106 protein-coding genes, 4 tRNA genes and 2 pseudogenes (1 of these 112 only partly in view) are annotated in these 112,621 nt (G+C 66.1%); 45 read left to right on the top strand and 67 right to left on the bottom strand.

What is annotated here, in order from left to right; translation table 11 throughout:
• Positions 1–13: 13 nt before the first annotated feature.
• The 5 genes from ACVCL9_RS04645 to ACVCL9_RS04665 all read right to left on the bottom strand — a co-directional run bounded on the left by ACVCL9_RS04645 (position 14) and on the right by ACVCL9_RS04665 (position 5,198).
• Positions 14–292 (bottom strand): HigA family addiction module antitoxin, encoded by a 279-nt coding sequence (locus ACVCL9_RS04645; RefSeq protein ID WP_447098949.1) that lies wholly within the window; start codon positions 290–292, stop codon positions 14–16.
• A gap of 30 nt (positions 293–322) precedes the next feature.
• Complete coding sequence (locus tag ACVCL9_RS04650; protein WP_447098948.1) at positions 323–601, bottom strand: type II toxin-antitoxin system RelE/ParE family toxin; 279 nt, start codon at positions 599–601, stop codon at positions 323–325.
• A 178-nt stretch (positions 602–779) separates the two neighbouring features.
• A complete protein-coding gene (locus ACVCL9_RS04655; protein WP_447098947.1) occupies positions 780–1,985 on the bottom strand; it encodes an acetyl-CoA C-acyltransferase in 1,206 nt (401 codons plus the stop codon).
• Positions 1,986–2,089: 104 nt separating this feature from the next.
• A complete protein-coding gene (locus ACVCL9_RS04660) occupies positions 2,090–4,522 on the bottom strand; it encodes a 3-hydroxyacyl-CoA dehydrogenase/enoyl-CoA hydratase family protein (RefSeq protein WP_447098946.1) in 2,433 nt (810 codons plus the stop codon).
• Between the two features lie 64 nt (positions 4,523–4,586).
• Positions 4,587–5,198 (bottom strand): TetR/AcrR family transcriptional regulator, encoded by a 612-nt coding sequence (locus ACVCL9_RS04665; RefSeq protein WP_395118409.1) that lies wholly within the window; start codon positions 5,196–5,198, stop codon positions 4,587–4,589.
• A 236-nt stretch (positions 5,199–5,434) separates the two neighbouring features.
• On the opposite strand from ACVCL9_RS04665, the gene ndk reads away from it, so the two are divergent.
• From ndk to der, 7 genes are all read left to right on the top strand, one after another.
• The gene (gene ndk, locus ACVCL9_RS04670) at positions 5,435–5,860 is read left to right on the top strand and encodes a nucleoside-diphosphate kinase (protein ID WP_395118411.1); all 426 of its coding nucleotides are present in this window, start codon (positions 5,435–5,437) and stop codon (positions 5,858–5,860) included.
• Positions 5,861–5,998: 138 nt separating this feature from the next.
• Positions 5,999–7,129: a 23S rRNA (adenine(2503)-C(2))-methyltransferase RlmN gene (rlmN, locus tag ACVCL9_RS04675; protein ID WP_395118413.1), complete on the top strand. Its 1,131-nt coding sequence runs from the start codon at positions 5,999–6,001 to the stop codon at positions 7,127–7,129.
• Entirely contained in the window at positions 7,119–7,907 is a 789-nt protein-coding gene (gene pilW / locus ACVCL9_RS04680) for a type IV pilus biogenesis/stability protein PilW (protein WP_447098945.1), read from the top strand. The genes rlmN and pilW overlap by 11 nt, the downstream gene beginning before the upstream one ends.
• Before the next feature lie 20 nt (positions 7,908–7,927).
• Positions 7,928–8,905 (top strand): helix-turn-helix domain-containing protein, encoded by a 978-nt coding sequence (locus ACVCL9_RS04685; RefSeq protein WP_447098944.1) that lies wholly within the window; start codon positions 7,928–7,930, stop codon positions 8,903–8,905.
• 145 nt (positions 8,906–9,050) lie between these two features.
• A complete protein-coding gene (locus tag ACVCL9_RS04690; RefSeq protein WP_395118419.1) occupies positions 9,051–9,701 on the top strand; it encodes a YfgM family protein in 651 nt (216 codons plus the stop codon).
• An 8-nt stretch (positions 9,702–9,709) separates the two neighbouring features.
• Complete coding sequence (bamB, locus tag ACVCL9_RS04695) at positions 9,710–10,909, top strand: outer membrane protein assembly factor BamB (protein ID WP_447098943.1); 1,200 nt, start codon at positions 9,710–9,712, stop codon at positions 10,907–10,909.
• An 18-nt stretch (positions 10,910–10,927) separates the two neighbouring features.
• Positions 10,928–12,331: a ribosome biogenesis GTPase Der gene (der, locus tag ACVCL9_RS04700; protein WP_447098942.1), complete on the top strand. Its 1,404-nt coding sequence runs from the start codon at positions 10,928–10,930 to the stop codon at positions 12,329–12,331.
• A 10-nt stretch (positions 12,332–12,341) separates the two neighbouring features.
• Here der and ACVCL9_RS04705 read toward each other — a convergent pair whose 3' ends face one another.
• Entirely contained in the window at positions 12,342–12,905 is a 564-nt protein-coding gene (locus tag ACVCL9_RS04705) for a GNAT family N-acetyltransferase (RefSeq protein ID WP_447098941.1), read from the bottom strand.
• A gap of 84 nt (positions 12,906–12,989) precedes the next feature.
• On the opposite strand from ACVCL9_RS04705, the gene folD reads away from it, so the two are divergent.
• Entirely contained in the window at positions 12,990–13,859 is an 870-nt protein-coding gene (folD, locus tag ACVCL9_RS04710; RefSeq protein WP_395118426.1) for a bifunctional methylenetetrahydrofolate dehydrogenase/methenyltetrahydrofolate cyclohydrolase FolD, read from the top strand.
• A gap of 9 nt (positions 13,860–13,868) precedes the next feature.
• Here the strand turns inward: folD and ACVCL9_RS04715 are convergent, their stop codons facing one another.
• Positions 13,869–14,774 (bottom strand): cation diffusion facilitator family transporter, encoded by a 906-nt coding sequence (locus ACVCL9_RS04715; RefSeq protein WP_447098940.1) that lies wholly within the window; start codon positions 14,772–14,774, stop codon positions 13,869–13,871.
• 246 nt (positions 14,775–15,020) lie between these two features.
• Between ACVCL9_RS04715 and guaB the strand changes: the two genes are divergently transcribed.
• The 3 genes from guaB to tadA all read left to right on the top strand — a co-directional run bounded on the left by guaB (position 15,021) and on the right by tadA (position 18,889).
• On the top strand, positions 15,021–16,478 hold the full coding sequence (gene guaB, locus ACVCL9_RS04720; RefSeq protein ID WP_395118430.1) for an IMP dehydrogenase: 1,458 nt from the start codon (positions 15,021–15,023) through the stop codon (positions 16,476–16,478).
• A gap of 265 nt (positions 16,479–16,743) precedes the next feature.
• On the top strand, positions 16,744–18,321 hold the full coding sequence (guaA, locus tag ACVCL9_RS04725) for a glutamine-hydrolyzing GMP synthase (protein WP_447098939.1): 1,578 nt from the start codon (positions 16,744–16,746) through the stop codon (positions 18,319–18,321).
• Positions 18,322–18,400: 79 nt separating this feature from the next.
• On the top strand, positions 18,401–18,889 hold the full coding sequence (gene tadA, locus ACVCL9_RS04730) for a tRNA adenosine(34) deaminase TadA (RefSeq protein WP_447098938.1): 489 nt from the start codon (positions 18,401–18,403) through the stop codon (positions 18,887–18,889).
• Here tadA and ACVCL9_RS04735 read toward each other — a convergent pair.
• Positions 18,886–19,419 (bottom strand): VOC family protein, encoded by a 534-nt coding sequence (locus ACVCL9_RS04735; protein ID WP_447098937.1) that lies wholly within the window; start codon positions 19,417–19,419, stop codon positions 18,886–18,888. The two genes, tadA and ACVCL9_RS04735, sit on opposite strands and share 4 nt — an antisense overlap.
• A gap of 847 nt (positions 19,420–20,266) precedes the next feature.
• Complete coding sequence (locus tag ACVCL9_RS04740) at positions 20,267–20,461, bottom strand: hypothetical protein (RefSeq protein WP_395118438.1); 195 nt, start codon at positions 20,459–20,461, stop codon at positions 20,267–20,269.
• Positions 20,462–20,685: 224 nt separating this feature from the next.
• On the opposite strand from ACVCL9_RS04740, the gene ACVCL9_RS04745 reads away from it, so the two are divergent.
• Complete coding sequence (locus ACVCL9_RS04745) at positions 20,686–20,958, top strand: hemerythrin domain-containing protein (RefSeq protein WP_447098936.1); 273 nt, start codon at positions 20,686–20,688, stop codon at positions 20,956–20,958.
• 30 nt (positions 20,959–20,988) lie between these two features.
• Here ACVCL9_RS04745 and ACVCL9_RS04750 read toward each other — a convergent pair whose 3' ends face one another.
• Complete coding sequence (locus ACVCL9_RS04750; protein WP_447098935.1) at positions 20,989–22,002, bottom strand: DNA-binding protein; 1,014 nt, start codon at positions 22,000–22,002, stop codon at positions 20,989–20,991.
• Positions 22,003–22,451: 449 nt separating this feature from the next.
• On the opposite strand from ACVCL9_RS04750, the gene ACVCL9_RS04755 reads away from it, so the two are divergent.
• On the top strand, positions 22,452–22,835 hold the full coding sequence (locus ACVCL9_RS04755) for a DUF302 domain-containing protein (protein ID WP_447098934.1): 384 nt from the start codon (positions 22,452–22,454) through the stop codon (positions 22,833–22,835).
• 24 nt (positions 22,836–22,859) lie between these two features.
• On the opposite strand, the gene ACVCL9_RS04760 is transcribed toward ACVCL9_RS04755, so the two are convergent.
• The 8 genes from ACVCL9_RS04760 to ACVCL9_RS04795 form a co-directional block, all read right to left on the bottom strand.
• The gene (locus tag ACVCL9_RS04760) at positions 22,860–23,291 is read right to left on the bottom strand and encodes a YgaP family membrane protein (protein ID WP_447098933.1); all 432 of its coding nucleotides are present in this window, start codon (positions 23,289–23,291) and stop codon (positions 22,860–22,862) included.
• Between the two features lie 88 nt (positions 23,292–23,379).
• Positions 23,380–24,129: an MBL fold metallo-hydrolase gene (locus ACVCL9_RS04765; protein WP_447098932.1), complete on the bottom strand. Its 750-nt coding sequence runs from the start codon at positions 24,127–24,129 to the stop codon at positions 23,380–23,382.
• Positions 24,130–24,148: 19 nt separating this feature from the next.
• On the bottom strand, positions 24,149–24,928 hold the full coding sequence (locus ACVCL9_RS04770; protein ID WP_447098931.1) for a sulfite exporter TauE/SafE family protein: 780 nt from the start codon (positions 24,926–24,928) through the stop codon (positions 24,149–24,151).
• 16 nt (positions 24,929–24,944) lie between these two features.
• On the bottom strand, positions 24,945–25,319 hold the full coding sequence (locus ACVCL9_RS04775; protein WP_447098930.1) for an ArsR/SmtB family transcription factor: 375 nt from the start codon (positions 25,317–25,319) through the stop codon (positions 24,945–24,947).
• Positions 25,320–25,326: 7 nt separating this feature from the next.
• Positions 25,327–27,009 carry a TIGR01244 family sulfur transferase gene (locus ACVCL9_RS04780; RefSeq protein ID WP_447098929.1) on the bottom strand — a complete coding sequence of 561 codons (1,683 nt, stop codon included), beginning with the start codon at positions 27,007–27,009 and terminating at the stop codon, positions 25,327–25,329.
• 66 nt (positions 27,010–27,075) lie between these two features.
• Complete coding sequence (locus ACVCL9_RS04785) at positions 27,076–27,945, bottom strand: MBL fold metallo-hydrolase (protein WP_447098928.1); 870 nt, start codon at positions 27,943–27,945, stop codon at positions 27,076–27,078.
• A gap of 23 nt (positions 27,946–27,968) precedes the next feature.
• Positions 27,969–28,385, bottom strand: a complete 417-nt coding sequence (locus ACVCL9_RS04790) for a DUF6691 family protein (protein ID WP_447098927.1) — start codon at positions 28,383–28,385, stop codon at positions 27,969–27,971.
• Between the two features lies 1 nt (position 28,386).
• Complete coding sequence (locus tag ACVCL9_RS04795) at positions 28,387–28,809, bottom strand: YeeE/YedE family protein (RefSeq protein WP_447098926.1); 423 nt, start codon at positions 28,807–28,809, stop codon at positions 28,387–28,389.
• Positions 28,810–29,581: 772 nt separating this feature from the next.
• Between ACVCL9_RS04795 and ACVCL9_RS04800 the strand changes: the two genes are divergently transcribed.
• The 9 genes from ACVCL9_RS04800 (at position 29,582) to ACVCL9_RS04840 (ending at position 40,658) form a co-directional block, all read left to right on the top strand.
• Positions 29,582–30,982, top strand: coding sequence for a cytochrome ubiquinol oxidase subunit I (locus ACVCL9_RS04800; protein WP_447099454.1), 1,401 nt, complete (start codon positions 29,582–29,584; stop codon positions 30,980–30,982).
• Between the two features lie 2 nt (positions 30,983–30,984).
• A complete protein-coding gene (cydB, locus tag ACVCL9_RS04805; protein ID WP_447098925.1) occupies positions 30,985–31,995 on the top strand; it encodes a cytochrome d ubiquinol oxidase subunit II in 1,011 nt (336 codons plus the stop codon).
• 536 nt (positions 31,996–32,531) lie between these two features.
• Positions 32,532–33,425, top strand: a complete 894-nt coding sequence (locus ACVCL9_RS04810) for an MBL fold metallo-hydrolase (RefSeq protein WP_447098924.1) — start codon at positions 32,532–32,534, stop codon at positions 33,423–33,425.
• 142 nt (positions 33,426–33,567) lie between these two features.
• Positions 33,568–35,169, top strand: a complete 1,602-nt coding sequence (locus tag ACVCL9_RS04815; protein WP_447098923.1) for a cbb3-type cytochrome c oxidase subunit I — start codon at positions 33,568–33,570, stop codon at positions 35,167–35,169.
• A gap of 5 nt (positions 35,170–35,174) precedes the next feature.
• A complete protein-coding gene (locus tag ACVCL9_RS04820; protein WP_447098922.1) occupies positions 35,175–35,795 on the top strand; it encodes a cbb3-type cytochrome c oxidase subunit II in 621 nt (206 codons plus the stop codon).
• A gap of 83 nt (positions 35,796–35,878) precedes the next feature.
• Complete coding sequence (locus ACVCL9_RS04825) at positions 35,879–37,039, top strand: c-type cytochrome (RefSeq protein WP_447120452.1); 1,161 nt, start codon at positions 35,879–35,881, stop codon at positions 37,037–37,039.
• Positions 37,040–37,041: 2 nt separating this feature from the next.
• Positions 37,042–38,127, top strand: coding sequence for a c-type cytochrome (locus tag ACVCL9_RS04830; RefSeq protein WP_447098920.1), 1,086 nt, complete (start codon positions 37,042–37,044; stop codon positions 38,125–38,127).
• A gap of 46 nt (positions 38,128–38,173) precedes the next feature.
• Positions 38,174–38,452: a heavy-metal-associated domain-containing protein gene (locus ACVCL9_RS04835; protein WP_447098919.1), complete on the top strand. Its 279-nt coding sequence runs from the start codon at positions 38,174–38,176 to the stop codon at positions 38,450–38,452.
• Positions 38,453–38,552: 100 nt separating this feature from the next.
• Positions 38,553–40,658 (top strand): heavy metal translocating P-type ATPase, encoded by a 2,106-nt coding sequence (locus tag ACVCL9_RS04840; RefSeq protein WP_447120454.1) that lies wholly within the window; start codon positions 38,553–38,555, stop codon positions 40,656–40,658.
• Positions 40,659–40,983: 325 nt separating this feature from the next.
• Here the strand turns inward: ACVCL9_RS04840 and ACVCL9_RS04845 are convergent, their stop codons facing one another.
• From ACVCL9_RS04845 to katG, 6 genes are all read right to left on the bottom strand, one after another.
• Positions 40,984–41,643, bottom strand: a complete 660-nt coding sequence (locus tag ACVCL9_RS04845) for a class I SAM-dependent methyltransferase (RefSeq protein WP_447098917.1) — start codon at positions 41,641–41,643, stop codon at positions 40,984–40,986.
• Positions 41,644–41,910: 267 nt separating this feature from the next.
• Positions 41,911–43,350 carry a bifunctional metallophosphatase/5'-nucleotidase gene (locus tag ACVCL9_RS04850; protein ID WP_447098916.1) on the bottom strand — a complete coding sequence of 480 codons (1,440 nt, stop codon included), beginning with the start codon at positions 43,348–43,350 and terminating at the stop codon, positions 41,911–41,913.
• 70 nt (positions 43,351–43,420) lie between these two features.
• Positions 43,421–43,633, bottom strand: a complete 213-nt coding sequence (locus tag ACVCL9_RS04855; protein WP_447098915.1) for a YgaP family membrane protein — start codon at positions 43,631–43,633, stop codon at positions 43,421–43,423.
• A gap of 147 nt (positions 43,634–43,780) precedes the next feature.
• The gene (locus tag ACVCL9_RS04860; RefSeq protein WP_447098914.1) at positions 43,781–44,407 is read right to left on the bottom strand and encodes a peroxiredoxin; all 627 of its coding nucleotides are present in this window, start codon (positions 44,405–44,407) and stop codon (positions 43,781–43,783) included.
• Positions 44,408–44,627: 220 nt separating this feature from the next.
• The gene (locus tag ACVCL9_RS04865; RefSeq protein WP_447098913.1) at positions 44,628–45,068 is read right to left on the bottom strand and encodes a fused DSP-PTPase phosphatase/NAD kinase-like protein; all 441 of its coding nucleotides are present in this window, start codon (positions 45,066–45,068) and stop codon (positions 44,628–44,630) included.
• Between the two features lie 174 nt (positions 45,069–45,242).
• Entirely contained in the window at positions 45,243–47,504 is a 2,262-nt protein-coding gene (katG, locus tag ACVCL9_RS04870; protein WP_447098912.1) for a catalase/peroxidase HPI, read from the bottom strand.
• A 124-nt stretch (positions 47,505–47,628) separates the two neighbouring features.
• Between katG and ACVCL9_RS04875 the strand changes: the two genes are divergently transcribed.
• Entirely contained in the window at positions 47,629–48,558 is a 930-nt protein-coding gene (locus ACVCL9_RS04875) for a LysR substrate-binding domain-containing protein (protein ID WP_447098911.1), read from the top strand.
• Between the two features lie 222 nt (positions 48,559–48,780).
• Here ACVCL9_RS04875 and ACVCL9_RS04880 read toward each other — a convergent pair whose 3' ends face one another.
• The 4 genes from ACVCL9_RS04880 to ACVCL9_RS04895 all read right to left on the bottom strand — a co-directional run bounded on the left by ACVCL9_RS04880 (position 48,781) and on the right by ACVCL9_RS04895 (position 51,352).
• On the bottom strand, positions 48,781–49,596 hold the full coding sequence (locus ACVCL9_RS04880; RefSeq protein ID WP_447098910.1) for a cytochrome c oxidase assembly protein: 816 nt from the start codon (positions 49,594–49,596) through the stop codon (positions 48,781–48,783).
• On the bottom strand, positions 49,577–50,077 hold the full coding sequence (locus ACVCL9_RS04885; protein ID WP_447098909.1) for a DUF2243 domain-containing protein: 501 nt from the start codon (positions 50,075–50,077) through the stop codon (positions 49,577–49,579). Before ACVCL9_RS04885 ends, ACVCL9_RS04880 begins: the two co-directional genes overlap by 20 nt.
• 196 nt (positions 50,078–50,273) lie before the next feature.
• A complete protein-coding gene (dsbG, locus tag ACVCL9_RS04890; protein WP_447098908.1) occupies positions 50,274–51,032 on the bottom strand; it encodes a thiol:disulfide interchange protein DsbG in 759 nt (252 codons plus the stop codon).
• Positions 51,029–51,352, bottom strand: a complete 324-nt coding sequence (locus tag ACVCL9_RS04895; RefSeq protein WP_447098907.1) for a TlpA family protein disulfide reductase — start codon at positions 51,350–51,352, stop codon at positions 51,029–51,031. The genes dsbG (ACVCL9_RS04890) and ACVCL9_RS04895 overlap by 4 nt, the downstream gene beginning before the upstream one ends.
• 240 nt (positions 51,353–51,592) lie before the next feature.
• Here ACVCL9_RS04895 and ACVCL9_RS04900 point away from each other — a divergent pair, with 240 nt between their 5' ends.
• Positions 51,593–52,030, top strand: coding sequence for a DUF6691 family protein (locus ACVCL9_RS04900; RefSeq protein WP_447098906.1), 438 nt, complete (start codon positions 51,593–51,595; stop codon positions 52,028–52,030).
• On the opposite strand, the gene dsbG (ACVCL9_RS04905) is transcribed toward ACVCL9_RS04900, so the two are convergent.
• From dsbG (ACVCL9_RS04905) to dsbD, 4 genes are all read right to left on the bottom strand, one after another.
• On the bottom strand, positions 51,966–52,772 hold the full coding sequence (dsbG, locus tag ACVCL9_RS04905; protein WP_447098905.1) for a thiol:disulfide interchange protein DsbG: 807 nt from the start codon (positions 52,770–52,772) through the stop codon (positions 51,966–51,968). The two genes, ACVCL9_RS04900 and dsbG (ACVCL9_RS04905), sit on opposite strands and share 65 nt — an antisense overlap.
• Entirely contained in the window at positions 52,769–53,623 is an 855-nt protein-coding gene (locus tag ACVCL9_RS04910; RefSeq protein ID WP_447110601.1) for a prolipoprotein diacylglyceryl transferase family protein, read from the bottom strand. Before ACVCL9_RS04910 ends, dsbG (ACVCL9_RS04905) begins: the two co-directional genes overlap by 4 nt.
• Before the next feature lie 137 nt (positions 53,624–53,760).
• Entirely contained in the window at positions 53,761–54,024 is a 264-nt protein-coding gene (locus ACVCL9_RS04915) for a hypothetical protein (protein WP_447098903.1), read from the bottom strand.
• On the bottom strand, positions 54,021–55,871 hold the full coding sequence (gene dsbD / locus ACVCL9_RS04920) for a protein-disulfide reductase DsbD (RefSeq protein ID WP_447098902.1): 1,851 nt from the start codon (positions 55,869–55,871) through the stop codon (positions 54,021–54,023). Before dsbD ends, ACVCL9_RS04915 begins: the two co-directional genes overlap by 4 nt.
• Positions 55,872–55,994: 123 nt before the next feature.
• Between dsbD and ACVCL9_RS04925 the strand changes: the two genes are divergently transcribed.
• Both ACVCL9_RS04925 and ACVCL9_RS04930 read left to right on the top strand, forming a co-directional pair.
• Positions 55,995–56,681 carry a response regulator gene (locus ACVCL9_RS04925; RefSeq protein WP_447098901.1) on the top strand — a complete coding sequence of 229 codons (687 nt, stop codon included), beginning with the start codon at positions 55,995–55,997 and terminating at the stop codon, positions 56,679–56,681.
• Positions 56,678–58,018 carry an ATP-binding protein gene (locus tag ACVCL9_RS04930; protein ID WP_447098900.1) on the top strand — a complete coding sequence of 447 codons (1,341 nt, stop codon included), beginning with the start codon at positions 56,678–56,680 and terminating at the stop codon, positions 58,016–58,018. Before ACVCL9_RS04925 ends, ACVCL9_RS04930 begins: the two co-directional genes overlap by 4 nt.
• On the opposite strand, the gene ACVCL9_RS04935 is transcribed toward ACVCL9_RS04930, so the two are convergent.
• The 9 genes and pseudogenes from ACVCL9_RS04935 to ACVCL9_RS04975 all read right to left on the bottom strand — a co-directional run bounded on the left by ACVCL9_RS04935 (position 57,972) and on the right by ACVCL9_RS04975 (position 64,262).
• A complete protein-coding gene (locus ACVCL9_RS04935) occupies positions 57,972–58,706 on the bottom strand; it encodes a prolipoprotein diacylglyceryl transferase family protein (RefSeq protein ID WP_447098899.1) in 735 nt (244 codons plus the stop codon). The two genes, ACVCL9_RS04930 and ACVCL9_RS04935, sit on opposite strands and share 47 nt — an antisense overlap.
• A gap of 39 nt (positions 58,707–58,745) precedes the next feature.
• Positions 58,746–59,795, bottom strand: coding sequence for a porin (locus ACVCL9_RS04940; RefSeq protein ID WP_447099555.1), 1,050 nt, complete (start codon positions 59,793–59,795; stop codon positions 58,746–58,748).
• Positions 59,796–59,805: 10 nt separating this feature from the next.
• Positions 59,806–60,561, bottom strand: coding sequence for a c-type cytochrome (locus ACVCL9_RS04945; RefSeq protein WP_447098897.1), 756 nt, complete (start codon positions 60,559–60,561; stop codon positions 59,806–59,808).
• Between the two features lie 239 nt (positions 60,562–60,800).
• Positions 60,801–61,478, bottom strand: coding sequence for a c-type cytochrome (locus ACVCL9_RS04950; RefSeq protein ID WP_447098896.1), 678 nt, complete (start codon positions 61,476–61,478; stop codon positions 60,801–60,803).
• A complete protein-coding gene (locus tag ACVCL9_RS04955; protein ID WP_447098895.1) occupies positions 61,475–62,446 on the bottom strand; it encodes a substrate-binding domain-containing protein in 972 nt (323 codons plus the stop codon). The genes ACVCL9_RS04950 and ACVCL9_RS04955 overlap by 4 nt, the downstream gene beginning before the upstream one ends.
• Before the next feature lie 31 nt (positions 62,447–62,477).
• Positions 62,478–63,362: a metalloregulator ArsR/SmtB family transcription factor gene (locus tag ACVCL9_RS04960; protein WP_447098894.1), complete on the bottom strand. Its 885-nt coding sequence runs from the start codon at positions 63,360–63,362 to the stop codon at positions 62,478–62,480.
• A 112-nt stretch (positions 63,363–63,474) separates the two neighbouring features.
• A pseudogene (locus ACVCL9_RS04965) lies at positions 63,475–63,726 on the bottom strand (integrase core domain-containing protein); the annotation flags it as partial.
• A gap of 80 nt (positions 63,727–63,806) precedes the next feature.
• Positions 63,807–63,998 carry a hypothetical protein gene (locus tag ACVCL9_RS04970; protein WP_447098893.1) on the bottom strand — a complete coding sequence of 64 codons (192 nt, stop codon included), beginning with the start codon at positions 63,996–63,998 and terminating at the stop codon, positions 63,807–63,809.
• A gap of 18 nt (positions 63,999–64,016) precedes the next feature.
• Positions 64,017–64,262 carry a hypothetical protein gene (locus tag ACVCL9_RS04975; protein ID WP_447098892.1) on the bottom strand — a complete coding sequence of 82 codons (246 nt, stop codon included), beginning with the start codon at positions 64,260–64,262 and terminating at the stop codon, positions 64,017–64,019.
• Positions 64,263–64,460: 198 nt separating this feature from the next.
• Between ACVCL9_RS04975 and ACVCL9_RS04980 the strand changes: the two genes are divergently transcribed.
• The 4 genes and pseudogenes from ACVCL9_RS04980 (at position 64,461) to ACVCL9_RS04995 (ending at position 69,681) form a co-directional block, all read left to right on the top strand.
• Complete coding sequence (locus ACVCL9_RS04980; RefSeq protein WP_447098891.1) at positions 64,461–65,747, top strand: site-specific integrase; 1,287 nt, start codon at positions 64,461–64,463, stop codon at positions 65,745–65,747.
• Positions 65,748–65,778: 31 nt separating this feature from the next.
• A pseudogene (locus tag ACVCL9_RS04985) lies at positions 65,779–68,766 on the top strand (Tn3 family transposase); the annotation flags it as partial.
• A 155-nt stretch (positions 68,767–68,921) separates the two neighbouring features.
• Entirely contained in the window at positions 68,922–69,194 is a 273-nt protein-coding gene (locus ACVCL9_RS04990; RefSeq protein ID WP_447098890.1) for a hypothetical protein, read from the top strand.
• Between the two features lie 112 nt (positions 69,195–69,306).
• Complete coding sequence (locus tag ACVCL9_RS04995) at positions 69,307–69,681, top strand: response regulator (RefSeq protein ID WP_447098889.1); 375 nt, start codon at positions 69,307–69,309, stop codon at positions 69,679–69,681.
• 14 nt (positions 69,682–69,695) lie between these two features.
• Here ACVCL9_RS04995 and ACVCL9_RS05000 read toward each other — a convergent pair whose 3' ends face one another.
• Positions 69,696–72,494 carry a PAS domain S-box protein gene (locus tag ACVCL9_RS05000; protein WP_447098888.1) on the bottom strand — a complete coding sequence of 933 codons (2,799 nt, stop codon included), beginning with the start codon at positions 72,492–72,494 and terminating at the stop codon, positions 69,696–69,698.
• 288 nt (positions 72,495–72,782) lie between these two features.
• Between ACVCL9_RS05000 and ACVCL9_RS05005 the strand changes: the two genes are divergently transcribed.
• Positions 72,783–73,742: a cation diffusion facilitator family transporter gene (locus ACVCL9_RS05005; protein ID WP_447098887.1), complete on the top strand. Its 960-nt coding sequence runs from the start codon at positions 72,783–72,785 to the stop codon at positions 73,740–73,742.
• Positions 73,743–74,128: 386 nt separating this feature from the next.
• On the opposite strand, the gene ACVCL9_RS05010 is transcribed toward ACVCL9_RS05005, so the two are convergent.
• Positions 74,129–74,332: a hypothetical protein gene (locus tag ACVCL9_RS05010; RefSeq protein ID WP_447098886.1), complete on the bottom strand. Its 204-nt coding sequence runs from the start codon at positions 74,330–74,332 to the stop codon at positions 74,129–74,131.
• A 271-nt stretch (positions 74,333–74,603) separates the two neighbouring features.
• Here ACVCL9_RS05010 and ACVCL9_RS05015 point away from each other — a divergent pair, with 271 nt between their 5' ends.
• Both ACVCL9_RS05015 and ACVCL9_RS05020 read left to right on the top strand, forming a co-directional pair.
• A complete protein-coding gene (locus ACVCL9_RS05015; RefSeq protein WP_447098885.1) occupies positions 74,604–75,758 on the top strand; it encodes a mechanosensitive ion channel family protein in 1,155 nt (384 codons plus the stop codon).
• 90 nt (positions 75,759–75,848) lie between these two features.
• Positions 75,849–76,217 (top strand): response regulator, encoded by a 369-nt coding sequence (locus ACVCL9_RS05020; RefSeq protein ID WP_395118500.1) that lies wholly within the window; start codon positions 75,849–75,851, stop codon positions 76,215–76,217.
• A 271-nt stretch (positions 76,218–76,488) separates the two neighbouring features.
• On the opposite strand, the gene ku is transcribed toward ACVCL9_RS05020, so the two are convergent.
• Entirely contained in the window at positions 76,489–77,421 is a 933-nt protein-coding gene (ku, locus tag ACVCL9_RS05025) for a non-homologous end joining protein Ku (RefSeq protein WP_447098884.1), read from the bottom strand.
• A 154-nt stretch (positions 77,422–77,575) separates the two neighbouring features.
• Between ku and ACVCL9_RS05030 the strand changes: the two genes are divergently transcribed.
• Entirely contained in the window at positions 77,576–77,872 is a 297-nt protein-coding gene (locus ACVCL9_RS05030; protein ID WP_447098883.1) for a hypothetical protein, read from the top strand.
• A gap of 6 nt (positions 77,873–77,878) precedes the next feature.
• Positions 77,879–80,425, top strand: a complete 2,547-nt coding sequence (ligD, locus tag ACVCL9_RS05035) for a DNA ligase D (protein ID WP_447098882.1) — start codon at positions 77,879–77,881, stop codon at positions 80,423–80,425.
• Between the two features lie 151 nt (positions 80,426–80,576).
• On the opposite strand, the gene ACVCL9_RS05040 is transcribed toward ligD, so the two are convergent.
• The gene (locus ACVCL9_RS05040) at positions 80,577–81,125 is read right to left on the bottom strand and encodes a type 1 glutamine amidotransferase domain-containing protein (protein WP_447098881.1); all 549 of its coding nucleotides are present in this window, start codon (positions 81,123–81,125) and stop codon (positions 80,577–80,579) included.
• Between the two features lie 303 nt (positions 81,126–81,428).
• On the opposite strand from ACVCL9_RS05040, the gene ACVCL9_RS05045 reads away from it, so the two are divergent.
• Entirely contained in the window at positions 81,429–81,590 is a 162-nt protein-coding gene (locus tag ACVCL9_RS05045; RefSeq protein WP_395118508.1) for a DUF3309 family protein, read from the top strand.
• Positions 81,591–81,778: 188 nt separating this feature from the next.
• On the opposite strand, the gene ACVCL9_RS05050 is transcribed toward ACVCL9_RS05045, so the two are convergent.
• From ACVCL9_RS05050 to asnB, 10 genes are all read right to left on the bottom strand, one after another.
• The gene (locus ACVCL9_RS05050) at positions 81,779–82,246 is read right to left on the bottom strand and encodes a hypothetical protein (protein WP_395118510.1); all 468 of its coding nucleotides are present in this window, start codon (positions 82,244–82,246) and stop codon (positions 81,779–81,781) included.
• A 23-nt stretch (positions 82,247–82,269) separates the two neighbouring features.
• Positions 82,270–83,220: a cell division protein ZipA gene (gene zipA, locus ACVCL9_RS05055; protein WP_447098880.1), complete on the bottom strand. Its 951-nt coding sequence runs from the start codon at positions 83,218–83,220 to the stop codon at positions 82,270–82,272.
• 10 nt (positions 83,221–83,230) lie between these two features.
• The gene (gene smc / locus ACVCL9_RS05060; protein WP_447098879.1) at positions 83,231–86,740 is read right to left on the bottom strand and encodes a chromosome segregation protein SMC; all 3,510 of its coding nucleotides are present in this window, start codon (positions 86,738–86,740) and stop codon (positions 83,231–83,233) included.
• A 134-nt stretch (positions 86,741–86,874) separates the two neighbouring features.
• Positions 86,875–87,120: a BolA family protein gene (locus ACVCL9_RS05065; RefSeq protein WP_447098878.1), complete on the bottom strand. Its 246-nt coding sequence runs from the start codon at positions 87,118–87,120 to the stop codon at positions 86,875–86,877.
• Between the two features lie 8 nt (positions 87,121–87,128).
• A complete protein-coding gene (locus ACVCL9_RS05070; protein WP_395118518.1) occupies positions 87,129–87,431 on the bottom strand; it encodes a YciI family protein in 303 nt (100 codons plus the stop codon).
• A 37-nt stretch (positions 87,432–87,468) separates the two neighbouring features.
• Positions 87,469–87,963 (bottom strand): PaaI family thioesterase, encoded by a 495-nt coding sequence (locus ACVCL9_RS05075; RefSeq protein WP_395118520.1) that lies wholly within the window; start codon positions 87,961–87,963, stop codon positions 87,469–87,471.
• Positions 87,960–89,474: a lysine--tRNA ligase gene (lysS, locus tag ACVCL9_RS05080; RefSeq protein WP_447098877.1), complete on the bottom strand. Its 1,515-nt coding sequence runs from the start codon at positions 89,472–89,474 to the stop codon at positions 87,960–87,962. The genes ACVCL9_RS05075 and lysS overlap by 4 nt, the downstream gene beginning before the upstream one ends.
• 61 nt (positions 89,475–89,535) lie before the next feature.
• The gene (locus tag ACVCL9_RS05085) at positions 89,536–89,862 is read right to left on the bottom strand and encodes a hypothetical protein (protein ID WP_395118524.1); all 327 of its coding nucleotides are present in this window, start codon (positions 89,860–89,862) and stop codon (positions 89,536–89,538) included.
• A 42-nt stretch (positions 89,863–89,904) separates the two neighbouring features.
• Positions 89,905–91,030 (bottom strand): peptide chain release factor 2 gene (prfB, locus tag ACVCL9_RS05090; RefSeq protein WP_447098876.1). Its coding sequence is split into 2 segments (ribosomal slippage): positions 89,905–90,954 and positions 90,956–91,030, totalling 1,125 coding nucleotides; the frame shifts between segments, so codons are not numbered across the junction.
• Positions 91,031–91,177: 147 nt separating this feature from the next.
• On the bottom strand, positions 91,178–92,845 hold the full coding sequence (asnB, locus tag ACVCL9_RS05095) for an asparagine synthase B (RefSeq protein WP_447098875.1): 1,668 nt from the start codon (positions 92,843–92,845) through the stop codon (positions 91,178–91,180).
• Between the two features lie 188 nt (positions 92,846–93,033).
• Here asnB and ACVCL9_RS05100 point away from each other — a divergent pair, with 188 nt between their 5' ends.
• Genes ACVCL9_RS05100 through ACVCL9_RS05115 form a run of 4 tightly spaced genes read left to right on the top strand, consistent with a single transcriptional unit; the run spans position 93,034 to position 97,691 of the window.
• The gene (locus tag ACVCL9_RS05100; RefSeq protein WP_447098874.1) at positions 93,034–93,231 is read left to right on the top strand and encodes a hypothetical protein; all 198 of its coding nucleotides are present in this window, start codon (positions 93,034–93,036) and stop codon (positions 93,229–93,231) included.
• A gap of 10 nt (positions 93,232–93,241) precedes the next feature.
• Entirely contained in the window at positions 93,242–94,330 is a 1,089-nt protein-coding gene (locus tag ACVCL9_RS05105; RefSeq protein WP_447098873.1) for a 1-acyl-sn-glycerol-3-phosphate acyltransferase, read from the top strand.
• Positions 94,331–94,332: 2 nt separating this feature from the next.
• Positions 94,333–95,190: a phosphatase PAP2 family protein gene (locus ACVCL9_RS05110; protein ID WP_447098872.1), complete on the top strand. Its 858-nt coding sequence runs from the start codon at positions 94,333–94,335 to the stop codon at positions 95,188–95,190.
• Entirely contained in the window at positions 95,187–97,691 is a 2,505-nt protein-coding gene (locus tag ACVCL9_RS05115; RefSeq protein WP_447098871.1) for a PEP/pyruvate-binding domain-containing protein, read from the top strand. Before ACVCL9_RS05110 ends, ACVCL9_RS05115 begins: the two co-directional genes overlap by 4 nt.
• On the opposite strand, the gene ACVCL9_RS05120 is transcribed toward ACVCL9_RS05115, so the two are convergent.
• The 4 genes from ACVCL9_RS05120 to ACVCL9_RS05135 form a co-directional block, all read right to left on the bottom strand.
• On the bottom strand, positions 97,678–98,043 hold the full coding sequence (locus tag ACVCL9_RS05120; protein WP_447098870.1) for an STAS/SEC14 domain-containing protein: 366 nt from the start codon (positions 98,041–98,043) through the stop codon (positions 97,678–97,680). The two genes, ACVCL9_RS05115 and ACVCL9_RS05120, sit on opposite strands and share 14 nt — an antisense overlap.
• Positions 98,044–98,146: 103 nt before the next feature.
• Positions 98,147–99,859 carry a single-stranded-DNA-specific exonuclease RecJ gene (gene recJ, locus ACVCL9_RS05125; protein WP_447098869.1) on the bottom strand — a complete coding sequence of 571 codons (1,713 nt, stop codon included), beginning with the start codon at positions 99,857–99,859 and terminating at the stop codon, positions 98,147–98,149.
• Positions 99,856–100,776, bottom strand: coding sequence for a phosphoglycerate mutase (locus ACVCL9_RS05130; RefSeq protein WP_447098868.1), 921 nt, complete (start codon positions 100,774–100,776; stop codon positions 99,856–99,858). The genes recJ and ACVCL9_RS05130 overlap by 4 nt, the downstream gene beginning before the upstream one ends.
• Positions 100,777–100,780: 4 nt before the next feature.
• A complete protein-coding gene (locus ACVCL9_RS05135; protein WP_447098867.1) occupies positions 100,781–102,694 on the bottom strand; it encodes an ABC-F family ATP-binding cassette domain-containing protein in 1,914 nt (637 codons plus the stop codon).
• 203 nt (positions 102,695–102,897) lie between these two features.
• Here ACVCL9_RS05135 and ACVCL9_RS05140 point away from each other — a divergent pair, with 203 nt between their 5' ends.
• The 5 genes from ACVCL9_RS05140 (at position 102,898) to ACVCL9_RS05160 (ending at position 106,931) form a co-directional block, all read left to right on the top strand.
• Positions 102,898–103,263 (top strand): hypothetical protein, encoded by a 366-nt coding sequence (locus ACVCL9_RS05140; RefSeq protein ID WP_447098866.1) that lies wholly within the window; start codon positions 102,898–102,900, stop codon positions 103,261–103,263.
• Positions 103,264–103,358: 95 nt separating this feature from the next.
• On the top strand, positions 103,359–104,408 hold the full coding sequence (locus ACVCL9_RS05145; protein ID WP_447098865.1) for an agmatine deiminase family protein: 1,050 nt from the start codon (positions 103,359–103,361) through the stop codon (positions 104,406–104,408).
• 120 nt (positions 104,409–104,528) lie between these two features.
• Positions 104,529–105,419: a carbon-nitrogen hydrolase gene (locus ACVCL9_RS05150; RefSeq protein WP_447098864.1), complete on the top strand. Its 891-nt coding sequence runs from the start codon at positions 104,529–104,531 to the stop codon at positions 105,417–105,419.
• A 134-nt stretch (positions 105,420–105,553) separates the two neighbouring features.
• Positions 105,554–106,786: a TraB/GumN family protein gene (locus ACVCL9_RS05155; RefSeq protein ID WP_395118546.1), complete on the top strand. Its 1,233-nt coding sequence runs from the start codon at positions 105,554–105,556 to the stop codon at positions 106,784–106,786.
• Between the two features lie 58 nt (positions 106,787–106,844).
• Positions 106,845–106,931 (top strand) — tRNA-Leu (locus ACVCL9_RS05160).
• Positions 106,932–107,003: 72 nt separating this feature from the next.
• Here ACVCL9_RS05160 and ACVCL9_RS05165 read toward each other — a convergent pair.
• The 8 genes from ACVCL9_RS05165 to pheA all read right to left on the bottom strand — a co-directional run.
• Positions 107,004–107,077 (bottom strand) — tRNA-Cys (locus ACVCL9_RS05165).
• 92 nt (positions 107,078–107,169) lie between these two features.
• Positions 107,170–107,245, bottom strand: a tRNA-Gly gene (locus tag ACVCL9_RS05170).
• Between the two features lie 142 nt (positions 107,246–107,387).
• Positions 107,388–107,463: transfer RNA gene (locus tag ACVCL9_RS05175), tRNA-Gly, on the bottom strand.
• A 37-nt stretch (positions 107,464–107,500) separates the two neighbouring features.
• Positions 107,501–108,097, bottom strand: a complete 597-nt coding sequence (pgsA, locus tag ACVCL9_RS05180; RefSeq protein ID WP_395118548.1) for a CDP-diacylglycerol--glycerol-3-phosphate 3-phosphatidyltransferase — start codon at positions 108,095–108,097, stop codon at positions 107,501–107,503.
• A gap of 72 nt (positions 108,098–108,169) precedes the next feature.
• A complete protein-coding gene (gene uvrC / locus ACVCL9_RS05185) occupies positions 108,170–110,011 on the bottom strand; it encodes an excinuclease ABC subunit UvrC (protein ID WP_447098863.1) in 1,842 nt (613 codons plus the stop codon).
• A gap of 47 nt (positions 110,012–110,058) precedes the next feature.
• A complete protein-coding gene (kdsB, locus tag ACVCL9_RS05190; RefSeq protein WP_447098862.1) occupies positions 110,059–110,835 on the bottom strand; it encodes a 3-deoxy-manno-octulosonate cytidylyltransferase in 777 nt (258 codons plus the stop codon).
• A gap of 63 nt (positions 110,836–110,898) precedes the next feature.
• Entirely contained in the window at positions 110,899–112,209 is a 1,311-nt protein-coding gene (gene aroA / locus ACVCL9_RS05195; protein ID WP_447098861.1) for a 3-phosphoshikimate 1-carboxyvinyltransferase, read from the bottom strand.
• On the bottom strand, positions 112,206–112,621 hold the final stretch of the coding sequence (gene pheA / locus ACVCL9_RS05200) for a prephenate dehydratase (protein WP_395118556.1). 673 nt of this gene lie beyond the right edge of the window; 416 of the gene's 1,089 nt are visible here — the last part of the coding sequence; its start codon lies beyond the right edge, outside the window; its stop codon occupies positions 112,206–112,208. The genes aroA and pheA overlap by 4 nt, the downstream gene beginning before the upstream one ends.

The following is a 112,621-nucleotide window of genomic DNA, read 5'->3' on the forward strand; positions in this document are numbered from 1 at the left end:
AGCGCCATCATAGTCAGGCAGCCCGTGGCTCCACCCGGCGCAGGATTTCGTCGCGTGTGGCCAGTGTCTTGAGATCGTAAGTTGCCTGCAGGTTCAGCCAGGACACCGCGTCGCCGCCGAAGTAGCGTGCCAGGCGCTCGGCAGTGTCGGCGCTGATGCCGCGGCGTTCGTTGACGATTTCGTGGATGCGGGTGGCCGGTACGCTCAGTGCCACGGCCAAGGCGTTGGCGCTCATCCCCAGCGGGGTGAGGTAGTCCTCGCGCAGGATTTCGCCGGGATGTACAGGGCGCATGCGATTGACGGGAAGTTTCATATGGCTCTCTCAGTGGTAATCCACGATTTCGACGTGCTCGGGTCCGCTGGCTGTCCACACAAAGCAAACGCGCCACTGCCGGTTGATGCGGATGCTGTGCTGGCCAGCGCGATCGTGCTTGAGGGCTTCGAACTGGTTGCCAGGCGGTGAACGCAGAAACTCAAGCGTTTGCGCGGCATCGAGTTGCGACAACTTGCGGATGGCGGCGTCCTTGATGGCACGGAACCGACGAGGATCGCCACCCTCGAACAGCGCCTGCGTATCCTTGCAATGAAAGCTCCTGATCACGCGCTGACGGTATTACGTTTGACGTAATACGTCAAACGAGCACCGTATCCGCTGGAAAACGCATCCCTTGGCCGAGAAGGGTTTGCAAGCGGATCAGATCCACTCAAATGCAAACGGCGCCGTATCGCTACGGCGCCGTTGCAGTTTCAGATACCGGTCTTCGCCGGAATGACGAACTTCAGAGTGCCTCGAAGATTCCCGCCGCGCCCATGCCGGTGCCGATGCACATCGTCACCATGCCGTACTTCTGCTTGCGCCGGCGCATGCCGTGCACCAGCGTGGCAATGCGCACCGCGCCGGTGGCGCCGAGCGGGTGGCCGAGCGCGATCGCGCCGCCGAGCGGGTTGACCTTGGCCGGGTCGAGCTTGAGGTCGCCCATCACGGCGAGTGCCTGGGCGGCGAAGGCTTCGTTGAGTTCGATCCAGTCGAGCTGATCCTGGGTGATGCTGGTTTGCGCGAGCGCCTTGGGAATCGCTTCCTTCGGGCCGATGCCCATGACTTCGGGCGGCACGCCGGCGACGGAGAAACCGACGAAGCGGGCCAGCGGCTGCAGGTTGTATTGCTTGATGGCCTTTTCGCTGGCGAGCAGCACGGCGCCGGCGCCGTCGGACATCTGGCTGGAGTTGCCGGCGGTGACGGTACCGCCGAACTGGCCGTTGCGGAACACGGTTTTCAACTTGGCCAGCACTTCGGGCGTGGTGCCGGCGCGCGGGCCTTCGTCCTGGTCGATGACGCGGTTGTCGGTGGTGATGCCGCGGCTGGCGAGATCCGGGTAATGGTCATCGAGCTGGAACGGGGTGATCTCGTCCTTGAACTCGCCGGCGGCCTGGGCGGCCAGAGCGCGGCGGTGGCTTTCGACGGCGAAAGCGTCCTGCTGCTCCCGGCTGACTTTCCACTGCTTGGCGACGTTTTCGGCGGTGATGCCCATGCCGTAGGCGATGCCGATGTTCTCGTCCTGGAAGATCGCGGGGTTCATGGCGATCTTGTGGCCCATCATCGGCACCATGCTCATGCTCTCGGTGCCGCCGGCGAGCATCAGGTCGTCCAGGCCCAGGCGGATGCGGTCGGCGGCCATCGCCACCGACTGCAGGCCGGAAGAGCAGAAGCGGTTGACGGTGACGCCGGGCACGGTGTGCGGCAGGCCGGCCAGCAGCAGGCCGATGCGCGCCACGTTCATGCCTTGCTCGGCCTCGGGCATGGCGCAGCCAATGATGACGTCGCCGATCTGGTGCGGGTCGATGCCGGGCGCCTGCGCCATCACCGCGCGGATCACGTGGGCGAGCATGTCGTCCGGGCGGGTGTTGCGGAACACGCCGCGCGGCGCCTTGCCGACCGGGGTGCGGGTGGCGGCGACGATGTAGGCGTCCTGGATTTGTTTGGTCATGACGGAACTCCAAAAGGGTGAGAAAAGAGTGGAGAGGAGTGAGAAGTGAAAGAAAGCCTGGGCTTCGACTCTCACTCCTCACTTCCGCGCGCGCAGCGCGCTCACTAGTTCCTCAAAGGTTTGCCGGTGGTCATGGTGTGGGCGATGCGGGCCTGGGTTTTCTCGGTTTTCGCCAGCTCCACGAAGTGCTTGCGTTCCAGTGCCAGCAGCCATTCCTCGTCGACGGTCGAGCCGCGCTCGATCACGCCGCCGCACAAGGTGTCGGCGATGCGCGAGGCGATGTCGACATCGTGCTCGGAGGCGAAGTAGCCGGCTTGCAGGTTGGCCAGTTGCGCCTTGAAGGTGGCGGTGCCGACGTCGCCGGCGACGATGACCTGGGCGGGCAGGGGCGGGCGGTAGCCGGCCTCGGCCAGCGACAATGCCACCTTCTTGGCGACGTACAGCAGTTCGTAGGCGTTGAACACGACCACGTCGCTGTCGCGCAGCAGGCCCATGTTCTTCGCCTCGATGGCGCTGGGGGAAACCTTGGCCATCGCCACGGTCTCGAACACCTTCTTCAGTTCCTCGAACGGATCGGCCGGATTGGCCCTGGACGCACGCACGGCCAGTTCATGCAGGCCGCCACCGGCGGGCAGCAGGCCGACGCCGGCCTCGACCAGGCCGATGTAGCTTTCGAGTGCTGCAACCGTCCGGGCGGAATGCATCTGGAATTCGCAGCCGCCACCGAAGGCCATGCCGCGCACGGCGGAAACCACCGGCACCAGGGCGTGCTTGATCGCCATGCTGGTGCGCTGGAAGTTGGCGACCATCTTGCCGAAGTCGTCGAACTTGCCGTCCTTCAGCAGGCCCAGCGCGCCCTTGAGATCCGCGCCGGCGGAGAACGGTTCGCCGGTCTGCCAGATCACCACCGCCTTGAGCTTTTCCTCGGCCAGCCTGATCGCGTGCTGGATGCCGTCGAGCACGTGGTCGTTGACCGTGTTCATCTTGGTCTTGAACGAGAGGATGCCGACGCCGTCGTCGCCCAGCGTCCACAGGCGGATGCCGTCGTTCTCCCACACCGTGCTGCCGGTGTCGAACTTTTCGCCCAGGATCGGATCGGGGAACAGCTGGCGCTGGTAGACCGGATGCTGCGAACGCGGCTTGTCGGCGTTGGCGCTGGCCGAATACGAACCGTTCTTGCCGTGCACGCCCGTGCGGCCGTCGGTGACCCAGGCGGGCAGGGGCGCATCGCTCATCGCCTTGCCGGCCTTGATGTCTTCATTGATCCATTCGGCGACCTGCTGCCAGCCCGCGGCCTGCCAGGTCTCGAACGGGCCGAGCTTCCAGCCGTAGCCCCAGCGGATGGCGAAATCCACGTCGCGCGCGGTGTCGGCGATGTCGGCCAGATGATAGGCGGTGTAGTGGAACAGATCGCGGAAAGTGGCCCACAGGAACTGCGCCTGCGGGTCGCTGGAGGCGCGCAGCTTGCCGAACTTCTCGGCGGGGTCCTTGATCGCCAAAATCGCGGCGACTTCATCGGAGGGCCTTTGTTCGGACGGCCGGAAGTTATATGCGGCTCCCTCCGCAAAAGCCCGGCCATCCTTGGCCGGACTCTTCAAATTGGCCACGTCCAGCACCTGGATGTCCTTGCCGACCTTCTTGTAGAAGCCGCCGCCGGTCTTCTGGCCCAACGCACCCTTCTCGATCAGGCCGGCCAGCCATGCCGGCGCCTTGAAGTACCGGTGCCAGGGATCGTCGGGCAGGGTATCGGCCATGGTCTTGATGACGTGGGCCATGGTGTCCAGGCCGACCACGTCGGCGGTGCGGTAGGTGGCGCTCTTGGGGCGACCCACGGCCGGGCCGGTCAGCGCGTCGACGGTGTCGAAGCCGAGCTTGAATTGCTCTGTGTGATGCATGGTGGCGAGCATCGAGAACACGCCGATGCGGTTGCCGATGAAGTTGGGCGTGTCCTTGGCGATCACCACGCCCTTGCCGACGGTGGTGACCAGGAAGGCCTCGAGGCCGTCCAGCACGTTCTGGTCGGTGAGCCGGGTCGGGATCAACTCGACCAGGTGCATGTAGCGCGGCGGATTGAAGAAGTGCACGCCGCAGAAGCGGTGGCGCATTTCCTTCGGCAGCGCCTCGGCCAGCGTGTTGATCGACAGGCCCGAGGTATTGGAGGCGATGATCGCGGTCTTCGACAGGTGGCCGGCGATCTTCTTGTACAGGTCGAGTTTCCAGTCCATGCGCTCGGCAATGGCCTCGATGACCAGGTCGACATCCTTCAGGTGATCGAGATCATCGTCGTAGTTGGCCGGGATGATCGAGGCGGCCAGGGCCTTGTCGGCCAGCGCGGCCGGCGACAGCTTGGCCAGGTTGGCGATCGCTTTCAGCGCGATGCCGCTCTTCGGACCCTCTTTCGCGGGCAGGTCGAACAGCACGGTTTCCACGCCGGCGTTGGTCAGGTGCGCGGCAATCTGCGCGCCCATGACACCGGCGCCCAGCACGGCGGCCTTGCGGATGCGCAAGCCGAGGGTGGGTGAGGATGCAGCAGTCATTGGCTTCTCCGATGGTGCGAGGGGTGGTGCGATCAATGGGGCAGGCGGCGCTGGCAGGGCGAGTTCACGGGTGGCTCAGCCCGGCGGCGGCGAAGCGGATCAGGTGCTGGACGGTCTGCTCAAGATGCTCTTGTTCGCTGACGTCGCCCTTGCGCTGGATCATGCCGAAGCCCGACATGGCGTGGGTCAGCGCACCGGTCACGAGGTCGATGCGCCAGTACAGCTCGGCCTTGCCCAGGTGCGGCAGCAGCCGGGCGAATTCGGCGGTGAACTGGCGCATGACGTGGCCGTAGTTCTCCGACAGGAAGCGGCGCAAGTTGTCGTCGTGCTCGGCGAAGGCGCGCGCCAGCACGCGCATGAACAGGGCGCCCTTGCCGTCGTGCGACAGCTCCAGCGCCGGGCGGATGTAGGCGGCGAGCACCTGTTCGAGCGTGGCCTCGCCGCCGGCCAGCTTGTGCAGGGCGGCCAGGCGATTGGCATTCAAGGCGTCCAGGCGCCGGCGGAATACCTCCTCGACCAGTTTCTCCTTGGAGCCGAAGTGGTAGTTGACGGCGGCCAGGTTGACCCCGGCGGCGGCGGTAAGCTGGCGCAGCGAGGCGCCATCGAAGCCGCGCTGGGCGAACATTTTTTCCGCGGTGCCGAGGATGCGATCCCGGGTGGAGCTGGTCGAGTTCACGGAAGCGGACGTCCTTTGGCAGCTGACGCGATTCAAACGATCGTTTGAGCATACGGGAAGCGCTTCCCGGGCGTCAAACGAGCGTATGGATCAGGCCTGCGCGATCCTTGCCAATGAGCTAGAATCTGTCAGACTTTAGTGGGCTAAATCCTCATTCCTTGTCGGAATTGGCTATCTTTGCCGGTAGTTGCCCGCTCAATCACTTTTCCCGAAATCCGTCAGCCGGAGCAGATCCCATGGCGCTGGAGCGCACCCTTTCCATCATCAAGCCCGATGCCGTCGCCAAGAACGTCATCGGCGAAATCTACGCCCGTTTCGAAAAGGCCGGCCTGAAAATCGTCGCCGCCCGCATGAAGCAGCTGTCGCGCGCCGAGGCCGAAGGCTTCTATGCCGTACATCGCGAGCGCCCGTTCTTCAAGGCCCTGGTCGAGTTCATGATCTCCGGCCCGGTGATGATCAGCGTGCTGGAGGGCGAAAACGCCGTGCTGGCCCATCGTGACCTGATGGGCGCCACCAACCCGAAGGAAGCTGCGCCGGGCACGATCCGCGCCGACTTCGCCGAGTCGATCGACGCCAACGCCGTGCATGGCTCCGACGCCGTGGAAACCGCCAAGGTGGAGATCGCCTATTTCTTTGCGGCGACGGATGTGGTTTCGCGTTAATTTCGTGCGTTCATCCTTGAACGCGAAGATCAGACAGCGGCCACTCGTGGCCGCACAGTAGAAACAAGTACGTTCGTCCCTGAACGCGAAGATCAAACAGCGGCCATCCGTGGCCGCACTCTTCACAAGAGCCACTCTTTGAACTCAGTTGTCGCCAGCTCGAACAAGGTCAACCTGCTCGATTTCGATCGCCAGGGTCTGCGTGATTTCTTCACGCAGATCGGCGAGAAGCCGTATCGCGCCGAGCAGGTGATGAAGTGGATCTACCACGACCTGGAAGACAACTTCGAAAACATGACCGACGTGGGCAAGGCGCTGCGCGCCAAGCTCACCGAGGCTTGCTACATCGGCGCGCCCAAGACGCTGCTGGACAAGGTCGCCACCGACGGCACGCACAAATGGCTGCTGGGCATGGATTCGGGCAATGCGATCGAGACGGTCTACATCCCCGAGCCGACCCGCGGCACCTTGTGCGTGTCCTCGCAGATCGGCTGCGCGCTGAACTGCCAGTTCTGCTCCACCGGCGCGCAGGGCTTCAACCGCAACCTGTCCACCGCCGAGATCATCGGCCAGGTGTGGGTGGCGGCGAAGTACCTGGGCAACGTCACCCACCAGAACCGCCGCATCACCAACGTGGTGATGATGGGCATGGGCGAGCCGCTGGCCAATTTCGACAACGTGCTGAAGGCGATGAAGCTGATGCGCGACGACCTGGGCTTCGGCCTGGCATCGAAGCGCGTCACCTTGTCCACTGCCGGCCTGGTGCCGCTGATCGACCAGTTGTCCGATGCCATCGACGTGTCGCTGGCGGTGTCGCTGCACGCGGCCAACGACGAGCTGCGCACCGAACTGATGCCGATCAACAAGCGCTACCCGATCGCCGAGCTGCTGGCGGCCTGCCAGCGCTGGGTCGCGCGCAAGCCGCGCACCTCGATCACCTTCGAATACACCTTGATGAAAGGCGTCAACGACCAGCCCGAGCACGCCCGCCAGCTCATCAAGCTGATGCGCAAGCTGCCCACGTGCAAGGTCAACCTGATTCCGTTCAACCCTTTCCCGGGTACGCAGTTCGCGCGCTCGGACGCGGCTGCGATCCACGATTTCCAGAGTCAGCTGCTCAATGCCGGCGTGCTGACCATGCTGCGCCGAACTCGCGGCGACGACATCGACGCGGCCTGCGGCCAGTTGGCGGGGCAGGTCGCCGACCGTACCCGGCGCAGCGCCGAACTTCGCAAACGGCAGAACCAGGGGGCTTTGCATGCGCTTTGACCGGGTGGTGATTCCCTGCTTGTTGTTCGCCCTGGCCGGCTGCGTCACCACGCATACCAACACCGGTGCGCTGGGCAAGCCGCTGCCGCAGGAGAGCAAGGCCGAGCAGGCCACGGACGCGGCGCGCATCCACACCGAACTGGGCCAGCATTACCTTGCCACCGGCGACCTGCAGACGGCGCTGAGCAAGGTGCAGATGGCGCTCCAGTTCGACCCGAACTACGCTCCCGCCCATACCGTCCTCGCCTACATCGATGCGCGGATCGGCAAGCTGGCCGAAGCGGAGCAGCACTATCGCAAGGCGGTGGCGCTGGAGCCGACCAAGGGTGCCTGGAACAACAACCTCGGCCAGTTCCTGTGTTCGCGGGGCAACTATGCCGAGGGCGAAACCTATTTTCGCAAGGCGGTGGCCGATCCGTTCTACGCCACCCCTTCGGAGGCCCTGGCCAACGCCGGCGTCTGCCAGCTGATGGCAGGCGACAAAACCAAGGCAGAAGCGGATTTTCGTGACGCCATCGCGCGAAATCCGCAGAATGGCGAGGCACTCTTCCAGCTCGCAAACCTTCTTTACCAGGGGAAAGATGCGTTTCGCGCAAGGGCATTCCTGCAGCGTTTCGACGCGCTGGGCAAACCGACTGCCGCCGCGCTGAAACTGGGGTACGACATCGAATCAAGCATGGGCAACCCGGAGGGGGCCCGCAATTATCTCAAGCGACTGCGCAGCCAGTTCCCGGACTCGGAACAGGCGCACGCCCTTGACTCCATCGACAACCCATGACGTCCATGCAGCAGTCTCCCATGTTCGACCACGCGCCTGACGGCACCCATTCTTCCCTCGCCCATGGAGCGGGGCAGGGAGCGATGGCCGGTGAATCGGCCCAGCCGAGTTTCGGCAGCCGGCTGCGCGCGGCGCGCGAGGCACGCGGGCTCGATCTCGAGGCCTGCGCCAACGCGCTGCGGTTGCCGGTGCGGGTGTTGCGCAAGCTGGAACTGGATCAGTACGACGGCACCGACTCCAAGGTCTACCTGGGCAGCTACATCGCCAAGTACGGGCGCCACCTGGGCATCAACGACGCCTCCATCCAGCTCGAAGTGGACCGCATCCGCCAGATCGACGCGCCGCTGGTGACCAGTGGCGGCATCTCCCATTCGCGCTTCCTGTTCGACCGCTACGCCACTGCGGCCACCTACGTGGTGCTGACGCTGGTGATCGCCGTGCCCACGCTCTGGTTCGGCGTGAAAAGCACGCTGGATCGGGACATCACCCATTTGGCCCCGCTGGACGCCGCCCCGGTGGCACAGCAGGAGCAAGCCGGCACCAGCACCCCGGCGATGGTTGCCGCCGACCGCGCCCGCCAGCCGGCGGCGCCGGTGCAGGCCTCGGCCGCCGACACGGCATCAGAGCAGCCGTTGCTGGCCTCGATGGCGCCGTTCCCGAGCCTCGCCAGCGACACTCGTCCGGCCGTGCCTGCGCCGCCGGCAGCGATGGTCGCCGCCGGCAGCGGTGGCCATCAGCTGGAGCTGACGCTCAGCGCGCCGAGCTGGGTCGAGGTGACCCGTGCCGACGGCACGCGTCTCGAATACGGTTTGCTGCCGGCGGGCAGTCACGCCGTCTATCACAGCGACCAGCCGCTGAACGTGAGCATCGGCAACGTCGGCGGCGCCCAGGTCGCGATCGACGGGCAGGCAGTGGGAATGGATGATTTCCGCCGCGCCAACGTCGCGCATTTCCGCGTGCAAGTGCAGGACGGCAAGGCCTCCGCCACTGCCCTCTGATCGGCATCGCCGCCGCTGCCGGCGACCCAATTCGGTTATGCTTGCGCACTGCCCGCCTGCGACCAGGCGGGTCTGATCCACCCATTACCTGTGTTTACGCGCTGGACTGCGCCAAGCGGTGCGCGGCCTATTGAACGGTGATTGCATGGCATTTGAAGAGTACGACAAGTACGAACAGAGCGAGTTGGTACAGAAGTGGCTGCGCGAGAACGGCGTTTCGATCGTTGTCGGTGTTCTTATCGGACTGGTCGGCATCTTCGGATGGCAGCAATGGCGCAACCACCAGGCCCGCAACGAGAGCGCGGCCTCGCAGCTCTACCAGCAGGCCAAGGTGGCGCAGCTGTCGGGCAAGCCCGACGTGGCCGCCCAGTTGACCGACCAGTTGATGAAGGATTACGCCAAATCGCCGTATGCGCTGTTCGCGGTCAGCGACCGCGCCCGCCAGCAAGTGCAGGACAAGCAACTGGACAAGGCCCAGGTCTCGCTGGAGTGGGCCGAAAGCCACACCACCGAAGAGCCGCTGAAGTCGCTGACCCTGGTGCGCATCGCGCGGGTCGAATTGGCGCGCGACCAGGCCCAGGCCTCGCTGGCCACGCTCGACCGCGTGCCGCCCGGCAGCTTCCAGGGCATGGTGCAGGAACTCCGCGGCGATGCGATGGTCAAGCTTGGACGCATGGACGATGCACGCAAGGCCTACCAGGCGGCCATGTCGGCACTGAGCGAGGACGCCCCGCAACGCGGCGCCTTGCAGATGAAACTCGATGACCTGGCCGTGGCCGGGAAGCAGGGTGCATGAAAGTTCACATGATCAAACGCGCCATGCTGGTTTCGCTGGTTTCGCTGCTGACGCTCGCCGGCTGCCACTCCTTCAAGAAGGAGAACGTGCAGCCGCCGACGCCGCTGGCCAAGGATTTCAAGCCGACGGTGCAGGTGACGCGACTGTGGCGCGAACGAGTGGGCGACGGCGCGGGCGACAGTGGCGTGCGGCTGCGTCCGACCGTGGTCGATGGCGTGCTCTACGCCGACAGCACCGACGGCAAGCTGGCCGCCTTCGACGCGGCGACCGGCAAGACGCTGTGGTCGAAGAGTTCGCGCACGCACGGCTGGTTCGGCTGGGGCGACAAGAAGCGCAAGGACGCCCAGTATGCCGGCGGTCCGGCGGTAGGCGGCGACCTGCTCGCGGTGGGCACGCTGGACGGCCACGTCTACGGCGTCAACGCAAAGGACGGCAGCCCGCGCTGGGAAGCCGAACTCAATACCCAGGTGCTGGCCTCGCCGGTGATCATCGGCAACCAGGTCATCGTGCGCGGCAGCAACGGCCGGGTTTATTCCCTTGACGCGGCCACCGGCGAGCGCCAGTGGGTGAACGACCAGGGCAACGTGCCGCTGCTGAGCGTGCGCGGCAACGGCGGCTTGCTGGTCGCCAACGGCGTGGTGTTCTTCGGCAGCGACGACGGCCTGCTGGTCGCGCTGCGCCTGGACAACGGCAGCAAGCTGTGGGAGCAGCGCCTGGCCAGCGGCGAGGGCCGCACCGAGATCGACCGTCTGAACGATGCCGACGGCGCGATCCTGCTCGACGGCAGCACCCTCTACGGCACCGCCTACCACGGCAACGTGGTGGCCATCGACGGCCCCAGTGGCCGCCCGCTGTGGTCGCATCCGTTCTCCAGCTATACCTCGCTGGCGGTGAAATACAATGCCATCTTCGGCGTCGACGATCAGTCGCGCGTGTGGGCCTTCGACAAGTCCGGCGGCGCCGACATGTGGAAGAACGACGCGCTCCGCTACCGCTGGCTGACCGGGCCGGCCGTGCAGGGCAACTACGTGGTGGTCGGCGATGCCGAAGGCTATGTGCACTGGCTGCAGACCGGCGACGGCGCGTTGGCCGCGCGCGAGCGGCTTTCCAAGAAGGCGATCCGCGCGCAGCCGCTGGTGGTTGGCGATGTCGTGTACGTCCAGGACGTGAAGGGCCACATCGGCGCCTACCGCCTGTCCTCGCCCTGATCGCGGGACGAAGTTTCCATGCTGCCCGTCGTCGCCCTGGTCGGTCGCCCCAATGTCGGCAAATCGACCCTGTTCAACGTGCTCACGCGCAGCCGCGACGCGCTGGTGGCCGACATGCCCGGGGTCACCCGCGATCGCCACTACGGTGCGTGCCATCTGGGTGAGCGCCCGTTTCTCGCGGTCGATACCGGTGGTCTGTCGGGTGTCGAGGAGGCGATCGACGTCCTTACCGCGCGGCAAGTGCGACTGGCGATCGAGGAGGCCCAGGTGCTGGTCTTCGTGGTCGATGCGCGCGACGGCCTGCTGCCGCAGGATCACGTGATCCTTGGCGAGTTGCGCCGCAGCGGCAAGCCGATCATCGCCGCCGTGAACAAGATCGACGGCCTGGATGAACAGGCCGCCCTGGCGGAATTCGCCGCCTTCGGCATGGCCACCACCTTGCCGATTTCCGCTGCGCATGGTCGCGGCACCGACGAGCTGATCCGCGCCGTGCTGCCGCTGTTGCCGCCGGACGAGGATGCCGCGAACGAGCCGTCCACGGAGGACGGCAGTATCCGCGTGGCGATCGTTGGCCGCCCGAACGCCGGCAAGTCCACGCTGATCAACCGCCTGCTGGGCGAAGAACGACTGATCGTCTCCGACGTCGCGGGCACCACGCGCGACCCGATCCGCGTGCCGCTGGAGCGCGACGGCAAGCGTTACACCCTGATCGACACCGCCGGCATCCGACGCAAGGCGCGGGTCGAGGAGGCGGTGGAGAAGTTCAGTGTGATCAAGACGCTGCAGTCGATCGCCGCCGCCCAGGTGGTGGTGATGATGGTCGACGCGCGCGAGAACCTGGCCGACCAGGACCTTACCCTGATCGGCTACGCCATCGACGAGGGCAGGGCGCTGGTGATCGCGCTCAACAAGTGGGATGGCCTGGACGCCTATCAGCGCGAGGAATGCCTGCGCGCGCTGGATCGTCGGCTGGTGTTCGTCGACTGGGCCAAGCGCGTGCACATATCGGCGCTGCACGGTTCCGGGCTGCGCGAGCTGATGCGCGCGGTGGTGCGCGCGCACGCGTCGGCGACCAGGGAGCTGAGCTCCTCCGACCTGACCCGCACGCTGGAAAAGGCGTACGAAGGCTACCAGCCGCCGCTGGTCAACGGCCATGCGCCGAAGCTGCGCTTTGCGCATCCGGGCGGCACCAATCCGCCGACCATCGTCATCCACGGCACGCGCACCAAGCACATCGCGCCGGCCTACCAGCGCTACCTGGAAAACTTCTTCCGCAAACGCTACAAGCTCGAAGGCACGCCGGTCCGCATTGCCTTCCGCGAGGGTGAAAACCCCTACGCCGGACGCAAGAAGGTGCTGACCAAGGAGCAACAGCACAAGGCCCGCCGCCGGCTCAGCGAACTGATCAAGCGCACGCGCTGATCGTCGACGCTCAGGGAAGATCCGACCGCAGCAACCCGTACACCGCCGCGTCCCGCGGTTGCCCCTCCACCAGCAAGCGCTGGCGCGCGATCGACTCGAATCGTGCGCCGATGCGCAGCGCCGTGGCGCGGCTGGCTGCGTTGTCCGGCAGCGCCACGATCTCGATGCGGATCAGCCCCAGCTGCTCGAACCCGAAGCGCGCGACGTGCTGCGCCGCCGCCGTCGCCAGCCCGCGCCGCTGGCAGGCCTGGCGCATCCAGTAACCGAGATTGGCGCGGCGGTGGATCGGCTCGAACTGGTTGAGCCCCACGCCGCCCAACAGCGAGCCGTCTGCCGCACTGCGCACCGCGAAGGCGAAATGGTTGCCGGCCTGCCAGCCGTCCTGGCAATGCGCGATCCATGCATGGGCGGCATCGTGGCCGTAGTCGGCGCGACACCACGGCAGCCAGCGCCCGACGCTGTCCACGGAGTCGCGCACGGCATCCACCAGGGCGTCGGCGTCAGCGTGGTTCCAAGGGCGCAACCGCACGCGCGCGTCGCCCAGCTCGATCGTGTATTGCGGGTCGTGTTCCATCAGCCTGCCTGGTTGCCGGCGCGCTGCCGTTTGTGCGCATGTCGTCCAGCCCGGATAATGCATCCTTTACGGCCAGGGATCAGCATGAGCGCACGCATACTCGACGGCAAACGCATCGCCCGGGAACTGCTGGAACAGCTGCACCTGCGCGTGGCCGAACGGGTCGGTCGGGGCCTGCCTGCACCGGGGCTGGCCGTGGTGCTGGTCGGCAGCGACGCGGCCTCGACGGTGTACGTGCGCAACAAGCGCAAGGCCTGCCACCAGGTGGGCTTCCGTTCCTTCGATCACGACCTTCCGGCCGAGACCACGCAGGCCGAGTTGTTCGCGCTGATCGACCGCCTCAACGCCGACCCGCAGGTGCACGGCATCCTGGTGCAGTCGCCGCTGCCGGCACACATCGACGAAGACGCGCTGGTCGACCGCATCGACCCGGACAAGGACGTGGACGGGTTCCAGGCAGTCAACGTGGGGCGGCTGGCGCTGCGCCGGTTCGGCCTGCGGCCGTGCACCCCGCGCGGCGTGATGACCCTGCTCGGCCACACCGATCGGCCGGTGCGCGGGCAGCATGCGGTGGTGGTGGGCGTGTCCAACCACGTCGGCCGGCCGCTGGTGCTGGAGCTGATGATCGCCGGTTGCACCACCACCTCGTGCCATCGCTTCACGCGGGAGCTGGAAAGTTTCGTGCGCCAGGCCGACATCGTGATCGTCGCGGTCGGCAAGCCCGGCCTGGTGCGGGGCGACTGGATCAAGCCCGGCGCGGTGGTGATCGACGTCGGCATCAATCGGCTGGAGGACGGCCGGCTGGTCGGCGACGTGGAGTTCGCCCCGGCCGCCGAGCGCGCCAGCTGGATCACGCCGGTGCCGGGCGGGGTGGGGCCGATGACCGTCGCCACCTTGATGGAGAACACGCTGGAAGCGGCCGAGGCACAGGCTGCCCGCGGCAGCGCCGGCTAGGTCGTTCGCTCAGCTGCGGTGGCCGGTGTCGTGCGCGTCGAGCGAACAGGGCGTCGCGACCACCTGGCCGCTGGCCGCATGGTCGGTCTGGATGGTCGTATGGGTGATCGCGAATCGATCGCGCAACATGGCTTCCAGTTCGCGGCGCACGTCGTGGCAGTCGACGTCGAGCTCGACGAAGACGTGTGCCGACAGCGCCGGCATGCCCGAGGTCACTTCCCACACGTGCAGGTCGTCCACCCGCGTGACCGCGGACAGGGCGTGCATGGCCTGGCCGATCGCGTCCGGTTCCAGTCCGCGCGGCGCCGCCTCCAGGAAAACCCGGCCGGCGTCGCGCACCAGCCCGATGCCGGCCTTGAGCATCAGCGCCGCCACCACCAGCGCCGCCAGGGAATCGAACTGGTTCCACCCCGTCCACCAGACCAGCACGCCGGCCACCGCCGTGGCGATGAATGCATACAGGTCGGTGAGCACGTGCTGGTAACTGCCCTGGATGTTGAGGCTTTCCCGGTTGGCCTTGTGCATCGCCCACACCGCCAGCAGGTTCACGCCGATGCCCGCCACCGCCACGACGGTGACCAGCAGGCCGTGCACGGCGGGCGGGTGGATCAGCCGGCGCACGGCCTCGACCACGAACCACGCCGAGAGCAACAGCAAGGTCACGCCATTGGCCTGCGCGCTGAGAATTTCCACCCGCTTGAGCCCGAACGTGTAGCTGCCGCGCGCCGGTCGGCTGGCCAGCCGCATCGCCACCAGCGCCAGGGCGATCGCGCCGACGTCGGTCAGCATGTGGCCGGCATCGGAGATCAGCGCCAGCGATTGGGCCAGCATGCCGACCACCACCTCGACGATCATGAAACCCAGCAGCAGCAGCAGGGCGATCGTCAGATAACGCCGATCGGCATCACGGGCCACGCCGTGGGCATGCGGATGACCGGCCGCATGGGCATGGGCATGGTCGTGTCCCTGTGCGTGATCGCGAGGGTGATCGTGGGGGTGATCGTGAGAGGAATGGGCGTGCACGGCGGCTCCTGCGAAGGTCGCCAAGATACATGCCGGGTGCGGTGCTATGTCATCACATTGGCCGCGCCGCGCGGGTCCGGCGCTGGCGAGGGCAGTGAAGGGAACGTATAATTCCCTCTTTGCAGCGGGACATTTCGCATGCGCATCCTCGCCGAGGCCCTGACCTACGACGACGTCTACCTGGTTCCGGGCCATTCCATCGTCCTGCCGCGCGACGTGAACACCTCGACGCGCTTCACCCGCGGCCTGCGGCTGAACATCCCGATCGTTTCCGCCGCGATGGATACCGTCACCGAGGCGCGCCTGGCCATCACCATGGCGCAGAACGGCGGCATCGGCATCATCCACAAGAACATGACCGCCGAGCAGCAGGCCGCCGAAGTGCGGCTGGTGAAGAAGTTCGAGGCCGGCGTGATCCGCAGCCCGATCACGGTCGGCCCGGAGACCTCGATCCGCGAGGTGCTGCGGCTCACCCACGCGCACAACATCTCCGGCGTGCCGGTGGTCGAGGGCAATCGCCTGGTCGGCATCGTCACCAGCCGTGACATGCGTTTCGAACGCAAGCCGGACGATCCGGTGCGCAATATCATGACCCGCCAGGACAAGCTGGTCACCGTAAAGGAAGGCGCCAGCCAGGACGAGGTGATGCTGTTGCTGCACAAGCATCGCATCGAGAAAGTGCTGGTGGTCAACGACGACTTCCAGTTGCGCGGCCTGATCACCGTGAAGGACATCCAGAAGGCGCGCGACAACCCGCATGCCGCCAAGGACAGTCACGAAGCGCTGCTGGTGGGTGCTGCCGTCGGCGTGAGCGGCGACACCGAGCAACGCGTGGCGGCGCTGGTCGATGCCGGCGTCGACGTGCTGGTCGTGGATACCGCACACGGCCATTCGCAGGGCGTGATCGACCGGGTGGCCTGGGTCAAGAAGCACTATCCGCAGGTGCAGGTGGTGGCCGGCAACATCGTCACCGGCGAGGCGGCGCGGGCACTGCTCGACGTGGGCGTGGACGCGGTCAAGGTGGGCGTGGGCCCCGGCTCGATCTGCACCACTCGCGTGGTTGCCGGTGTCGGCGTGCCACAGATCACCGCGATCGACCTGGTCGCCACCGCGCTGAAGGACGAGATTCCGCTGATTGCCGATGGTGGCATCCGCTACTCCGGCGACATCCCCAAGGCCCTGGCGGCCGGTGCATCCAGCGTGATGCTGGGCTCGATGTTCGCCGGCACCGAGGAATCCCCGGGCGAGGTCGAGCTGTTCCAGGGCCGCTCGTACAAGAGCTACCGCGGCATGGGCTCGATCGGCGCGATGCAGCTCGGCTCCAAGGATCGCTACTTCCAGGACGAGGCCGACGCCGACAAGCTGGTACCCGAGGGCATCGAGGGCCGCGTGCCGTACCGCGGGCCGCTGCGCAACATCATCCACCAGTTGATCGGCGGCCTGCGCGCGTCGATGGGCTACCTGGGCGCGGCCACCGTCGAGGACGTGCGCAGCAAGGCGCAGTTCGTCAAGGTCACCTCCGCCGGCGTCACCGAAGCGCACCCGCACGATATCCAGATCACCAAGGAAGCGCCGAATTACCGCTTGAACTCGTGATCCGGCCGGGAAGGGTGGTCATTACCATGCCCGCCCCTCCCGCCACACGCCGTACCACACCGCCGTCATCCCGGCGAAAGCCGGGGTCCAGCGCCTTCCCAAGCGTCGCGGCACAAGTCACCGGGTCCCGGCTTTCGCCGGGATGACGGGCATGGGGAATCGTCGCCTCGCGTAGCTTCCTGCTTTCGCCGCGGCGACCGGCATGCAGCTTCCGTCACCCGTCGCACTCGTTGGCCCATCCTTTCCCGATACCCGTCCGCCGCCCATGACCAACATCCACTCCCACAAAATACTCATCCTCGACTTCGGTGCGCAGTACACGCAGTTGATCGCCCGGCGCGTGCGCGAGCTGGGCGTGTATTGCGAGATCTGGGCCTGGGACCACGATCCGGGCGAGATCACCGCGTTCGGCGCCAAGGGCATCATCCTGTCCGGCGGGCCGGAATCGACCACGCTCCCGGGCGCGCCCAAGGCGCCGCAACAAGTGTTCGATGCGGGCGTGCCGATCCTCGGCATCTGCTACGGCATGCAGACCCTGGCCGCGCAGCTGGGCGGCGCCACCGAGGCGGCCGACCAGCGCGAGTTCGGCCATGCCCAAGTGGACATTGCGGGCACCAGCCGACTGTTCGAGGGCCTCACCGACCACGCGGACGCGCACCGGCTGGACGTGTGGATGAGCCACGGCGACCACGTGTCGCGCGTGCCGCCGGGCTTCGTGGTCACCGGCACCACCGCGCGCATTCCGGCGGCGGTGATGGAGAACCACGACAAGCGCTGGTACGGCGTGCAGTTCCACCCGGAAGTGACCCACACGAAGCAGGGCGGGGCGCTGCTCAAGCGCTTCATCACCGAGATATGCGGTTGCGCCACGCTGTGGACGCCAGCCAACATCATCGACGACCAGATCGCCCGCGTGCGCGAGCAGGTCGGCGACGACCACGTGCTGCTCGGCCTCTCCGGCGGCGTCGATTCCTCGGTGGTGGCCGCGCTGCTGCACAAGGCGATCGGCGCGAGGCTTACCTGCGTGTTCGTCGACACCGGCCTGCTGCGCTGGAAAGAGGGCGACCAAGTGATGGCCACCATGGCCGAGCACATGGGCGTCAAGGTGATCCGCGTCAACGCGGCCGACCGCTACTTCGAGGCACTCGAAGGCGTCTCCGATCCGGAAGCCAAGCGCAAGATCATCGGCGGCCTGTTCGTGGAGATCTTCGACGAGGAGTCGGGCAAGATCACCGCTGACGGCAGCAAGGTGAAGTGGCTGGCGCAGGGCACGATCTACCCCGACGTGATCGAGTCGGCCGGCAGCAAGACCGGCAAGGCCCACGTCATCAAGAGCCACCACAACGTCGGCGGCCTGCCGGCGCACATGAAGCTGAAACTGGTCGAACCGCTGCGCGAGCTGTTCAAGGACGAAGTGCGCCGCATCGGCGTGGAGCTCGGCCTGCCGCGTGAAATGGTCTATCGCCACCCGTTCCCGGGGCCGGGCCTGGGCGTGCGCATCCTCGGCGAGGTGAAGCGCGAATATGCCGAGTTGCTGGCGCGCGCCGACGCGATCTTCATCGAGGAGTTGCGCAAGGCGGACCTGTACGACCGGACCAGCCAGGCGTTCGCGGTGTTCCTGCCGGTGAAGTCGGTGGGCGTGGTCGGCGACGCGCGCGCCTACGAATGGGTGATCGCCTTGCGCGCGGTGGAAACCATCGACTTCATGACCGCTCACTGGGCGCACCTCCCGTACGAGTTTCTTGGCAGGGTTTCAAATAGAATAATCAATGAGTTGCGTGGTGTTTCTCGCGTTGTTTACGACATCAGCGGCAAGCCACCCGCCACGATCGAGTGGGAATAGGCAAATCAATGGCTTGCGTATGTCGGGAAAGGCCAGCTTGGCTCCAATCTTTCCCAGATAAAGTCGGCAACTTATTGAGATGAAAGACGAAAAATCGGAAACCTCAAGTGATTTCTCACCCGCCGATGTGCGCCACATGCAGCGTGCGCTGCAACTGGCCGCGCACGCCCGCGACAGCGAGAACGAGGTGCCGGTGGGGGCAGTGCTGGTGTTGAACGGCGAAGTCGTGGGGCTGGGCTGGAATCGCAACATCACCCTGCACGATCCGACCGCCCACGCCGAGGTGATGGCCATGCGCGCCGCCGGCGAGCAGCTCGCCAACCACCGGCTGTCCGGCGCCACGCTGTACGTGACGCTGGAACCGTGCTCGATGTGCGCGATGGCGCTGATCCACGCACGCATCAGCCGCGTGGTCTATGCCGCCGCCGATCCCAAGACCGGCGCGGCCGGCAGCGTGTTCGATACCTTGATCGACGCGCGGCACAACCATCGCATCGAGGTGGCCGGGGGGCTGTTGGCCGAGGAATCGGCCCGCATGCTGCGCGACTTCTTCCGCGCCAGGCGCTAGTGGCCGCGCGGCGCCGCCGCCACGGTGTCGATATCACCGTAGGCGGTATCCGGCGGCTTGCTGCCGAGCAGCCGCATCCGCATGCCCCAGGGCGCCACGAAGTCCAGCGCCATGCGGCCAGCCCACGGACCGGAAGTCAGCCGGTGTGGTGCGCCACTGACGATGACGCCACGCTGCCGAAGCCAGGCATCGGTGCGCAGGGTGCCATCTGCGAGGAACTGCAAGGTCTCGCCGGTGGCGGCCGAGCCGCGGGCAGGGGAGTGGCCACGCTCGACGAACAATTCCAGCATCGAACCGCTGCCGCAGGAAAGCAGGCGGGAGCCTGATGCCCCCGCCGCGATTGGCGCGGGGTCGCCAACCGGGCGGCAATTCAGCACGTCGTGGAAAAACGCCGAGGCCTGCCGCAGATCCGGCACGCCGATCCTGGCGTAGTCGCCATCGCCCAGAGTCGCTGCGCGCGCGCCTGCCGGCAGGGTCGCCAGCAGGCCGGCGGCGACGAGCCACAGGAAGAACACGATCTTGTTGTTCATGGCGGGGATTTCCGAAGAACTCGGCAGCCAGATGGTGCCGATCCCCCTCGGCAAAACCCGTGACTGATGACCGGTGTGTTTCCCCGGGCGAACAGTCCGCCAGCCCACCGCTGTTTCTTGCCGGGAACGGTGCGATCACCGCAGCGCCATTGATCCCGGGCCATTCCGGCCTGATTCCCTGGTCACGCCCGGACCGGTGTGCTCGTTGACCGGTCATTGCCTCGTCCACAGGACTCAACACCATGACACGCGACAACAGACAGAAACCGCGGCAGCCATACCAGCACCATCAGCGCGGCGTCTCCGGCCGTGCCAGTCGCGACGCCTCCCGTCAGGACACCGCGAGCATGGGCGGACTGAGTTCCGACGACGGTTACGACTGGTTGCAGCGGGTCGGCCGCACGAGAGCGACCCGGACAATGGGCAGCGCCTGAGGGTTGCCTCTCGCCAACGCCGCAAGGTCGGCGAGGGTGAAGGTCCGCCAGCCACAATGGGCGCCCGGCGCTAGATGCCGTTCTTTCGCGAGCGTGTGCCCGGCACAGAGTCGACCGAGATCGACAAGAGCACGTGCCGATAGCGTGTGGAGGTCGATGCCTCGATGATGTATTCTATATTTTACATAATATACATTATGCGAAATTAAAGATAGAAGGCGACAGCCTCCACGGCAACCGTCCTCCAGCGGCGCATCGACCCTCTCCGCCGCTGCCTCGCCAGGTGCCAATCAGCTTCTTCCGGACGTTGGAAGAGCCATCGCCTTCAAAGGACATCGTTCTTGCCTGGTCGAGGTGTTCGACCTGGGTCATGCGCAGTTGTGCGCGTACTCCGTTGTCGGCGATGTTCTCGCTCAATCCGGTTCCGGCGGTTTGGACGGGATGAACGGCGAGACAGGATCGCTGGCCGGAAAGGTTTCCTCCAGTGCCTCGTCCTGGTTCTCGCTTTCCTTCTTCTTGCGTTGCCGCCGCGTTTCGGGAGTCTCCGGTGGCTCCCTGTCGTTCTTGCGCCCGGGATGTTGCCGGTCTTTGCGGTCGTGGGTTGCCATGCCTGCTGCTCGTGTGTGGAGGGAACGATGGCAGCCTGCGTTTTGCCGGGTGAAGCCTCGGTGGGGCCGGCGTGCACGCGCGGTCGCGGGCCCCGCTGCCGATGGCCGGATCAGGCCCGATTCGCTGCGATGGCGTGATGATGGCCGGGCCTTCGCGGGACACCGGATTCACGCCTGGGATGGAATGCTCGCCACTCCCTCCCCCGCCAGAACCGGAGCGCCCCGTGGATGCCATCCAACTGCTGAAAGCCGATCACAAGAAGGTCAAGGAACTGCTCGCCGAGCTTGCGAAAACGACCACCCGCGCCGCGAAGACGCGCAGCGAGCTGCTCGCACAAATCCGCGTCGACCTGGAGGTCCATACCACGATCGAGGAAGAGATCTTCTATCCCGCCTTCAGGAAGGCCGGTACGAAGGACGATGCAGAGGGTCGGCAGGGATTCGCCCAAAAACCGGCAATTGCGCTCGTAACCCCTCTTGATCCTTCGATTTCCTAAATTGGCGGCTTGATGCGCCATGACCGATCGTCATTCCGACTCGGATGGCTCGCTGACGGGCTCCTTGGATTTGAGCTCGCCCAAGAATTCCTCGATCGCGGTCAGACGCGCCTCGCGCCGCCGCTGATCTTCGATATCTGCCAGACGCGCATGGCGCTCGGCCGCCAGCTCCGCGACGTAGCGTTCGACATCGGCGCGGAGTTGGTCACGTTCGTTCGTGACCTGGGCGCACTTCTGCTCCAGGGTTTCAGCCTCTTTTTTGAGCCGCGGCACGTCTTTGGCTGTCCGTGCCGCCTGCTCGTACTCCCTGCGCAAGGTCCGTAGTGCGTTTTCGCTGTGACCATGTAGTTCGGTGAGTCGTGCGTTGTCGCGATTGAGCTGCATGACCTCGTGATTCTTAGTGGATACAAGTTCATTGGCTTGGCGAAGTTCGATCTGCAAAGTCTGCACCTGGTGATCGTGGCGCCGTGCTTCGGCCTCCCGCTGCTCCTTGGCTGACTGCCTGAAATGCTCCAGCGCCTCCCGTGCCTGCTGGTGCTTCCCCTCCAGCGACTGGGCATGGGCGACCTGTTCGGCCAGCCGCGCCTCCAGGCCGATGGCCCGCTCTTCTAGGGTGCTGATCGCGATGGCGCGTTCGTGCAGTTGCCCCCGCGACTCCTCATGGGCGCGCTTTTCCTCCTGCAGGGCGGTCTCCGTCCGCTGTAGGCGATCGCTCAGCGCCCGACCCTCGCGTTCCTGATGGCCCAGCGCTTCGGCAGCCTTCTGAGCGGCGGCGTCGAACTTGGTTTTGGCCTCGGCGATCCGAGTGTCGGCCTCCTCGGCAAGGCGTCTTGAGAGTTGGGCGACCAAGGTGCGCAGCGAATCGCTGATAACGATGTCGGAGGTCGACGCCGTCGCTACCTCCGCTTCCAGCTCCTTGAGGTAACGGTGGATGGTGGTCTTTGAGCCGGTGTTGCCCAGGGCCACACGGACGGCGTCCACGGACGGGTGCTTGCCCTGCGCGATGAGGCTATCGCGCGCCTTCTGGACTTCGGTCTTGTACAAGCCCGCACGCGCCATACCCGTGCTCTCCCCTTTTTAACGTACTGTGTTACATACCATGTAATTACATTACAAACAACAGCAAGCATTCAGCTAGAGGCGGCGCGAATATGAAATGGGATAATGTTGAATTATGCCGCCTAGCGACTTCCGGACTGGTCGCAGCCGCCAGAATAGATACGAAACGGCCCGCCGCTTTCCCGTCGGGAATAGCCAGCGACGTTGGTCGTCACCCGTTGGCCGCGCTGTCGTTTGTCAGATTGACGACGCCTTTGCCAAGGGTCGCCATTGCCGCGCCGTAGTCTTGGTGTCGCACGGGACAGTTAAGACGACATATCATCAAGCCATCGTCACGCTTGAAGCTGGATCATCGGAATAATTGATGGCGCCCGCACGCGCGCAACTGGGAAACGCTCAGCGGCGCTTAGATGAACCGCTGCCGGAGTCCACGCATGATCTACGAAAAGCCGACCTCGAAACCGACAGAAGAGGCCTTCGAAGCTGTGCAGGAAAGCATCCGAAGGCATGGCTTCGGGCTGCTGCACCACTACGACTTCCGTCGCACCCTGGCTGACAAAGGCTACACGCTTGAGAATGACTGCCTCGTGCTGGAAGTCTGCAATCCCGGCCAGGCGGCGCAGGTGCTGGGGATGGACATGACACTCAACCTGGTCCTTCCATGCCGGCTCTCCATCTACCAGAAGGATGGCCGCACGTGCATCGGCATGGTTCCCCCGACGGATCTGTTGTCGTTGGTATCGAACGACCAGGCGGTGGCCTCGGCCGCGCGCGAGGTGGAGCAGACCATGCGCGCCATCATCGATGAGGCGGTTTGACACGCCCGCGGGCTTGTCCGTCAATCAGTGAACCGACTGGCGATCGTCGAGCGCAGCCAGCAAAGCGTACTTCTCGCGGTCGATCTCCGCGCGAGTGCGAATGCCTAGTCGGCGCAACACCGGCAATGGCGGGCACCAGCCCTGCAAGCCATGCTGCAGAAGGAACGGCAACACGATGCCGGTCAGCCAGAGCCACCGGCGGTCAACCGTCACGCCGAGCACGAGGCCGGACAGTGCCAGAGTGGAGGCATTGACCTCCAGAACGCGCTCGACATCCCACTCGGCATCCAGGGCCTGTATGCGGCCCGTAATCTGTGCGCGATCCAGCTGCCTGTAGCGGTGGATGTTGGCTTCAGTCTGCCGGTCGATCTCGCGATTGATGTCCGCGGATGTGGAGCGGCGAACGCGGTCCGCGTCGCTCCTGCTCGATGCTGCGGAAACGGTCGAATCATTCATAGTGGGCACCTCGCGCGCGTGACGGCGCAATAGTCGCACCTGGGCCATCAACAGCCCCGTGAGAAGGTCCGCCCTGTGCCAGCGCGCCTCACCCCTGCGGGCTGTGGGCGATCTTCGCGCAGTATTCGCGCAGGTGCTCGGGCAAATCCTGCGGGCACACTCCGCATTGCCGGTTGCCGGGGACGGCGTGGTCGATGAACTTTGGGTAAGGCAGGTTGAGCCCGGCCATGATCGCCCGGAACTCGTCCAGTGTTCGGTCACCGCCCAGGCGCGGATTGCGGCTCTGCTCCTGCGCTACCGAGGAAACGTAGCGGCCCTGGTAGTCGTGCGCGGGGTAGACCAGCGTCTCGCCCGGCAGCACGAACAGCTTCTCGCGCACGCTGCGGAACAAGGCGTCGGCGTCGCCGTTCTGGAAATCGGTGCGGCCACAGCCGTCGATCAGCAACGCATCGCCGGTGAACACGCGGTCAGCCAGGCGGTAGGCAAAATGGCCGTCCGTGTGCCCGGGTGTGTGCAGCGGTTGAAGTGGCACGCTGCCGACTTCGAACGGACGTCCCTCCTCGATTCCTGCATCGGCACATGGCAGGCGGTCGAACGCAGGCGCTGCGATGCGGCTGCCCACGCGCTGCTTGAGCTCGCGTGCCGCGGTGATGTGGTCGGCGTGGATGTGCGTGTCTATCGTCCATGCCAGGGTCAGAACCAAACGCTGTATCTCGGCCAAGTCGCGTTCGATCATCGTGACGACCGGGTCGATCAACACCGCCTGGCCGGTGTCCTCACAGCCAAGCAGGTAGGTGTAGGTACTGGAGAGCGGTTCGAACAACTGACGGAACAGCATGATAGCCTCCTGCGCGCTCTCAGGCATGCAACGACTTGTAGAGCATGAAGATGGCCACCACGACGATCACCGCGGCGAAGATCAGGTTGAGCGCCCCGCGCGTCTTCGCCAACCGTCGGGCGCCCAGCGCACCCAGCCAGCCACCGACGATGCCGCCGCCGATGAACTCGGTCGCCACGCGCCAATCGACCAGGCCGGAGGCGGCATAGTTGAAGGTGGTGGTCAGCCCGAAGGCGCCCACCGAGAACAACGACGTGCCGATTGCGTTGATGATCTCCATGCCGCTGGCGAACATCAGCCCCGGTACGATCAGGAAGCCGCCGCCGATGCCGAAGAATCCCGACAGACCGCCAGCGCCGAGGCCCACAGCGCCCAGACGCGGATAGACGTGCGGCAGCGGGTAGCGATCCACCTCGCCGTTACGCCGTCCGCGCAACATCAGGCCGGCGACCACCAGCATGAGCAGTGCGAACAGCACCAGCAGGTGCTGCCCGTTGATCGCCTTGCCCAGGCTCGATCCCAGGTAAGCGCCGACCACGCCGGTCGCTGCAAACATGAAGGCCGCCTTCCAGCGGACGTGTCCGGCGCGCGCATGAGGTACCAGGTTGGCGAAGGCATTCACCGCCACCGCCAGCGCGCTGGTACCGATCGCCACGTGCGGGTCGTGCACGCCGACCACATAGAGCACCAGCGGCGTGGCCAGAATCGAGCCGCCACCGCCGATCAGCGCCAGCGAAAAGCCGACCAGAGAGCCACACACGATGGCCAGCAAGGCCTGGGTCAGAAGAACGGGTTCCATGGACACTCCAGATGGCTCAATCCTGCGGCATGCAGAAAAGCTCGAACAAAGTTGTCATGAGCGTACGCGCGCGCTCGTCGCTGATGCGGTAGTAGATCGATTGAGCCTCGCGACGTCCGTTGACGATGCGGTCGCGTCGCAGCAGCGCCAGGTGCTGCGAGACGACGCTCTGGGAGAGCTTTAGCACCTGCGCAAGCTCGCCGACCGAACGCTCGCCTTCCACCAGCTGGCAGAGCAGCAGCAGCCGATTGTGGCTGGCTATGCCCTTGAGCAACGCAATCGCCTCCTCGGAGTGGCGGTGCATCGCTTCGGACGAAAGCACTTCCGCGGGACGTGGCAAGGCGCGCTTACGCTGTGAGCCCGGCGCTGCAACGGGACGGCCGGATTTCATGAGTGTCTCATGCGGGTCCGTCCACCATCTCCGGCTTGGCAAGCCACTCGTGGCCGCGCACCACCATGTGGAAGTACACCGGCGGCAGAATGTTGGCTTTCAGCAGCCAGGCCAGTCGGCTGGCCTTGGTGGGATCAAGCGGAAAACTGGGCATCAACTTGCCTCCGTAGCCGAACTCGGCAAGCACCACTCGGCCCTTCTCGACCGTCAGTGGACAGGCACCATAGCCGTCATAGACGGCGTGCCGGTGGCGGCCATGCAGACTGGCGAGCAGGTTTTCGGCCACGACCGGGGCCTGTTTGCGCACGGCCGCCAGAGTCTTGGCGTTGGGTGCGGAGCAGACATCACCAAGGCTGAAAATGTTCGCGTAGCGGGGATGTCTCAGCGTCTGCGGATCCACCGCCAGCCAGCCGGCTTCATCAGCGAGCGGGCTGGAGCGCACGAAGTCCGGCGCAGTCTGCGGTGGCACGACATGCAACATGTCGAAATCCACCGCATGGCGCGTGGTGCCGCCGGCGGTATCCTTGTCTTCGAACCAAGCCTTGCGCGCTGCGCCATCGACCGCAAACAGGTTGGAATTGAAGCAGAGCTGGGCTTGGTATTTGCGCACGTACTCCATCAATGGCGGCACGAATTCCTTGACCCCGAACAGCACGGCGCCGGCACTGCGGAACTGAACCTCGATGGCAGCGGTGCGGCCGTTGCGGAACCAGTGATCACACGAGAGGTACATCGCCTTCTGCGGCGCGCCGGCGCGCTTGATCGGCATCGGCGGCTGGGTGAACAGCGCGCGACCGCTGGCCAACTCGCGAACGAGTTTCCATGTGTAGGGCGCCAGGTCGAATCGATAGTTGGATGTCACGCCGTTTCGCCCGAGCGTCTCGGCCAGACCCTCGATCTGCTCCCAGCGCAGGACCAGACCCGGCGCGACGATCAGATACCGGTAGCCCAGCCGGGCGCCGTCGGCCAGCACCACCGCATTGCGGTCGGGCTCGAACGCGGCAACGGCACCCTTGTGCCATTTCACGCCGGCGGGGATGATCTGGGCGGTCGCCACCTCGGTACGCGCCGTATCGAACAAGCCGGCCCCGACCAGCGTCCAGGCGGGCTGGTAGTAGTGCTTTTCGCTCGGCTCGACGATGGTGATGCTCAAGGAGGGATCGCGCCGGCGCAGGCTGGCGGCAACCGCGCAGCCTGCCGATCCACCGCCGACGATCAAGACATCCACGGTTCGGCCCGGCGACCCTTGCACTGCCTCCGATCCGCCACTCGCTGAGCGTTCCAGACGCGGTTTCAGCGACGTCAGGTCGTACCCGCAGCGGTTGGCCGTGGCCAGGATCTCCGCCGCGCCCTGCCCCTGGCGCGCGGCACCCAGCGCCCACAAGGTGATCGAGCGCGTGCCGGTGCGGCAGAAGGCGAGCAGCGGTCCGCTGGCCTCCTCGAGCACCTCGGCGAACTCGGCCGCCTGCTCATCACGCAGCTGACCTGAAACCACGGGAATGTGCCGGTAGGTCAGGCCTGCCTCCGCAGCGGCCTGGGCGATCATCGCGCTGGTCGGCTGGTCCGGGGCCTCGCCGTCCGGGCGATTGTTGATGATGCCGGTGAAACCCTGACCGGCGAGCGTGCCGACGTCGGCCACTTCGATCTGTGCCGACACGCTCAGGTGTTCCGAAACCTTCTTGGTCGCCATGATTTGCTCCTCGGAAGTGGCCCGCGACAGGCCGCGGGCGGTCAGGTCGCCGCGACGGCCCGGTGATTACAACGCGTCCAGCGGAATCTTCAGATAGCGCACGCCATTGTCCTCCGCCGGCGGCAGGTGGCCGGCGCGCATGTTCACCTGCACCGATGGCAGCATCAGCCGGGGCATCGACAGGGCCGCATCGCGTTCCGAGCGCAGCCGCACGAACTGATCCTCGTCGATCTCCTCGCGCACGTGGATGTTGTGGCGGCGCTGCTTGCCCACGGTCGTCTCGTGCGCGAACTGCTCGCGCCCGGACGCCTTGTAGTCGTGGCACAGGAAGACGCGCGTCGCGTCCGGCAGCGCGAAGATGCGCCGAATCGAGCGGTACAGCGTGCGCGCGTCGCCGCCAGGAAAGTCGCAACGCGCGGTGCCGTAGTCGGGCATGAACAGCGTGTCGCCAACGAAAGCGGCATTGCCGATCACGTGGGTCATGCATGCGGGCGTGTGGCCAGGTGTGTGCAGCGCGACCGCCTCGATGCCGCCCACGCGGTAGCGTTCGCCGTCGGCGAACAGATGGTCGAACTGGCTGCCGTCACCTTGGAAATCGGTGCCCGCGTTGAACAGCTTGCCGAAAGTCTTCTGCACGGCGCGGATGTGCTCGCCGATGCCGAGCTTTCCACCCAGACGCGCCTGCACGTAGGGCGCGGCGGACAGATGATCGGCATGCACGTGGGTATCTATCACCCACTCGGTTTCCAGCCCTTGCGCCTGCACGAAAGCAATCAGCTTGTCAGCCGAACCGTGGCGGGTACGACCGGAGACCGGGTCGAAGTCCAGTACGGCATCGAGGATAGCTGCCTTGCGCGTGGCCGGATCCCACGCGACATAACTGAAGGTGTTGGTCGCCTCGTCGAAGAACGCCTGGACCTCGGGGTGTTGTTGCATGGGACGTTCCTCAAACAAAGACATCAGGACCGAGCCGGCAGCAGCCGCGCCACCAACAGCCAGCCAGCGACCATGCAGGCCACGAACAGCAGCAGTCCCGGCGCACCCGCGGTGAGCGACGCCAGCGCCGGACCGGGACAGTAACCGGCGAGCCCCCAGCCCACACCGAACATGGCCGCGCCGCCAAGCAGGCGACGGTCCAGTGTGCGGGCCGTCGGGAGCTGGAAGGTGGCATCAAGCCATGGTTGCGGCCGGGTCAGCACCAAGCGGTACCCGAGCGCCGTGGTCAGCACGGCGCCGCCCATGACGAAGGCCAGTTGCGGATTCCAGTGGCCGAATACATCCAGAAAGCCGAGCACGATTTCCGGGCGGGTCATCCCGCCCAGCACCAGCCCAATGCCGAACAGCAGGCCAGCAACGAGTGCAACCAATACCTTCATGTCAGAGCCCTCCAAGCAGGTGACGCACCACGGTTACCGTGCCGATGCCGAGCACCATGAAGGTGGCGGTAGCTGCCAGAGAACGCGGCGAAAAGCGGGCGATGCCACAGACGCCATGCCCACTGGTGCAGCCGCTGCCGAGGCGCGTGCCGACGCCGACCAGAATGCCCGCCAGGGCCATCCACGGCCACCCCACCTGCGGCATCCCCACGCCGCTGTCGCCGCGCAGCAGCCCCAGCAACGGCGCCGCCAGCACCAGGCCCAGCACAAACGCGAGCCGCCACGGCCAGTCGCCGATGCGCTGGGTCACCAGCCCGCCGGCAATGCCGCTGATGCCGGCAATGCGGCCCAACGCGCCCATCATCAGCACGGCCGCCAGGCCGATCAGGATGCCGCCGACGGCGGCGAGGAGCCAAGGATGCATACAACCACCTATTCGTATATTCGCATCTACGAATATAAACCGGGCAAGCTTGCGGTGCAAACGCTGCGGACCCCGGCCCGCCGGAGATCCTCCGGGGCTCACTTGCGGCTTTCTAAGGGCCCTGACGCTTCAGCGAGGCCAGCCATTCCACGCCTGCCGAGCATGCCCGTGTGCGGGAATTGCCAGGTGCTGACCGTCAACTCGGCGGCATGGCGCAGGTGTGCCTGCCGGAGGTGGGCACTTGAACGAACCAGCCTGCGTAGGGGGCTCTCAGGGCTGGCGACCCGAAAAGTGCGTCCGCTAGCCCGCAGCCGGCCAGCTCGACCAAGATCAAACCGAAGGCTAGGAACGCCATGTCCGGGCCAGTTGATGAGGGTGCCTGCGCATGTGGTGCACGCCTATGACCTGGTGGTCTGCCAGTCCCTCCACCATTGATGATGCCCCGGCACGCGCGAGCAGCAAACCTGCCGGAGCGCCTCGGTCATCCGGAGTAGAGCATGTACAGAATGAATACCGGCGCACTCGTATGATGGCGCGCCTCAAGGAATACCCCCCAAGTAACCGCGCGATGGTCAATGGTTGGGCCGAGGAACACACATGACAACAGGGCAAAGCCATCGGTCGTACGAAACGACACACCACGCGAGCACATGCCGCGTATAGATCGCTAGCGTTGGTGGATCGCCCGTAGCCGGCCATCGTGCAATAAACGACTGCGGGATCACATGGAAGTGTCCACAATGCGCCACGTCTTTCCCCGGAGTGAAGCATGTTGACCGCCGAGTTCCTCTCGCGCCTGCAGTTCGCGTGGGTAATGTCTTTCCACATCCTGTTCCCCGCCTTCAGCATCGGTACGGCGGCGTGGCTCGCTTTCATCGAAGCCGTGTGGCTGGTCAAGCGCACCGACCTGTGGCGCGACCTGTATTTCTTCTGGCTCAAGATCTTCGCCGTCGCTTTCGGCATGGGCGTGGTCTCGGGCATCGTGATGAGTTTCCAGTTCGGCACCAACTGGGCCGGCTTCTCGATCGTCGCCGGCAACGTGGTAGGGCCGCTCCTCAATTACGAAGTGCTCACCGCGTTCTTCCTGGAGGCGACGTTCCTTGGCGTGATGCTGTTCGGTTGGAAAAAGGTCAGTGACCGCATGCATTTCCTGGCCACCTGCATGGTCGCGCTGGGCACGCTGCTTTCGGCGTTCTGGATCATGTCGGCCAACAGCTGGATGCAGACGCCAGCCGGCTACGAAATCCGCGACGGCGTGTTCTACCCGGCCGACTGGTGGCGGGTGATCTTCAACCCCTCTTTCCTGGTGCGCCTGCCGCACATGGTGCTGGCGGCATTCATCTCGACGGCGATGGTGGTGGGCGGGGCTTCGGCCGTCTATCTGCTGCAGGGGCGTTTCGTCGATCGCGCCGGGAAGACGCTCAAGCTCGCGCTGGCGTTCCTTGCCATCGTGATCCCTCTGCAGATCATGATCGGCGACATGGCCGGGCAGAAGGTGCGCGAATACCAGCCGACCAAGCTGGCCGCGATCGAGGCGCGCTGGGACACCGAAAGCAATGTGCCGCTGACCTTGTTTGCCTGGCCCGACGAGCAGGCGCAGACCAACCACTACGCGCTCGACGTGCCCCACTTGGGCAGCCTGATCCTGACCCACTCGTGGAACGGAGAGGTCAAGGGCCTGAAGGATTTCCCACGGGATGAGCGCCCGCCGGTGGCGATTCCGTTCTTTTCGTTCCGTGTCATGGTAGGGCTCGGCCTGGCCATGTTCGCGCTCGCCCTGATCGGGCTGTGGCGCTGGAAGCGCGGCACGCTGTTGTCCGGCCGGTGGTACCTGAAAGCCTGGGTGGTGATGATCCCGTCCGGCTTCGTTGCACTGCTGACTGGCTGGTGGGTCGCCGAAGTCGGGCGTCAGCCGTGGGTGGTGCAGGGCTTGGTGCGCACCGCGCAAGCGGTGAGCAAAGTGCCAGCCGGCAGCGTGCTCGCCTCTCTCATCACCTTTGTGGTGGTCTATCTCGGCATCTTCGGCGCAGGCCTTTGGTATCTGCTCAAGCTGTTTCGCGACGGTCCGCTACCGGCGCCGCAGCGCGACCAGACGGCCACGCCGGTGCACGGCAGCCACCTTCGTACACCCTCGCGCCCGCTATCGGCGCCCGACGATCCGATGGGAGATTGAGGATGGACTGGGCAACTGTGCTTCCCGTGGTCTGGTACTTCATCATCGGCTTTGCGGTGATGATGTATGTGCTGCTCGACGGCTTCGTACTGGGGCTGGGCATCCTGTTGCCGTTCGCCGATGACGAACACCAGCGCGACCACATGATGAATACCGCCGCGCCGATCTGGGACGGCAACGAGACCTGGCTGGTACTCGGCGGCGCGGGTTTGATGGCGAGCTTTCCCAAGGCCTACGCTGCAGTGCTCTCGGCGCTATACCTGCCGATGCTGGTCATGCTGATCGCGCTGATCTTCCGCGGCGTGGCGTTCGAGTTCCGCTTCAAGGCGCATACCTCGCGCTGGCTGTGGGGCGTGGCTTTCAGCGTCGGCTCGGTGCTCACCGCGTTCGCGCAGGGGCTGATCCTGGGCGCGCTGGTCGAGGGCATGCCGCTCACCGGCGGCAAGTATATCCAGGGCACATTCGGCTGGTTCAGCCCGTTCGCAGTGATGACCGGCGTGGCGGTGGTGTTCGGCTATGCGCTGCTCGGCGCGACCTGGTTGATCCTCAAGACCGAAGGACGGCTGCAGCGCGTCGCGTTCGATCTCACCCGGCCGCTGATGCTGGCGGTGATCGGCTTCATGCTGATCGTGAGCGCATGGTTGCCGTTCCTCGATTCGCACTTGATGGCACGCTGGTTCACCGGGACGCATTTCCTCTACCTTTTGCCGATCCCGATGCTGACTTTGCTCAATGCAGCGTGGCTGTGGCGGGCGGTGCTGCAGGATCGCGAGGTACAGCCGTTCTTGCTCGCTTTGTGCTTCTTCGTGCTGGGCTTCGTCGGCCTGGTGGTGGGCATGTGGCCGAACATTGTGCCGCCGAGCATGACCATCTGGCAGGCCGCCTCGCCGCCGTCGTCGCAGGGTTTCGTGCTGGTCGGCGCGATGGTGCTGATTCCGGCGGTACTCGCTTATACCGTGTATTCGTATCGGGTATTTCGCGGCAAGGTGCAGGCAGACGAGGGCTACCATTGAGGCACCCGCCTTCACCACCAGACTGCGCAAAACGATGCACCACTGTTGCCGTCTCTGAAGTCACGCGCCGTTGCGAAGCAAGAGGCCTGCAGCGCACGGTGAGGTGACAGAACGCTTGCATTGCCAGTATGTACAGCGGACAGAAAATCTCGCCAGCAGCCAACGCCGGCCATTCCTGACACGTGTTCGCACGCTGCAGGGAATGTTTTGAACGATCGAATGTGGATCCAGCGGGCCTCGACCAGGAGACGCATTGGCCAACTCGCTACGGCAAATCTTTCCTCCTTTACCTCAGGCTCACGATCCGCGCGTTTAGATTGTCCATAGCGGTTGATTCCGATACGTCTACCGTAGCGATGAGGTGCGGCGCTGACCCGGCATGACTGCATGTGATGCGTTCCACCCGCTTTGCCATTTGCAAAAACGCAGTAATGGCCACGCAGGAGGCTCCACGGCCCCAAGGGTCGATGCGCCACGTGTGTCGCTTCTCACGTCGCCGCCAACGGCGCCATTCAAGCCGCCATGAGGATGCCAACATGGAACTGATCGAACTGGGAGGTATTGCCGTCGCGACGCTCTGGGACAAGCCCACGGGAAGCTGGCAGTACGTGGTGGTCGACCGTGCCACCAGCAAGGCGGCGATCATCGACCCCGTGCTCGACTTCGATCCGGCCGCAGCGACTACGGCGACCAACAATGCCGACCAGATCCTGCGCTTCGTGAAGGAGCAGCGCCTCCAGGTCGACTGGATCCTGGACACCCATCCGCATGCCGACCATTTCTCCGCAGCCCCCTACCTGGCCGGAAAGCTGCAGGCTCCCACCGCCATCGGCGCGCGCGTGGTCGAGGTGCAGAAGCTGTGGCGCGACATCTACTGCCTGGACGATTTCCCGGTGGACGGATCGCAGTGGGACCGGTTGTTTGCTGATGGTGATGTGTTCAGCGTGGGTGACACGCAGGTGCGGGTGCTGTTCTCACCCGGCCACACGCTGGCGTCGGTCAGCTACGTGACCGAGCGCGCGGCGTTCGTGCACGACACGTTGATGATGCCGGATGCAGGCACCTCGCGTGCCGACTTTCCCGGTGGCGATGCAGACCAGTTGTTCGATTCCATCCAGGCGCTGCTGGCCCTGCCGAGGGACACGGAACTTTTCGTGGGCCATGACTATGCACCGCACGGCCGTGACGCGCAGTGCCATGCGACGGTATCGAAGCATCGCGATGACAATATCCACGTCGGAGGCGACCGCGGCCGCGAGGCGTTTGTGGATCTACGCAGGAAGCGCGATGCCACACTGCCCCTGCCCAAGCTGATGCTCGCGGCGCTGCAAGTGAACATCCGCGGCGGCCGCCTGCCCGCAGCCGCTCCGTGCGGTCGCTCTTTCCTGCGGATCCCCCTAAATTACTTTGCTTCGACATCGTCGGAGTAATGTTTTACCCATGCCGTCCGCAACCTGGCAGCGACCGCGGATTTGCAACCATCGCATGTTTTCAGTAATACATCGATCCATATGGCAACCAGCCGGCTGTCTGTAGGGCCGCCACCGCTAGAGTCGTTTCGGGAAGGTTCCAATGAGCTGGACGATCGGCCTGTTTCTGGTCATCAGTTTCGTGATCTCGCTGATCGCGCTTGCTGCCTTCATCTGGGCGATCAGCAACCGTCAAATGAAAGTCGACCAGGCGCATGCCTACACGGTCTTCGGCAAGGGCGAGGCCGGAGGCATGGACGACCCGACGATCGATACGCCGAACGAGCAAGTGGCGCAGCACGAGCATCGCGATGCCGCGCATGCGGGCGAGGACGCCTCGTCACGCCGTGCCGTCACCCTGCTGCTTGCCAGCGCGGTGATCTGGCTGGTGCTGGGCTCGGTGTTCGGCGTGATTGCCTCACTCAAGATGCACCTGCCCGACTGGCTGGACGGTGCCGGCGCGCTGACCTTCGGCCGCATACGCACGTTGCACTTGAACTCGGTCATCTACGGCTGGCTGTCACTGGGCGGACTGGGCGTGGCGATGTGGATCATCCCGCGCATCTTCCACACACGTCTGCGCTCGCCGCGGCTGCCGATCTACGGCGCGTGGATCTGGAACATCGCGCTGGCGGCCGGACTGGCCGGAATAGCGGCCGGCTTCACCGACGGCGAGGAATGGCTGGAGATCCCCTGGCAGGTCGATATCTTCATCGCGATCGGCGCCGCGCTGTTCGCGGTACCGCTGTTCCGCACCATGCGCGCGCGCAACGTGCGCCACATATACGTGACCGGCTGGTACTTCATCGCCGCGCTGGGCTGGTTTCCGATGCTGTTCGTGATCGCCAACATTCCGGAGATCTACTCCGGTGCGCAGGAGGCCACGGTGAACTGGTGGTTCGCGCACAACGTGCTGGGTTTGTGGCTCACGCCACTCGGGCTGGGCGCGGCGTACTACTTCATCCCCAAGATCATCGGCAAGCCGATCTATTCGTACACGCTGTCGCTGCTGGGCTTCTGGGCGCTGGCGCTGTTCTACAGCCAGATCGGCATCCATCATCTCGTCGGCGGCCCGGTGCCGACGTGGCTGGTGACGCTCTCGATCGTGCAGAGCATGATGATGATCGTGTCGGTCGTCGCGGTGGCGATCAATCACCACGTCACGGTGGCGCGCAACCTGTGGGCGCTGCGCGACTCCACCCCCTTGCGCTTTGTCTGGCTCGGCGCGCTCTCGTACACGATCGTCTCGCTGCAGGGTTCCACCGAAGCGCTGCGCCCGGTGCAGACGGTGGTGCACTTCACCCAGTACACCATCGCGCATGCGCATCTGGGCGTCTACGGGTTCGTCTCGCTGGTGCTGTTCGGCAGCATCTACCACATCATGCCGCGCATGATCGGCGCGCAGTGGCCGTATCCGCGCCTGATCCCGGTGCATTTCTGGCTCACCATCGTCGGCTTCGCCATCTACTTCACGGCGCTCACCATCGGCGGCATCGAACAGGGCTATGCCATGATCGATGCCAGTCGGCCGTTCGCGGACAGCGTCATCCTGCTCAGGCCGTACCTGATCTCGCGCTCGGTCGGCGGCTCGCTGATGACGCTCGGACACCTGGTGTTCGCGCTCAACTTTTTCGTGCTGCTGGCGCGTTCCCGACTGCATGCGCCGGGCCAGACCATGCCGGTCGCCGCGCAGGCCGCGCCATGATCACCATGAACAAGGTCCTGCCGATCGCCCTGCTGTCGCTGGCGTTGCTGGTATTCGCCACCGTGCTGCTGCTCGTCCTGCCCGCGGTGCAGATCCGCAGCAAGCCACCCACGCCCGGCCTGCGCGACTACACCGCCACCGAGTTGCGCGGGCGGGCGGTGTACGTGCGCGAGGGCTGCGTCTACTGCCATAGCCAGCAGCCGCGCTCGCCTGACCAGGCGCCCGACGTCGAACGCGGCTGGGGCCGCGCGTCGGTGGCCTCGGACTACATGTTCGACAAGCCGCACTTGCTGGGCACCATGCGCACCGGGCCGGATCTGCTGAACATCGGCGCGCGCATGCCGAGCGCCGCGTGGCAACTGACCCACCTCTACCAGCCGCGGTCGATCTCCCCGTGGAGCATCATGCCGGCCTATCGTTACCTGTTCAAAGTCAAGTCACGACTCGCGCCTGGCGATGTGGCTGTATGGGTACCCAAAGCCTACCGGCCGCGGGAAGGCACGGTGGTGGCGACGCGCGATGCGCAGGATCTGGTGGCCTACCTGCTGAGCCTCGACCGCACCTATCCCGCGCCCGTCGATGGCGTACGCGACGATGGCTATGCCACCCAGGGAGGTGCCCGGTGAAAGATCGCAAGCAGCGCCCGCGGCGCCTTCCCGAGGATGAACTTTTCGAACCCTACGAGGAGTCCCGGCGCGTTCCGTTGCCGGTGTACTGGATCGCCATCGCGCTGGCGCTCTGGGGCGTGGCGATGCTCTACGACGCCGGCAAGTCGGTGCAGATCGGGCAGACCCAGCGGCTGCAGCGCAACCTCGCCGAAAAGACCGAAAACCGCCCGGCCCACCAGCCCGGCCTCACCTTGTTCCAGGAGCGCTGCGCCACCTGCCACCAGGTCGACGGCGCCGGGCTGAAGGGTGCGGTGCCGCCACTCGACGGCTCGCCTTTCGTCACCGAAGATCCGCGCATGATCGCCAGGATCCTGCTGCACGGCATCCATGGGCCGATTCGCGTTGCCGGCGAGGACTACAACGGGCACATGCCCGATTTCGCCAGTGTGCTCTCCGACACAGAGATCGCCGAGATTGGCACCTACATACGGCAAGCCTGGTCGAACAAGGCCGGACCGTTGAACGTGTCCGATGTCACCGCCGCCCGGCGTCAGGGCGGCCCCTCCGAACCATGGAGCGGGGGCGCGGCGCTGGTGGCGGTGTCGGATCATCCGGCTGCCTACGAAGCGCAGCCAGCCTCGACGCAGGCAGCGGTCACGCTCGCCGGCACCGACACCGCCGGCGCCCTACTGGCCTCGGCCGCGCGCGGCGGGCGCTGGTCGTGCGCGTCCTGCCATGGGGCCACCGGCGGCGGCACGCTCAACATCCCGCGCCTGGCCGGACTCGACTCGGCCTACATCGAGCGCCAGCTGCTCGATTTCCGCAGCGGTCGGCGCCCCAACGAGATCATGGCGATAGTGGCCCGCTCGCTTGCCCCGCAAGACATACCTGTCCTTGCCCGCTACTACGCCCAGCTGTCGCCCGGCTCGACCGCCCGTCCGGATCTCGGCGGCCGGATTTCGCGCGGCCAGCAGCTCGCCCTCGCCGGTGACAGCTCACGCGAGCTCCCTGCATGTTTCTCCTGCCACGGTTCGTCCGGCTTCGGGGTCGGGATCTTCCCCGCGCTCGCGGCCCAGCACCCGGCCTACACCGTGACCCAGCTCAATGCCTTCGCCGACGGCCAGCGCAGCAACGACCCCTCCGCGCTGATGCGCCACATTGCGGTCAAGCTGGATGCGCTCGATCGCAAGGCCGTCTCCGACTATCTCAGTACGCTGCCACCCGTGCCGTCGCGCCAGGTGCAGGCCTCGACAGGAGAATGACCATGGAGCACCCATCCGAACCCACCCGCCGACGCGTCGAAGGCAACGAAAGCCGGGACGATCAACGTGCAGGGCATGGCACCCGGCGTGCGATCTACGCCGTCATCGGCGGGATCGTGCTGTTTGCCGCGGTGGTCGTGTTCGGCAACATCGAGGTACCCGGACTGCATCACAGCCGGCAAGCCCGGGACCGCGGGCCCGAGGCGAGCGGTAGCGCACCGGCGCCGGCCACCGCCGGCAAGAAAACCCCGCCCGCCTTCAATCCGCCGCCCGAAAGCAGCATCCCTTCCGGCCCAGGAGGTGATGCGGTCCGCCGCGGCATGCAGATCTTCGTCAACACGCGCACCCACGCCGGCCAGTACGTCGGTAATGAGCTCTCCTGCAGCAACTGCCACCTCGACGCCGGCCGCCGCGCCGATTCGGCCCCGATGTGGTCGGCCTGGGTCAGCTACCCGATGTACCGCTCCAAGAACAAGCAGATCAACACGATGGAGGATCGCGTCAAGGGTTGCTTCACCTATTCGATGAATGCGCAGGATTCGACCTCGGGTGGTCCGCCCAAGGCGGGCGACCAGGTCTACAAGGACCTGCAGGCGTACATGCACTGGCTGGCGACCGGCGCGCCGACCAACACCAAACTGGCTGGCGGCGGCTATCCCAAGCTGAAGAAGACCGCACAGGGCTATTCGCCCGAGCGCGGACAAACGGTGTTCCAGACCTATTGCGCGACCTGCCACGGCGGCGACGGCCAGGGCCAGCACGACATCAACGGGCGGGTGGTGTTTCCGCCGCTGTGGGGGCCGCACAGCTACAACTGGGGCGCCGGCATGGCCAGCATCAACAATGCCGCCGGCTTCATCAAGGCCAACATGCCACTGGGGCAGCACGACCGCCTGACCGACCAGCAGGCGTGGGACGTCGCCGCCTACATCGACAGCCACGAACGCCCCAAGGATCCACGCCAGACCGGCGCCGTGGCGGAAGCGGCCAAGCAGTACCACAGTGGCGGCAACACGTATTACGGCCAGGTGGTCAATGGCCAGCTGATCGGGGTGGGCACACCGCCCCCGCCCACGCGCAAACCGTAGCGGTGTCACACGGCGAGGCAGATTCCATGACCAGGGCAGCTCGCTTATGAATCGCGCGTCCGCCCTGCAGCGGCCGGTCAGCTATCGCTACCGGCTGGAGAACCTGCATTGCGCCGCCTGCGAAAAAAGGCTGCGTACCGCCTTCGCCGGGGACACCCGGGTCAGCGCGGTGGACGTCGACCTCTCCGCCCGCAGCGTCGTGCTGCAGGCGCTCGAGCCCGGCCTCGGCCAAGCGCTGCTTGCCTCACTGGCAGCGGCCGGCTTCACCGCCACGCCCGACGCCCGAGCGGCGGACAGCGATGGCGACCACGGCAGCGACGACTAGCGTGGCCGGCGGCCAGCCCGCGGCGGCTGCGCCAGCCGGGAACCTGAGCGAGCCGCAGCAACCCGGGCACTCCGCCCCAGACAGCGGCGTCGAGCGCCAGGTGCTGGTGGTCGAAGGCATGTTCTGTGCCTCCTGCGCGGCGGCCGTGGAAGCGCTACTTGCACGCCAGCCCGGCGTCCGGGCCGCTGCCGCCCACTTCGCCGCAGACGCCGTCGTGGTGGAGTGGCATCCCGGCCAGACCAGCCTGACGACCCTGCGCAAGGCCGTCGCCAGGCTGGGCTACGGGACACGCACCCTGGACGAGCCGGCCGACCGCGCCAGGCAGATCCATCTGCGGCTGGGCGAGCGCCTGGCGGTAGCCGTCTTTTTCGGCATGTGGAGCATGCTCGCTGCCGGTGAGCTGTACTTCGCCGCATCCGACCGGTCGACCGGCTACCTGCTGGCGATCGGCTCGGGAGCGTTCGCGATGCCCGCGCTGCTGTGGTCGGGCTGGCCGTTCTATCTCGCCGGGTGGCGCACGCTGCGCGCGGGCGCGCCCGGCCTGGACAGCCTGATCATGCTGGGGGTCGCCCTGGCGGTGCTGCTATCGCTGCTCAGCCTGCTGGACGGGCGCAGCCAGGTCTTCTTCGACTCCGCGCTGATGCTGGTAACGTTCCAGCTGATCGCCCGCCTGGTCGACCGCCGCCTGCGCACCAATGCGGCCGAACGCGTACGCGGATTGCTCGGCACCGGGGACCAACTGGCCCGGCGCGTCATCGCCGGCGCGGAAGAGCGGGTGCCGGCGAGCCAGCTGCGCCCGGCCGATCGCGTGCGGCTGGAAGCCGGCGATGCGGTGGTCGTGGACGGACCGATCGTCGATGGCACGCTCTGGGTCGACCGTTCCCGCCTCACCGGGGAATCGGTGCCGGTCGAGCTCGGCGCGGAGGCCCGCCTGTGGGCCGGCGACCAGGTGATCGACGGCAGCGCCGAGATGACCGCGCAGGCGCTGCCCGGTGCCCGGCGGATCGATGCATTGGCCAGCCAGGTGCGCCGGGTGCTGACAGAAAAGCCCGCGTGGCAGCGCAAGGTCGATGCCCTGGCGCGCTACCTGATCCCGTGGTCGGCAGGCGCGGCCGCTCTGGGCGCCGGCGTCGCCCTGCTGGAAGGAGCAACCGGGTTCGACGCCGCGGCGCGGGGCTTGTCGGTGTTCGTGATCGGCTGTCCGTGCGCGCTGTCGCTGGCGGTCCCGCTGATGGCCAGCCGCGCCGTGGCCCATGCCTCGCGCCTAGGCGCCTTGCTGCGCGACACCGATCTGATCCAGCACTTCCGGCTGCCCGACATCGTCTTCCTCGACAAGACCGGCACGCTCACCCAGGGCCAACCGGCCGTCGTCGGTATCCATCCGGCCCCCGGCATCGACGAGCGCACGCTGCGCCGCTGGGCCGCCACGGCGGCAGCCGGTTCGTCCCATCCACTGGCCCGCGCGCTCGCCGCGCTGGATGCGGGCGATGCGGTGCGTCCCACGGGGCGGACCCGGGAAGTGGCCGGCGCGGGACTGATCTGGAACGCCGAAGGCGAGGAACTTCGCCTCGGCCGGCGCAGCTGGCTCATCGCCCAGCACATTGCCGTTCCCGAGGAGGGCAATCGGCGCACGGTATCGCATCTGGTGCGAAATGGCCGCTGGGTCGGCGCGTTCGAGTTTGCCGACCCGCTACGCGAACGGGTCGGGGCCGCTGTCGACCGGCTGCGCGCGCTCGGCTGCGAACTGGTGATCCTCAGCGGCGACCGCGACCTCGCGGTGGCCGAAGTGGCCGGGCCGCTGGCGCTGCCTTACCGCGCCGGCATCAGTCCCGAGGGCAAGCTCGAATGCATCGAAGCCGCGCGTGCACGAAACCGCTATGTCGCGTTCTGCGGCGATGGCATCAACGACGGTCCCGCGCTGGCCGCGGCCGACCTGGGGGTGGCCGTCAGCGGAGCCAGTCCGGCCGCGCAATCGGCCGCCGCGCTGACCCTCATGCAGGGTGGCCTGGAGCAGCTTCCACGCGTCTTCGCGCTGCTGCGCAAGAGCTCGCGCGTAATCCGCCAGAACCTGATCCTGGCCGTCGCCTACAATGCGGCAGCCCTCCCGCTGGCCATCGCAGGCTACGTGCATCCACTGGTCGCAGCGACCGTCATGAGCCTGAGCTCGGTGACCGTGCTGCTCAATACCGCGCGGCTGCGTCTGTAGCGACGTCGCCCGTGGTCGCACACCTTCGTGGCCTGTCCGCGAGAGCGGAAAGGAAGCTGTGGGACGGGCGGGCCCGCAACCGCTTGCTGCGAGCCTGGGAAGCGGACCCGCCACGTACGGCAACGGCGTCCTTTTTCGGCCTGATAGCTGACCATGGTCGAACCGCTGCCCTGCCCTTTCTCCTCTGCTTCCCCGCATCCGCAAGCAGCCCCTTTACCAGACCGCATGAGTGAGCGTTCGACTCCTCTTCGGCCAGGCAGGCGCGATAGCGCTCGATAGCGTGCAGCTTCGCCCTCCGGCCGTGACCTGCGGGCAGTTGCCGGCGTCAAGCCCTGGCGGTGACCAGAAAGACCGGATAGTCGCTGTGGCGACCTTCGGCGGCTGGCCTGCTCACCACGCAGGCGGTGCACGCACGGGCCTGGAGAAAACCCGCAGCCTCTAGCTCAGCCTGGAATGCGTCGCGGTCGAAGCCATGATGCATGACGCCGCTCACGCCGCCTTCGTGAAAGGTGCCGTCCTCGGCATCCAGGTCGGCCAGCGCCAGCCACCCGCCCGGCTTGAGCATGCTGTGGAACGTGCGCAGCAGCTCCGGCACGTCGGGGATGTGATGCATCGTCATGCTGCTGAAGATAAAGTCGAACGGCTGTGCCGGCGGTGGCTCGCTGGTGAGGTCGAGCACGCACGCCTGCAGGTTATCGAGCCCGGCCGCCCCGGCTTTCGCCTCCAGCACCGCGAGCATGCCGGGCGACACGTCGCAGGCCAGAAGCCGCCCCAGTTTTGGTGCCAGCGTGGCGCCCACCAGACCCGTGCCGCAACCGTATTCCATGGCCTCCCAGTCCGCTTGCAGCGGCACCGCTGCTTCGATCGAGGCCGCAACCGCCGAGGCCAGCTCCCGCCGTCGCGGGCTTTCGTCCCAATCGGCCGCGATCACGTTGAAGCGCTGGCGGTTCTGCTCCTGAATTGATGGGGATGTGGGGATGGCCATTATGGGTACCTTCGGGGAATGTGCGTCGAGATGGGCGCCCCGGACCGCCAATTCAAGCGCCGGCCCGGGTCGACGGAAGCGGCATGAAAAAACCGAAGCGCCCCTGATTTCCTCCGTCAACCTGCAACGGCTGTGCACAGCGGGGCGGTGTGGATGTACGTGAAGAACGTCCGCGCTGTGGCGAGCAACGCGACGCAGCCGTGTCCGACCGAGCCGCTCCAGCGGGTGGGTCGTCCCCCATGCAGTGAGCGGATCGGTTGGCTGTTGCTAGATTTCTACCACTGAAGCTGGCGGGCACAAGCCGGGCCACGGTCGCTGCAGGCGCGCACGCAGTGCGTCGATCGCATGCACGCCAAGCCGCTTGCGACGGCGGCCGAAGCGTGCCGGCACGCCCTGTTCGGTGATGAAGGCGCAGCGGTAGACGCGCTCGTCCGCGACCGGTTCGCCTTCGACGAACAGGCGATCCACGCGATGGCCGTCCGGGTTTTCGGCCCTGAGATAAACCTGCACGCCCGCCATTCGTTTCACGTAGCCGCCCATCTGCTGGTAGGGGTCGGCGGCGAAGGTGCGCTCGAGGTTGACCTCGATCATCTGGCGGAGCTCCGCGCCGGTCAGCTCGGTGGTGGAGATCGGCGGGTTCATCGGCACGATGTTCCAGAGGTCGCCCAGCGTGACCGGGCCGACCGGGATCGGCGCGCCGTAGCGCCAGCCGTTGGAGAACGCGACCTGCGTGCCGGCGGCCTCGGCGATGGCCGCCACCAGCAAGTCATCCATCGGCGCGTGCAGCATGGCGTAGCGATGCAGGGGCAGCTCGGTCTGCCCGACCACTTCCGCCATCGTCTCGCGCTCGGCGCGAAGCGCGTCGTCGACCAGTGTCGCCATCTGGGGATTCGGATCGATCGACTCGTCGATCGCCACCAGCGCGTGCTGGTGGCTGACCACACGGCCCTGCTCCACCTCGACATCGAGCCGGCCGATGAACGAGCCATGGCAGCCGGACTGGAAGAGGATCGCGCCGTTGACCTCGATTGCCCGGGCCATGCGGTTGTGGGTATGCCCGCTGACCAAAATATCGATCCCGGCGACCTCGCCGGCAAGCTTCACGTCCTGCGGGAAACCCAGATGCGACAGCACGATGACCAGCTCGGCGCCCTCCTCCTCGCGCACGTGGCGGATCCAGCGCGGCAGTTCGACGTTGCCGATGGTGAAATACAGGCCCTCGCTGAACGACGGCGGCATGGTCTTGTCGATGATCGGGCAGGCAAGCCCGATGATGGCGATGCGCAGTCCGGCGCGGGTCACCATGCGCCACGGCGGCAGGAATAGCTGGTCGTCGTGCTTGCGGTGGCAGTTGATCGCGAGCATCGGGTAGTCGAGGCGTTCGGCGATCCGCTGCACGCCGTCGGGTCCGTAGGCGAACTCCCAATGCACCGCCATCGCGTCGAAGGCGAGCGCGTTCATCGCGGGCACCAGCGCCATGCCCTTGCCGGCCACGGCCACATGGGTGCCATGGAAGGTGTCGCCGTTGTCCAGCGTGACCACTGCGTCCGGGCGTTCCGCGCGGACGCGCTCGAACAGACCGGCGATGCGTGCCAGCCCGCCCAACGTCGTGAACTGCCATTCGCCGTGCTCGCCGCGCACCATTTCGGGGTGGGGCTGGAGATAACCGTGAAGGTCGTTCAATTGCAGGACGGTCAGGCGAGGCATGGCGGCTCGATATTGTGTACGACAACGCGCCCGCTGCCTGTGCTGCGCGGGAGCGCAGCCTGGTCGCGGGTCAGACGCGTTGGCGACGCGGACACGAGGAAATTCCGAGCAAGGAATAAACCGGGCACATGCCGACCAGGCTGGTCAGCACGAAGATCACGGCGATGATGCCGAGCACAATCGCCAGTGCGCCGCCGATCATTCCGGTGAAATAAGCCACGGCGATGGCAATGGCGATGAGGATGCGGATGGTGCGGTCGGCCGTACCCATGTTTTTTTTCATGGCAGTGCTCCTGTTGGTGTGCTGTGACTGCCTCCCTGCGAATGGACATTAAGGATATTTGCCCGTGGAGGCGGCGTGAGGATTCGATGGTTCGAGCTCGAAGACCGGCAAGGCCGGTCTTCGCATGGTTTGCGCGGCAATCGCCGGCTACAGCTTCGTCAGCCGCAGGTAGGAACGGATCTCGTCCCAGCCCTGCGGGAACAGCCCCTTGGCCTCGTCGTTCTTGATCGACGGCGGGATGATCACCTTGTCGCCCGGACGCCAGTCGGCCGGGGTGGCCACCCGATGCTTATCGCTGGTCTGCAGCGCATCGATCACTCGCAGGATCTCCTCGAAGTTGCGCCCGACCGCCATCGGGTAGGTCATCGTCAGGCGGATCTTCTTCTGCGGGTCGATGATGAACACCGAACGCACTGCGGCGGTATCGCTCTGGCCCGGATGGATCATGCCGTACAGTTCGGCGACCTTGCGGTCGGCGTCGGCGACGATCGGGAATTCCAGCGTGGTGTGCTGGGTGGCGTCGACGTCCTTGATCCATTTCAGGTGCTCGTCAACCGAGTCAGTCGACAGGCCCAGCGGCTTGACGTTGCGCTTGGCGAACTCCGGCGCCAGCTGCGCGGTGCGGCCCATCTCGGTGGTGCACACCGGCGTGAAGTCGGCCGGGTGGCTGAAGAAAAACACCCAGGAATCGCCCGCCCACTGGTGGAAGTCGATGTCGCCGGTCGTGGTCGCGATCTGGAAGTTGGGTGCGGTTTCGCCGAGTTTCAGGCTCATCGGAAGATCCTCAGGTTTAACGGAATGGGAATAACGTGCCTGTCGAAGACGGTATGCGTGAAATCAACCGAACGTGGGCGCAGCCTCGCTGGTGCCGGTTTGCCGGGGTAGTCCATGCAGCCTGGGCGTTCGGCCGATCCCTTCGCACTGGCGCTGAGCTTTTGTGCTGGTGGAGCGCCCGGCGTGGACGCTGACGACCACGCCCCCGCCAGGCGGCTTGTCATCGCGGCTCTTTCTGGGCCTGGGCCAGCGCAACGACCGCGGGTTCCAGCGCAGCCAGGCCGGCCGCACGCCCGTGCGCGAGCGCGCTGTCCAACGAGCCGCCACGGTTCATCACCTCGTCCAGCGCAACCATCGCCCCGGCGCGGTTGCCGCTTGCACAATGGGTGAGCACGCCGCCAGCGGGCCGCGCCTGATCGAGCGCGTGGCCGAATTGGCGCACGTGCTCGCGATCGAGATCGGCGGCGCCGGTGATCGGCAAGGAGACATAGCGAAGTCCGAGCCGCGCGGCTTCGGCGGCTTCGTCATAGTCGCTGCCTTCGCTTGGCGCCCGCAGATTGATGACGGTGCGCACGCCCTCACGCAGAAGATGGACAAGCTCCTCGGGCGTCGGCTGCCCGCCAGCGTAGTGGCCGTCGGCGTAGCGAAAAGGTGCGTGCATGGAGCCTCCTGAAACCGGGGCGTAGCGCTGATGAAAAGGAAACCCGCGCGGGGCCTTGCATGCCGGGGCGGGTGACCGTTCCGTGCTGAACGATGCCATGACCGCCGAAAATCCGTGGCAAGGAAGCGTGACGGTGCGCCGCGCGCTGGGCTGCGGCGGCACACAGGACACCCGTCACGCCAGGTCAAAACGATCCGCATTCATCACCTTGTTCCACGCCGCGACGAAGTCCTCGACGAACTTGCCCTGTGCATCGTGCTGCCCGTAGACCTCGGCAATCGCGCGGAGCTGGGAGTTCGAGCCGAACACCAGGTCCGCCCGGGTTGCGGTCCACTTGATCCCGCCGGTGGTGCGGTCGCGGATATCGAAGGTTTCCTTGTTGCCCGGGACCGGCTTCCATTCGTTGCGCATGTCTAGAAGGTTGACGAAGAAGTCGTTGCTCAGCGCGCCGATGCGATCGGTGAACACGCCATGCTCGCTGCCGTCGCAGTTGGCGCCCAGTACGCGCAGGCCGCCGACCAGCACGGTCATTTCCGGTGCACTGAGCGTCAGCAGCTGCGCCTTGTCGACCAGCAACGCCTCGCTGGCGATCTCCTTGAACTTGTCGCTGCGGTAGTTGCGGAAGCCGTCGGCGATCGGTTCCAGCGCGGCGAAAGACTCGACATCGGTCTGTTCTTGGGAGGCGTCCGTGCGGCCCGGCGTGAAGGGCACGGTTACCGGATGGCCGGCATCCGTGGCGGCTTTTTCGATGGCGGCAGCGCCGCCCAGCACGATCAGGTCGGCCAGCGAAACCCGCTTGCCGCCCGGCGCTTGCCGGTTGAAATCATCGCGGGTGCCTTCGAGCGTCTGCAGCACGTGGGCCAGTTGATCCGGCTGGTTGACCGCCCAGTCCTTCTGCGGCGCGAGGCGGATGCGCGCGCCGTTGGCGCCGCCGCGCTTGTCCGAGCCGCGGAAGGTCGAGGCCGCGGACCAGGCCGTATAGACCAGCGCCTGGGTCGACAGCCCGCATCCGAGCAGCCTCACCTTGATGGCGTGGATTTCCCGCTCGCCGATCAGCTTGTGGTCGACCGCAGGTACTGGATCCTGCCAGATCAGCTCTTCGGCCGGCACTTCGGGGCCGTGGTAGCGGGCCTTGGGGCCCATGTCGCGGTGGGTCAGCTTGAACCAGGCGCGGGCGAAGGCATCGGCGAACTCGTCGGGGTGCGCATGGAAGTGGCGCGCGATCTTTTCGTACGCAGGGTCGTAGCGCATCGCCATGTCGGCGTCGGTCATCATGATCGGCACCTTCTTCGAGGCATCATCCGCGGCGGGCGCCATGTTGCGGTCGGTATTCTGCCTGGGCACCCACTGTTGGGCGCCGGCGGGGCTCTTGGCCTGCACCCATTCGTTACCCAGCAGCACGTCGAAGTAACTCATGTCCCACTTGGTCGGCGTGGGCGTCCACGAACCTTCCAGGCCGCTGCTGATGGTGTCGCCGCCCTTGCCGGCGCCGAAGCTGTTCTGCCAGCCTAGGCCCTGTGCCTCGATGCCGGCGCCTTCGGGCGCCGCGCCGACCGCTGTCGCACTGCCGGCTCCATGGCATTTGCCGAACGTGTGGCCGCCGGCGGTGAGCGCCACGGTCTCGTAGTCGTTCATCGCCATGCGTGCGAATGTTTCGCGCACGTCCTTGCCGGACTGGACCGGATCCTGCTTGCCGCTGGGGCCTTCGGGGTTCACGTAGATCAGGCCCATCTGCACGGCCGCCAGGGGGTTCTCCAGATAGCGGGTGTGCGGCTGTCCGCTGTCGTCGTCCTTCGGCAGCACGCCGTGGGTTTCCTCGACCCCGGGCGAGCCTTGTGCATAGCGCTCATCGCCGCCCAGCCACTTGCGCTCGGAACCCCAGTACACCGACTCATCCGGCTCGTACACATCGGCACGCCCGCCACCGAAGCCAAAGGTCTTGAAGCCCATCGACTCCAGTGCGACGTTGCCGGTGAGCACGATCAGGTCGGCCCAGGAAAGCTGGTTGCCGTACTTCTGCTTGATCGGCCACAGCAGGCGGCGTGCCTTGTCCAGGCTAACGTTGTCCGGCCAGCTGTTGAGGGGCGCGAAGCGCTGCTGGCCCATGCCGGCGCCGCCGCGGCCATCGCCGATGCGGTAGGTGCCCGCCGCGTGCCAGGCCATGCGGATGAAGAGCGGCCCGTAATGGCCGTAATCGGCGGGCCACCAGTCCTGCGAGTCGGTCATCAGCGCATGGAGATCGTTTTTCAGGGCGTTGTAGTCGACCTTCTCGAACGCCTCGACGTAGTCGAACGTGGGCGCCATCGGGCTGGTCGCCGGGGCGTACTGATGCAGGATCTTGAGATTGAGTTGATTGGGCCACCATTCGCGGTTGGACGGCGCTTCGCTGGCTGCGGCGGTAGGTTGCGCGAAGGGGCATTTCATCTGGGCAGACATGGTTTTTCCCTGGCTGGTGGATGCGCCCGGGCAGGCGCTGGCTGGACGTTGGTGTGCCCATTAGTAGCCCTTGGTCCTCAATGGGTCTAATACCGATTTTCTGCGAAACTGATAGTGTGCATCTATGAGCCATGGCCCCTATCCCTGTACCTTGCGGCAGCTTCAATATGCGGTCGCTGTCGCCGAGTCGCGCAGTTTCGGCAAGGCCGCCGAACGCTGCCATGTCTCGCAACCAGCGCTTAGCCAGCAGATCGGCCAGTTGGAAGAGGCACTGGGTGTGCGCCTGTTCGAGCGCGACAAGCACCAGCGGCATATCCTCGTCACTGGCCCGGGCCAGGCCTTCATTGAGCGCGCGCTGATCGTGCTGCGTGAAGCCGACGATCTGGTGCGGTCGGCCCGACGCTGCGCCGACCCGCTCGATGGCACGCTTCGCATCGGCGTATTGCCGACGATCTCTCCCTACCTGCTGCCCCGCCTGACTCCCGCGCTGCGCGAAGCCTACCCGCAGCTGCTGATCTGCTGGATCGAGGAAAAGACCCAGGTCTTGGTGCGCGACCTGCAAACCGGCGCGCTCGATGCCGCGCTGGTGGCGCTGGAGGCGGATCTCGGCGACGTCGAGCGAGAGGAAATTGCCCGGGACCGATTTGTGCTGGTCGCTCCGCGCGGCCACGGGTTGGCAACCACCACAGCCGATGTCGACGTCGCCGAGCTTCGCCACGCCACTGTCCTGGTGTTGCAGGAGGGTCACTGCATGGGTGAGCAATCCGCCGCGTTCTGCGCAGGTACTCACGCAAACATCGACACCTTCCGCGGCACCAGTCTCACCACGCTGGTGCAGATGGTTGCGTCGGGAGCGGGGGTGACATTGGTGCCGGAGCTGGCTCTGCCGCACGAAGTCACGGACGTCAATCTGTGCGTTCGCGGCTTCTCGGGCAACGCGGCCGGCCGCACGATCGGGCTCGTGTGGCGGAAAAACTATGCCTTCGATGCCGCCCTGAGGCAGGTGGGCGGCACCATTCGCCAAGCCTATCCGCCCGGGCGCCAGAAGAAGTGATGTTCCGCGGACGGCAGACGGGAGCAGCGAAGTGCGTGATCCCGTCGCAATGTATCCGCTGCGGTTCGGATCTGCGGGATTTCATCGCGGCGTGAACCGGCCGCAAGCGCCGTCGCTGTGATCGGCGTCAGGCCGAAGGATCACTCATCGACGATCGCTGCCTCCGCAGTCCCGAGAACGGGGCTAGCTGGCACTGATGCAGGACGAGCCGGCCGGTGCCTCCTAGGCCACCTTGCGTCCACCGGGTACAGCGACCCGCATGCGCGTGGGTCGCCACGTGCTGACCAGGGCGATAGCCAAAAGCATCTCGACGATGTCGCCGCCGTAGTACATCAGCTCGGCGGCTTGCTGGAGTTGCCCGGCCGGTGCCGGTACCTGCACGAACCAACCTGCATAAAGCAGCTGCGCGAGCACCGAGTGGACCAGTACCGCCGCCCCGAGTACCACCAGTCGCGCAGGCACCGAGGGCCGATGCGGCGCCGGATCGGGGCCAGCGATGACCCAGGTGTAGAGGCAGCCGGCCAGCACGAAATGCAGATGGACCAGGTAGTGCAGCGCCGGGTCGGTCATCATCGCCATATACAGCGGGCTGAAGTACAGCAGCGCCATGCCGCCCAGATCAAGCACCAGCGCGCTGATCGGATTGGCGACCACCTGCATATAGCGGCTGCGCAGGCCGCGGCTGATGCCCCGGCCCAGACGCGCCGGCACCGAACGCAGCACAAGTGTGATCGGCGCGGCCATCACCAGCCCCAGCGGCGCCAGCATACCCAGCAACAGATGCTGCAGCATGTGCTTCCTGAAATCGCCTGCCGGAAATGGCAGCCACTGCGGCACCAGGCCGAGCATCAACAAGGCACTGCCGGCGATAAAGCCGGCTGTGCGCCAAGCGCTCCATCCACGTGGCCTCTGCCGTTGGCGCCATGCCAGCCAAAGATAGCCGCCGGCAACAAGGACAACCAGCAGGCGAGGTGCCAGCATGGAAGGGCCGTCGGCACCATGCATCATGAGCTGGTGCTCAGGGTTGGCGCGCGCCACCGGAGAAAATGCGTCCGCTCCGCGCCAGCAACCAGCCCAGCCCGACCAGGATCACGCCGAAGGCGAGGAACGCCATATCCCAGGCCAGCTGATGGGGACCGCTGCGAACATGGTGAATGCCGAGGAGCTGGTGGTCCACCAATCCCTCCACCAGGTTGAAGATGCCCCATCCGACCAGCATCCAGCCCCACAGCACGCGCGAACCCCAGACCTGCCGCCGCGCCTCGGTCACCCTTGAGTACAGGATGCCCAGGCCGACCAGCACGGCAATCCAGGTGACGGTGAGGCCATCGCCAAAGGTGTTCATGCGCAAGCCGGCGACGGTATCGATCGGGTAGATGCTGCTGAACATGTGGTGCCACTGGAACACCTGGTGCAGGAAGATGCCGTCGAAAAATCCGCCGAGGCCGATGCCAAGCACGATGCCGGGTAACTGGATGGGTAACGCCAGGTCGGTCGATGACTCTCTTGGGTGGGCCATGGCACCTTTTCCTGCATGGGGAATGGATCGAAGGCAGGATTCTCGGCCCTGTGCCGTGCGCCATGCATGACCGATCAGTGAACTTCCCGTCACGCACCCGACACTGGCAGCAGAAGGAAGCCTCGTTGCCGAACGCAGACCAGCGGGGAGCCGATTGTCGCGTCCGTGAACCTGCGCGGATCCAAACCGCTTTTTTTCACGTACCGAAAATGGCCTTGATCCGATCCGGCGGCAGCATGCCCACTGCCATCCGGATTTTTCCGTCTGCATCCTTGTAGACCGTCGCCGGCGTTCCGCTGATGCCCAGGCTATCCATCAGCGCGTTGTTATCCGCGATGCGCTTGGCGGTGGGCGGCGGTACATCCTTCAGCGGGGCGAGCGGGCTGTGACCGAAGGCCGTCTCGTGCTGGTGCATGGCGACCTTCGGATCGGGAGCGTCCAGCACGGCAGCGGCGCGCGCGGCACTTTGCGGTGCGATCACGGCCACCATGACGTGGCGCACCTGCACATCGCCGTTGGCCAACAGGGGCTGGGTGGCCTCCCACAGCTTGTGGCAATAGGGGCATTCGGTATCGGTGAACACGTAGACGATGCGCTTGGGATGAGCGGCGCCCTCGGCGACCCAGGCGGCCTTGCCCAGCCGCGCCCAAGTCGCCTCATCCAGTGCCGGGGTGCTGGCTGCCTGCAGCGGTCCCTGGGTCAAGTCTTTCCCGGCGGCGTCGAACAGCGTGCCGACCATGGCGTGCTGGCCATCCGGCAACAGGTACACCGGCACCGGGCGGCCCTCGTACTCGCCCCGATAGCCGGTGTAACCCTTCGGCGCCTCCAGCGGCCCCTTGATGGTCAGGCCCTGACCGGCCAGGCCCTGGATCGGCGGCGGGTAGTGCGGCGCGTCCTGCGCCTGGCTGCAGGCGCTGACGCCGATGGCGAACAGAAACGAAAACCAGTGTTTCATCGAGAGACTCCAGACAAGTGGGATGCCGCTGCAGCGGCACGCGGGACGATGTGCCGTACTTCGGCGGCCAGGGTGGCGGGCGACAACTCACCGGTATGCACGCTGCGCAACGTGCCCTGCGCGTCGAAAAACAGGGTTGTCGGGTAGCCGCGCACGCCAAAGTGTTGCGACAGCTGCGAAGAGGGGTCGACCAGGACGCCTGCCAAACGCAACCGGTTCGCGGCGAGGAAGGCGCGGATCTCTGCTGGCAACTCGCCCTGGTCGGCGAACACGAAACGCAGCTGCGGGCGCGCCTGCTGGGCCTGCGCCAGTACCGGCATTTCCCGGCGGCACGGGCCGCATCAGCTGGCCCACAGGTTGATGACGGGCGGCTGGCCGCGTAGCTGCTGCAGCGCGATCGGTTGCCCATCCAGATCGAGCAGGACCAGCACCGGCAGCGGCGTGTGCATGGTGCGTATTCAGGTGACATTGTTCACCAGTTCCGTTGGAGCATGATCAGTATTCCGGTGGTGATCACCCCTTCATCGCTGTTGTAACGTGATCGGGATGTGGCGGAGTTCATGGATTTTCTCGATGCCACTGGAAACTGGGACCCTACACTTGCACTGGCGCTGGGTGGCACCATGATGATTATGCCGGTCCGTTTTCGCTTCATCCTGCGCCGTGCACGACCGGTATACGGCGCCAAATTTCACTTGCCCACGCGCAGCGACGTTGATTCGCGACCGATTGGCGGTACGGCCATTTTGGTGTGGGCTAGGGTTTGGCCGGTCTATGCTCAGGCCCGGCGTGGCCATCGCTCAAGGTGCGTGGCAGCCATTGGTTTTTTTGCTCGGCCTGGCGGCAGGTATGCTCGCTTTCACCGCAGCACTAGCAAGACATCCGCCGATCCCAGCGAGGCCAATCAAGGCCAAACCGCCCTCGGGTCACCGATCAATGGGTCGGCTTGCTACCCAGAATCGCGTCGATGTCTTTACCTTGGGGCAGTCCCTGTTTGACGCCGATTTCGCCATTGGCCTTTTTGTAAAGAATCGTAGGTGTCGCGAAATAGCCTAGGGACTGCATGAGTTCATTGTTTGCAGCCACTTTTTTGTGCGCGGAATCGGGAATGTTGTCGGCCACCTTGATGCCGCCCTGGCCGTATTCGCGCTCGGCACGCGCGAACGCAGCCGCAGGGTCCTTCGCGGCAAGAATGGTGGCGGCCTTGGGGGCGCTGTCTGACTTGAGAATGCCGACCATTACGTGGCGGATCTGTACCTTGCCAGCATCCACCCACGGACGCGCAACTTCCCAGAATTTGTGGCAGTAGGGGCAGTTAGGATCGGTGAACTCATAGACGATTGTCTTGGCATCCTTGCTGCCATCGAGCACCCATGCCGCCGATTCCATTTGTTTCCACGCCTTCTCACCCTGTGGGCCGGCGACAATACGCTCAAGCGGCCCAGAGGTCATATCCTTGCCAGCGGCATCAACTAATGTACCGACAATTGCGTGTTTGCGGTCACTAGTCACATAGATGGCAATAGGTCGGCCTTGCACCGTCGCCGCATAACCGGTCAAGCCAGACGGGGCATCGAACTTCTCGACGATTTCCAGCCCTTGGGCGGAAAGCGCGGTCACTGGAGCGGGCTGCGTGGTGTCGGCAGCTTCGGAGATGCGCGGCCAGGTGAACAAGGCATAGGTACCGATCAACAGCGCGCCAAAGGGCAGTGCCAACAGGTTGCGTGTCATTTTTTTCATAGGGAATCCTTCGGTGGTACCGAATCATCGGTGGTCAGATTGAAACGTTTGAGCGCTCGGCCCAGCGTGGCTTTGGAAAGCTGGCCAAGATGGCTATCTACCAGTCGGCCGTCGGCGCCGTAGAACAGTGTTGTGGGCAGCGCGGCTGAACCGGCCTGTCGTCCAACTTCGGCGCGGCGATCCCGCAGCACGTGATCGATGTCCAGTTCCATTTGATTCATGAACTTCTGGATGGTGGGTGTGGCCTCGGCCTGGTTGACGAAGACGAACAGAATGTTGGAATGCTCGTTCTGTGCTTGTTCCAGCACGGGCATCTCCGCTCGGCACGGCGGACACCAGGTCGCCCAGAGATTGACGACCATCGGCCGGTTGCCCTCGCTTTGCTGCAGACTCGCCAAGTTGGTGACCGCGCCATCGAGCGTGTACAGCTCGGTCTGCGGTGGCCGACGGGCCTGATTCTCGATCAGGCTCAACGCGCCGCCGGTCAACCCCCAGGTCAGCACACCCGCGAACAGCGCCGCGCCAAGCGGGCCTCGTAGCGCCGGCTTGCGCGTGGTGAGATAACTGGCATAAAAGACCATGACGAGCAGGCCGGCGACAACCTCGAAGCCGCCGTCGCGAATATCGATCCACGCCAGTGGATCAAAACCGTAGCTAGAAAAGTAGTGAGCGACAAAGGCTATGCGCGCTGCCACAACGGCCAGCAGCGCGAGATTGAACAATCTGTCAACGATGGCCAGGTCACGCCGTCGTGCGGCCAGCTTGCCCACGATCAACGCGACAACGAAGGCGAGGATCATGAGGGCCTGACCGACGGAAATAGCCAGTGGGCCGAGATTCACTGAGAGCATTCGTGCCATCTCTGCAAATAAGGGGATGTAACCGCATCATCCGGTTCATTCATGCCGTTCTGCGACACGAAAGGTCGCGCACTCCGGTCGACGATGGAAAGGCGAAGCATTCAAAGCGATGCAAAGGCGGACATTCGTCAAGCTTCATGGGCCAATATCTCCATGAAGTCTTTGCAAGACACAAACTCAGGTGCGCTCACGCACATTGCCTCGATCAAGCGACGGTCGAAGTTGCGCACGCTTTGAGCAAACTCTGCACACCGGGTGCACTGGCCTGCATGTGCACACGCCGCCTCACTCAATTCATTGGGGGTTGCCAGCCATTCTGAATGGAAATCACGACACTTCATGGCAAAGGCTCCTGCGGCGAACTCGCCGGAAACGATAATAGTCAACGTCAAGATTTGTCTGCGGCGCGGGAAAGATGTTGCAGGAAGGCATTCGCGTCCAGTTCACCCACCACGCGGGCCGCGCGGCGCTCCTGCCCGTCGGGGCCTATCAGCAAAATGGTGGGCGGGCCGATGATGTTGAAATGCTTCATCAGAGCGCGATCGATGGCGTCATTGTCTGTAACGTCGAGCCGCAACAGTTGATATCCGGCGAGTGCGGCCTGGACTTCCGATTTACCGAAGACTTCCGACTCGATCACCTTGCAGGAAATGCACCAGTCGGCATAGAAATCCACCAGCGTCCATTGGCCGTTTGACGCTGCCTTGTCGATCTTCGCTTTGAGGTCGTCGAGATCGGCTGCCTCACCGAAGCGATCCATGAAATCGCTCGTCTCGATTGACGGTGTGGTTTTCGCCGACGTGGATGTCGACGCAAACGCCAGCGGCTCGCGAAGACTATCGGCACCGCCGGCCGCACCGACGACCAGCAAGCCGCCCCAAAGGCCGAACAACAGCCCGGCGACACGCGAGATCATGCGCTCGGGCCGGGTCGGCGCCGCCACATGTACGGCCAGTTGGTAGAGCGTGACACCGATGGCGACCAGTAACGCGCCCCAGAGTCCGAGCGTGATGTTGTCCGGCACCACCCGTTGGACGAACCAGATCGCCGTACCCAACAGCACGAAGCCGAAGACCACCTTGACGCCAGTCATCCAGGTGCCCGGCTTGGGCAACAGGCGGCCACCGACTGTGCCGGCGATGACCAGCGGCGCGCCCATACCCAAGCCCAGCGCGAACAAGGCGCTGCCGCCGAGCACCACGTTGCCGCTATCGGCGATGTACAACAAGGCGCCGGCCAAGGGCGCGGTCATGCACGGGCCGACGAGTAGCGCGGACAACACGCCCATCATCGCGGCGCCACCGAGGTGGCCGCCGCGCTGCCGTTGGCTTGCGTCATTGAGTCGATTGCGCAAGCCCGTCGGGAGCTGCAATTCATAAACGCCAAACATGGAAAGGGCAAGAACGACGAAGACCAGCGCGAAAGTACCCAGTACCCACGGTGTCTGCATCACCGCCTGCAGGTTGGCGCCCGCCAGCGCCGCCGCCACGCCCAACAGCGCATACGTCGCTGCCATGGGCAGCACATAAGCCACGGAAAGAACGAATCCACGCCGTCCGTTTGCACCGCAACCTACAATCAAGCTGGTCAGAATCGGCAGCATCGGCAATACGCAAGGGGTGAACACCAACAGCAGCCCGAGCCCAAAGAACACCGCCAGAACCCAGACGGTATTGGCGCTGGCGAGACGTGCGGCCAAGGATTGATCTTCACCGAGATCGGATCCGCGGGCGGCGCCGTTGTCGTTGTCGTTGTCGTTGTCCACAGCCACCGCGGAGCCGGAATCGCTGCCACTGCGATCGCTACCGCCCATTCCGTAGTCGGCAAGATTCAGCGTGGCATGCTGCGGTGGGTAGCACAGCCCGGCCTCGGCACAGCCCTGCCAGGAAATATTCAGCGTACGCGCGGTGCCGGCGGCGACGGTGACGGCCACGTGGTTGTGGTACACCTCGGATTTGCCGAAAAAATCGTCTTCGATCGGTTCGCCGTCGGGCATCCGGACATCCGCGATGGGTCCGGTCTTGTCTTCGAACTTGAGCTGGTGGCGATACAGGTAATAGCCGGGCGCGATGTCCCATGTGATGGTCAGCGTATTGTCGGCGCTGACCTTGACTCCATAGGAAAATGCCTGCTCCACGGGCAGGAAGTCGCTGCTGCCAATTTGCGCCATCGCAGTCGTCGACGGCATCATGAGCAGACCAGCAAGCGCAACGACAAAAAAGACGCTTAGACGGGACATCTCGACTCAGTTGATTGAAGAGTCTGGCATGTTCGCCGGTGACTATTAAGTCAGGATTAACTGAATCCGGCTTTGACAGAACCACAGCCGCTATACTGTCGTTTAGCTCATCGCAAGCTCGCCATGCACGTACTGCTTATTGAAGATGACGGACTGATGGCATCGGGCATCGGTACGGGGCTCCGGCTCGTCGGCTTCACAGTCGACTGGGTCGCAACCGCGGCCGATGCGCGACGGTCGCTTGCGAGCCTGCAAAGCGACGTTGTTGTGCTCGATCTTGGCCTGCCCGATACCGACGGACTGACTTTGCTGCGCGACTTGCGTGCCCAAGATGTGACCGTGCCCGTTCTGGTGCTGACCGCACGCGACGGGGTCGCCGATCGAATCGCTGGATTGCAGACGGGCGCCGACGACTATTTGCTGAAGCCTTTCGATCTCGATGAGTTGACCGCGCGTCTGCACGCATTGCTGCGCCGTGCTGCGGGGCGCGCAAGCTCGCTTATCGAACATGGTTCGGTACGTGTCGATTCCGACAACCGCCAGGTCTGGCGTGATGGTCGCGAAGTCGAACTCACGCGACGCGAATTCGCGTTGTTGGAGAAAATGCTCAACGCGCGGGGCGGGATTCTGGATATCGAACAGCTCAAAGACACGCTTTACGGCCTGGATACGCAGGTGCAAAGCAATGCCGTCAACGTGCATATCTTTAATCTACGTCGCAAACTCGGTAACGGACTGATCCGCACGGTGCGTGGGCTGGGTTACCGACTCGGCGAGCCGGGCGCGCTTGACGGCGACGACCCGACATGAGCCTGCGCCGACGATTGCTGATCAGTCTCGGTTTGTCGTTTTGCGTGCTTTGGGCGCTCGCAGCAGCGTGGTTGTACAGCGATTTACGAAACCAAATGCGCCAGACGCTCGATCAACGACTGGCCGCCTCCGCGCGCATGGTGGCCGGGCTGGTTGCACAACTCCCCAACGGCGCCTGGGCCCAGGTCGGCAAGCCTATGCTGTCCATGCCGCAGAGTACGGGTGTCGCCTGCCAGATCACTTCGCCAAGGGGCGAGTTGCTCGTGCGCACGCATGGCGATTTCGCAGGTCGACTCGATGCACCAGCGCCGGGCTTCACCGACCGTCTCATCGACGGTCAACAGTGGCGATTGTTTACCTATATCCAGAACGGATTGCATATAACGACGGCTGACCGGCTGGCCGAACGTGTGACCCTGCAGCGCAACGTAGCCGTGGTCGCTACCGTTCCGTTCGTGGTGGCGTTATTGGGCAGCCTCGCCGTGCTTTGGCTTGGCATACGTCGTGGACTAAGACCGCTCGAAGTTTTGCGCGGCGAGCTGTCGCGCCGGGATCCGGAGACACTGACGCCAATCAGGATCGACGATGTGCCCGTCGAACTGACGCCGATGATCGATACCCTCAATCGGTTGCTAGTGCGTACCGGCGACGTGCTGATGCGAGAACAACGATTTACCAGCAATGCCGCGCATGAGCTTCGCACTCCGTTGACCGTCATCAAGACGCATGTCCAGTTGGCCAGCCGGTTGCCAGCCGGGGAGGCGCGCGCTGCCTTGGTCAATGCAGAAACTGGAATCGCCCGTTTGCAGCAAACGTTGGACCAGTTGCTCTTGCTGGCGCGCGTCGAATCTGACCGACACCGATACGAGACTGCTCCAGCAGATTGTGCGTCGATCGTGGACACCGCATTGGCAGATCTCGTCGACGGCGCGCGCGTGGCCCTCGACAATGCCGCGCCCACTATTGCGGTGGGCATATCGCTGGAGTTGGCTGCGGCAGCGTTACGCAATCTCCTGGAGAATGCGCTGCGCCACACACCGAAAAGCGAGCGTGTCGTACTCGATATACAAGCCACATCGACGCAACTTGTGTTTACGGTGCGCGATCACGGTGACTGGCCATCTGGCCAGAGCACGCAAAATCTGACTCAGCGCTTCTGGCGTAAAGGCAATGACCAGAATGGGTACCAGCGCGGTGCGAAAGGCAGTGGGCTTGGTTTGTCGATCACGGCCGCGATCGCTAAACGCTTCGATGGGGCATTGGATTTCGAAGCACCAGACACGGGTGGCCTTATCGCGCACCTATCCTTGCCGCGCTCTGATACAGCTGCGCATTGATAGATTGTCGCGACAGACGCGTCAATCGCCCCCCTCTTGTAGCAGGTAGTGGCTCAGCCAGTTTCGGAGCTAGTGGCCGAATCAGCCGCTCGGCGAATTCTATCCTCCAGCCAAGACACAGCAACCAAGCTTTCTCAGCTGAAATCAGCCCGCCGTCGATGCCCCGGCTCATCGGCAAGTAGCCTTCCCGAAGGCGAACAGTCACCACCCAGCAATGAACGAGTCGAGAGAAAACTTTGCGGCTGATGATCCGCACCAACCAGCAAAGTGATCGCAGGTTGCCGGAACTCTGATCATAATTGTCCAGCACGCGCAGCATGGAAATGTCCAGCCGCCGCGCCACCAGGCTGCTCAACCACCTGACCAGCACGGCGCCGAGCAACGCCCAGGCCATCGGCTCGCGCAGCGGGCGGCGTCGCCAACCGATCCATGCCGCGCCGGCGAGCACGGCCAGGCTGCCGGCCCAGCGCGACAACCCGCCATCGCGCAGGTCCAGCATGGCCAGCGGGTGGCCGGCATACTCGGGCCACCAGCGCACGACGAATGCCAGCCGCGCAGCCAATACCCCCGCCAGTAGCAGGCGCCACAACTGTGCTTCGGTGGAAGGTCGGCCGCGACGCTGCAGCCAGCCACCGACCGCGATCGCCCTGCCCCAGCCGGCCAGCACGAGCAGGCTGTTCAGTGGCAAGGGAACGGTCCTGCCGGAACGAGCTGCACTCAGCAGGCCTCAGTAGGCAATCTGCGCCCACACACCCACCTCGTTGGAGGAAGCCAGCGCACGCGAGGCATTGGCGAGGCGCTCGCGCTTGTAGACCGCCGCCAGCTGCAGCGAGCGGTTGACGTTCCATTCCAGGCCGAAGTTCGTATAGCGTTCGCGGCGCGCCGGATCCAGCAGTTCGCTGGTGTCGGCCCGATCGTGCCGCGCGAACAGGGCCCATTGCGGGTTGAGCTGCACGCTGGCCCATGCCGACCAGCCGCTGGCCCGATCGCCCTTGGGCGAGCGCACCTGGTTCCAGTCGGTGGCCCTGAAATACTGTACGCCCAGCCGGAAACGCTTGTCGGCGTAAGCGGCCATGGCATCCCAGCGACGCGCCGTGTTGTACACCGGCAGGTTGCCGCCACCCAGCGCACGCTTGCCGTCATAGCCACCGATGGCGATGATCGAGTGCTTGGTCGGTTGCCAGCCCACCAGCGATTCGACATCCGCCCGGTCACCGGTGCGCGGCTGTTTGAAGCCGCCGCCAGTGACCGCCGACACGGCATACTGGATCTGACCCTCGCCGCCGGTTTTGCCCAGCATGTGCACACCCCAGTCGGCCCCGACCCCGTAATTGAGCCGGTTGATCATTTCCTTTTCGACGTAGCGGTAGCCGTACCAGCTGTTGACCAGCGAGTTCCAGGGCAGGTACGCCGAACCGAACCGCAGCACCAGCGCCTTGCTGAACGCGCCTTCCAGGTAGGCCTGCTTGACCCACAGGTCGGTCGGCGACTGGTTGCGGGTCCAGTTGATGTCGGTGGTCAGGTGGGCCGACCAGATGGTGCTAAAGCGGTGATCGATGTCGATGTAGAAGCGCCGCAGGTCCGCCCCGTTCGGGCTCAGCTTGGTGCGTTTGCCGTTCTTGTATTGGTTGAGATGGGTGGCGTCGAGAAAGATCTTGCCGTTGAAGGTGGTCGCGCCGACCGGCGTGTCCGCCGCCGTGGCGGGAGCGGCCGCGCCTGTCGCGAGCGCAAGCGCGCACCACCCAGCCAGGTGGCGGCGATCGAACGAATAAATCATGGACATCCTCCTACTTCTTTGCGGGCTGGCTAGGCGCCGAACCCAGCAGGTGACCATTGACCGTGGTGCCATACAGCGACATGAGAGAGTCGTGGTACTGCTTGCGGGCCGCGGCCAGATCGCCCTTGAAGCGCGGGTCCTGCGGACGTTCGTGCGCGTCCATGTACATCGCCACGTCCCAGGCATCCTGGTCGCTCAGACTGCCGCCACGGCTGAGCGGCATGTTCGCCTTGATGAACGCGGCAGCGTTGTCCAACTGGTGCATACCCGCGCCCCAGTTGAACGAGTCCGGTCCCCACAGCGGCGGGAAGACGTACTCGCCGGCCACCTTCTGGCCCTGCCCGTCGGCGCCGTGGCAGAGCGCGCAGTTGGCGCCGAATACCTTCTCGCCGCGCGCATAGTCGGGCGGCTGCGGTGGCTTGAATCCCTTCTTCGGATAGCCGGCTCCGGCAAGCTTTGCGCCCACCGGGGCGCCGCTGGCCATCCAGAAGGCATAGGTTTCCAGCGCGACCATCTCCTTGCTGTCCAGCGGCGGCGCCTTGCCGTTCATGCTGAACTTGAAGCAGCCCTGCATGCGTTCGCCGAAACTGTTCACATGCTTGTTCTTGCTTCGGTATTGCGGGTACGTCACGTAGGCGCCCCACATCGGCGCCGAGTTGGCCAGACGGCCGGCGTCAAGGTGGCAGTTGGCGCACGTGAGCCCATTACCGACATAGGCCTTGGCCAGCGTGTCGGTGTGCACGAACAGCTCGCGGCCCTGCCGCACGACATCGCCGAACGGACCGGCGGGAATGGCCGACTCGGGCGGCGGCGAAAACGCCAGCGGCTTGCCGGCATCAGTCGGGAGCGCTGCGGGTGCGTGTGTCGGCGAGGCATTCCCAGCCGACGTCGCCGCACCGCCCGACGTTGCAGCGGCGGGGGTCCCCGCTGCGGCCGGCCCCTTGCCGGAGCAAGCGGCCAACGCTACGAAGGCAAGGCACCCAAGGACCTGCGCTGACCTGAGCATCATGGCTGTTCCCCCGTGGCTTGCAGTGGCTGGGCAGCGAACCAGGCGGCGATCGCGTTGATGTCGTTGTCGTCCAGTTTCTTGCTGATGTGCTGCATGAGTTGCAGCGGATCGTTATGCCGCATTCCTAGCTTCCAGGCCTTCAACTGCGCGGCGATATAGGTGGCCGACTGTCCGGCCAGCGGCGGAAAGCTCGCCCCGCCACCCACGCCGCCCGGCCCATGGCACTGCTCGCACGCGGGCACCTGCTGCGACCAGCGCCCGCGGGTGGCGAGCACGGCACCGACGCTGTCCGCAGCCGGCATCGGCGCGGCCGGCTTGCGCAGCGCCGGCGGAACCGGCAGCTGGCTGTAATGGGCCGCCATCGTCTGGCGCTCCTCCTCGGTGAGCGCGGTGGCGATCGGCTTCATCACCGGGTTGTTGCGTGCACCGCTGGCGAAATCATCCAGCTGCTGGCGCAGGTACGACGCGTTCAGGCCCGCCAGGCGCGGGTACCCCGCCGCCGATTGGCCGGCACCGTCGGCACCGTGGCAACTTTGGCAGGGCGGAGCGCCCTTGCCGTTGCCCTGACTTGCGATGGCGGCGGCGTCGGTGGCGAATACGCCGGGGGCCGCCGCGAACAGACTCAGGGCAAGGACCAGGAGAGGGCCTGCCAGCGGCCGACGCCGATAGCTCATCGTGTCGCCCCTTCGTGGACGGGCTGGAAACCGTATTTGCGATAGATCGCCTGTGCGGCCTGGCTCTGCATGAACGAGAGAAAATCCTTTGCCGCCTGCGGATGCGGGGCATCCTTCACGCGCGCGGCCGTATAGGTGGCGATCGAGTTCTGCTCGGCCGGGATCGCCACGGTCTCGACCGGGTGATGCAGGATGTGCTCCTGGAAGTAGGCCTCGGTGGACCACACCGGCGCCGCATCCGACTCTCCCTGCAGCACGCGCAAGGGGGACTGCCGATGATGAATGTGGGTGAGGAAGGTGCTGCCGTCGGCGACCTTGGTCTGCATGATCGCCTTGTCCAGCGCCTCGCCACCGGCCTTGCGGTAGCTCGCCTCGATCTGCCGCGCGATGCCCTCCCAGGCTGGGTTGGGCATGCTCACGCGCACGTCCGTCCGGCCCAGGTCGGCCAGCCCGCGGATGTGTTTGGGATTGCCCTTGGCGACCAGGATGGCCAGCGGGTTGCGGGCGTAGTCGTACGTTTCGGCGAACCAGCCGTGCTGCTTCTGGCGCTCGGCGATCGAGCCCTTGCCGGCGGTAAAGACGTCCGGACGCACTGCGATGCGCAGATTGCCCATGACCAGCGAGCCGGTCTCGATCTGCTTGGCCAGGATTCCCGGCGGCAGCGTCTCAACAAAGATGCGCTGGTACGTTGGATGGGCGGTACGAAACTCGGCCAGCAGGTCATGCACCACCATGAACTGGTTGCCGGCGAAGAACACCACCAGCTGCGGATCGACCACGTCGCCATGCAGGTCAGCGATCGCATCCACCGGCGGTGAGCTGAAGTGCACGCCACCGGCCGGCGTGGGATTCCACGGCGGCAGGTAGTCCGGTTTGCCGGTGCTGCTTGCAGCGGCGGTGGTAGTGGCGCCGGCAAGCATCAGCAGGACGATCGCGAGCGCGCGGGTCCGGCGGCGGAAGTCACGCATGGCGAAGCTCCTTTGAATCGGCACGTGGAGGTCACAGGGGCATCAGGGCGTACCCCTTCTGCTGCAACTCGGTGACCGTGGTAAGCAGGGACAAGGCCAGCGTCACCTGCTTGTCGATCGCCTCGTACGGGTAGCCGTGCTCGGCCACCGCCTGGCCGCAGACCGCCACGTCCACACCGGCCTTGCGCAGCTCACCGATCACCGGCAGGTTCGGATTGGCCACAGTGAACTGCTTGCGATAATGCAGATCGTCCAGCGTGATGGCGGTGGCGCCACCGGCGATGATCGCCACGAAGTGCAGATGACTGAGCGGTACGCCCGCGCTCGCATAGAGGTTGACCGTGCGTGCGACCCGTTCCAGCCCCGGGTTGATCTGATCCGGCTTGGCGGTCGCGCCGGTCAGGCTGAACACGACCTTGTAGCTGGCCTTGGCGTCCGGCTGATACGCCGCGTGGGGCAGTTCGTGCATGTGACCGGCCGAATGGATGACAGGGTTCTGCCAGAAACCATCGCCCGCCATCGCGCCGGTGCTTGTCAGCGCAAGGCTGAGAATGACGCCAAGAGTGGATGCCCGCTTGTTCATGCCATCATCTCCTTCAGTGGTGACTGACGCGCCCTCGACGCAGATGCCCGACAAAATGGCTGGCAACTGGGCGGAGGCGCGCTCGTCGATACGGTAGAACAACTGGCGCGCCTGCCGACGCTGGCTGACCAGGCCTTCCTCGCGCATCCGGGCCAAGTGCTGGGACAGCGCGGACAGGCCCAGGCCCAGTTCCTTGGCAAGCGCTCCCGCTGAGGTCTCCCCGCCCTTGAACAGCCGGCACAGGATCAACAGCCGCGAAGCGTTGCCTAGGGCGCGCAGCAGCTTCGCCGTGTCAGCCGCGCGTTGGTGTAGGGGGTCGCTCGTGCGCTTCATGAATACGCAATTTAGTGAAATATGAAACTACTCTAAGCTCCGGGTTGCCACTTGTCCATTTGGCCCGCCGGAAAACATCCTTCGACCCGAGTGGTCCCTACCCAAGGAACCGTCAATCTGTTGGAGGAAAACATCTGCCCGACCCCCGATTCCAGGGCCATCGGCCGGTAGGGATCCCGATCTTCTTTGGCACCTGAGAATTCGCTTGGGACCCGTGTTCTCGGGCGAATTCCGCAGAGGTTTTCCATGCCAGTGCAGTGTGGGGGCGCTCCTCGTTATAAAAGCCCCGCCACGCTTTGATTTTGCTCCGCGCATCCCCCGAGCGACAGAACCAATATTCGTTCAGACACTCCTGCCGCAGCCGGCCATTGAGGCTTCCACCAGCGCGTTATCGGTCGGCGCGCCACGTCGGGAAAAGTCCAGTTCCGCGCCATTCTCATATGCTCATCGGTCCATTACCTTGCCGGCAAACTCGCTGCCGTTATCGACCTTGATCGCAGCCGGGCTACGCTGGGCCAGTAGGCGCGCCATCGCTTCGGCCACATGCTCGCCGCGTAGCGACGGGTCGATCACGATATCTAGGCATTCGTGGGGTGAAGTGATCCACCATCGGGCGCAAGCGGAAGCGACGGCCATCGAACAGCGCCACCGCCATCACTCCTTCAGGTACGCATTGCACTCGTCTATCAGACGCTGTACATCCGGCTGGAGGGCGTCATGACGCTGAAGCAGGAGGGCGCGCACCTGTGCGATCTGTTCGTTGCTGGGGATAAGTTCAGAGGGGCTCTCCCACATCCAGTCGATCAGGAAGGAAAAGAGCGCCTCGACCGACATTCTGGCAATTTCGGAACAGGCCGGAATATCCATGCCCGAGCGCAGCACCGGGTTGTTCGCCCCCATGACTTTCCGTCGCTGCCAAAAAGGCACTCTCAGGCATGCCAAGACGATCATCGGGTTGGGTCATAATGCCCTCCGCAATTGCACAGTCACAGGTGCTTTCCTTGGACTGCCGCCGTGGATGGCCGTGAGCATAATGCACGGTACATCATGCATGGGCGCCCCTAGCGGGCATCAAGCCTCCGCCGCCTGATCGTGACGATGACCTCTCACTCGCTTGAAACCTATCTCGAAGCGGCGCAGCGGGAAAACACGCAACGCAGTTATGCCTCAGCGGTGCGCCACTTCGAGGTGAGTTGGGGCGGCCTGCTACCGGCCACGGCGGATACTGTGGCGCAATACCTTGCGGCTCATGCGACCACGCTATCGATCAATACGCTCCGACAGCGGCTGGCAGCGCTTTCGCAATGGCACCAGACGCACGGCTTTGCCGATCCCACCACGGCGGCGAGGGTCAAACAGACGCTTAAAGGCATCCAGGCGCTGCACCCGGCTCGCGAGAAGCGTGCTTCCCCCTTGCAGCTCACCGCTGTCGCCCGGGTCTCCGATTGGCTTGATGCCGCTGTCGCAGCGGCGGATCAGCGAGGGGACCGTGCTGCCGCGCTACGCGCCCGTCGCGATCGCGCCATGCTCTTGCTGGGATTTTGGCGCGGCTTCCGCGTTGACGAACTGGTCGGCCTCCACAGCGAGCATGTGACGGCGGTTCCTGGCCATGGCATGACGTGCTTCTTGGGGCGCAGCAAAACAGACCGGCAATTCGTCGGCACCACCTATCGGGTGCCCGCGCTCAGCCGGTGGTGCCCGGTGGCGGCGACGCTCGACTGGATTGCCATGGCGGGGCTCACCGAGGGCCCGCTGTTTCGTGGCATCACCCGCACGGGCGGGATCAGAGCCGGCGCCTTGCATGCCAACAGCGTGGTGCCCTTGCTACGGCGGCTTTTCATCCGCGCCGGCTTGGCCTCGCCGGAAAGTTACAGCGGCCACTCGCTACGGCGCGGGTTTGCCGGATGGGCCAGCGCCAATGGTTGGGACGTACGCGCCCTGATGGAGTACGTCGGCTGGAAAGACATGCACTCGGCACTGCGATACATCGACGCACCCGATGCGTTCGGCCAGCAGCGTATCGAAACAGCCCTCGCCAGCATGGCAATTTCGGAATTGCCGCCGGCTTCCTTGCCTGCACCGGCCAGCCAACCGCCGGTGACCGTCACCTTGATGCTCACGCTACGCCTGACGCCCCGGCGGAAGGGCCGCAGCGCCGCCAAAGCGCGGCAGACGATCGAAACCCTCTGTCTGTCACCGCACCGCGGTGTTGCCGTTAATCCCGACCGTACCCGCTACCAACTTCAGGTTGAGGCGACGGATGACCTCGACCTGGACCAGGTGGCATTCGAACTGATCGAAGACCTGTATCGCATCGCAGACAACCACGACTTGCAATTGGACGCATCGCTTCACGACGAAGCCGCTGAGCGCCACTGGAACTGACCTCTCGCCTGACACCGGAGATGCAAGACGCATGACAGCACCTCACGAGACCGCTTATCCGCGACTGAAGCAAGACCCCACCGCCCGCGAGCTGGATCTGCACTTCACGCCCTCCGCGGACGAGCTGGCCTTCGTGCAGGCCTTGAGCAAGCAACCGGCCATCCGTTTGGCCGTGATGCTTCACCTGAAAACCCTTCCTCACCGCGGGCACTTCGGCGCACTGAGCCAGATACCTGATCGCATCGTGCGGCATGTGGCTGACGCCTTGGGTTACCGGCGCGCCTTCAGTGCCAGCGATCTGGATACCTACGACGCCTCGCGCATGAAGCGCGATCACATCGCCCAGATTCGGCAGTACTTGAACGTGCGTCCCTTGGGCGAGCCCGGACGACAGTGGCTGCGGACGGTGGCTCAGCAAGCGGCCCAGACCAAGCACATGCTGCCGGACATCATCAACGTGATGGTCGAGGAGCTCTACCACCACCGGTATGAATTGCCCGCCTTTCGCACGCTGGATGACATCGCCACGGCCGCCCGTGAAAGCGTCCACGAAGGCCATTTCGAACGCATCGCTGCGTTGCTGACGCCAGCGGCGCGCAAGAGGGTCGATGAGCTATTAGTCGTCACTGCGGGCGACACGCATAGCGGCTGGCAGGCCCTGAAGCGCGAACCCAAGCGTCCCGGGAACAAGGAGGTGCGCTTTTATCTGCAGCACATCGACCGGTTACAAAAGCTCGCCGCGATGATTCCTGCGCTCGAAGTACCGGTGCCCAAGCTGAAATATTTCCGGGCGATGGCGCGAGCACTGGATGCCGGCGAGTTGGCCGAGCTCAAGCCTGCCAAGCGTTATGCCCTGGCCGCCGTGTTCATCCGTTCCCGGCACGGCAAGGCCTTGGACGATGCGGCGGACCTCTTCATTCGATTGCTGCAGAACCTGGAGAACACCGCTCAGAAGAATTTGATGGCCTACCAGGTGGAGCATTTGAAGCGCACCGACCACCTCGTAGCGCAACTGAAAGAGATCCTTCAGGCCTATCAAGTGGACGGAACCGACAGCCAGCGTATTGATGCCATTGGCGATGCCATCGGGTCGGACCTGACCAGAACGCTCGCCGAATGCGATGAGCATATGGCCTATGCCGGTAAGAACTTCCTGCCGTTCCTGGCCAAGCCGTACGCCCAGCAGCGAGCCTTGCTGCTCAACTGCCTGGACGTGATGGAGCTACGCACCTCATCCCAAGATCCCGCCATGGAACGCCTGATCAAAGCGCTGGCAGCACTACGGGCCCAGCGCAGGGATGTGGTGGAGGCGGCATCGCTGGGACTGAGCTTGGACCATGACTTTGGTTGGCTGTCGGCGAACTGGCGGCGGCATGTGTTCCCCAAGGATTGGGGTGTGGACCGGGTGGGCTGGATGCAACGGCGCTACTTCGAACTGGCGGTGCTCTTCCAGATCAAGGACGAGTTGAAGTCAGGCGACCTGTTTATCCCCGGCGGGGAGCGCTATGACGACTATCGCGAAGAGCTGGTCGACGAGAGCACCTTCCAGGAAGAACTGGACAACTACGGTGAGGTATCCGGTATCGCGACCGAGCCTACAACCTTCGTCGAAAAACTGCGGGAGCAACTTCGAACGAAGTGCCGCGAGGTGGACGCTCGTTTTCCCGAGAACGCGCACGCCGACATTGTTGACGGTCGGCTGATCCTCCGGAAGCTGCCGCGCACGGAATTGTCCAAGGCCATCGCGCTGGTCGACAGCCTCATCACCGAGCGCTTGCCCGAAACGAGCATCGTCGATGTGCTGGTCGATGCCACCAGCTGGGCGGACTTGAACCGACACTTTAAGCCGCTCGCCGGCACCCAAGCGCGCGTGCGTGACTTGCACCACCGCGTCGTGACCACGCTGTTCTGCTATGGCTGCAACCTCGGACCCACTCAGACCGCGAGATCGGTACGCGGCTTCAGTCGTCGGCAGACCGCTTGGCTAAACCTCAAGTACGTGACAGAAGACACCCTGGAGCGTGCCACGGTCGATACGATCAATCTCTACAACAAGTTCGAGCTTCCCGGCTACTGGGGCAGCGGTAAATCCGCGTCAGCCGATGGCACGAAGTGGAGCGTCTACGAGCAAAACCTGCTCTCGGAATACCACATCCGCTATGGCGGCTACGGTGGCATTGGTTACTACCACGTGTCCGACAAGTACATCGCGCTCTTCAGCCGTTTCATTCCTTGCGGCGCCTATGAAGCGATCTACATCCTCGATGGGTTGATCGAAAATCGATCCGAGATCCGGCCGGACACGGTGCACGGTGATACACAAGCCCAGAACTTCCCGGTGTTCGGCTTAGCCCATCTGCTGGGCATCGATCTCATGCCTCGCATCCGAAACATCAAAGACCTCTCGCTTTCCAAGCCGGACCCGCAAGCGTCTTACCCCAACATCCAGGCGCTGTTTGGCGACGGGAGCATCGACTGGACCCTGATCGAAACCCATCTGCACGACATGCTGCGCGTGGCCGTTTCGATCAAAACGGGCAAGATTTCTGCCTCCACCATTTTGCGCCGGTTGGGCAATTACAGCCGCAAGAACAAGCTCTACTTCGCCTTCAAAGAACTAGGGCGGGTCATCCGCACCTTGTTCCTGCTGCGCTACATCGACGATGCGGAAGTACGCAAGACGATCCAGGCGGCGACCAACAAGAGCGAGGAGTTCAACAACTTCACTAAGTGGGCCTTCTTCGGCGGGCAGGGGATCATCGCCGAGAACGTGCTGCATGAGCAGCAGAAAATCGTCGGTTACAACCACTTGGTGGCGAACCTGGTCATCCTCCACAACGTCGAGCAGATGTCCCGGGTCCTGGCCGAGCTCCGCGATGAGGGCGTCGAGATCAGTCCGGAGGTACTGGCCGGCCTGTCGCCCTATCGGACCGCGCACATCAACCGCTTTGGCGACTACACCGTCGACACGAGCAGGGAGGTCACGCCCATCGACTTTGCTCGCCGCATTCTTCATGCGGCCGAGGAGGCGGCAGCCGCTGAGCTGGACAACGAAGAGACGGTAGAGCGACAGCCTACAGCGACGTAATTCCTAAGCGGGGGCTAAGCGGGGGCCACACCTTAGGCGAGAAATTGCCGGTTTTTGGGTGGATCCCTGCCGACCCTCATGCAAAGATGTACTTCGAGGCGCTGGAGGAGCATCGCGCCGCCGGCGATCTGGTGCTCCCAGACCTGCTCGACACCGACGTCGGCAGCGAGCAGTTCTCCGGCCGCGCCAAGGTGTTGCGCGAACTGGTCGAACACCACGTCAAGGAGGAAGAGGAGGAGATGTTCAAGGAGGCGAAGAAGCTGCTTTCGGCCGCCGAGCTCAAGGCACTGGGCGCACGCATGGAACAGCGCAAGGTCGAACTGGCCAAGCAAGTCGGTGGCTCGCGCGGCAAGGCTTGAACCGCGAACGCAACGGGGAAAGACGGACACCCCGGACGGCGATCCCAAACCGCCGTCGGCGGCCTACAATGCGACTTTGACGGGCGCCAGGGTCACGGAAATGGAAGCGGAAATGGAAGACTGCAAGCGCGTGCTGGTGGTCGAAGACGACCCCGTGGTGGCCATGGTGATGGAAGACACGCTGCGGGCGATGGGCCTGGAGGTGCTGGTCGACCTCAATCTGGTCGACGCGCTCAACGACGTCGAGGCCACCCGGCTCGATGCGGCGATGATCGACGTGGGCTTGCGCGGCGAGAATGCGTGGCCGGTGATGGCCGCCTTGCAGAAGCGCAACGTCCCGTTTGCAGTGATGTCCGGTGGCGACCTCAGCGGGTTGGCGCAGGAGTTTCCGCGGGTTCGCATGGTGAACAAGCCGGTGTCGGTGGATACGCTGCAGCAGATCGTGCGCGAGCTGCTGGCTTCGCCGCCCGCTTCGGCGGGCGGTTGAGCAACCCGACCGGCTCAGTTCGCGTCGTCGCCGTCCGCGACATCGCCCAGCATCCGCTGCAACCGCTCGGTCAGCGCGCTCACCGTGAACGGCTTGGTGATCAGCTCCATGCCGGCGGCGAAACCCTTGCTTGAGGCCGCGTCGGCGGCATAGCCCGTCATCAGCAGTACTTTCAGTTCGGGCTGGCGCGCGCGCAGCGTGTCGGCCAGCGAGCGGCCGCTCATGCCCGGCAGGCTGATGTCGGAGATCAGCATGTGCAAGTGGCCGTGCGATTCCAACGCGGCCAGGGCGGCATCGGCGTCCGGCGCCTCCAGCACCGCGTAGCCCAGCTGGTGCAGTACCTCTACCACCACCTGGCGCACCACCTGTTCGTCTTCCACCACCAGCACCACTTCGCCGTTCGACGGGCGCGGGGTGGCCTCGGCCTGATCGTGCCCTGGGCGCGCCAGCTCGACATGGCGCGGCAGATAGAGCTTGATCGAGGTGCCCTCTCCCGCCGCGCTGCGGATGTCGCAATAGCCGTTCGACTGCCGTGCGAAACCATAGACCATCGACAGGCCCAGGCCGGTGCCCCGCCCGGTCGGCTTGGTGGTGAAGAACGGCTCGAAGGCATGCTCCAGCACCTCCGGGGCCATGCCGGTGCCGTTGTCGACGACCTCGATGCAGATGTATTGCCCGCTGTCCGCCTCCAGCCAGTTGCCGCTCTCGATCGAGCCCGCGTCCAGGTTGCTCGAACGGATCAGCAGGTCGCCGCCGTCGGGCATCGCGTCGCGCGCGTTGATGGTCAGGTTCAGCAAGGCGCTTTCCAGCTGGTTCGGATCGCACAGGGTCAACCACAAGTCGTCCGCCAGCTCGAAGCGCAGCGTCACCGCCTCGCCGAGCGTGCGCTGCAGCAGTTCTTCCATCGACGCGATCAACGGGTTGGCCGCCACCGGACGCGGGTCCAGCGGCTGGCGGCGAGAGAAGGCCAGCAGGCGATGCGTCGTCGCCGCAGCGCGATTGGCCGAGTTGAGCGCGCCCTGGACGAAACGCTGCAACGTGGCGGCGTCGCCCGAGCTGGCGTGCAGCTGGATCAGATCCAGTGAACCGATGATGCCTTGCAGCAGGTTGTTGAAGTCGTGGGCCAGGCCGCCGGTGAGCTGGCCGACGGCTTCCATCTTCTGCGCCTGGCGCAGTTGCGCTTCGATCCGGATCTTTTCGCTGAGGTCGCGGATGAATACGTTGGTACGCGATTCGCCGTGCAAGGACAGGCTGCTGACGCTCAGTTCCACCGGGATCGTTTCGCCCACGCGGTTGACCATCTCGCTCTGCCGTGTCGCCCCGCGCCTGGCGCCCCGCGCCGGGCTGGGTTCGAGGTCGGCCAACAGTCGCTCGGGATGACCGGGCGGACCGACCAGGGTCGCCAGCGGCTTGCCGCGGGCCTCCGCGCGCGACCAGCCGAACATTGCCTCGGCCTGCGGGTTCCAGCGCACGATGCGGCCGGCGCCATCGAGCTGGGCAAAACCGTCCAGCGCGGAGTCGATGATGCCGCGTGCCAGTTGGTCGCTCTCGGCCAGCGCCGTCTCGGCCTGCCGGCGCCGCGAGATGTCGCGGGTGATCTTGGCGTAGCCGACCAGCACGCCATCGTCGTATATCGGGTCGATCACCACGCTGGCCCAGAAGCGGCTGCCGTCCTTGCGCACCCGCCATCCCTCGGCCACGTAATGGCCTTCCCGCCTGGCCGTTTCCAGCGCCGTCTGTGGCGTGCCGCGACTGCGTTCTTCCGGCGGATAGAAGCACGAGAAATGCTGGCCGATGATCTCCTCGGCGCGGTAGCCCTTGATGCGTTCCGCGCCGGTGTTCCAGTTGGTGATGATGCCGCGCGGGTCCAGCATGAAGATCGCGTAGTCGGTCACGTTGGACACCAGCAGCTGGAAATACCGTTCGCTGCGGCTCACGCCCGCCATGCCGGCTTCCGCGACGCGGGTGCGCTCGGCCATCCGTCGCTTCAGGTGGCTGTTCAGATCCTTGCTGGCCTGCCCTGCCTCACGCGGATCGGGGATGTCCACCAGCATGTTCACCGCGCCGGTCAGCACGCCCCCGTCGAACAACGGCGTGGAATAGGCGGCGAACGCGATCCGCCGGCCATCGGCCCGTTGTGCCAAGGCGATGTCGCCATGAATCGCCCGCGCTTCGCGCACCGCCCGCGCCATCGCGCACTGCTCGTGCGGCAGCGGCGCGCCATCGGCCTGGAACAGTCGCGCAAACAGACACCATTTCTCGCCCGGCATCGGGCGCCGCCCGGCCAGCTCCACGGCCGCTTCATTGAAGAAGGTGATGGCGCCTCCGGCATCGGTGCCATGCACGGCGATCGGCAAGGCCTGCAGCAACTGCTGCGAGAGGCGACCGCGCTCCGCCGTGGCGCGCTGGCGCGAGTTCTGGTCCTTGACGTCGATGGTGATGCAGCGCGAGTGCACGAACTGGCCGCGCTCGAAGCGTCCACTGGAGCTGATCTGCACCTGGCGCACCCGGCCGTCACCGCCGATCAGCCGCGCCGGCCGCTTGTCCACCGATTCGCCGGCGCGCACCCGCGCGAGCAGCGCGCACAGGTTGTCGTCGTCGGCATCGAAATCGGCCAGGTTGTGGCCCACATACTCGTCGCGGCGATAGCCCAGCAGGTCCAGCTCGGCCTGGTTGGCACGCAGGATCGTGCCGTCGGCCGCGACCAGCCGCATGCCCACCGCGGCATGTTCGAAAAAATCCTCCGCGTCGCTCATCCCCTTCCTGTCGCCGCCGTGCCCGGCCGCATGGGGTGGTGAGGTGGAATCTGCCATGCAACGCATCCCGTCCCGATTCGAAAGCAGCCTGTCCCGTCAGGAAGAAACCCCGCGTGCGACGGCATGGTTCACGACCGTCTCACGGCGCCATCCCCAGTCTGTGGCGCGATCACTATGCACCGCCCCCGCGGGCGTTGCCAGCCACGCCAGTCAAGCCGACCGCCCGCACAGCCCACGCCAATGTCAGAACAACGCACCATCGTCACCACGCACCGGCACGCATCCGCGCTCGCCACGCGCCTGGCTGGCAACCGCAACCGCGTATCGGGCATGGCGGGCTGAGTCATGGCCTCCGCTTCGCACAAGGTGGTCTACGTCGCGCTGGGCGGCAACCTGATGATCGCGATCGCCAAGTTCGTGGCGGCCGGGCTGTCCGGCAGCTCGGCAATGCTGAGCGAGGGCGTGCACTCGCTGGTGGACACGGTGAACGAAGTGCTGCTGTTGTACGGCTTGCATCGCGCCGGCATGCCGCCGGATCGCAGCCATCCGTTCGGCTATGGCCGCGAGCTGTATTTCTGGAGTTTCATCGTGGCGCTGCTGGTGCTGGCGGCAGGCGCAGGCGTGTCGTTCTACGAAGGCGTGATGCACATCCGCGAACCGGAGGCGATCAAGCGGCCGTGGATCAACTACGCGGTGCTTGGCGTGTCGTTCCTGTTCGAAGGCACTTCGTGGCTGGTGGCGCTGCGCGAGTTCCGCGCGCGCAAGGGCAAGCTGGGCTACTTCGAGGCGTTCCGGCTGAGCAAGGACCCGAGCACCTTCACCGTCCTGCTGGAAGACAGCGCGGCCTTGCTGGGCCTGCTGATCGCGCTGGCCGGCGTGGTGGGCGCGCAGGCCTTCGACGCGCCTGTGCTCGATGGCGTCGCCTCGCTCGGTATCTCCGGCGTGCTGGCCTCGTTTGCCCTGCTGCTGGCGCGCGAGACCAAGGGCCTGCTGATCGGCGAACCGGCGCACCCGAGGGTGAGCGGTTCGATCCTGGCGATCGCTGCCGCGGACCCCGGCGTGCATGCCGCCAACGGCGTGCTGACCGTGCAGATGGGACCGAACCAGGTGGTGGCCACGCTGAGCGCCGAGTTCGAGGATGCACTGACCACGCCGCAGATCGAGGCGTGCATCAACCGCATCGAGGCGCAGGCCAAGACGATCCATCCCGAACTGCTGTCGCTGTTCATCAAACCGCAGACAGCCGAAACCTGGCGTGAGCGGCGCCGGTACGTCGAGGCGGCGGGTGACCAGCTGACCTCGTGAGCTGCCGCACGCGGCTGCCCGAAGCGGCGGTAGAACGGGCGCTGCACGCGGCCGGCCTGGAGGATGAAGCCACCGTGGTCACCGCGCGGCTCGAACCCAGCTGATCCGCGGCGGGAGGCCGTGAGCGCCGTGCGGCGCCCAGTTCGACCACGTTGACCAGATTGCCCGCCTCGTCCCACAGCGCCTGGTCGTCCTGCCAGACCAGCCAGCCAGCTCGCACGCGGCGCAGCCGCAATCGCCGTGGCACTCGCCGCAACGTTCGGTGCAGGTGCAAGCGGCCCGCCGGCGCACGTCGACCGCGCCATTCAATCGCAGGTAGCCATCCGGCGGCCAGCGACGGATGCCCTCGCGCGTCGGCAGCTCCGGTGGCGGGGATGGGGCGGCGTTCACCTGCACGGCCTTGCCGCCGACGGCCGGTCGCGCCCGGGGGGCGGCTGCGACGGCGGCAGCTCGGGTTCGTTCGGCGTGGGCTGCGGTTCCGTGGGATCGGGGAACGGCGGCGGTGCGGGATCGGGCGGCTGGTATTCGGGATCGCCGGCGGATGATGGCGGGACGCTGGACAGCATGATCGGCAGGGAGTGCGATGGCATGAGCGGTCTCCTCGGGACGTGGCTCGATCCTCGCCGTTTCCGCGCCGATTTCCCGTGAGATTCGCGCGACGCGATCGTGAGCAAGTTTCGCCGAAGAAGTGACGCTTGCTGTTGACTCGCCAGGAGCGATCCCACCCCAGCCCTCCCCTGCGCGCAAGGGTACGAGCGCTGCATCAAGGGCCTTCGCCGGGGCGCCATCGCTGGAAGCTCGAGGGCATGGCCCGGCCGCATGCCCACGCGATGTCGACACCGCGCCGTGCAGGCTGGGTGCATGGCCGATATCTTCACCGTGTGGTGGCAGTTGTGGCAGCAGCATGTCGCGGTGCGGCTGGGCGTGACCGTGGTGGCCGGTTTGTTGCTGGCGCTGGTGCTGCGTGTCGCGATCCACGCCGTGCTGCGGCGGCTCGCGGGCGATCGCCCGGTGATCGCCGACCTGATGCAGCGCGCCCACGCGCCGCTGCAGTGGCTGCTGCCTCTGCTCTCGCTTTTGCTGGTGCTGCGCTATGGCCCCGCACTGGACTCGGCACCGATGGCACTGGTCGAGCATCTGTTGCTGATCGGTTTGCTGGCTGCCGGCACCTGGCTGGTGGTGCGTTGCGTCGGCGCGTTCGAGGGCGCCGCGGTGCGGCGCTATCCGATGGATGCCGCGGACAACCTGCAGGCTCGTCGGGTGGTCACCCAGGTGCGCGTGCTGGCGCGCACTGCCGACGTGGTGGTGATCGTGCTGGGCACGGCGATCATCCTGCTCACCATTCCCGGCGTGCGCCAGCTCGGCGCCAGCCTGCTCGCCTCCGCCGGCGTGGCCGGGCTGGCGATAGGACTGGCGGCGCGGCCGGTGCTGAGCAACCTGATCGCCGGCCTGCAGATTGCGCTGACCCAGCCCATCCGTCTCGACGACGTGGTGATCATCGAAGGCGAATGGGGCCGCATCGAGGAGATCGCCGGAAGTTACGTGGTGGTGCGCATCTGGGACGAACGCCGGCTGGTGGTGCCGCTCAACTGGTTCATCGAGCATCCATTCCAGAACTGGACGCGCCGCAGTTCGCAGCTGATCGGCACGGTGTTCCTGATGCTGGATTTCCGCACGCCACTGGCGCCGCTGCGCGAGGAGTTCAAGCGCCTGTGCGAGGCCTCGGAGCAGTGGGATCGTCGCGTATGCGTGCTGCAGGTCACCGACGCCACCGAGCAGACGATGCAACTGCGCATGCTGGTGAGCTCCACCGATTCGGGCCGCAACTTCGACCTGCGTTGCCAGGTGCGCGAGGGACTGATCGCCTTCGTTCAGGCGCACTACCCGCACGCGCTGCCACGCTGGCGCGGCGAGCTGGATCGTGGCCAAGAATCCGCCGCGCCGATGCCGCCGGCGCCGGCACCGCAGCGCGCGCCGTCGGCCGAAGACGGCGGCCCCGAGCGTCGCGCCAGCTGAACGGCAGCCGACGTTCTGCGACGTCTTTCACGGCGTGCGGACCAGGCCGATGCCAAGGTCACGACGACGCCGACGACGGGAGTCACGCGCATGTTTCCCAAACGGGTGCTGCTGGTGGAAGACGACCCCGATACCCGCGAGATCACCGCACTGCTGCTGCAGCACGCAGGCTACACGGTGATCGTGGCGCACGACATCGCCAGCGGCGTGGCGGAGTCGGAAGCACGGCAGGATTTCGGCGTGATCGTGACGGACATGTATCTGGGCCGCGGCCAGACCGGCATCTCGCTGATTCGCAGCCTGCGGGACAGCGGCTCGCGCACCCCGATCGTGCTCACCTCCGCGCACGAGGAAGCATCCATCGCCGCCCGCGACATGAAGGTGCTGTTCCTGCCCAAGCCGTACGGCCGGCAGGCCCTGCTGTCGGTGGTGGCCATGGCGCGCGTGTGTGGCGTCTGAACGATGCTGCCGCCTCATCGCTGCGGCACGACAGTGTCACGCCCGCTTGCCGCACCGCGCGGTCTGCCGGGAGCTCGCCCGTGGCCCGGGAGATTGCGCCTGTCCCATCGGAAGCGACCCGCGCACGGCGGCAGCGCCCGGTATCGGCACGCACGCCGAGCGGAGCAAGTGAATGGTCGCCGCCGACAGCCCCGGTTGCTCCCACCTGGCGTGCTCGTGGCAGTGCCAGCACCTGCACGCTGGCTTCGGCATGGTTTTGAACCGGGGTAGTTCAGCTTGCCTTGTGGCGGGAGGCGCGCTTTTTCGCTGACGCTTTTCTCGTCGCGGACTTCTTCCTGGCCGTGGTCGTGGTGGTTCGCTTGTCCCCTTTCCCGCCCGCCGCCGACTTCTTCGCCGGCGTGCGCTTGTTGCTGGCCAGGCTCTGCTGCAGCAGCGACATGAAGTCGACCACGTTGGTGGTGGCGTTCTCCGGCATCGTCTCCTCGTCTTCCGGTTCGGTGGTCACCACGCCTTTCGACTTCATCCGCTTCTCGATCACCTTGCGCAGGCGATCACGGAACTCGTCGCGGTACTCGGCCGGATTCCACTCGTCGCTCATCGACTCGATCAGCTGCTCGGCCATCTGCAGCTCCTTGGCCGAGATGCGGTAATCCGACGCTGTCCCTGCGGGAATCTTGTAATCCTCCGCGTCGACCAGCTCCTGTGGGTAGCGCATCAGCATCAGCATCAGCGCATCCCCCCGCGGCACCACTGCGGAGAGGTATTCGCGCGTGCGGATCACCACCCGCGCGATGCCGATGCGGCCGGTGCGCTTGAGCACCTCGCGCAGCAGCACGTAACCCTTCTCCGCCTTCTTGCCCGGCAACAGGTAGTACGGCTTCTCGAAGTATTCCGGGCCGATCGAGTCGGCCTCGACGAAGGCTTTCACGTCGACCGCCTCGCGCCCCTCGGCGGCGGCCGACTTGATGTCCTCCGGCTCCAGCACGACGTAGTTGCCCTTGGCGTATTCGAACGCCTTGACGATCTCCTTCCAAGGCACCTCCTCCCCGGTCTCGGCGTTCACGCGCTCGTACCGGACCGGCGTGTTGCTGCGGCTGTCCAGCATGCGGAAATGCAGGTCCACGCTGCGCTCGCCGGTCATCAGCGACACCGGCACGTTGAGCAGGCCGAACGACAGGGTTCCGCTCCAGATGGGTCGTGCCATGGCTTCAGACTCCGGCAGCGAACAGGTCGACAGACTATTCCGGTTTGTGCGTGCAGGGGCTGTCAAACGTGCCGTGCGAATCACGCACACGCTTCACCTGCGGCGCACGCCGGGCGCACTACGGTGCGTCGCGTCGCCACCGCGGAGCCATCCGATGCCTGTCGCCGAACGCAGCAAGGCTGCCCGAACCGCCGTCAAACGCCGGCGTCCGATCCGGGCTGCCACCGGACAGGCCGAACGACGCAAGCCTGCCAGCGGTCCGGTGTGGACCTCGCCGAATTCGGCGGACCAGTCGGCGCAGAAGGTCGGCGAGTTCGGCGCATCCAGCGCGATGGGCCGCCCGGTGCAGCCGGAGCAATTGGCGCCGTCCCATGTCTTCCTCGCGGCGCCGTCGTGCGCCAGCTGCCTTTCCGGCGCGGTGCTGCCGGTGACGAGCGGCCCGACCGGCTGAGCGATCATGGGCAACCTGCGCGACTATCAACGCAAGCGCGATTTCTCGAAAACGCGCGAACCGGCCGACAACGCGGCGGGACGCCGGGGCAGTCGCGCGATCTTCGTGATGCAACTGCATCATGCCAGCCGCCGGCACTTCGATTTCCGCCTGCAACTGGGCGACGTACTGAAGAGCTGGGCGGTGCCGAAAGGACCCAGCTACGACCCGCAGGTGAAACGCCTGGCGGTCGAGGTGGAGGATCATCCGGTGTCCTATGCCGGCTTCGAGGGCGACATCGAACACGGCTACGGCAAGGGCCACGTCGACCAGTTCGACATCGGCGTGTGGACCACCGAAGGCGACGCCGAAGCGCAGTTGCAAAAGGGTCACCTGCGCTTCGAGCTGTTCGGCAAGCGGCTCAAGGGCGGCTGGCACCTGGTGCGCAGCGGCCGCAAGGAACGCCAGCCGGCGTGGTTCCTGATCAAGGCCAAGGACGCGTTCGCCGGCGACGTGGAAGCGGACGACCTGCTCGACGCGAAGATGATCCGCAGCACCCGCGCGGCCGCGACAACACCGGCGACCAGGGCGGCGGCAAAGAAGTCCACCGCACGCAAGAAAGCCGTGCCGAAGGGGAAAAAAGTGCCGCGCTTGCGCCTCGCCAAGGCAGCCGCCGCGCTGGACGGGGCGCGCCCGGCGCCACCCGGCACCGAGTTCTTCAAACCGGAACTGGCACGCCTGCGCGAGTCGCCGCCGCCAGGCGAGCAGTGGCTGCATGAGGTGAAGTGGGACGGCTACCGCATCCTCGCCGCGATCGCCGACGGCGAGGTGAAGCTGTGGTCGCGCAACGCGCTGGCCTGGAACGAGCGGCTGCCAGAGATCGTGCAGGCGCTCGAATCGCTGGGATTGCATTCGGCCCGGCTCGATGGCGAGCTGATCGCGCTCGATGCCCGCGGACACAGCGATTTCAACGGCCTGCAGGCCACCCTGTCCGGCGAAGCACAATTGCCGCTGGTCTACATGCTGTTCGACCTGCCCTACCTCGAAGGCAGCGACCTGACCCGGGTACCACTGCTGCAACGCAAGGCGCTGCTGCAACGGCTGCTGGCCCACGCGCCGAAACACCTCGCCTTCAGCAGCCATGCGGTCGGCGACGGTGAAGGCGCGTTCCGCACGGCGACCGAGCAGCAGCTGGAAGGCATCATCTCCAAGCGCGTCGATTCGATGTACCGAGCAGGACGCGGCGACGACTGGCTGAAGATCAAGCGGCTGGAAAGCGACGAGTTCGCGGTGGTCGGCTACACGCCGCCCAAGGGCAGTCGCAGCGGTTTCGGTTCGCTGCTGCTGGCCCGACCCGATCCGGAGGTGTCGAACGGCTGGATCTATGTCGGACGCGTCGGCACCGGCTTCTCCGACGAACAGTTGCGGCAATTGAGCAGGACCATCACCGACAAGGGCAGCAAGAAACCGACGGTGAAACTTGCCGCGATCGATCCGCTGCTGCGCGGTGCACACTGGGTCGAACCGAAGGCCGTGGCCGAGGTGTACTACCGCGGCATCGGCAACAAGAACCTGCTGCGCCAACCGAGCCTGAAGACCATGCGTACCGACAAGTCCGCCGCAGACCTGCGCGACAGCGATCGCGCCCCATCCACGCGCTCCGCCAGCAACCGGCGACGGCGCGGCGGCGGGATGTCCGCCGCCGACATCACCATCACCCATCCCGACCGCGTGGTGTATCCCGAGGACGGCATCACCAAGCAGGAAGTGGCCGACTACTACACCCGCGTGATGGACTGGTTCCTGCCTGGCGTGGTGGACCGTCCCACCTCGGTCATCCGTTGCCCGGAAGGTACCGGGAAGGCCTGCTTCTTCCAGAAGCACATGATCGCCGGCCTCAAGCACGTAGGCAGCGCCAGGCTCAAGGAGGAATCCGGCGGGCAGGCCAGCTACATCTATCCGCGCGATGCCAGCTCGGTGATCGAGCTGGTTCAGTTCGGCGTGCTGGAGTTCCACCCCTGGGGCGCGACCGTCAGGCAGCCGGACCTGGCCGACCGCGTGGTGTTCGACCTCGACCCCGGCGAGGACGTGGCCTGGGACCGCGTGGTGGCGGCAGCGCGGCTGGTGCGCAAGCTGCTGTCGCAGATGGGGCTGGAATCATTTTTGCGTACCACCGGCGGCAAGGGCCTGCACGTGGTGCTGCCGTTGAATCCGGGCTGCCCGTGGCCGCAGGTGAAGGGTTTCGCCCAGGCGTTTGCCAGCTCCCTGGCGCAGGCCCATCCGCTGGAGTTCATCGCCACCGCCAGCAAGGCACGCCGCGGCGGCCTGATCTATGTGGACTACCTGCGCAACAGCCGCGGCGCCACCAGTGTGGCGTCCTACTCGTTGCGCGCACGACCCGGCGCGCCGGTGGCGATGCCGTTGCGCTGGACAGAACTGGGCAAGCTGAAAAGCGGCCACGATTTCGACATCCATTCCGCGCCCCAGCGCCTCGCGCGGCTGCGCAGCGACCCGTGGGCCGGCATCGGCGAGCTGAGCCAGAACCTCGACGACGTGATGGAAAAACTCGGCTGAGGATCGCCCGCGCCTTTCGCGCGATGCTCTTCGTCGCATGATGCAAAAGGCATCGCGCACGGAGTGCGCTCCCACGGATTCGCGACGGAACCATGCAGGGCGGGCCGTGCCCGCCCTGCGTCGGCGTTGGACCAGGTCGACGTCGACGGCGTTACGCGGTAGCGCCAAGCGCGTCGATGATCGCGTCGGCAAAGGCGGGGATGTCGCCCGGGCGGCGGCTGGTGATCAGCTGGCCGTCACGCACCACCTCGCTGTCCTGCCAGTGCGCGCCGGCGTTCTCCAGATCGGTGCGCAGCGACGGCCACGAGGTGACCTGGCGATTCTTGACCAGGCCGGCTTCGATCAGCGTCCACGGAGCGTGGCAGATCGCCGCCACCGGCTTGCCTGCGTCGTCGAACGCCTTGACCAGCGTGATCACCGCGGGCACCCGCCGCAGCTTGTCCGGGTTCATCACGCCGCCAGGCAGGACCAGCGCGTCGTAATGCTCGACCTTGGCCTCGTCCAGGGGCACGTCCACCGGCACGGCCCTGCCCCAGTTGCCATCGCTCCAGCCCTTGATCTCCCCGGCGTGGCCGGGGGCGATCACGTCGGTCTGCGCGCCGGCCTGTTCCAGCAGGCGTTTGGGTTCGGTCAGTTCGGACTGTTCGAAGCCGTCGGTGGCGAGGATGGCGATGCGGCGGCCGGTGAGGTTGAAGGACATGGGGCACTCCAGGATCGGAAAGCCGCAGCATCGCCGCTGCCACATGCAGGCAGCGTGCGGTTGTCGTGAGCGCGGCGTGACTCAAGTGCGAGCTACGCCCGCCACCCCGCCGCGAGAGAGCCCGCGGCATGACGAAGCAAACCGTCGTTCACCCCATCGTCATCCGCGCGAAAACGGGGTCATGTTCAGCCCTTCCGCCGCGACGCATCGTTGACGGCCCTTGCACCGGGACGCTGCGAAGGTGCAGGCGTCGCGATGCTGTCCGCGATCTCCGCAACTCCTCGTGCACAAAGGAATACGAACATGTCGATTTCACTGCTGGTGCTCATCGTTCTCGTCATCCTGCTGATCGGTGCGTTGCCGACCTGGGGCTACAGCCGCTCCTGGGGTTATCGTCCGACCGGCGGCATCGGCATCATCCTGCTGATCGTGCTGGTGCTGTGGTTGCTTGGCGTTTTTCACTGAGCGCCCCGCCGACACCGTGATCGTCCTGGCCAAATCGGTGTAACCCGTGCGCGCGGCGGCAAAGTGCCAGGATTGCCTGCCGGGGCGCCGTGCCACGCAGACCGCATCGGGACTCGGGATTTGCCCGGGGAAGACGCTGCCGGAGAATCGAGTATCCGCAGCCCCGGGCAACGAGCGGTGAGCCGGCATCAGCGCAGCGGTTCGGCGGCCCTGTCGCCCTGGCAACGGATCGGCCCGCCGTCGCGGCCGCGAGCCTGGGTGAAGCTGGAGCCGCGGCGGTTGATCACGATGCCGTTGGCACATTGCTGGTTGGCGTCCAGCAGGTAACTGGCGGTGACGCGCTGCGCCTCCTGCTGCTGGCGCTGCAGCTGCACGGCGCGGCGGGCCTGGTATTCGCGCGCCTGGTCGGCGACCTGGCGGTAATTGCTGGCCAGCTCCTCGCGACGCTGGCGCAGGTCGCGCTCCAGTTCGTCGTGGCGCTGGCGCGCACTGGCACGGGCTTGTTCGGCCTGTAGCGCGGCGGCGCGCTCGGTTTCCTGGATCAGCTCGTCGGCATGGCGGGCGGCAAGCCAGCGCGACACCCCGTTCCAGCCCAGGATCGCCACGACGAGGGCGGCGACAGCGGCGGCGATTTTCCAGCGCAAGGCAATCGTCATGGCTCCCGCTCCCGCGCGGCGATTCAGCGACCGAAGATGATTTCTTCACCCTCGTGGTCACGGTCCCAGCCGCGCAGCTGGTCGCGGATGTGCGCGATACCCTGCCGGCCGAGCGCATTGCGCTCCTCATCCAGTACCTGGCCGTCGAGCAGCTCGGCCAGTCGCTGCGCGGTGGGCAGCATGGCGTCCCAGGCGTCGAGCGCGGGGACCGGCCCGGGCAAGGTCATGAAGAAACTGACGCCGGAGGTCTGCAGCGCATCCAGCCGGGCCAGGTCGAAATTGCCCGGCTTGAGCATGTTGGCGACGCTGAAGATGGGGCCCAGCTCGCGCTTGCCGTCCACCAGGCGGTGATAGATGCCCATGTCGCCGAATTCCAGCCCGGCCTTTTCGGTGGCGACGACCAGGTCCGGTCCGTTGAAACGCGCGCCATCGCGCGCCACCACGAACAAGGTGACGATGCGTTCCACCGGCGTGTCGGCCGGGCGCCGACCCAGCTCCGAGCGCGGCACCGGCTTGGTGACAGGCGGCGCCGGTGCCGGTGCCGGTGCGGCGGCGGGCGCTTCGGCGACGGGTTCGGCGGGCGCGCGCAAGGTATCCACGATCGAGGCGGCGTGGCCGGCCAGGCGTTCGGTCAGGCGCTCGGCCGGCTTGGCCGCATGGCGTTCGCCGGAAAGCGTGGCGCCCAGGCGCTCCAGTTCCTCGCGCAGGCCGACGTCGAGCTCGCCTTGCTGCGGCGTCGCCGAGGTGTCGCCCAGGCTGAAGGCCGGGTCGTCGGCCAGGCTGGAGCCGCCCATGGTGGGCTCGCGCCGCGCGTGTCCGTGCGTGTGCGTATCGCCCGCTGCCCTGCGCTTGCCCTGCTCTTTCCGCGGCTGGCCGAACAGCCAGATCAGTGCCAGCACGACCAGCCCCACGATCAGCATCGGAATGCCGACGGCGGCGTTCCACGCAAAGGCAAGCAAAGGTTGCACGGTCATCATCGGTTCCTCAGGCAGCTCCCGCCAGTTTAGCCGCTTCGGCCAGGTCGACCTGCACCAGCCGCGACACGCCGGGCTCGCGCATGGTCACGCCGCACAGCTGGGTGGCGGCTTCCATGGTGGCCTTGTTGTGGCTGATGAAGATGAACTGCACGTGTTCGCTCATCTCGCTTACCAGGCTGGAGAAGCGGCCGACGTTGGCCTCGTCCAGCGGCGCGTCGACTTCGTCGAGCAGGCAGAACGGCGCGGGGTTGAGGCCGAAGATGGCGAACACCAGCGACACCGCGGTCAGCGCCTTCTCGCCGCCGGACAACAGCGAGATGTTGGACGGGCGCTTGCCCGGCGGGCGCGCCATGATCGTCACGCCGGTGTTGAGCAGGTCGTCGCCGGTGAGTTCCAGATAGGCATGGCCGCCACCGAACAGGCGCGGGAACAGTTCCTGCACGCCGGCGTTGACCTTGTCGAAGGTTTCCTTGAAGCGGTGGCGGGTTTCGCGGTCGATCTTCTTGATCGCGCCTTCCAGCGTTTCCATCGCGCTGACCAGGTCGGCCAGCTGGTTGTCCAGGTAGGTCTTGCGCTCGCTCTGTTCGGCGTGTTCCTGGATCGCAGCCAGGTTGACCGGCTCGATCCGCGCGATTTTCTGGCCGATGTCGGCGAGCTGTGACCGCCACTGGCTGGCGTCGATGTCGTCGGCCAGTTCGGCCAGCAGGGTTTCCAGTTCGAGGCCGGAAGCGGTGATCGCTTCGGCCAGTTGTTCGGCGCGCAGCTGCAGCGCCTGGGCGGCGAGACGCTTCTCGGACAGGCCCTCGCGCAATGCCGACAGGCCCTGCTCGGCCAGGTGGCGCTGCTGTTCGAGCTTGCGGAATTCGAGGTCGCAGTCTTCCAGTGCGCGGCGCGCTTCCACCAATTGCTTGTCGACCAGCAGGCGCTGGTCCAGATACGCCTGGCGCTCGGCTTCGAGTTCGGCGATCGGGTCGGAGCCGGCAGCGAGCTGTTCGGCGATCTCGTTGCGGCGCGCCTCGATCTGGCGCAGCTGGGCATCCATGCGACCTAGCGCCTGTTCCAGCGAGCTCAGCGACGAGCGCTTGGACTCCAGCGAGAGCGCCAGCGAGTGCGATTGATCGGCCGCCTCGCGCGCATTCATGCGGGCTTCCTCGCGCGCCTCGAGCAGGCTGCGGCGTTCGTTTTCCAGTTCGCGGCGCTGGTCTTCCAGGTCGCCCATCAGGCCGACCGATTCGTCCAGCCGCGCGCGCGCCTCACGGGTCTGGTTCTGCAATTCGTCGATCTGCGTGGACAGGTCGGCCAGCTCGCCGCTGACCTTTTCGGCACGGGCGCGGGCGGTCTCCAGCTTGCCGCGGTGGCTTTGCAATTGGCCGGCCAGTTCGGACTGGCGACGGTGCGCGTTGTACAGCTCGCGCTGGGCGTCGTCGCGCGCGCGTTCGGTTTCGAATTTGCTGGTGCGCAGGTTGTCGAGCCGTTCGCTGGCTTCTTCCAGCTGCGCTTCCAGCATGGCGATCTGTTCGGCCAGCGTGCGCAGCTCGCGCTCGCGCGCCAGCACGCCGACCTGGCTGCCTTGCGCCCGGCGCACGCGCGCCCAGCCCGGGCCGAGCCATTCGCCGCCGCGCGTCATCACGGATTGATACGGTGCCAGTGCGGACAGCGAGGCCACCTGCCGGTGGGCGTCGGCCAGCGATTCGGCGGTCAACACGTGGCCCAGTATGGCCATCGCCGCCGCCGGGCCGCGTACGTGGGCGGCCAGCGTGCCAGCGGCGCCGACGCCGCCCTCGGCGTTGTCGAGCAAGGCGATGTCGGCGTTGTCGAGCGCATCGAACTCCGCCGCCAACGCATGCGAGCCATCCACCAGCACCGCGTCCAGAAATCCGCTCAGCGCCGTTTCCACGGCGGTCTCCCAGCCGTTTTCGACCTGCAGCGACTCACCGAGGCGGCGTGACGTGTTCAACCCGAGACGAGCCAGCCAGCTGCTGGCAGCGTTTTCTTCCTGGCCGAGCGCGGCATGCTGCAGCGCTTCGAGCGAGGCGTGCCGGCCACGGGCGGCCTGCAGTTGCTGGCGGGCCTCGTTCAGCGCCGACTGCACCTGGCGCTCTTCTTCCTGCACTTTTTCATGGTTGGACTTGTACTGGTCGAGCAGGCTGCCCAGGGTTTCCACGCGCTCGCGCTGGGCGTCGTGTTCGCTGTGCAGTTGCTCGCCGGCGGCGGCCAGTGCGGCCACGTCGGTAGCTTTCTGCTCGGTTTCCAGTGCTTCGCGGCGGCGCGCCAGGTCGATGCCCTGGCGGTCGAGGTAATTGAGCTTGGTGCGTTCCACTTCGGCGGCGCGGTTGGATTCGCCGGCATTGCGGGTGTGGCTGTCCCAGCGCTGTTGCCAGTCGGCCAGCCTGGCCTCGGTGCTGCGCTGGGCTTCGGCGGTGTCGTCCTGCAGCTGCTGCAGGGCTTCGAGTTTCGGTTCGCCTTCGGCCAGCGCCATGCGCAGGGCTTCGACCTGCTCGCGGTCGGTGGCGATGTGTGCGGCCAGTTCCGCGTGCTCGCGCTCGCTGTCGGCGTGGGCGCGCTGCAGGCGTTCGGCGCTCTCCTTGTTGTGGCGCACTTGCTGCTCGACACGGGCGATCTCGGCGCCGACCTTGTAGACCTCGGCCTGGACCGCGTTCAGGTGCTCGCTGGCGTCGGTGTGGCGTTCGCGCATGACCTCGATCTGCGCCTCGATCTCGCGCTGGCCGGCCAGCTGCTTCTCGATCTCGATCTCGGCGGCGGACAAGCCGGCGCCTTCGCTGTCGTGCTGGCTCTTGAGGCCGCGGTATTCGAGCGCGCGCAGCTCGGCTTCCTTGCGTGTCTGCTCTTCCTTCAAGGCTTTCCAGCGCTCGGCGGCGCGGGCCTGGCGGTTCAGGTGTTCGAGCTGCTTGTCGACTTCGTCGCGCACGTCGCGCACGCGGTCGAGGTTTTCGCGGGTGGCCTTGATGCGGCTTTCGGTCTCCTTGCGGCGCTCCTTGTACTTGGAGATACCGGCGGCTTCCTCCAGGTGCGTGCGCAGTTCGTCCGGGTGCGCCTCGATGATCTGGCTGATCATGCCCTGCTCGATGATCGAGTAGCTGCGCGGGCCCAAGCCGGTGCCGAGGAACAGGTCGGTGATGTCGCGCCGGCGGCAGCGCGCGCCGTTGAGGTAGTACGAGGATTGCCCGTCGCGGGTGACCTGGCGCTTCACCGAGATCTCGGCGTACTGGCCGTACTCGCCCTGCACCGAGCCGTCGGCGTTGTCGAAGATCAGTTCGACCGTGGCCTGCCCCACCGGCTTGCGCGTGTTGGAGCCGGAGAAGATCACGTCGGTCAGCGAGTCGCCGCGCAGGCGGCTGGCCGCGCTTTCGCCCATCACCCAGCGGATCGCGTCGATGATGTTGGATTTGCCGCAGCCGTTGGGGCCGACCACGCCGATCATGTTGCTCGGCAGGTGCAGGGTGGTCGGGTCCACGAAGGACTTGAAACCGGCGAGTTTGATCGTGCTCAGGCGCATGCAGTGTTCAACGGTAGGGTGCTACGGCCGGTGCAGCCGGATGACAGGGCACTGTGCCAAACGCGGGGGCCTGCTGCAATGCGTGTCCGCGTGAGATTTAGTGTAAAGAATACGATACAACTCATTGATAGATATTATTTCTCGACGGCATCTATGGAAACGGCATGGATCCCGTTGTCCATCAACCCCTGCAGCGCCGCGTAGACCATTCGGTGCCGGCGGATCGGCAACAGCCCGGTGAAGGCGGGGCTGGCGATGCGCACGCGGAAATGGCCCTTGCCCTCACCCGCATGCCCGGCGTGCAGGTGGCCTTCGTCGACGATTTCCAGCTCGGTCGGCGCCAGGGCCTGGGTCAGGCGCTGGCGGATCTGCTCGATCATCGCCTCGCTCACGCCGGCAGGGCCTTGCGGAATGGCTTGATCTGCACCTCGGCGTAGACGCCGGCCGCCACGTAGGGGTCGGCATCGGCCCAGGCGCGGGCATCAGCCAGCGACGGAAACTCGGCCAGGATCAGGCTGCCGCTGAAGCCGGCCGGGCCCGGATCTTCGGACTCGATCGCCGGGAACGCGCCGGCCACGAACAGGCGGCCCTCATCCAGCAGCGCCTGCAGCCGTGCGATGTGCGCGGGCCGCGCTCCCTTGCGCTTCTCCAGCGAGTCGGCAACGTCCGTTCCGATGATGGCAAACCACATGATCAAGCCTCCTGGTGGGATGGGTCGCGAGTCTGGCTCATGCGTGGCGCGCGGCTGCGGCCAGCTGCGCGGTGTCGACACGCACGAAAATCGAATCGCCCAGCGCGGTGAGCACTTCGCCCGCGTGGACCTCGCACAGCACGCGGGTCTTGCGCCCGACTTCGCCCTCGACGCGCGCCTTCAGCGTCAGCGGCACGTCCATCGGGGTGGGCTTGAGGAACTTGATGCCGAGGCTGCCGGTGACGCAGTCGATGCGCGGCTTGCTGTCCGGCGCGCGCTGCTCGGCACGGTAGTGGTATGCCATCGCGGTCCAGTTGGAATGGCAGTCCACCAGCATCGCGATCAGCCCGCCGTAGACCAGCCCCGGCCAGCCGTGGAAATCCGCTCCCGGCAGGTGCGTGCTGACCACGTGCACGCCGTCCTCGTGCCAGTGGCTCTTGATGTGCAAGCCGTGAGGATGGGCGCTGCCGCAGCCGTAGCAGACGCCGTCGGGCGCGGCCAGGTCCTGCAGCGCGGGCACGTCGGCGCTCATGCTTCCGGTCGCATGTAGGGGAACAGCAGCACGTCGCGGATCGAGGACGCGCCGGTCAGCAGCATCACCAGGCGGTCGATGCCGATGCCGAGGCCGCCGGTGGGCGGCAGGCCCACTTCCAGCGCGCGGATGTAGTCGGCGTCGAAGTGCATGGCCTCGTCGTCGCCGGCGTCCTTGGCGTCGACTTGGGCCTGGAAGCGTGCGGCCTGGTCTTCCGGGTCGTTCAACTCGGAGAAGCCATTGGCGATTTCCTTGCCGCCCACGAACAGCTCGAAGCGGTCGGTGATGCCCTTGTCGGTATCGTTCTCCCGCGCCAGCGGTGACACCTCCACCGGATGCTGGGTGATGAAGGTCGGCTGGATCAAGGTGTGCTCCACCGTCTTTTCGAAGATCTCCAGCAGCAGCTTGCCCCAGCCATAACCGTCCTTGATCTGTATGCCGAGCCGCCTGGCGTGCGCGGCCATCGCTTCGCGGTCGCGCAGCTCCTCGCGCCGGATCTCGGGGTTGTGCTCCAGCACCGCGTCTTCCATACGCCAGCGGCGGAACGCCGGACCCACGTCGATGTCGGCGCCGTCCCAGTGCAGCCGCGTCGTGCCCAGCACGGCCTGCGCGGTGTCGCGGATCACGCTCTCGGTGAGGTCCATGATCTCGTGGTAGGTGGCGTAGGCCTGGTACAGCTCCAGCATGGTGAACTCGGGGTTGTGTCGGGTCGACACCCCTTCGTTGCGGAAGTTGCGGTTGATCTCGTAGACGCGGTCGAAGCCGCCGACCACCAGGCGCTTCAGGTACAGCTCCGGTGCCACGCGCAGGTACAGATCCAGATCCAGCGCGTTGTGGTGGGTGACGAACGGTTTGGCCGTGGCGCCGCCGGGGATCACGTGCATCATCGGCGTCTCGACTTCCATGAAGCGGCGCGACGGCGCTTCCAGCCATTGACGCATGGTGCCGATGATCCTTGAGCGCAGCATGAAGGTGCGGCGCGCTTCCTCGGTGACGATCAGGTCCACGTAGCGCTGGCGATAGCGCTGCTCCACGTCGGCCATGCCGTGATGCTTGTCGGGCAGCGGGCGCAGGCTCTTGGTCAGCAGGCGCAGGTGATCCACGCGCACCGAAAGCTCGCCGGTCTTCGTGCGCATCAGCGTGCCTTCGGCACCCACGATGTCGCCCATGTCCCAGCCCTTGAACGCCTCGTAGACCTCGCCAACCGTGCCGGCATGGATGAACAGCTGGATGCGTCCGCTGAAATCCTGCAACTGCACGAAGCTGACCTTGCCCTGCACGCGCTTGAGTACGATGCGCCCGGCCATCTTCACCCGGCGCGCGGCCGCTTCGACGGCTTCGGCCGTGTGCACGTCCTTGTCGGCGAACTCGGTTTGCAGGTCGCCGGCGAAGCTGTCGACCTTGAAGTCGTTCGGAAACGCGATGCCCTGCCCGCGCAGCGCCTTGAGTTTTTCGCGGCGCTCGGCGATCAACTTGTTCTCGTCGGGAAGGGTGTCGGTGACTTCGCTCATGGATGGTTCCGTGGCTGCCAGCGCGCGCTGGACAGTGGATGTCTCGTGGATGGGGCGGCGCTCAATTGCCCTTGTCGAAAATCTGCTTGACGCCGCGTTTGGTGGCATCCCAGCCCTCGCGCGCGCCGTGGCCGATGGCGACGCCTGCCTTCTTCGCGCCATGGCCGATGCCGGTGCCGGCCTCTTTCGCGCCGTGCCCGATCTTCCTGGCCACATGCCTGGTCGCGTGACCGACATCGCGGGCGCCGTCGGCGACGCCGTGGCCGACCGCCTTCGCGTCCTGCTTGATGCCCTGTCCGGCGCTGCCCTGCGACGACTGCGCTGCCGCGCCGAACGCCATCAGCGCGACCAAGGCGATCAGGAAAATGCCGATCTTCTTGCTGTTCATGCGCGTCACCTCGTCAATGGGCGGGTCGAAGGGAATCGGGCGTCAGGCATCGATGCGCTTGGCGCCGGCTTCGAGGCCGGATTTCAGGCTTGCCTCGATGAACTCGTCGAGGTCGCCGTCGAGCACCTTCTGGGTGTCCGAACGCTCGATGCCGGTGCGCAGATCCTTGATGCGGCTCTGGTCGAGCACGTAGTTGCGGATCTGGCTGCCCCAGCCGATGTCGGACTTGGTCGCTTCCAGCGCGTCCCTCTCGGCATTGCGCTTCTGCACTTCCAGTTCGTACAGCTTGGCGGCCAGCATCTTCATCGCGCGGTCGCGGTTGGCGTGCTGGCTGCGCTCGGTCTGGCAGGCCACGACCGTGTTGGTGGGCACGTGGGTGATGCGCACCGCCGACTCGGTCTTGTTGACGTGCTGGCCGCCGGCACCCGACGAACGGTATACGTCGGTCTTCAGGTCGGCCGGGTTGATGTCGATCTCGATGCTGTCGTCCACTTCCGGCGAAACGAATACCGAGGTGAAACTGGTGTGCCGGCGGTTGTCCGAATCGAACGGGCTCTTGCGCACCAGCCGGTGCACGCCGATCTCGGTCTTCAGCCAGCCGTAGGCATAGTCGCCCTCGACGCGGAACGTGGCGGACTTGATGCCGGCCACGTCGCCGCCGCTGACTTCCATCAGCTCGGCTTTCCAGCCACGGTGCTCGCACCAGCGCAGGTACATGCGCAGCAGCATTTCGGCCCAGTCCTGCGCCTCGGTGCCGCCGGCGCCGGCCTGGATGTCGACGAACGCGTTCATCGCGTCCATCTTGCCGGAGAACATGCGCTGGAACTCCAGCTTGCCGACCTGCGACTCCAGCTTGTCCAGGTCGTCGATCACCGACTGCGCGGCGTCGTCATCGCCGTCGGCGACGGCCATCTCCAGCAGGTCGCCGGCGTCGTCCAGGCCGGCAGTCAGCGTGTCGATGCCGTGGACGATGGTGTGCAATCGGGCGCGTTCGCGACCCAGTTCCTGCGCGTTGGCCGGGTCGTCCCACACGGTGGGGCTCTCCAGTTCGCGGGTTACTTCTTCCAGGCGCTCGCGCTTGGTGGCGTAGTCAAAGATACCCCCTAAGCGCTTCGACGCGACCGCGGAGGTCGTCGATCTGCGCATGGATGGGATTGGTCTCGATCATCGTGAAATCTTGGTGGGAGGCGAGCACGCAAGAATAACAGACCCGTTTGCAGCCGGCGCCCCTTGCAGGGCGGGCACTGCCCGCCGACCTTTGATCCATGGCGACGGAAACCGGCGGGCGGTGCCCGCCCTAAGCAGCCGGCCGCATTCAGGCGAGCGCCTGGGCATGTACGCCTCTGACGGCACGCCCCGACGGATCGGCCGCGTTCGCGAACGCCGGATCCCACGCCAGCGCTGCGGGCGAGGAGCAGGCAATCGACTTGCCGCCGGGCACGGTCGCGGCGCAGGCCTCGCCGGGAAAGTGCTGCTCGAAGATGCGTCGGTAGAAATACGCCTCCTTGGTCGCCGGCGTGTTGAACGGGTAGCGCGCCGCGGCCGCGGCGAACTCGCGGTCGCTGACCGCCTGCTCCGCGTGCGCTTTCAAGCCGTCGATCCAGCCATAGCCGACGCCATCGCTGAACTGCTCCTTCTGTCGCCACAGGATCGAATCCGGCAGCGCGCCGTCGAACGCTTCGCGCAGTACCGCCTTCTCGATGCGCCCCTGCCCTGCCATCTTGTGCTTCGCATCCAGGCCCATCGCCACGTCGATGAACTCCAGGTCGAGGAACGGCACGCGCGCCTCCACGCCCCACGCCATCATCGCCTTGTTCGCGCGCAGGCAGTCGTAGCTGTGCAGCGCGTCGAGCTTGCGCACGGTTTCCTCATGGAACGCCTCGGCCGAGGGCGCCTTGTGGAAGTACAGATAGCCGCCGAAGATCTCGTCCGAACCCTCGCCGGACAGCACCATCTTCACGCCCATCGCCTTGATCCGCCGCGCCAGCAGGTACATCGGCGTGGCGGCGCGGATGGTGGTGACGTCGTAGGTCTCGATATGGCGAATCACTTCGGGCAGCGCGTCAAGGCCTTCCCAGAAGGTGTAGATGAAGCCGTGATGCACGGTGCCCAGCGCGTCGGCGGCGACCTGCGCCGCAGCCAGGTCGGGCGAGCCGTCCAGCCCGATCGCGAACGAATGCAGGCGCGGCCACCAGGCCTCGCTGCGGTCGTCGTCCTCGACCCGCTCGCGCGCGAACTGCGCGGCGCAGGCGGCGACCAGCGACGAATCCAGCCCACCGGAAAGCAGCACCCCATACGGCACGTCGGTCATCAGCTGGCGATGCACGGCCTGCTCAAACGCCTTGCGCAAGGCCGGAGCAGCCACGTCATGGCCGCGCGTGGCGGCATAGTCGCGCCATGGCCTGGCGTAGTAGCTGCGCAGTTCGCCGCTGGCGCTGTCGTAGACATGACCCGGCGGGAACGGCGCCACGTCGGCACACACGCCGACCAGCGCCTTCATCTCCGAGGCCACGCACAGGCGGCCTTGCGCGTCGTGGCCCCAGTACAGCGGGCAGACGCCGATCGGGTCGCGCGCGATCAGGTAGCGCTGCGCCTCGCCGTCCCACAACGCGAACGCGAAGATGCCGTTGAGCCTGCCCACGAAGTCGCTGCCGTGCTCGCGATACAGCGCGTTGATCACCTCGCAGTCCGAAGCGGTGGTGAATTCGTAGCTGCTGGCCGCACGCAATTCGCGGTGGTTGTAGATCTCGCCGTTCACCGCCAGCGCCAGCGCGCCGTCGCGCGAACGCAGCGGCTGCGCGCCGCTGGCCGGGTCGACGATGGCCAGCCGCTCGTGCACCAGGATCACCCCGGCGTCGACGAACACCCCGCTCCAGTCCGGCCCGCGATGGCGCTGGCGCTGCGACAACTCCAGCGCCTGCCGGCGCAACGCGGTCAGGTCGTCGCCCGGCTGCAGGTCGAACATTCCGAATATCGAGCACATGGTGGAAGTTTCCTCGTTGCTGTCTGTGGATACCGCTCTTCTGAAAAATCGGCCATGGAGACCGGGTTTGCCCTGCGTGGGCGGACCCGCGCAAAAATCAAACACCACAAAACGAAAGAGGCCCGCACTGGGCGGACCTCTTTCGCGTATTCGATGAAACTTGCAGCTACGCGAGGGCCCGCCAACGGTTGGCGTTGTTGTTCGCGCGATTATTGGTATTGCCGGCCAGCACGAAGCTGCGCGCGGAAGGCGCAGTGGAGTTCAAGCCGCTGGTGGCGAAGGAATGCATGGATCAACTTGAACAGATCATCCGACGCTTGGCAAGTGCTGGCACAGCAGTGACGCCAGCCGCCGCTTGCCGCTACATTGCCGCCAATGAGCCATGACGCAACACGGATGTCTGCCCGCTCCCGCACCGACCCGGCACCGATGCCCGCGGGAGGGCGGCCATTGCGCTGGTGGATTCCGCTGCTGGCCTGGTTGCTGCGCGGTTTCTATTTCGGCCGCATCCGCATCTTCGGTGCCCATCGGCAACCCGTGCCGCGACGCGGCGGTCGGCTGATCGTCAGCAGTCATCGCAACGGGGCGATCGACGGCTACACCGTGCTGCGGGTGTTTCCCGGCGCGCAAGGGCTGGTCTCGATCCAGTTGCTGCGGCATCCGCTGCTGCGCTGGATGTTCGACGGCATCGCGGTGGTGCGCGACAAGGATCGCGAGCGCTACGCCAAGCGGCGCGCCGCGTTCGCTCATCCCGTCGACGCCGGCTGCGCCCAACTGCGTGCGGGCGGCGACCTGGTGATCTTTCCCGAAGGCAGCAGCGAATGGGGCTGGCAGCCGCTGCCTTACCAGCGCGGCGCAGCGCGCATCGCGCGCACCTTGCTGGACGAGGGATTGTCGCTGGAGGTGCTGCCGCTGGGTTTGCACTACCAGGCGCCGGACCGCTTCCGTTCGCGCGTCGAGGCGCTGGTCGGAGTGCCGGTGAACTTGCCCGCACGCGATGCCGATGAATCCGATCGCGACTGGGAACGACGCATCCATCAGGCGATCGCGACCGCGCTCGACGCGGTCTCGGTGAACTGTCCGACCCCGGAGGTCTTTGCGACGACGGAAGCCTGGGCGACGGTGCGGGCCGCGGCGGGCGAGTCCTACGCGCTGGCGTTCATCGGCGCACAGCAACGCCCACAGGCGCCACCGCCGCCACCACCACGCGCTCGTCCATGGCCATTGGACTGGCTCGTGGTGGCGGCGTTCATGCTGCTGGCGGCGCCGGTGCTGCTGGCCGGCCGGGTCGCCGGTGGCAAGGCGGATGCACGCAATACGGTGAGCTTTTTCCGCATCGTGGGCGGGCTGCTGGTGGCGATGGTCTGGCTGCCCTGTCTGCTGTTGATGACCTGGTTCTGGCCATGGCCGCTGCTGGTGCTGTGGCCGCTGGCCGCACTCGGCTGGTGGCGCTGGCCGCGCGTAATGCATCGGGGGAATCCGTGAACATGCCACGCATCGCGCGCTGGATCGGCCATGCCTTCGCCGCCGAGCTGTTGCTGATCCTGGTGCTCGGCAGCATCGGTGCCTGGCGGCTGGATGACGGCGACCTGCACGCCGCCAGCCTGCTTGGCGGTATCGCCTGGCTGCTGTTGCTGGTCGCTACCTTGGCTGCACCGGGCAGTGGCTGGGCCAGCTGGAAAGGCACGCTGCAGTTCGTCGCCTGCTGGCTGATCTTTCCGCTGTTCAAGGCGATCCGCGAGGTATTCATCCAGCACACCGCCGACGCGACGCTGCTCGCGCTGGATCGTGATCTGTGGGGTGGCCGCAGCCTGCCGGAGCACCTGCTGGGCTGGGAACGGCCGTGGCTGTCGGAGCTGCTCAGCAGCGGCTACTTCCTGTTCTATTTCGTGGTGCTACTGCCGGCGATCGTGTTCAGCGTGCAGCGCAGCAGCCCCGAGGCGAAGGCGTTCTTCCTCGGCCTGACCCTGATGTACCTGGTCGGCTTTGCCGGCTACCTGCTGGTGCCGGCCGGTGGACCGTACATGGCGTTTCCCGAGGTGTTTCCGTATCCCGTGCACGGCGGCGCGATGACGGCATTGCTGGCCGGCGTGGTCAAGGCCGGGATCACCGGCATGGACGTGTTCCCCAGCCTGCACAGCGGCATCGGCGTGTATGTGCTGGGCTTCTTCGCGCTGGGCAGGTATCGGCGCATCGCCGCCCTGCTGGCGCCGATCATCCTGGCGCTGGTGGTGGCCACGTTGTACCTGCGCTATCACTACGGCATCGACGTGCTGTGCGGGATCGCCCTCGCCGCCGCGGTGCTCGCCTTCATTCAGCGTTACCGCAAGGAAACCCTCGCATGACCCAACTCCTCGTCTTCACCGATCCGCAGGCCGCCGAGCATGCCGTCAGCGGCGGCAAGGGCGCCAACCTGGCGCGCGCCGCGCAGCACCTGCCGGTGCCGCCGGGCATCGTGGTCGGCAGCGAGGTTTATCGCGAGTTCGTGGCGCCCTTGCATGAGGCGATCCGCCACGTGCTGGAAGACGCCACACTCGACCACGCCGCCCGCAGCGAGCGCATCCAGGCCCTGCTGCTCGCGCAGCCGTTGCCGTCGTCACTGCGCGACGAGCTCGCCGCGAAACTGGAAACACTCGATCTGGCCGATGCGCCGGTGGCGGTGCGTTCCTCCGGCACGCTGGAAGACCTGCCCGGCGCTGCGTTCGCCGGCCAGCACGATACCTTGCTGGGCATCCGCGGCGTCGATGCCGTGCTCGACGCGATCCGCCGCTGCTACGCCTCGCTGTGGAATGCCCACGTGCTGCCGTATCGCGAGCGGATGGGGCTGAACCACCTGGACGCGGCGATGGCCGTGGTGGTGCAGAAGATGGTGCAGGTGGGCGAGCATGAGGCCGCCGGCGTGGCGTTCTCGATCGACCCGGTGCGTGGGGCGCTGGACCAGGTGTTGATCAACGCCGCGTTCGGCCTCGGCGAAACCGTGGTCGGTGGCGAGGAGCCGGTCGACGAGTACCGGCTCAGGCGCAGCGACATGAGCGAGGTCGACGCGGTGATCGCCGAGAAGCCGCAGGCGCTGGTGACCGATGCCGCCGGCGGTACTCGCCACTCGACGTTGTCCGCCGAACAGGCGCATGCCCCTGCCCTCGCCGAAGCGCAACGCCGCGCCGTGGCGCAGCTGGCGCTGGCCGCCGAGCAGCACTTCGGTTTCCCGCAGGACATCGAGTGGGCGTGGCAGGACGGCACGCTGTACCTGCTGCAGTCGCGTGCGGTGACGCGCATCCCGGCGCGCTGGACCCGCGACGAATCGGCCGAGCGCTTTCCCAACCCGGTCACCCCGCTGACCTGGGATCTGTGCGAAGCCGGCTTCCATGCCTCGCTCAACCACAGTTTCAAGCTGATGGGCCTGCCGCCGTTCGGCGACAAGTGGTTCGCGATGCGCGACTACTACATCTACGGCAACCAGAACGCGGTCGAACTCTACAGCGGCCGCACGCCGGCGAAGATGCTCAAGGACGTGGAAAGCATCCGCGCCGCGCTGCCGCAGATCGCCGCGCAGTTTGCCTGGGTGCAGGAGCTGCCGGTGCGCTGGATGCGCGACCTGGACACTTATCTGCTCGGCATCGGCGCCCTGATGCGCGAGTCGCTGGACGGCCGCCCTTTGAATGAACTGTGGGACTACGTGCTGCGCATCAATGCGCTGGGCGCCAGCTACTTCCTGCCGAACATCGCCATCTCGCTGACCCAGCGCACGCTGTACGTGGCCCTGCAGCAGATGCTGCGACTGGCGCTGCCGGCCGACCAGGCGCAGCAGGTGTTCGACCAGTTGCTGGCAGTCACCGACACCAAGACCGGCCAGGTCAATGCCGAGCTGTGGTCGCTGTCGCGGCTGGTTCGCATGGATGCCGTCCTGCATGACCGGCTGCGCAGCGAACCCAGCGTCGAACTGCTGGAAGAACTGGTGCAGCACCCCGCCTTCCACGCCGAGTTCCAGCGCTTCCTGGCCCGCCACGGCCATCGCGAACTGGATTTCGACGCCTACCACCCGACCTGGGTCGAGGCACCGCAGATCGTGCTGGACCAGCTGAAGATGCTGGTCGATCGTCCCGACGAGGACCGCGCCGCCGCCGAACTGGCGCAGAAAGCCGCCCAGGCGGCGATGGAGCACAACGTGCTCAGCCATGCGCCGGAGGAACTGCGCTACCTGGTGCACGAGGTGATCCGGCTGGCCCGCACGTATACCGCGCTGGACGACCTGGAGCATTACCAGACCACCCGCCTACACCTGCCATTTCGCCGCGGCCTGAAAGCGATCGGCGTACAGCTGGTCGAACGCGGCGTACTGGCTGATCCGATGGACGTCTATTTCGTGCCGCTGGCCCTGCTCGACGGCGCGCTGCACAGCGGTGAACTGTCCCCGATCACGGAAGCCGCCGCCCGCCACAAGGCCGGTTACCTGGCGGCCTGCGCACGCACGCCGGACTGGATCTTCGGCGAGGCGGAACCGGTCGAGGTCGACGGCAGCCAGGTGCTCAAGGGCCTGGGCGGCAGCCCCGGCATCGTCGAGGGCGAGGTATTCGTGGTGCGCAGCCCGGAGGATTTCCCGCACTTCCCCAAGGACGCGATCCTGGTGGCGCGCACCACCAACCCGGCGTGGACGCCGCTGTTCTACCAGGCGCGCGGAGTGATCACCGAAAGCGGCGGCCCGCTGTCGCACGGCGCGGTGACCGCGCGCGAACTGGGCCTGCCGGCCGTGATGAGCGTGCGCCACGTGATGCGCATGCTGGCCAATGGCCAGCGCGTGCGCATCGACGGCCGCCACGGCACCGTCGAGGTACTCAGTCCGCCGTAATCCAGCGCGTGGCTTCGTCGACCTCGGCACCACGGAACAGGCGGAACTGGGCGGGGATGGCGAAGCTGAAGGCCGTGGCGGTACCGCGCAGCCAGGGCACGTCAGTGACCAGCGCCACACGGTCCCAACTGCTGAAGTGCCGCGCGCCGAGTTTTGCGTCGTTCCACATGGCGCCGGGGTCGAAGCCGGTGAAGTCGTCGGCAGTGACGTAGAGCAGGCGCAGCTTTCGATTGAGCGCGAACGCCGCCTCGACATCCGGCACCACGATGTTCTCGTAGTCTTGCGCGGTGACCTGGCCGTGCGCGCGAAAACCCAGCGTGCCGGCAGGCAATCCTTCGATCTGTGCGATCACGGGCGTGCTCCTGGGATGGGGTGCCCCAGTTTGGGTCCAGGCACGTGAAAAGCGTGCAAGTCGAAGGCATGGGAGCAGGCTTTCGAGAATCCTGCATTTCCGATCAGGCGGGCTCGATGTGCCGCAGCAGCAGGCGCGGCGTCTCGCGACCCTGCCAGTCGTTGATGGTCAGCTCGTAGGCCGTGCGCAGCCGAGGCGGCGGTGGCTGGCCGTCATAGGCATTGAACATCACCGCGTCGTGCACGGCGCCATCGCGCGGGTCGCGCAGTTGCAGGCGCAGATGGGTCTCACCCATCACCTTCCAGCCGGCGCAGTCGAACAGGTTGTCGAACAGCGGTTCGGGGAACGCCTGGCCCCATGGGCCGGCGGCGCGCAACTGGCGGGCCAGCGCCAGCGTGGCGGCGCCGGGCGGCAACTCGCCGTCGGTGTACAGCACCGCCTGCAGCCGCTCGGGCTCGATCAACTCGCGCGCGACCGCGTCGAAGGCGGCGGCGAAGCGCGGGTAGTCGGCGGCTTTCAGGCTCAGCCCGGCAGCCATTGCGTGGCCGCCGAAGCGTTCGATCAGGCCGGGCTGGCGGGCGTCGATCACGGCCAGCGCGTCGCGGATGTGGAAGCCCGGGATGGAACGGCAGGAACCACGGAGGTTTTCGGTGTCGTCTTCGCTGGCCGGGGCGAAGGCGATCACCGGGCGGTGCAGCCGCTCCTTGAGTTTCGAGGCGACCAGGCCGACCACGCCGGCATGCCACGACGGCTCGAACAATGCCACGCCGATCGCATCGAGCGGCCCCAGGCCAGCCACCATCACCTCGGCCTCGGCCACCATCGAGGCCTGCAGGTCGCGCCGCTCGCGGTTGATCGCGTCGAGCTGCTCGGCGTAACGGCGCGCCTGTGCCACGTCGTCGGTGAGCAGGCAGGCCACGCCCAGGCGCATGTCCTCCAGGCGCCCGGCCGCGTTCAACCGCGGCCCGACTGCGAAGCCGAGATCGCTGGCGCACAGCGTGGTCAGGCTGCGCCTGCCCGCTTCGACCAGCGCGGCGATGCCGGCGCAGGCGCGGCCGCTGCGCATGCGCTGCAAGCCGGCCTCGACCAGCACGCGGTTGTTGAAATCCAGCGGCACCAGATCGGCCACCGTACCCAGGGCGACCAGGTCGAGCAGCACCGACAGGTCGGGTTTCGCCGCGCCGAAAGCGCCCTGCTCGTGCAACTTTGCACGCAGGGCGAGCAGCAGGTAGAACATCACCCCGACACCTGCCAGCGCCTTGCTGGGGAACGCGTCGCCGGCGAGATTCGGATTGACCATCGCATCACACGCCGGCAACCGCTCGCCGGGCAGGTGATGGTCGGTGACGATGACCTTGATGCCGCGCGCCTGCGCCGCCGCCACGCCGGCCACGCTGGCCACGCCGTTGTCGACCGTGACGATCAGCTGCGGGGTGGGCTGCATCGAGGCGACGAAGGCCGCGCTCAGCCCGTAACCGTGCACGAAGCGGTTCGGGATCGCGTAATCCAGCCGCCGCGCACCGAGCAGACGCAGGCCGCGCACGGCCACGGCGGTGCCGGTCGCGCCGTCGCAGTCGTAGTCGCCGGCGATCAGGATGGTCCAGTCATCGCGGATCGCCTCGGCCAGCAGTTCGACCGCCTGCGCCATGCCGCCCAGCAGTTGCGGCGACAGCATCCGCGCCAGCCGGTGCTCGACCTGGCCGGGTTCCAGCACGCCGCGCGCGGCGTAGACCTGCTGCAGCACCGGGTGCACCGCATCCGGCCAGCCATGCGGCGTGCCCCGGCTTTCGCGCCGACGCAGCTGCAGCACGCTCAACGCCCTGCCCCGCGCCAGAAGCGCCAGCGATGAGCGGGTTTGTGCAGCCAGCGTTCGCCGCTGGCGAAATGCAGCGTGACGGGCTGGCGTTCGAGCAGCGGCTGCAGCAGCGGCCACCAGCGCGAGGCCAGCTCGTGCGCCGGCAGATCCTGCAGGTCGATCAGCCAGCCGGCACCCGCGGCTGCGACCGCATCGGCCGTGCGCAACGGATGCGCGATGCCGGCACGCGCGGCCAGTGCGCGCAGCAGCAGGTCGTCGCTGACCACGCCGGCCAGGGCACTGGTCGGCGGCGCGGGCAGGCGTCCGCCGCCCCACAGCCACAGACTGTTGACCAGCGATTGCCCGCGCATCCGTCGTTGCGCATTGAGCGGATGCTGGTGCAGCAGCACCTGGATGTCGTTTTGCAACACGCGCCAGCGGCGCCCGTGCGCGCCCTGCGGCAGGTGCTGCGCGAGGTCCTCGCCCAGCGCCTGCGATGGCGCGGCCAGGCCGGGCAGCGGCGTATCGGCCGGCAGGCGCAGATGCCAATGATCCGGGGTGGAAATCTCCAGTTGCATGCCGGCGTCGTCGAACACCGGCCGCAGCGTTTCGGCCAGCGCCTGCGCCTCGTCCAGGCCCAGGCCCATGCGACCGCAGGCCAGCAGGCGTACCCCGTTCATGTCCGGCTGCACCCAGGCCGGGTCGGCCGACAGCCACAGCGCATCGCCCGCGTCGCCGGCGAGAAACTGGCGGGTGATCGCCGCCGCGGGCACGTGCGCCTCGACGCCGGTGAAATGCCCGCCGAGGCCATCGAGATAACCGACGCCGCCATCCGCCAGGCGGTCGGCGCGCGGGAGCCACGCGTGCAGCGGATGGGTCGGCTCGACGTGCGCCAGCGAGGGCAGCCACAGTTGCAGCGACGGCTCCGGTTTGGACATCTCTTCAGGCCTCCAGTTGCTCGACCAGCGCCAGCCACTCGTTTTCCAGCGATTCCTTCTCGCCGCGCAGCTGCGCCTGGCGCTGGCCGATGCGCATCATTTCGCTGGTCGGGCCGTTGTAGGTGGCCGGGTCGGCCAGTTGCGCCTCCAGCGCGGCCAGCTCGGTATCGATGCTGGCGGTGCGCGTCTCGATCTTCTTCACCCGCTGGCGCGCGGCTTTTTCCTCGTCACGCTGGGCGGCAGTCTGGCGCCTGTGCTCCTCCGGCGAAACCTCCACCACCTTGGCCACCACCGGCTTGGCCGCCTTCTTGTTCGCGGCAGTGCGGGTCTTCAACCAGCGCGCGTAGTCGTCCAGGTCGCCGTCGAACGGCGCCACCTCGCCGTCGGCCACGCGCCAGAAGCTGTCGCAGACCATGCCGAGCAGATGGCGGTCGTGAGAAACCAGCACCAGCGCGCCGTCGAAATCGGCCAGCGCGTCGGCCAGCGCCTCGCGCATGTCCAGGTCGAGGTGGTTGGTCGGTTCGTCCAGCAGCAGCAGGTTCGGCTTGTCCCACGCGATCAGCGCCAGCGCCAGGCGTGCGCGCTCGCCGCCGGAGAAACCGTCGACCGACTCGAACGCGCGGTCGCCGGCGAAATTCCAGGTGCCGAGAAAATCGCGCATCACCTGGGTGGCCACGCCCGGCGCCTTGTCCAGCAGATGGTCGAGCGGGCTCGACCCTTCGCGCAGGCTTTCCACCGTGTGCTGGGCGAAGTAGCCGATCTTCAAGTCCTTGTGCACCTTGCGCTCGCCGCCGAACGGTTCCAGCTCGCCGACCAGGGTCTTCACCAGGGTGGATTTGCCGGCGCCGTTCGGGCCGAGCAGGCCGATCCGTTCGCCCGCCTCGATGCTGAAGCGCACGTCGGCGAGCACGATGTTCGCCACTTCGTCCGCGTGCGTGGAAGGATCGGCCAGGTAGCCGGCGGTGATGCCTTCCAGCTGCAGCATCGAATCGGGCAGTCGCCCCGGCGCGGGAAACTGGAAGCTGAAGGGGCGCTCGGCGCGTACTGCCTCGGTGCCGGCCAGCTTCTCCAGCCGCTTCATCCGCGACTGCGCCTGCTTGGCCTTGGTCGCCTTGGCCTTGAAGCGGTCGATGAAGGACTGCAGGTGCGCGCGCTCGGCCTGCTCGCGCTCGTGCGAGATCTGCTGCTGGCGCAACTGCTCGGCGCGCAGGCGCTCGAACGCGCTGTAATTGCCGGTATAGAGCTTGGCCTTGCCGTCGTTGAGGTGCAGTGTATGGGTGATCACGCCATCGAGGAACTCGCGGTCGTGCGAGATGATCAGCAAGGTGCCCTGGTAGCGACGCAGCCATTCTTCCAGCCACAGCACGGCGTCGAGGTCGAGGTGGTTGGTCGGCTCGTCCAGCAGCAGCAGGTCGGACGGGCACATCAGCGCACGCGCCAAGTTCAGCCGTCCGCGCCAGCCGCCGGAAAATTCCTGCACCGCGCGCTCGTGCGTTTCCGGGGGAAAGCCCAGGCCATGCAGCAGGCGGCCGGCGCGGGCGCGGCCGTCGTAGCCGTTCAGTTCCTCGATGCGGTGATGCGCCTTCGCCATCGCCTCCATGTCACCGCGATCGCCGGCTTCCGCTTCGTCGTTGATGGCGGCGGCCAGTTCCTCGTCACCGGCCAACACGTAGTCGATCGCGGCGTCCGGCAGCGCCGGCGTCTCCTGCGCCACCGAGGCCAGCCGCAGCTTGCCCGACATCTCCAGCTCGCCCGCATCGCTCTCCAGCCTGCCCTGCAGTGCGGCGAACAGGCTGGATTTGCCGCAGCCGTTGCGGCCGATCACGCCAAGGCGCCAGCCGCTCTGGATCACCAGGTCGATGTCGGAAAGCAGCAAACGACTGCCGCGGCGCAGGGCGAAATGTCGAAACGAAATCATGGAATGGGCGAGTCCTGCCCGCGCAAGCGGGCACTGCAGCCGCCCATGATAACGGCGATGGCGCACTTGCCGCTGTCTTGTCGATCAGGATGCCGGCCGCAGCGAATGCCCAATCCATCGCAATCGCAGCGGCGCGGCATGGCGTAACATGGCGCGGTCTGCTACAACGACGCCGCATACAGCCTTGTATGGAGAGGGGAGCCATGGTCAAGTTCACGAGCCGTTTGCCGATCGCCATCCTGCTGGCCGCTGCCGCCGGCCTGGCCGTGCCGTCGGCAGCCAGTGCAGCGCAGTCGCGCGAACATGGCGACAGCCTGCTGATCCACCGCGTGCAGCAGGAAAAAGGCATGAACCTGCCCAGCCGCGGGCTGAGCATGGCCCAGGTCGAGAAGACCTGGGGTGCGCCGCAGCGCAAGTTGTCGCCGCGCGGCGGGGACACGGCGAAGCACCCGCAGATCAACCGCTGGGAATACTCCAACTTCATCGTGTACTTCGAGCACAGCCACGTGATCCATTCGGTGCTCAACACGCCCGCGGGCAACAACACCGACCCGTCCGCGGTCCACTGATCCCTTTCACCCAGACGCGGCCCGTGGCGACGCGGGCCGCGTCTGCGTTTGCCTGCGCTTTACAATAGGCGGCCCATCTGCACGAGAACCCCGCCATGACCGACTCCACCCTGCGCCTGCCGGCGGAATGGGAACCCCAGGCCGCGGTACTGATCGCCTGGCCGCATGCCGGCACGGACTGGGCCGAACGCCTGGACACGGTGGAATCCACCTACGTGGCGCTGGCCGCCGCGATCACGCGGTTCCAGTCGCTGATTGTCGTGGTCGCGGACGCCGCGCTGCGCGGGCACGTGCAGTCGCAACTGCACGGCGCCGGCGTGGACCCCGCGAAGGTCCGCTTCGTCGAGCTGCCCTACGACGACACCTGGCTGCGCGACTCCGGCCCGATCACGCTGAAGCATGGCGACACCGCCGATTCTGGACGATATTTCCAGCTCACTGATTTCCGCTTCACCGGCTGGGGCGGCAAGTTCGGCGCCGAACAGGACGACGCACTGGTCGCCGGCCTGGTCGACGCCGGCGTGTTCGGTCACGCCGCACACCAGCGTATCGACTGGGCGCTGGAAGGCGGCGGCATCGAGAGCGACGGCGCCGGCAGCATCCTCACCACCTGGCGCTGCCTGGTGCAGCGCCATCCCGAGCAGTCGCGCGAGGAGATGAGCGCGATCCTGCGCGACAGCCTGCACGCCGACCGCGTGCTGTGGCTGGATCACGGCTACCTCGAAGGCGACGATACCGACGCCCACATCGACACCCTCGCCCGCTTCGCCCCCGGCGAGCGCATCGTGTTCCAGGCCTGCGACGATCCCGTCGACCCGCATCACGACGAGCTGCAGCGCATGGCTGCCGAGCTGGCCGCGCTGCGCACCGCCGATGGCCGGCCGTACCAACTGTATCCGTTGCCCTGGGCCCGGCCCATCCTGGACGAGGGCCGTCGGCTTGCCGCCTCCTACGCGAACTACCTGATCGTCAACGGTGCCGTGCTGGTGCCTGCCTACGGCGACAAAGCCGACGACGAAGCCGCGCGCATCATCGGCACCGCACACCCCGGCCGCGAGGTGGTGCAGATTCCCTGCCGCCCGCTGATCTGGCAGAACGGCAGCCTGCACTGCATCACCATGCAACTGCCGGCCGGGATGATCTGAGCGGCTGCCTCGACCCAGGGGGCAAAGCGCGGCGCAGGCCGGCCGTTGCCGCCCCACGCACAACCGCGACGACGCGCTTCGCTACACTAGCGTGTCACGCCACAGGCGGCAGGAACCATCATGACCCGCAAGACCCTCAAGGTCGCGCTGCTGCAGGAAACCGACCGCGGCAGCCGCGACGCCAACCTGGATGCGATCGAGACCGGCCTGCGCGAAGCCGCCGCTGCCGGCGCCGAACTGGTGCTGCTGCAGGAGCTGCACAACGGCCCCTACTTCTGCCAGCGCGAATCGGTCGAGGTGTTCGACCAGGCCGAGAGCATCCCCGGCCCCGGCACCGAGCGCATCGGCAAGCTGGCTGCGGAACTGAAGCTGGTGGTGGTCGCCTCGCTGTTCGAGCGCCGCGCCGCCGGGCTGTATCACAACACCGCCGTCGTCTTCGACCGCTCGGCGGCGATCGCCGGCGTCTACCGCAAGATGCACATTCCGGACGATCCGGGCTTCTACGAGAAATTCTACTTCACGCCCGGCGACCTGGGTTTCGAACCGATCGACACCTCGGTCGGCCGCCTCGGCGTGCTGGTGTGCTGGGACCAGTGGTATCCGGAGGCGGCGCGCCTGATGGCGCTGGCCGGGGCCGAGCTGCTGCTCTATCCGACCGCCATCGGCTGGGATCCCACTGACGAGCAAGCCGAGAAGGACCGCCAGCGCGACGCCTGGATCACCGTGCAGCGCGGCCACGCCGTGGCCAACGGCCTGCCCCTGCTCGCCTGCAACCGTACCGGCTTCGAAACCGATCCCGCCGACGCGACCTCGGGTATCCAGTTCTGGGGTTCCAGCTTCGTCGCCGGACCCCAGGGCGAATTCCTGGCCCGGGCGGGTACCGATGCCCGCGAATTGCTGCTCGCGGAAGTCGACCTGGGCCGCAGCGAGAACGTGCGCCGGATCTGGCCGTTCCTGCGTGACCGCCGCATCGACGCCTACGCCGACCTGCTGAAGCGCTTCCGTGACTGAGCCTTTGCGATCATCCTTGATCGCGAAGATCAAAAAGCGGCCAGCCATGGCCGCAGTTTCAAGTTTTGGCTTGTGCCACAGGGGCGTCACCCCCATTCATGGCTTCTCTCCCCGTTGACTGGCGTGCCGTCCGCATGAGTGTTCCCGAAACCGCAGTCGCCCCGCCGGCAGCCCTCGAAGGACAGCCGCTGGAGCGCGTGCAGCGCGATGGCGTCGAGTACGTGGTGCTGGGCACCGCCCACGTCTCGCGCAGCAGCAAGGAAGCAGTCGAGGCGCTGCTGGCCAGCGAGCATTTCGACGCGGTGGCGGTGGAGCTGTGCGAAAGCCGCGCGCAGGGCATGCGCGATCCGGAAGCGTTCAAGCAGATGGACCTGTTCCAGGTGATCCGCCAAGGCAAGGCCGGCATGGTCGTCGCCAGCCTGGTGCTGTCTACCTTCCAGAAGCGCCTTGCCGAGCAGTCGGGCATCCAGCCCGGCGCCGAGATGAAGGCAGCGATGGACGGCGCCGAGGCGCACGACGTGCCGCTGTGGCTGATCGACCGCGAAGTCGGCACCACGCTGAAACGCGCCTGGCGCAGCGTGGGTTTCTGGCAACGATTCGGCCTGCTCGGCGGGCTCGCCGCCAGCATCTTCGAGCGCAACGACATCGCCGAAGACGAAGTGGAAAAGCTCAAGCAGAGCGACCTGCTGGAAAGCGCCTTCAGCGAGTTCGCCAGCGGCTCGAAGCCGCTGTATGAAAGCCTGATCGGCGAACGCGATGCCTACATGGCGGCGCGACTGCGCGAGGAAGCCGCGCACACGCCGTCGGACGAGCCCCGGCGCGTGCTGGTGGTGATCGGCGCCGGCCATCTCAAGGGCCTGTGCACGCTGCTGCGCGAGCAGCACGAAGACCCGGCGCGTACCGTTGCCGAACTGGCGCAGACCCCGCCCAAGGCACGCTGGCCGAAATGGGTCGCCGCCGGCCTGGTGCTGCTGGTGTTCGCCGCCATCGCCTGGGCATTCCACCGCAATGCGGCGCTGGGCACGCAGGCGCTGATGGCGTGGATACTGTTCACCGGCGGCTTCGCTGCCCTGGGCGCGGTGGCGGCCGGCAGTCATCCATTGAGCGTCGCCGCCGCTTTCGTCGCCGCCCCGATCAAGCCGTTCCGCCCCGGCATCCCCGCCGGCGGCATCAGCGCGATGGCCGAAGCCTGGGTGCGTCGTCCACGCGTGGCGGATTTCGACAGCCTGCGCGAAGACATCGTGCACTGGACCGGCTGGTGGAAAAACCGCGTGGCGCGCACCCTGCTCAACTTCATCCTGGTCAGCGTGGGCACGCTTATCGGCGAGTACAGTGCCGGCTTCCACATCGTCAAGAGCCTGTTCTGACCCGCGTGCTAGCATTCGCGCCGCTGCGCGCGGCGCCCTTCGCGGCGAGCACACTCCGGCCCGGGTGGCGAAACTGGTATACGCAAGGGACTTAAAATCCCTCGGCCGCAAGGCCATGCGGGTTCGACCCCCGCCCCGGGCACCAGCCACCGCCAGACAGCAAAAAGCCCGCCGATGGCGGGCTTTTTGTCGGGCTGCCGTGACAGCCGCGATGCAATGGAGGCCTAGGTCGGAATCGAACCGGCGTACGCGGATTTGCAGTCCGCTGCATGACCACTCTGCCACCAGGCCGTTGCTTGATGCACGCGATCATCGTGACACGGAGATGATCGCATATTCCCCGGAAAACAAAACCCCGGCGATCCGGGGTTCCGTGCAAATCCTGGAGCGGGAAACGAGACTCGAACTCGCGACCCCGACCTTGGCAAGGTCGTGCTCTACCAACTGAGCTATTCCCGCATCGGAGCCGCAAATGATAGCAGAACCAGATCGCTTGTGAATAGCGCCCGGCCCTCCCGCGTGCGTCCCTGCGCCATGGCTGATGGCCGGAAACGACAAGGCCCTGAACGAGTCAGGGCCTTGCGTCGCCACGGGCGAAATCTGGAGCGGGAAACGAGACTCGAACTCGCGACCCCGACCTTGGCAAGGTCGTGCTCTACCAACTGAGCTATTCCCGCATCGGAGCCGCGCATTCTAATACGTGAAACGGTGTCGTCAAGTCGGTTTGCCCGAGGCGTCGTCGCGCAGCATCGGCCAGGCTGCGCGCAGGTAGTACAGCCCGGACCAGATGGTCAGGATGCCGGCGATCACCAGCAGTCCTTCGCCGATGTGATACAGCCGCAGCGCCGTGGCTTCCTTCTCGTGCTGCACGATGAGCACCACCAGCGCCACCATCTGCATCACGGTCTTCAGCTTGCCGATCATGGCGACTTTCACGGTGGCGCTCATGCCGATCTTGGCCATCCATTCGCGTAGCGCCGACACGCTGATCTCGCGCCCGACGATGACCGCCGCGGTCACCGCCATCAGGATGCCGGACCAGCCGCTGCTCGGATGCGACTGCACCAGCAGGAACAACGTCACCGCCACCATCAACTTGTCCGCCACCGGGTCGAGAAAGGCGCCGAACGCCGAGGTGAGCTTCATCCGCCGGGCGAGATAGCCGTCCAGCCAGTCGGTGATGGCGGCCAGGATGAACACGATGGCGGCCGTGATGTTGTGGCCACGGAACGGCAAGTAGAACACCACGACCATCACCGGCAGCAATGCCACGCGGAAAAGGGTCAGCCAGGTCGGCAAATTGATGCGCATGGTTCGTCCTGAGGATTTGTTGCAGTTTCGCACGCCGGCATGCCGCTGCCACGTGATGGTACCTGCCGGCATTCAGCCATGCAGGCTGGCATAGATTTTCTCGGCCAGGTTTCGGTCGATGCCCTTCACCTGCATCAACTCCTCGACGCCGGCTGCCTCCACGCCCTGCATGCCGCCGAAGGCCTTCAGCAGCAACGACCTCCGCCGCGCCCCGATGCCCGGGATGTCCTCCAGCACGCTGCGCTCGCGCGCTTTCTCGCGCCGCTTGCGATGGCCGCTGATGGCAAAGCGATGCGCCTCGTCGCGCACCGCCGCGACCAGGTGCAGCGCCGGCGAGGACGAGCCGGGATGCAGCTCGCGGCCCACGCTGCCCGCCTCATGTCGCGCCAGCACCAGGGTTTCCTCGCCGGCGCGGCGGCCCGGCCCCTTGGCCACGCCGACCACCTCGATGCCGTCGACACCCAGGTCGCACAACACCTCCAGCGCCTGTGCCACCTGGCCGCTGCCGCCATCGATCAGCAGCACGTCGGGACGCACGCCCTCGCCTTCGGCCACCTTGCGGAAGCGTCGGGTCAATGCCTGGTGCATGGCCGCGTAATCGTCACCGGGCGTGATGCCGGCGATGTTGAAGCGGCGGTAGTGCGATTTCTCGGGGCCTTCCGGGCCGAATACCACGCACGACGCTACCGTGAGCTCGCCCATGGTGTGGCTGATGTCGAAACATTCGATCCGGCGCGGCATGCTGTCCAGCCCCAGCACCTTCTGCAGATCGTCGAAACGCGTGCCCAGCGTCTGCCGGCTGGCCAGCCGCGCGGTAAGCGAAGCCTGGGCATTGCGCTCGGCCATCTGCAGGAACTGCGCACGATCCCCGCGCACGCTGGACTTCAGTTCCACCACATGACCGGCGTGCTGGCCCAGCACCTCGGCGAGGAGGGCCTGGTCGGGCAGCGCCATGCCGAGGATCAGCTCGCGCGGCACCGGCCGGTCCAGGTAGTACTGCGCGATGAACTGCGCCAGCACGTCCGCCGGCGTGGCGTCCAGCGGCAGCCGCGGGAAGAAATCCCGCGTCCCCAGGCTGATGCCGTTGCGGAAGAACAGCACGCTGACGCAGGCCATGCCGGCCTCGATGCGACAGGCGAGCACGTCCATGTCGGCGCTGGCTCCGCGCACGTGGTGCTGCGCCTGCAGCTGGCGCAGCGCGGCGACCTGGTCGCGCAGTTTCGCGGCACGCTCGAACTGCAGCGACTGGCTGGCCTGCTCCATCGCCGTGGCCAGTTCGTCGATCACCGCGTTGCTGCGCCCTTCCAGGAACATCTCGGCATGGCGTACGTCCTCGCGATAGTCCTCGACGCTGATCAGCCCCACGCACGGCGCGCTGCAGCGGCCGATCTGGTACAGCAGGCACGGGCGCGTGCGGTTGCGGAAGTAGCTGTCCTCGCACTGGCGCACCTTGAACAGCTTCTGCATCAGGTTGAGGCTTTCGCGCACCGCATGGGCGCTGGGGTATGGCCCGAAATAACGACCCGGCAGGTTCTTTGCGCCGCGGTGGAAGGCCAGCCGCGGATAGTCCTCGCCGCTGGAGAGGTAGATGTAGGGATAGCTCTTGTCGTCGCGCAGCAGGATGTTGTAGCGCGGCTTGAGCGACTTGATCAGCTGCGATTCCAGCAGCAGCGCCTCGCCCTCGGTACGCGTCACCGTGATCTCGACGCGGGCGATCTGCGCCACCATCGCGGCGATGCGCGCCTCTGTCGGCGGCTTCAGGAAATAGCTGCCGACGCGCTTCTTCAGGTTGCCGGCCTTGCCCACGTAGAGCAACTCGCCGGCCGCGTCGAAGTGGCGGTAGACGCCCGGCGAAGTGGCGAGCGTACGGACGAAGGCCTTGCCGTCGAAGGGGGGCGGTTGCGGGGACTGCATGGAGGGATTCTAGCGGCAGCGGATGGCGACGTTCCCGATATGGAGCCTCACCGGTGTGAGCGCAACCACAGCTCGGCGCGTTCCAGATCCGCCTCGGTATCGATGCCCGGGGGAAACGGCTCGGGTGTCAGCCGCACCGCGATCGCGTGGCCGTGCTCGAGCACGCGCAACTGCTCCAGCGATTCGGTCTGTTCCAGCGGCGTGCGCGACAACTGCGTGTAGCGACGCAGGAACCCGGCCCGATAGGCATAGATGCCGATGTGGCGCAGGAACGGCGTGCCGGACGGCAGCGTGTGCCGATCCGTCGCGAACGCATCGCGCGCCCACGGCATCGGCGCACGGCTGAAATACAGCGCGCGCCCGTTGCCGGTGCGCACCAGTTTCACGACGTTAGGATCGAACAGCTCCTCGGCGTCGATGATCGGCGTGGCCAGCGTGGCCACCGGCGCATCGTCACCGGCCAGCGCCTGGGCGACGGCGCGGATGCCGGCGGCCGGCGCGAACGGTTCGTCGCCTTGCAGGTTGACCACGATGCTGTCGTCGGCCCAGCCAAGCTGCTCCGCGCACTCGGCCAGCCGGTCGCTGCCGGAGGCGTGGTCGCGGCGGGTCATGCAGATCTGCACCTCGCGCTGGCCGGCCAGCGCCTCGGCGATGCGCTCGTCGTCCACCGCCACCACCACGCAGCTGGCGCCGGCTTGCAGTGCGCGCTGCGCCACGCGCACGACCATCGGCACCCCGCCGATGTCACGCAGGGGCTTGCCCGGCAGCCGGGTCGAGCCATGCCGGGCCGGGATGGCCACGATGAACGAGGGGGAAAGCGACATCGGTCAATCCTTGGGGTGCGCGCCGGCGCGGACGATCACGATACAACGAGTGCCGCGCCAGGTTCAGCACGCCTCGCGCAGGGCAAACCCGCAGCCGTTGGCCAGCTCACGGAAGCCGGGGAACGAGGTGGCCACGTGGCGGCAGTCGTTGATCCGCACCGGCCCGGTCGCGCGCAAGCCGGCCACCGCGAAGCTCATCGCGATGCGATGGTCGGTGAGGCTTTCCACCGTGCCGGCGCCGATCGGGCCGCCGTCGATGACCGCGCCATCCGGGGTCTCCTCGATCGCCACATCCAGCGCGCGCATGCCCGCCGCCATGGTGGCGATGCGGTCGGATTCCTTCACCCGCAACTCGGCCGCGCCGCGGACCACCGTGCGTCCCGACGCCGCGGCAGCAGCGATGAACAGGATGGGGAGTTCGTCAATCATGTCCGGCACCAGCGCGACGGGCAACTCGATGCCATGCAACGGCGCATGGCGGACCACCAGGTCGCCCACCGGCTCTCCGCCGGCCTCGCGTTCCCGCTCCACCACGATGTCCGCGCCCATCAGGCGCAGTGCCTGCAGCAAGCCGGTGCGGCGCGGATTGAGGCCTATCCCCGGCAGGCGCAGCTGCGAACCCGGCACGATGCTGGCGGCAACCAGGAAGAATGCCGCCGACGAGAAGTCCGCCGGCACCTCGACGTCGACCGCACGCAAGGCGTGGCCACCGTCGAGCCGGACACGACCCGGCGTGAACTCGATCGGCCACCCGAACGCGGCCAGCATGCGTTCGGTGTAGTCGCGGGTCGGGTGCGGTTCGAGAATCTCGCTCGTGCCTTGCGCATACAGGCCGGCCAGCAGCAGGGCGGACTTCACCTGGGCGCTGGCCACCGGCAACTCGTAGCGGATGCCGCGCAGGGTGTTGCCGCCGTGAAGCCGCAGGGGCGGCAGGCCGTCCTGGCTGTCGATGCGCGCGCCCATCCGCGCCAGCGGGTCGGTCACCCGGCGCATCGGTCGCTTCGACAGCGAAGCATCGCCCACCAGCACGCTGTCGAACGCCTGCCCCGCGAGCAAGCCAGCGAGCAGACGCATGCCGGTACCGGCATTGCCGCAGTCCAGCGGCTGCGTGGCGGCATGCAGGCCGTGCAGGCCGACGCCGTGAATGACGCGTTCACCCTCCGTCGGGATTTCGATGCGCACGCCGAGCTGGGCCAGTACCGCGGCCGTGGCGCGCGTGTCCTCACCCTCGAGAAAGCCGCGAATATGCGAACGCCCCTCTGCGATGGCCGCCAGCATCAGCGCCCGATGCGAGATCGACTTGTCGCCCGGCACGGCGACGCTGCCGTGCAAGGGACCAACTGCGCCGCTGAGCCAGTCCAGCCGTGCGCTCAAGGCAAGGCCACCGGGTAGGAGCCGAGCACGCGAATCGACGCGGCCGACTCGCCGATGTCGCGCACGGCGGCCTGCAGCGCATCGTCGTCAATGTGGCCGGACACATCGATGAAGAATGCGTACTGCCACTTGCCGGTGTGCGCCGGGCGCGACTCGATCCGGTTCAGGCTGATGCCATGCTTCGCGAACGGGCTGAGCACGTCGTACAGTGCGCCCGGCTTGTCGTTGACCGTGACCAGCAGCGAGGTGCGGTCGTTGCCCGAGGGCGGGAACAGCGTGCGGCCGATCACCAGGAAGCGCGTGGTGTTGTCGGCGCGGTCCTCGATGCCCTGCGCCACCGTCTTCAGCCGATAGACCTTGCCTGCGCTTTCGCCGGCGATCGCCGCGACATCATCGGCATGCAACGCCAGCC

This window comes from Rhodanobacter sp. UC4438_H5, assembly GCF_052978405.1.

Excerpts from the sequence above, each read along its gene's own strand:
- ACVCL9_RS04645 (WP_447098949.1), bottom strand. The coding sequence starts at position 292 with ATGCGCCCTGTACATCCCGGCGAAATCCTGCGCGAGGACTACCTCACC.
- ACVCL9_RS04655 (WP_447098947.1), bottom strand. The coding sequence starts at position 1,985 with ATGACCAAACAAATCCAGGACGCCTACATCGTCGCCGCCACCCGCACC.
- ACVCL9_RS04660 (WP_447098946.1), bottom strand. The coding sequence starts at position 4,522 with ATGACTGCTGCATCCTCACCCACCCTCGGCTTGCGCATCCGCAAGGCC.
- ndk (WP_395118411.1), top strand. The coding sequence starts at position 5,435 with ATGGCGCTGGAGCGCACCCTTTCCATCATCAAGCCCGATGCCGTCGCC.
- pilW (WP_447098945.1), top strand. The coding sequence starts at position 7,119 with ATGCGCTTTGACCGGGTGGTGATTCCCTGCTTGTTGTTCGCCCTGGCC.
- ACVCL9_RS04685 (WP_447098944.1), top strand. The coding sequence starts at position 7,928 with ATGTTCGACCACGCGCCTGACGGCACCCATTCTTCCCTCGCCCATGGA.
- ACVCL9_RS04690 (WP_395118419.1), top strand. The coding sequence starts at position 9,051 with ATGGCATTTGAAGAGTACGACAAGTACGAACAGAGCGAGTTGGTACAG.
- bamB (WP_447098943.1), top strand. The coding sequence starts at position 9,710 with ATGATCAAACGCGCCATGCTGGTTTCGCTGGTTTCGCTGCTGACGCTC.
- der (WP_447098942.1), top strand. The coding sequence starts at position 10,928 with ATGCTGCCCGTCGTCGCCCTGGTCGGTCGCCCCAATGTCGGCAAATCG.
- ACVCL9_RS04705 (WP_447098941.1), bottom strand. The coding sequence starts at position 12,905 with ATGGAACACGACCCGCAATACACGATCGAGCTGGGCGACGCGCGCGTG.
- folD (WP_395118426.1), top strand. The coding sequence starts at position 12,990 with ATGAGCGCACGCATACTCGACGGCAAACGCATCGCCCGGGAACTGCTG.
- guaB (WP_395118430.1), top strand. The coding sequence starts at position 15,021 with ATGCGCATCCTCGCCGAGGCCCTGACCTACGACGACGTCTACCTGGTT.
- guaA (WP_447098939.1), top strand. The coding sequence starts at position 16,744 with ATGACCAACATCCACTCCCACAAAATACTCATCCTCGACTTCGGTGCG.
- tadA (WP_447098938.1), top strand. The coding sequence starts at position 18,401 with ATGAAAGACGAAAAATCGGAAACCTCAAGTGATTTCTCACCCGCCGAT.
- ACVCL9_RS04735 (WP_447098937.1), bottom strand. The coding sequence starts at position 19,419 with ATGAACAACAAGATCGTGTTCTTCCTGTGGCTCGTCGCCGCCGGCCTG.
- ACVCL9_RS04740 (WP_395118438.1), bottom strand. The coding sequence starts at position 20,461 with ATGGCAACCCACGACCGCAAAGACCGGCAACATCCCGGGCGCAAGAAC.
- ACVCL9_RS04755 (WP_447098934.1), top strand. The coding sequence starts at position 22,452 with ATGATCTACGAAAAGCCGACCTCGAAACCGACAGAAGAGGCCTTCGAA.
- ACVCL9_RS04760 (WP_447098933.1), bottom strand. The coding sequence starts at position 23,291 with ATGAATGATTCGACCGTTTCCGCAGCATCGAGCAGGAGCGACGCGGAC.
- ACVCL9_RS04765 (WP_447098932.1), bottom strand. The coding sequence starts at position 24,129 with ATGCTGTTCCGTCAGTTGTTCGAACCGCTCTCCAGTACCTACACCTAC.
- ACVCL9_RS04770 (WP_447098931.1), bottom strand. The coding sequence starts at position 24,928 with ATGGAACCCGTTCTTCTGACCCAGGCCTTGCTGGCCATCGTGTGTGGC.
- ACVCL9_RS04775 (WP_447098930.1), bottom strand. The coding sequence starts at position 25,319 with ATGAAATCCGGCCGTCCCGTTGCAGCGCCGGGCTCACAGCGTAAGCGC.
- ACVCL9_RS04780 (WP_447098929.1), bottom strand. The coding sequence starts at position 27,009 with ATGGCGACCAAGAAGGTTTCGGAACACCTGAGCGTGTCGGCACAGATC.
- ACVCL9_RS04785 (WP_447098928.1), bottom strand. The coding sequence starts at position 27,945 with ATGCAACAACACCCCGAGGTCCAGGCGTTCTTCGACGAGGCGACCAAC.
- ACVCL9_RS04790 (WP_447098927.1), bottom strand. The coding sequence starts at position 28,385 with ATGAAGGTATTGGTTGCACTCGTTGCTGGCCTGCTGTTCGGCATTGGG.
- ACVCL9_RS04795 (WP_447098926.1), bottom strand. The coding sequence starts at position 28,809 with ATGCATCCTTGGCTCCTCGCCGCCGTCGGCGGCATCCTGATCGGCCTG.
- cydB (WP_447098925.1), top strand. The coding sequence starts at position 30,985 with ATGGACTGGGCAACTGTGCTTCCCGTGGTCTGGTACTTCATCATCGGC.
- ACVCL9_RS04810 (WP_447098924.1), top strand. The coding sequence starts at position 32,532 with ATGGAACTGATCGAACTGGGAGGTATTGCCGTCGCGACGCTCTGGGAC.
- ACVCL9_RS04815 (WP_447098923.1), top strand. The coding sequence starts at position 33,568 with ATGAGCTGGACGATCGGCCTGTTTCTGGTCATCAGTTTCGTGATCTCG.
- ACVCL9_RS04820 (WP_447098922.1), top strand. The coding sequence starts at position 35,175 with ATGAACAAGGTCCTGCCGATCGCCCTGCTGTCGCTGGCGTTGCTGGTA.
- ACVCL9_RS04830 (WP_447098920.1), top strand. The coding sequence starts at position 37,042 with ATGGAGCACCCATCCGAACCCACCCGCCGACGCGTCGAAGGCAACGAA.
- ACVCL9_RS04835 (WP_447098919.1), top strand. The coding sequence starts at position 38,174 with ATGAATCGCGCGTCCGCCCTGCAGCGGCCGGTCAGCTATCGCTACCGG.
- ACVCL9_RS04845 (WP_447098917.1), bottom strand. The coding sequence starts at position 41,643 with ATGGCCATCCCCACATCCCCATCAATTCAGGAGCAGAACCGCCAGCGC.
- ACVCL9_RS04850 (WP_447098916.1), bottom strand. The coding sequence starts at position 43,350 with ATGCCTCGCCTGACCGTCCTGCAATTGAACGACCTTCACGGTTATCTC.
- ACVCL9_RS04855 (WP_447098915.1), bottom strand. The coding sequence starts at position 43,633 with ATGAAAAAAAACATGGGTACGGCCGACCGCACCATCCGCATCCTCATC.
- ACVCL9_RS04860 (WP_447098914.1), bottom strand. The coding sequence starts at position 44,407 with ATGAGCCTGAAACTCGGCGAAACCGCACCCAACTTCCAGATCGCGACC.
- ACVCL9_RS04865 (WP_447098913.1), bottom strand. The coding sequence starts at position 45,068 with ATGCACGCACCTTTTCGCTACGCCGACGGCCACTACGCTGGCGGGCAG.
- katG (WP_447098912.1), bottom strand. The coding sequence starts at position 47,504 with ATGTCTGCCCAGATGAAATGCCCCTTCGCGCAACCTACCGCCGCAGCC.
- ACVCL9_RS04875 (WP_447098911.1), top strand. The coding sequence starts at position 47,629 with ATGAGCCATGGCCCCTATCCCTGTACCTTGCGGCAGCTTCAATATGCG.
- ACVCL9_RS04885 (WP_447098909.1), bottom strand. The coding sequence starts at position 50,077 with ATGGCCCACCCAAGAGAGTCATCGACCGACCTGGCGTTACCCATCCAG.
- dsbG (WP_447098908.1), bottom strand. The coding sequence starts at position 51,032 with ATGAAACACTGGTTTTCGTTTCTGTTCGCCATCGGCGTCAGCGCCTGC.
- ACVCL9_RS04895 (WP_447098907.1), bottom strand. The coding sequence starts at position 51,352 with ATGCCGGTACTGGCGCAGGCCCAGCAGGCGCGCCCGCAGCTGCGTTTC.
- ACVCL9_RS04900 (WP_447098906.1), top strand. The coding sequence starts at position 51,593 with ATGGATTTTCTCGATGCCACTGGAAACTGGGACCCTACACTTGCACTG.
- dsbG (WP_447098905.1), bottom strand. The coding sequence starts at position 52,772 with ATGAAAAAAATGACACGCAACCTGTTGGCACTGCCCTTTGGCGCGCTG.
- ACVCL9_RS04910 (WP_447110601.1), bottom strand. The coding sequence starts at position 53,623 with ATGCTCTCAGTGAATCTCGGCCCACTGGCTATTTCCGTCGGTCAGGCC.
- dsbD (WP_447098902.1), bottom strand. The coding sequence starts at position 55,871 with ATGTCCCGTCTAAGCGTCTTTTTTGTCGTTGCGCTTGCTGGTCTGCTC.
- ACVCL9_RS04925 (WP_447098901.1), top strand. The coding sequence starts at position 55,995 with ATGCACGTACTGCTTATTGAAGATGACGGACTGATGGCATCGGGCATC.
- ACVCL9_RS04930 (WP_447098900.1), top strand. The coding sequence starts at position 56,678 with ATGAGCCTGCGCCGACGATTGCTGATCAGTCTCGGTTTGTCGTTTTGC.
- ACVCL9_RS04940 (WP_447099555.1), bottom strand. The coding sequence starts at position 59,795 with ATGATTTATTCGTTCGATCGCCGCCACCTGGCTGGGTGGTGCGCGCTT.
- ACVCL9_RS04950 (WP_447098896.1), bottom strand. The coding sequence starts at position 61,478 with ATGAGCTATCGGCGTCGGCCGCTGGCAGGCCCTCTCCTGGTCCTTGCC.
- ACVCL9_RS04955 (WP_447098895.1), bottom strand. The coding sequence starts at position 62,446 with ATGCGTGACTTCCGCCGCCGGACCCGCGCGCTCGCGATCGTCCTGCTG.
- ACVCL9_RS04960 (WP_447098894.1), bottom strand. The coding sequence starts at position 63,362 with ATGAAGCGCACGAGCGACCCCCTACACCAACGCGCGGCTGACACGGCG.
- ACVCL9_RS04970 (WP_447098893.1), bottom strand. The coding sequence starts at position 63,998 with ATGGCCGTCGCTTCCGCTTGCGCCCGATGGTGGATCACTTCACCCCAC.
- ACVCL9_RS04975 (WP_447098892.1), bottom strand. The coding sequence starts at position 64,262 with ATGGGGGCGAACAACCCGGTGCTGCGCTCGGGCATGGATATTCCGGCC.
- ACVCL9_RS04980 (WP_447098891.1), top strand. The coding sequence starts at position 64,461 with ATGACCTCTCACTCGCTTGAAACCTATCTCGAAGCGGCGCAGCGGGAA.
- ACVCL9_RS04990 (WP_447098890.1), top strand. The coding sequence starts at position 68,922 with ATGTACTTCGAGGCGCTGGAGGAGCATCGCGCCGCCGGCGATCTGGTG.
- ACVCL9_RS04995 (WP_447098889.1), top strand. The coding sequence starts at position 69,307 with ATGGAAGACTGCAAGCGCGTGCTGGTGGTCGAAGACGACCCCGTGGTG.
- ACVCL9_RS05000 (WP_447098888.1), bottom strand. The coding sequence starts at position 72,494 with ATGGCAGATTCCACCTCACCACCCCATGCGGCCGGGCACGGCGGCGAC.
- ACVCL9_RS05005 (WP_447098887.1), top strand. The coding sequence starts at position 72,783 with ATGGCCTCCGCTTCGCACAAGGTGGTCTACGTCGCGCTGGGCGGCAAC.
- ACVCL9_RS05010 (WP_447098886.1), bottom strand. The coding sequence starts at position 74,332 with ATGCCATCGCACTCCCTGCCGATCATGCTGTCCAGCGTCCCGCCATCA.
- ACVCL9_RS05015 (WP_447098885.1), top strand. The coding sequence starts at position 74,604 with ATGGCCGATATCTTCACCGTGTGGTGGCAGTTGTGGCAGCAGCATGTC.
- ACVCL9_RS05020 (WP_395118500.1), top strand. The coding sequence starts at position 75,849 with ATGTTTCCCAAACGGGTGCTGCTGGTGGAAGACGACCCCGATACCCGC.
- ku (WP_447098884.1), bottom strand. The coding sequence starts at position 77,421 with ATGGCACGACCCATCTGGAGCGGAACCCTGTCGTTCGGCCTGCTCAAC.
- ACVCL9_RS05030 (WP_447098883.1), top strand. The coding sequence starts at position 77,576 with ATGCCTGTCGCCGAACGCAGCAAGGCTGCCCGAACCGCCGTCAAACGC.
- ligD (WP_447098882.1), top strand. The coding sequence starts at position 77,879 with ATGGGCAACCTGCGCGACTATCAACGCAAGCGCGATTTCTCGAAAACG.
- ACVCL9_RS05040 (WP_447098881.1), bottom strand. The coding sequence starts at position 81,125 with ATGTCCTTCAACCTCACCGGCCGCCGCATCGCCATCCTCGCCACCGAC.
- ACVCL9_RS05045 (WP_395118508.1), top strand. The coding sequence starts at position 81,429 with ATGTCGATTTCACTGCTGGTGCTCATCGTTCTCGTCATCCTGCTGATC.
- ACVCL9_RS05050 (WP_395118510.1), bottom strand. The coding sequence starts at position 82,246 with ATGACGATTGCCTTGCGCTGGAAAATCGCCGCCGCTGTCGCCGCCCTC.
- zipA (WP_447098880.1), bottom strand. The coding sequence starts at position 83,220 with ATGACCGTGCAACCTTTGCTTGCCTTTGCGTGGAACGCCGCCGTCGGC.
- smc (WP_447098879.1), bottom strand. The coding sequence starts at position 86,740 with ATGCGCCTGAGCACGATCAAACTCGCCGGTTTCAAGTCCTTCGTGGAC.
- ACVCL9_RS05065 (WP_447098878.1), bottom strand. The coding sequence starts at position 87,120 with ATGATCGAGCAGATCCGCCAGCGCCTGACCCAGGCCCTGGCGCCGACC.
- ACVCL9_RS05070 (WP_395118518.1), bottom strand. The coding sequence starts at position 87,431 with ATGTGGTTTGCCATCATCGGAACGGACGTTGCCGACTCGCTGGAGAAG.
- ACVCL9_RS05075 (WP_395118520.1), bottom strand. The coding sequence starts at position 87,963 with ATGAGCGCCGACGTGCCCGCGCTGCAGGACCTGGCCGCGCCCGACGGC.
- lysS (WP_447098877.1), bottom strand. The coding sequence starts at position 89,474 with ATGAGCGAAGTCACCGACACCCTTCCCGACGAGAACAAGTTGATCGCC.
- ACVCL9_RS05085 (WP_395118524.1), bottom strand. The coding sequence starts at position 89,862 with ATGAACAGCAAGAAGATCGGCATTTTCCTGATCGCCTTGGTCGCGCTG.
- asnB (WP_447098875.1), bottom strand. The coding sequence starts at position 92,845 with ATGTGCTCGATATTCGGAATGTTCGACCTGCAGCCGGGCGACGACCTG.
- ACVCL9_RS05105 (WP_447098873.1), top strand. The coding sequence starts at position 93,242 with ATGTCTGCCCGCTCCCGCACCGACCCGGCACCGATGCCCGCGGGAGGG.
- ACVCL9_RS05110 (WP_447098872.1), top strand. The coding sequence starts at position 94,333 with ATGCCACGCATCGCGCGCTGGATCGGCCATGCCTTCGCCGCCGAGCTG.
- ACVCL9_RS05115 (WP_447098871.1), top strand. The coding sequence starts at position 95,187 with ATGACCCAACTCCTCGTCTTCACCGATCCGCAGGCCGCCGAGCATGCC.
- ACVCL9_RS05130 (WP_447098868.1), bottom strand. The coding sequence starts at position 100,776 with ATGTCCAAACCGGAGCCGTCGCTGCAACTGTGGCTGCCCTCGCTGGCG.
- ACVCL9_RS05135 (WP_447098867.1), bottom strand. The coding sequence starts at position 102,694 with ATGATTTCGTTTCGACATTTCGCCCTGCGCCGCGGCAGTCGTTTGCTG.
- ACVCL9_RS05140 (WP_447098866.1), top strand. The coding sequence starts at position 102,898 with ATGGTCAAGTTCACGAGCCGTTTGCCGATCGCCATCCTGCTGGCCGCT.
- ACVCL9_RS05145 (WP_447098865.1), top strand. The coding sequence starts at position 103,359 with ATGACCGACTCCACCCTGCGCCTGCCGGCGGAATGGGAACCCCAGGCC.
- ACVCL9_RS05150 (WP_447098864.1), top strand. The coding sequence starts at position 104,529 with ATGACCCGCAAGACCCTCAAGGTCGCGCTGCTGCAGGAAACCGACCGC.
- ACVCL9_RS05155 (WP_395118546.1), top strand. The coding sequence starts at position 105,554 with ATGAGTGTTCCCGAAACCGCAGTCGCCCCGCCGGCAGCCCTCGAAGGA.
- pgsA (WP_395118548.1), bottom strand. The coding sequence starts at position 108,097 with ATGCGCATCAATTTGCCGACCTGGCTGACCCTTTTCCGCGTGGCATTG.
- uvrC (WP_447098863.1), bottom strand. The coding sequence starts at position 110,011 with ATGCAGTCCCCGCAACCGCCCCCCTTCGACGGCAAGGCCTTCGTCCGT.
- kdsB (WP_447098862.1), bottom strand. The coding sequence starts at position 110,835 with ATGTCGCTTTCCCCCTCGTTCATCGTGGCCATCCCGGCCCGGCATGGC.